At 71.6% G+C, this 112,979-nt stretch carries 102 protein-coding genes and 2 pseudogenes (2 of these 104 running past the window's edge); 55 read left to right on the top strand and 49 right to left on the bottom strand.

The window, feature by feature from the left end; genetic code table 11:
• The 7 genes from glyA to rpmE all read right to left on the bottom strand — a co-directional run.
• Positions 1-283, bottom strand: the beginning of a protein-coding gene (glyA, locus tag ABT158_RS02295; protein ID WP_352349995.1) for a serine hydroxymethyltransferase. 983 nt of this gene lie to the left of the window's left edge; the window shows 283 of its 1,266 coding nt (coding positions 1-283); it begins with the start codon at positions 281-283; the stop codon falls past the left edge of the window.
• Between the two features lie 216 nt (positions 284-499).
• A complete protein-coding gene (locus ABT158_RS02290) occupies positions 500-874 on the bottom strand; it encodes a hypothetical protein (protein ID WP_352349993.1) in 375 nt (124 codons plus the stop codon).
• Positions 874-3,291 carry a hypothetical protein gene (locus tag ABT158_RS02285; RefSeq protein WP_352349991.1) on the bottom strand — a complete coding sequence of 806 codons (2,418 nt, stop codon included), beginning with the start codon at positions 3,289-3,291 and terminating at the stop codon, positions 874-876. The genes ABT158_RS02290 and ABT158_RS02285 overlap by 1 nt, the downstream gene beginning before the upstream one ends.
• A gap of 89 nt (positions 3,292-3,380) precedes the next feature.
• A complete protein-coding gene (locus tag ABT158_RS02280) occupies positions 3,381-4,037 on the bottom strand; it encodes an L-threonylcarbamoyladenylate synthase (protein WP_352349989.1) in 657 nt (218 codons plus the stop codon).
• A gap of 1 nt (position 4,038) precedes the next feature.
• Positions 4,039-4,893: a peptide chain release factor N(5)-glutamine methyltransferase gene (prmC, locus tag ABT158_RS02275; protein ID WP_352320399.1), complete on the bottom strand. Its 855-nt coding sequence runs from the start codon at positions 4,891-4,893 to the stop codon at positions 4,039-4,041.
• Positions 4,890-5,942, bottom strand: a complete 1,053-nt coding sequence (gene prfA / locus ABT158_RS02270) for a peptide chain release factor 1 (RefSeq protein WP_352349986.1) — start codon at positions 5,940-5,942, stop codon at positions 4,890-4,892. The genes prmC and prfA overlap by 4 nt, the downstream gene beginning before the upstream one ends.
• An 85-nt stretch (positions 5,943-6,027) precedes the next feature.
• Positions 6,028-6,246 carry a 50S ribosomal protein L31 gene (gene rpmE, locus ABT158_RS02265; RefSeq protein ID WP_352320396.1) on the bottom strand — a complete coding sequence of 73 codons (219 nt, stop codon included), beginning with the start codon at positions 6,244-6,246 and terminating at the stop codon, positions 6,028-6,030.
• 220 nt (positions 6,247-6,466) lie between these two features.
• On the opposite strand from rpmE, the gene ABT158_RS02260 reads away from it, so the two are divergent.
• Complete coding sequence (locus ABT158_RS02260) at positions 6,467-7,546, top strand: hypothetical protein (protein WP_352349984.1); 1,080 nt, start codon at positions 6,467-6,469, stop codon at positions 7,544-7,546.
• 40 nt (positions 7,547-7,586) lie between these two features.
• Here ABT158_RS02260 and ABT158_RS02255 read toward each other — a convergent pair whose 3' ends face one another.
• The 5 genes from ABT158_RS02255 to thrC form a co-directional block, all read right to left on the bottom strand.
• A complete protein-coding gene (locus ABT158_RS02255; protein ID WP_352349982.1) occupies positions 7,587-8,222 on the bottom strand; it encodes a response regulator in 636 nt (211 codons plus the stop codon).
• Between the two features lie 10 nt (positions 8,223-8,232).
• The gene (locus ABT158_RS02250) at positions 8,233-9,498 is read right to left on the bottom strand and encodes a sensor histidine kinase (protein WP_352349980.1); all 1,266 of its coding nucleotides are present in this window, start codon (positions 9,496-9,498) and stop codon (positions 8,233-8,235) included.
• Between the two features lie 142 nt (positions 9,499-9,640).
• Positions 9,641-11,653, bottom strand: a complete 2,013-nt coding sequence (rho, locus tag ABT158_RS02245) for a transcription termination factor Rho (RefSeq protein ID WP_352349978.1) — start codon at positions 11,651-11,653, stop codon at positions 9,641-9,643.
• 454 nt (positions 11,654-12,107) lie between these two features.
• Positions 12,108-13,013: a homoserine kinase gene (gene thrB / locus ABT158_RS02240; protein WP_352349976.1), complete on the bottom strand. Its 906-nt coding sequence runs from the start codon at positions 13,011-13,013 to the stop codon at positions 12,108-12,110.
• A gap of 44 nt (positions 13,014-13,057) precedes the next feature.
• Positions 13,058-14,116, bottom strand: coding sequence for a threonine synthase (gene thrC / locus ABT158_RS02235; protein WP_352349974.1), 1,059 nt, complete (start codon positions 14,114-14,116; stop codon positions 13,058-13,060).
• Positions 14,117-14,352: 236 nt separating this feature from the next.
• On the opposite strand from thrC, the gene ABT158_RS02230 reads away from it, so the two are divergent.
• Positions 14,353-15,741: a glycosyltransferase family 2 protein gene (locus ABT158_RS02230; RefSeq protein ID WP_352349972.1), complete on the top strand. Its 1,389-nt coding sequence runs from the start codon at positions 14,353-14,355 to the stop codon at positions 15,739-15,741.
• Between the two features lie 21 nt (positions 15,742-15,762).
• Here the strand turns inward: ABT158_RS02230 and ABT158_RS02225 are convergent, their stop codons facing one another.
• Positions 15,763-17,412 carry a glycosyltransferase family 2 protein gene (locus tag ABT158_RS02225; RefSeq protein ID WP_352349970.1) on the bottom strand — a complete coding sequence of 550 codons (1,650 nt, stop codon included), beginning with the start codon at positions 17,410-17,412 and terminating at the stop codon, positions 15,763-15,765.
• Positions 17,409-18,479, bottom strand: a complete 1,071-nt coding sequence (locus ABT158_RS02220; RefSeq protein ID WP_352349968.1) for a glycosyltransferase family protein — start codon at positions 18,477-18,479, stop codon at positions 17,409-17,411. Before ABT158_RS02220 ends, ABT158_RS02225 begins: the two co-directional genes overlap by 4 nt.
• A 235-nt stretch (positions 18,480-18,714) precedes the next feature.
• Here ABT158_RS02220 and ABT158_RS02215 point away from each other — a divergent pair, with 235 nt between their 5' ends.
• Genes ABT158_RS02215 through ABT158_RS02200 form a run of 4 tightly spaced genes read left to right on the top strand, consistent with a single transcriptional unit; the run spans position 18,715 to position 24,375 of the window.
• Positions 18,715-19,152, top strand: a complete 438-nt coding sequence (locus tag ABT158_RS02215; protein ID WP_352349966.1) for a hypothetical protein — start codon at positions 18,715-18,717, stop codon at positions 19,150-19,152.
• Entirely contained in the window at positions 19,149-20,645 is a 1,497-nt protein-coding gene (locus ABT158_RS02210; RefSeq protein ID WP_352349964.1) for a glycosyltransferase family 2 protein, read from the top strand. Before ABT158_RS02215 ends, ABT158_RS02210 begins: the two co-directional genes overlap by 4 nt.
• Positions 20,642-22,690 carry a glycosyltransferase gene (locus ABT158_RS02205; protein WP_352349962.1) on the top strand — a complete coding sequence of 683 codons (2,049 nt, stop codon included), beginning with the start codon at positions 20,642-20,644 and terminating at the stop codon, positions 22,688-22,690. Before ABT158_RS02210 ends, ABT158_RS02205 begins: the two co-directional genes overlap by 4 nt.
• On the top strand, positions 22,687-24,375 hold the full coding sequence (locus tag ABT158_RS02200) for a glycosyltransferase family 2 protein (protein ID WP_352349960.1): 1,689 nt from the start codon (positions 22,687-22,689) through the stop codon (positions 24,373-24,375). The genes ABT158_RS02205 and ABT158_RS02200 overlap by 4 nt, the downstream gene beginning before the upstream one ends.
• 16 nt (positions 24,376-24,391) lie before the next feature.
• Here the strand turns inward: ABT158_RS02200 and ABT158_RS02195 are convergent, their stop codons facing one another.
• From ABT158_RS02195 to ABT158_RS02180, 4 genes are all read right to left on the bottom strand, one after another.
• Complete coding sequence (locus tag ABT158_RS02195; protein WP_352349958.1) at positions 24,392-25,681, bottom strand: homoserine dehydrogenase; 1,290 nt, start codon at positions 25,679-25,681, stop codon at positions 24,392-24,394.
• Positions 25,678-27,018, bottom strand: a complete 1,341-nt coding sequence (gene lysA / locus ABT158_RS02190; protein ID WP_352350483.1) for a diaminopimelate decarboxylase — start codon at positions 27,016-27,018, stop codon at positions 25,678-25,680. The genes ABT158_RS02195 and lysA overlap by 4 nt, the downstream gene beginning before the upstream one ends.
• Before the next feature lie 163 nt (positions 27,019-27,181).
• Positions 27,182-27,814, bottom strand: coding sequence for an anticodon-binding protein (locus ABT158_RS02185; RefSeq protein WP_352349956.1), 633 nt, complete (start codon positions 27,812-27,814; stop codon positions 27,182-27,184).
• 16 nt (positions 27,815-27,830) lie between these two features.
• Complete coding sequence (locus ABT158_RS02180) at positions 27,831-29,642, bottom strand: hypothetical protein (protein WP_352349954.1); 1,812 nt, start codon at positions 29,640-29,642, stop codon at positions 27,831-27,833.
• Positions 29,643-29,758: 116 nt separating this feature from the next.
• Between ABT158_RS02180 and ABT158_RS02175 the strand changes: the two genes are divergently transcribed.
• Together ABT158_RS02175 and treS are read left to right on the top strand one after the other, a co-directional pair.
• Complete coding sequence (locus tag ABT158_RS02175; protein ID WP_352349952.1) at positions 29,759-31,381, top strand: asparagine synthetase B family protein; 1,623 nt, start codon at positions 29,759-29,761, stop codon at positions 31,379-31,381.
• Between the two features lie 264 nt (positions 31,382-31,645).
• On the top strand, positions 31,646-33,340 hold the full coding sequence (gene treS, locus ABT158_RS02170; protein WP_352349950.1) for a maltose alpha-D-glucosyltransferase: 1,695 nt from the start codon (positions 31,646-31,648) through the stop codon (positions 33,338-33,340).
• A gap of 18 nt (positions 33,341-33,358) precedes the next feature.
• On the opposite strand, the gene ABT158_RS02165 is transcribed toward treS, so the two are convergent.
• The 3 genes from ABT158_RS02165 to ABT158_RS02155 are packed head-to-tail and all read right to left on the bottom strand — an operon-like array spanning position 33,359 to position 36,857.
• Positions 33,359-35,629, bottom strand: coding sequence for an ABC transporter permease (locus ABT158_RS02165; protein WP_352349948.1), 2,271 nt, complete (start codon positions 35,627-35,629; stop codon positions 33,359-33,361).
• Complete coding sequence (locus ABT158_RS02160; RefSeq protein WP_352349946.1) at positions 35,626-36,354, bottom strand: ABC transporter ATP-binding protein; 729 nt, start codon at positions 36,352-36,354, stop codon at positions 35,626-35,628. Before ABT158_RS02160 ends, ABT158_RS02165 begins: the two co-directional genes overlap by 4 nt.
• Positions 36,351-36,857 (bottom strand): PadR family transcriptional regulator, encoded by a 507-nt coding sequence (locus ABT158_RS02155; RefSeq protein WP_352349944.1) that lies wholly within the window; start codon positions 36,855-36,857, stop codon positions 36,351-36,353. Before ABT158_RS02155 ends, ABT158_RS02160 begins: the two co-directional genes overlap by 4 nt.
• Positions 36,858-36,987: 130 nt before the next feature.
• On the opposite strand from ABT158_RS02155, the gene ABT158_RS02150 reads away from it, so the two are divergent.
• From ABT158_RS02150 to ABT158_RS02110, 9 genes are all read left to right on the top strand, one after another.
• Positions 36,988-38,235 carry an ABC transporter substrate-binding protein gene (locus ABT158_RS02150; protein WP_352349942.1) on the top strand — a complete coding sequence of 416 codons (1,248 nt, stop codon included), beginning with the start codon at positions 36,988-36,990 and terminating at the stop codon, positions 38,233-38,235.
• Positions 38,236-38,243: 8 nt separating this feature from the next.
• Entirely contained in the window at positions 38,244-39,572 is a 1,329-nt protein-coding gene (locus tag ABT158_RS02145) for an ABC transporter substrate-binding protein (RefSeq protein ID WP_352349940.1), read from the top strand.
• A 12-nt stretch (positions 39,573-39,584) separates the two neighbouring features.
• Entirely contained in the window at positions 39,585-40,958 is a 1,374-nt protein-coding gene (locus tag ABT158_RS02140; RefSeq protein WP_352349938.1) for an ABC transporter permease, read from the top strand.
• Entirely contained in the window at positions 40,955-41,854 is a 900-nt protein-coding gene (locus ABT158_RS02135) for a carbohydrate ABC transporter permease (RefSeq protein ID WP_352349936.1), read from the top strand. The genes ABT158_RS02140 and ABT158_RS02135 overlap by 4 nt, the downstream gene beginning before the upstream one ends.
• 82 nt (positions 41,855-41,936) lie before the next feature.
• On the top strand, positions 41,937-43,310 hold the full coding sequence (locus tag ABT158_RS02130; protein ID WP_352349934.1) for a M1 family metallopeptidase: 1,374 nt from the start codon (positions 41,937-41,939) through the stop codon (positions 43,308-43,310).
• 69 nt (positions 43,311-43,379) lie between these two features.
• Entirely contained in the window at positions 43,380-44,057 is a 678-nt protein-coding gene (locus tag ABT158_RS02125; protein ID WP_352320349.1) for a uracil-DNA glycosylase, read from the top strand.
• 10 nt (positions 44,058-44,067) lie between these two features.
• Entirely contained in the window at positions 44,068-44,397 is a 330-nt protein-coding gene (locus ABT158_RS02120; RefSeq protein WP_352320347.1) for a hypothetical protein, read from the top strand.
• Between the two features lie 406 nt (positions 44,398-44,803).
• Entirely contained in the window at positions 44,804-45,094 is a 291-nt protein-coding gene (locus tag ABT158_RS02115) for an MTH1187 family thiamine-binding protein (protein ID WP_352320345.1), read from the top strand.
• Between the two features lie 1,415 nt (positions 45,095-46,509).
• Complete coding sequence (locus tag ABT158_RS02110) at positions 46,510-48,111, top strand: FAD-dependent monooxygenase (RefSeq protein ID WP_352349931.1); 1,602 nt, start codon at positions 46,510-46,512, stop codon at positions 48,109-48,111.
• A gap of 120 nt (positions 48,112-48,231) precedes the next feature.
• Here the strand turns inward: ABT158_RS02110 and ABT158_RS02105 are convergent, their stop codons facing one another.
• From ABT158_RS02105 to glgX, 4 genes are all read right to left on the bottom strand, one after another.
• Complete coding sequence (locus tag ABT158_RS02105) at positions 48,232-49,287, bottom strand: hypothetical protein (protein WP_352349929.1); 1,056 nt, start codon at positions 49,285-49,287, stop codon at positions 48,232-48,234.
• A gap of 363 nt (positions 49,288-49,650) precedes the next feature.
• The gene (treZ, locus tag ABT158_RS02100) at positions 49,651-51,363 is read right to left on the bottom strand and encodes a malto-oligosyltrehalose trehalohydrolase (RefSeq protein ID WP_352349927.1); all 1,713 of its coding nucleotides are present in this window, start codon (positions 51,361-51,363) and stop codon (positions 49,651-49,653) included.
• Positions 51,353-53,503 carry a malto-oligosyltrehalose synthase gene (gene treY / locus ABT158_RS02095; RefSeq protein WP_352349925.1) on the bottom strand — a complete coding sequence of 717 codons (2,151 nt, stop codon included), beginning with the start codon at positions 53,501-53,503 and terminating at the stop codon, positions 51,353-51,355. The genes treZ and treY overlap by 11 nt, the downstream gene beginning before the upstream one ends.
• The gene (gene glgX, locus ABT158_RS02090; RefSeq protein WP_352349923.1) at positions 53,496-55,589 is read right to left on the bottom strand and encodes a glycogen debranching protein GlgX; all 2,094 of its coding nucleotides are present in this window, start codon (positions 55,587-55,589) and stop codon (positions 53,496-53,498) included. Before glgX ends, treY begins: the two co-directional genes overlap by 8 nt.
• 605 nt (positions 55,590-56,194) lie before the next feature.
• Between glgX and ABT158_RS02085 the strand changes: the two genes are divergently transcribed.
• The 5 genes from ABT158_RS02085 to ABT158_RS02065 all read left to right on the top strand — a co-directional run bounded on the left by ABT158_RS02085 (position 56,195) and on the right by ABT158_RS02065 (position 58,992).
• Positions 56,195-57,043 (top strand): helix-turn-helix domain-containing protein, encoded by an 849-nt coding sequence (locus ABT158_RS02085; RefSeq protein WP_352349921.1) that lies wholly within the window; start codon positions 56,195-56,197, stop codon positions 57,041-57,043.
• A 220-nt stretch (positions 57,044-57,263) separates the two neighbouring features.
• The gene (locus ABT158_RS02080) at positions 57,264-57,467 is read left to right on the top strand and encodes a DUF397 domain-containing protein (RefSeq protein WP_352349919.1); all 204 of its coding nucleotides are present in this window, start codon (positions 57,264-57,266) and stop codon (positions 57,465-57,467) included.
• Between the two features lie 163 nt (positions 57,468-57,630).
• Positions 57,631-57,846: a DUF397 domain-containing protein gene (locus ABT158_RS02075; RefSeq protein WP_352349917.1), complete on the top strand. Its 216-nt coding sequence runs from the start codon at positions 57,631-57,633 to the stop codon at positions 57,844-57,846.
• Between the two features lie 80 nt (positions 57,847-57,926).
• Positions 57,927-58,346, top strand: coding sequence for a large conductance mechanosensitive channel protein MscL (gene mscL, locus ABT158_RS02070; RefSeq protein WP_352349915.1), 420 nt, complete (start codon positions 57,927-57,929; stop codon positions 58,344-58,346).
• A gap of 67 nt (positions 58,347-58,413) precedes the next feature.
• Positions 58,414-58,992: a hypothetical protein gene (locus ABT158_RS02065; RefSeq protein WP_352349913.1), complete on the top strand. Its 579-nt coding sequence runs from the start codon at positions 58,414-58,416 to the stop codon at positions 58,990-58,992.
• On the opposite strand, the gene ABT158_RS02060 is transcribed toward ABT158_RS02065, so the two are convergent.
• The gene (locus tag ABT158_RS02060) at positions 58,983-59,900 is read right to left on the bottom strand and encodes a threonine ammonia-lyase (RefSeq protein WP_352349911.1); all 918 of its coding nucleotides are present in this window, start codon (positions 59,898-59,900) and stop codon (positions 58,983-58,985) included. The two genes, ABT158_RS02065 and ABT158_RS02060, sit on opposite strands and share 10 nt — an antisense overlap.
• Before the next feature lie 66 nt (positions 59,901-59,966).
• Here ABT158_RS02060 and pip point away from each other — a divergent pair, with 66 nt between their 5' ends.
• Positions 59,967-60,926 carry a prolyl aminopeptidase gene (pip, locus tag ABT158_RS02055; protein ID WP_352349909.1) on the top strand — a complete coding sequence of 320 codons (960 nt, stop codon included), beginning with the start codon at positions 59,967-59,969 and terminating at the stop codon, positions 60,924-60,926.
• On the opposite strand, the gene ABT158_RS02050 is transcribed toward pip, so the two are convergent.
• Together ABT158_RS02050 and ABT158_RS02045 are read right to left on the bottom strand one after the other, a co-directional pair.
• Entirely contained in the window at positions 60,892-61,440 is a 549-nt protein-coding gene (locus ABT158_RS02050) for a phosphatase PAP2 family protein (RefSeq protein WP_352349907.1), read from the bottom strand. The two genes, pip and ABT158_RS02050, sit on opposite strands and share 35 nt — an antisense overlap.
• 86 nt (positions 61,441-61,526) lie before the next feature.
• Complete coding sequence (locus ABT158_RS02045) at positions 61,527-61,829, bottom strand: hypothetical protein (protein WP_352349905.1); 303 nt, start codon at positions 61,827-61,829, stop codon at positions 61,527-61,529.
• A gap of 79 nt (positions 61,830-61,908) precedes the next feature.
• On the opposite strand from ABT158_RS02045, the gene ABT158_RS02040 reads away from it, so the two are divergent.
• A complete protein-coding gene (locus ABT158_RS02040; protein ID WP_352349903.1) occupies positions 61,909-62,703 on the top strand; it encodes a universal stress protein in 795 nt (264 codons plus the stop codon).
• Between the two features lie 10 nt (positions 62,704-62,713).
• On the top strand, positions 62,714-64,816 hold the full coding sequence (locus ABT158_RS02035) for a sensor histidine kinase (protein WP_352349901.1): 2,103 nt from the start codon (positions 62,714-62,716) through the stop codon (positions 64,814-64,816).
• Here the strand turns inward: ABT158_RS02035 and ABT158_RS02030 are convergent.
• Genes ABT158_RS02030 through ABT158_RS02020 form a run of 3 tightly spaced genes read right to left on the bottom strand, consistent with a single transcriptional unit; the run spans position 64,757 to position 67,467 of the window.
• Complete coding sequence (locus ABT158_RS02030; RefSeq protein WP_352349899.1) at positions 64,757-65,365, bottom strand: response regulator transcription factor; 609 nt, start codon at positions 65,363-65,365, stop codon at positions 64,757-64,759. The two genes, ABT158_RS02035 and ABT158_RS02030, sit on opposite strands and share 60 nt — an antisense overlap.
• A 12-nt stretch (positions 65,366-65,377) precedes the next feature.
• Complete coding sequence (locus ABT158_RS02025; RefSeq protein WP_352349897.1) at positions 65,378-66,496, bottom strand: glycosyltransferase; 1,119 nt, start codon at positions 66,494-66,496, stop codon at positions 65,378-65,380.
• Positions 66,493-67,467: a glucosyl-3-phosphoglycerate synthase gene (locus ABT158_RS02020; protein WP_352349895.1), complete on the bottom strand. Its 975-nt coding sequence runs from the start codon at positions 67,465-67,467 to the stop codon at positions 66,493-66,495. The genes ABT158_RS02025 and ABT158_RS02020 overlap by 4 nt, the downstream gene beginning before the upstream one ends.
• A 98-nt stretch (positions 67,468-67,565) precedes the next feature.
• Here ABT158_RS02020 and ABT158_RS02015 point away from each other — a divergent pair, with 98 nt between their 5' ends.
• Both ABT158_RS02015 and ABT158_RS02010 read left to right on the top strand, forming a co-directional pair.
• Positions 67,566-68,516: a Gfo/Idh/MocA family protein gene (locus ABT158_RS02015; RefSeq protein ID WP_352349893.1), complete on the top strand. Its 951-nt coding sequence runs from the start codon at positions 67,566-67,568 to the stop codon at positions 68,514-68,516.
• The gene (locus ABT158_RS02010) at positions 68,509-69,627 is read left to right on the top strand and encodes a zinc-binding dehydrogenase (protein ID WP_352349890.1); all 1,119 of its coding nucleotides are present in this window, start codon (positions 68,509-68,511) and stop codon (positions 69,625-69,627) included. Before ABT158_RS02015 ends, ABT158_RS02010 begins: the two co-directional genes overlap by 8 nt.
• Before the next feature lie 9 nt (positions 69,628-69,636).
• Here ABT158_RS02010 and ABT158_RS51270 read toward each other — a convergent pair.
• The 3 genes and pseudogenes from ABT158_RS51270 to ABT158_RS02000 all read right to left on the bottom strand — a co-directional run.
• Positions 69,637-70,815, bottom strand: a pseudogene (locus ABT158_RS51270) (MGH1-like glycoside hydrolase domain-containing protein); the annotation flags it as partial.
• The gene (locus ABT158_RS02005; RefSeq protein ID WP_352349888.1) at positions 70,812-71,597 is read right to left on the bottom strand and encodes a sugar phosphate isomerase/epimerase family protein; all 786 of its coding nucleotides are present in this window, start codon (positions 71,595-71,597) and stop codon (positions 70,812-70,814) included. The gene ABT158_RS02005 and the pseudogene ABT158_RS51270, both read right to left, overlap by 4 nt.
• The gene (locus ABT158_RS02000; protein ID WP_352349887.1) at positions 71,594-72,628 is read right to left on the bottom strand and encodes a zinc-binding dehydrogenase; all 1,035 of its coding nucleotides are present in this window, start codon (positions 72,626-72,628) and stop codon (positions 71,594-71,596) included. The genes ABT158_RS02005 and ABT158_RS02000 overlap by 4 nt, the downstream gene beginning before the upstream one ends.
• A gap of 449 nt (positions 72,629-73,077) precedes the next feature.
• Between ABT158_RS02000 and ABT158_RS01995 the strand changes: the two genes are divergently transcribed.
• Genes ABT158_RS01995 through ABT158_RS01980 form a run of 4 tightly spaced genes read left to right on the top strand, consistent with a single transcriptional unit; the run spans position 73,078 to position 77,339 of the window.
• Positions 73,078-74,448 (top strand): ABC transporter substrate-binding protein, encoded by a 1,371-nt coding sequence (locus ABT158_RS01995; RefSeq protein WP_352349885.1) that lies wholly within the window; start codon positions 73,078-73,080, stop codon positions 74,446-74,448.
• Positions 74,445-75,359, top strand: coding sequence for a carbohydrate ABC transporter permease (locus ABT158_RS01990; RefSeq protein ID WP_352349883.1), 915 nt, complete (start codon positions 74,445-74,447; stop codon positions 75,357-75,359). Before ABT158_RS01995 ends, ABT158_RS01990 begins: the two co-directional genes overlap by 4 nt.
• Positions 75,346-76,191: a carbohydrate ABC transporter permease gene (locus ABT158_RS01985; RefSeq protein ID WP_352349881.1), complete on the top strand. Its 846-nt coding sequence runs from the start codon at positions 75,346-75,348 to the stop codon at positions 76,189-76,191. The genes ABT158_RS01990 and ABT158_RS01985 overlap by 14 nt, the downstream gene beginning before the upstream one ends.
• Before the next feature lie 2 nt (positions 76,192-76,193).
• Positions 76,194-77,339: an ROK family transcriptional regulator gene (locus ABT158_RS01980; protein WP_352349879.1), complete on the top strand. Its 1,146-nt coding sequence runs from the start codon at positions 76,194-76,196 to the stop codon at positions 77,337-77,339.
• Here ABT158_RS01980 and ABT158_RS01975 read toward each other — a convergent pair whose 3' ends face one another.
• A complete protein-coding gene (locus ABT158_RS01975; protein ID WP_352349877.1) occupies positions 77,340-78,065 on the bottom strand; it encodes a helical backbone metal receptor in 726 nt (241 codons plus the stop codon).
• A gap of 142 nt (positions 78,066-78,207) precedes the next feature.
• On the opposite strand from ABT158_RS01975, the gene ABT158_RS01970 reads away from it, so the two are divergent.
• Complete coding sequence (locus tag ABT158_RS01970; RefSeq protein WP_352349875.1) at positions 78,208-79,014, top strand: SAM-dependent methyltransferase; 807 nt, start codon at positions 78,208-78,210, stop codon at positions 79,012-79,014.
• 9 nt (positions 79,015-79,023) lie between these two features.
• Positions 79,024-79,923, top strand: a complete 900-nt coding sequence (locus ABT158_RS01965) for a TIGR03619 family F420-dependent LLM class oxidoreductase (protein WP_352349873.1) — start codon at positions 79,024-79,026, stop codon at positions 79,921-79,923.
• Between the two features lie 8 nt (positions 79,924-79,931).
• Here ABT158_RS01965 and tpx read toward each other — a convergent pair whose 3' ends face one another.
• Together tpx and icmF are read right to left on the bottom strand one after the other, a co-directional pair.
• Positions 79,932-80,432 carry a thiol peroxidase gene (gene tpx, locus ABT158_RS01960; RefSeq protein WP_352324335.1) on the bottom strand — a complete coding sequence of 167 codons (501 nt, stop codon included), beginning with the start codon at positions 80,430-80,432 and terminating at the stop codon, positions 79,932-79,934.
• Between the two features lie 56 nt (positions 80,433-80,488).
• Positions 80,489-83,695 (bottom strand): fused isobutyryl-CoA mutase/GTPase IcmF, encoded by a 3,207-nt coding sequence (gene icmF / locus ABT158_RS01955; protein ID WP_352349871.1) that lies wholly within the window; start codon positions 83,693-83,695, stop codon positions 80,489-80,491.
• A gap of 127 nt (positions 83,696-83,822) precedes the next feature.
• On the opposite strand from icmF, the gene ABT158_RS01950 reads away from it, so the two are divergent.
• Positions 83,823-84,875, top strand: a complete 1,053-nt coding sequence (locus ABT158_RS01950) for a glucose 1-dehydrogenase (RefSeq protein ID WP_352349869.1) — start codon at positions 83,823-83,825, stop codon at positions 84,873-84,875.
• A gap of 11 nt (positions 84,876-84,886) precedes the next feature.
• Here ABT158_RS01950 and ABT158_RS01945 read toward each other — a convergent pair whose 3' ends face one another.
• Together ABT158_RS01945 and ABT158_RS01940 are read right to left on the bottom strand one after the other, a co-directional pair.
• Complete coding sequence (locus tag ABT158_RS01945; protein ID WP_352349867.1) at positions 84,887-85,912, bottom strand: CHAP domain-containing protein; 1,026 nt, start codon at positions 85,910-85,912, stop codon at positions 84,887-84,889.
• Positions 85,913-86,027: 115 nt separating this feature from the next.
• On the bottom strand, positions 86,028-86,798 hold the full coding sequence (locus ABT158_RS01940; protein WP_352349865.1) for a PP2C family protein-serine/threonine phosphatase: 771 nt from the start codon (positions 86,796-86,798) through the stop codon (positions 86,028-86,030).
• Positions 86,799-86,873: 75 nt separating this feature from the next.
• Here ABT158_RS01940 and ABT158_RS01935 point away from each other — a divergent pair, with 75 nt between their 5' ends.
• Together ABT158_RS01935 and ABT158_RS01930 are read left to right on the top strand one after the other, a co-directional pair.
• Positions 86,874-88,715 carry an HsdM family class I SAM-dependent methyltransferase gene (locus ABT158_RS01935; RefSeq protein ID WP_352349863.1) on the top strand — a complete coding sequence of 614 codons (1,842 nt, stop codon included), beginning with the start codon at positions 86,874-86,876 and terminating at the stop codon, positions 88,713-88,715.
• Between the two features lie 38 nt (positions 88,716-88,753).
• Positions 88,754-89,650 (top strand): serine/threonine-protein kinase, encoded by an 897-nt coding sequence (locus tag ABT158_RS01930; protein ID WP_352349861.1) that lies wholly within the window; start codon positions 88,754-88,756, stop codon positions 89,648-89,650.
• Here the strand turns inward: ABT158_RS01930 and ABT158_RS01925 are convergent.
• Positions 89,634-90,608: an alpha/beta hydrolase-fold protein gene (locus tag ABT158_RS01925; protein WP_352349859.1), complete on the bottom strand. Its 975-nt coding sequence runs from the start codon at positions 90,606-90,608 to the stop codon at positions 89,634-89,636. The two genes, ABT158_RS01930 and ABT158_RS01925, sit on opposite strands and share 17 nt — an antisense overlap.
• A 190-nt stretch (positions 90,609-90,798) precedes the next feature.
• Between ABT158_RS01925 and ABT158_RS01920 the strand changes: the two genes are divergently transcribed.
• Genes ABT158_RS01920 through ABT158_RS01895 form a run of 6 tightly spaced genes read left to right on the top strand, consistent with a single transcriptional unit; the run spans position 90,799 to position 97,119 of the window.
• Entirely contained in the window at positions 90,799-92,091 is a 1,293-nt protein-coding gene (locus tag ABT158_RS01920; RefSeq protein WP_352349857.1) for an ABC transporter substrate-binding protein, read from the top strand.
• Positions 92,088-93,047 (top strand): carbohydrate ABC transporter permease, encoded by a 960-nt coding sequence (locus tag ABT158_RS01915; RefSeq protein ID WP_352349855.1) that lies wholly within the window; start codon positions 92,088-92,090, stop codon positions 93,045-93,047. Before ABT158_RS01920 ends, ABT158_RS01915 begins: the two co-directional genes overlap by 4 nt.
• Positions 93,044-93,847 carry a carbohydrate ABC transporter permease gene (locus tag ABT158_RS01910; RefSeq protein ID WP_352349853.1) on the top strand — a complete coding sequence of 268 codons (804 nt, stop codon included), beginning with the start codon at positions 93,044-93,046 and terminating at the stop codon, positions 93,845-93,847. The genes ABT158_RS01915 and ABT158_RS01910 overlap by 4 nt, the downstream gene beginning before the upstream one ends.
• The gene (locus ABT158_RS01905; RefSeq protein ID WP_352349851.1) at positions 93,844-95,214 is read left to right on the top strand and encodes a GH1 family beta-glucosidase; all 1,371 of its coding nucleotides are present in this window, start codon (positions 93,844-93,846) and stop codon (positions 95,212-95,214) included. Before ABT158_RS01910 ends, ABT158_RS01905 begins: the two co-directional genes overlap by 4 nt.
• A gap of 32 nt (positions 95,215-95,246) precedes the next feature.
• Positions 95,247-96,242, top strand: a complete 996-nt coding sequence (locus ABT158_RS01900) for a LacI family DNA-binding transcriptional regulator (protein WP_352320101.1) — start codon at positions 95,247-95,249, stop codon at positions 96,240-96,242.
• Positions 96,229-97,119, top strand: a complete 891-nt coding sequence (locus ABT158_RS01895) for an aminoglycoside phosphotransferase family protein (RefSeq protein WP_352349849.1) — start codon at positions 96,229-96,231, stop codon at positions 97,117-97,119. Before ABT158_RS01900 ends, ABT158_RS01895 begins: the two co-directional genes overlap by 14 nt.
• 48 nt (positions 97,120-97,167) lie before the next feature.
• On the opposite strand, the gene ABT158_RS01890 is transcribed toward ABT158_RS01895, so the two are convergent.
• The gene (locus ABT158_RS01890) at positions 97,168-97,578 is read right to left on the bottom strand and encodes an SDR family oxidoreductase (protein ID WP_352350481.1); all 411 of its coding nucleotides are present in this window, start codon (positions 97,576-97,578) and stop codon (positions 97,168-97,170) included.
• A gap of 20 nt (positions 97,579-97,598) precedes the next feature.
• On the opposite strand from ABT158_RS01890, the pseudogene ABT158_RS01885 reads away from it, so the two are divergent.
• Both ABT158_RS01885 and ABT158_RS01880 read left to right on the top strand, forming a co-directional pair.
• A pseudogene (locus ABT158_RS01885) lies at positions 97,599-97,730 on the top strand (LysR family transcriptional regulator); the annotation flags it as partial.
• 72 nt (positions 97,731-97,802) lie between these two features.
• A complete protein-coding gene (locus ABT158_RS01880) occupies positions 97,803-98,144 on the top strand; it encodes a LysR substrate-binding domain-containing protein (protein ID WP_352350479.1) in 342 nt (113 codons plus the stop codon).
• A 44-nt stretch (positions 98,145-98,188) separates the two neighbouring features.
• Here the strand turns inward: ABT158_RS01880 and ABT158_RS01875 are convergent, their stop codons facing one another.
• Together ABT158_RS01875 and ABT158_RS01870 are read right to left on the bottom strand one after the other, a co-directional pair.
• The gene (locus ABT158_RS01875) at positions 98,189-99,178 is read right to left on the bottom strand and encodes a LacI family DNA-binding transcriptional regulator (RefSeq protein WP_352349847.1); all 990 of its coding nucleotides are present in this window, start codon (positions 99,176-99,178) and stop codon (positions 98,189-98,191) included.
• 191 nt (positions 99,179-99,369) lie between these two features.
• Entirely contained in the window at positions 99,370-100,242 is an 873-nt protein-coding gene (locus ABT158_RS01870) for a PfkB family carbohydrate kinase (protein WP_352349845.1), read from the bottom strand.
• A 190-nt stretch (positions 100,243-100,432) separates the two neighbouring features.
• Here ABT158_RS01870 and ABT158_RS01865 point away from each other — a divergent pair, with 190 nt between their 5' ends.
• From ABT158_RS01865 to ABT158_RS01850, 4 genes are all read left to right on the top strand, one after another.
• Positions 100,433-101,173: a hypothetical protein gene (locus tag ABT158_RS01865; RefSeq protein WP_352349843.1), complete on the top strand. Its 741-nt coding sequence runs from the start codon at positions 100,433-100,435 to the stop codon at positions 101,171-101,173.
• 172 nt (positions 101,174-101,345) lie between these two features.
• Entirely contained in the window at positions 101,346-102,029 is a 684-nt protein-coding gene (locus ABT158_RS01860) for a DUF4344 domain-containing metallopeptidase (protein WP_352349841.1), read from the top strand.
• A gap of 17 nt (positions 102,030-102,046) precedes the next feature.
• The gene (locus ABT158_RS01855) at positions 102,047-102,748 is read left to right on the top strand and encodes a maleylpyruvate isomerase family mycothiol-dependent enzyme (RefSeq protein ID WP_352349839.1); all 702 of its coding nucleotides are present in this window, start codon (positions 102,047-102,049) and stop codon (positions 102,746-102,748) included.
• 12 nt (positions 102,749-102,760) lie between these two features.
• Positions 102,761-103,132, top strand: a complete 372-nt coding sequence (locus ABT158_RS01850) for a DUF6343 family protein (protein WP_352349837.1) — start codon at positions 102,761-102,763, stop codon at positions 103,130-103,132.
• On the opposite strand, the gene ABT158_RS01845 is transcribed toward ABT158_RS01850, so the two are convergent.
• The 3 genes from ABT158_RS01845 to ABT158_RS01835 all read right to left on the bottom strand — a co-directional run bounded on the left by ABT158_RS01845 (position 103,040) and on the right by ABT158_RS01835 (position 104,469).
• Positions 103,040-103,279: a DUF3040 domain-containing protein gene (locus tag ABT158_RS01845; protein WP_352349835.1), complete on the bottom strand. Its 240-nt coding sequence runs from the start codon at positions 103,277-103,279 to the stop codon at positions 103,040-103,042. The two genes, ABT158_RS01850 and ABT158_RS01845, sit on opposite strands and share 93 nt — an antisense overlap.
• 154 nt (positions 103,280-103,433) lie before the next feature.
• The gene (locus ABT158_RS01840) at positions 103,434-103,679 is read right to left on the bottom strand and encodes a type B 50S ribosomal protein L31 (RefSeq protein ID WP_352349833.1); all 246 of its coding nucleotides are present in this window, start codon (positions 103,677-103,679) and stop codon (positions 103,434-103,436) included.
• A 28-nt stretch (positions 103,680-103,707) separates the two neighbouring features.
• Entirely contained in the window at positions 103,708-104,469 is a 762-nt protein-coding gene (locus tag ABT158_RS01835; RefSeq protein ID WP_352349831.1) for an SDR family NAD(P)-dependent oxidoreductase, read from the bottom strand.
• Positions 104,470-104,544: 75 nt separating this feature from the next.
• Here ABT158_RS01835 and ABT158_RS01830 point away from each other — a divergent pair, with 75 nt between their 5' ends.
• Together ABT158_RS01830 and recQ are read left to right on the top strand one after the other, a co-directional pair.
• Complete coding sequence (locus ABT158_RS01830) at positions 104,545-105,765, top strand: MFS transporter (RefSeq protein ID WP_352349829.1); 1,221 nt, start codon at positions 104,545-104,547, stop codon at positions 105,763-105,765.
• Positions 105,766-105,829: 64 nt separating this feature from the next.
• On the top strand, positions 105,830-107,656 hold the full coding sequence (recQ, locus tag ABT158_RS01825) for a DNA helicase RecQ (RefSeq protein ID WP_352349827.1): 1,827 nt from the start codon (positions 105,830-105,832) through the stop codon (positions 107,654-107,656).
• Between the two features lie 206 nt (positions 107,657-107,862).
• On the opposite strand, the gene ABT158_RS01820 is transcribed toward recQ, so the two are convergent.
• Positions 107,863-108,450 carry a maleylpyruvate isomerase family mycothiol-dependent enzyme gene (locus ABT158_RS01820; RefSeq protein ID WP_352349825.1) on the bottom strand — a complete coding sequence of 196 codons (588 nt, stop codon included), beginning with the start codon at positions 108,448-108,450 and terminating at the stop codon, positions 107,863-107,865.
• A gap of 897 nt (positions 108,451-109,347) precedes the next feature.
• On the opposite strand from ABT158_RS01820, the gene ABT158_RS01815 reads away from it, so the two are divergent.
• Complete coding sequence (locus ABT158_RS01815) at positions 109,348-109,647, top strand: hypothetical protein (protein WP_352349823.1); 300 nt, start codon at positions 109,348-109,350, stop codon at positions 109,645-109,647.
• Positions 109,648-109,776: 129 nt separating this feature from the next.
• On the opposite strand, the gene ABT158_RS01810 is transcribed toward ABT158_RS01815, so the two are convergent.
• Positions 109,777-110,589, bottom strand: coding sequence for an alpha/beta hydrolase (locus ABT158_RS01810; RefSeq protein WP_352349821.1), 813 nt, complete (start codon positions 110,587-110,589; stop codon positions 109,777-109,779).
• Positions 110,590-110,663: 74 nt separating this feature from the next.
• On the opposite strand from ABT158_RS01810, the gene ABT158_RS01805 reads away from it, so the two are divergent.
• From ABT158_RS01805 to ABT158_RS01790, 4 genes are read left to right on the top strand one after another with little or no spacing between them, the layout of a single operon-like run.
• The gene (locus tag ABT158_RS01805; RefSeq protein WP_352349819.1) at positions 110,664-111,152 is read left to right on the top strand and encodes a methylated-DNA--[protein]-cysteine S-methyltransferase; all 489 of its coding nucleotides are present in this window, start codon (positions 110,664-110,666) and stop codon (positions 111,150-111,152) included.
• Entirely contained in the window at positions 111,149-111,850 is a 702-nt protein-coding gene (locus tag ABT158_RS01800) for a 2OG-Fe(II) oxygenase (protein WP_352349817.1), read from the top strand. Before ABT158_RS01805 ends, ABT158_RS01800 begins: the two co-directional genes overlap by 4 nt.
• Positions 111,847-112,290, top strand: a complete 444-nt coding sequence (locus ABT158_RS01795; RefSeq protein ID WP_352349815.1) for a hypothetical protein — start codon at positions 111,847-111,849, stop codon at positions 112,288-112,290. Before ABT158_RS01800 ends, ABT158_RS01795 begins: the two co-directional genes overlap by 4 nt.
• Positions 112,287-112,928: an alpha-ketoglutarate-dependent dioxygenase AlkB family protein gene (locus ABT158_RS01790; protein ID WP_352349813.1), complete on the top strand. Its 642-nt coding sequence runs from the start codon at positions 112,287-112,289 to the stop codon at positions 112,926-112,928. Before ABT158_RS01795 ends, ABT158_RS01790 begins: the two co-directional genes overlap by 4 nt.
• Here the strand turns inward: ABT158_RS01790 and ABT158_RS01785 are convergent.
• A protein-coding gene (locus tag ABT158_RS01785) for a helix-turn-helix domain-containing protein (RefSeq protein ID WP_352349811.1) crosses the window boundary here: on the bottom strand, positions 112,894-112,979 show its 3' portion. Its footprint extends 613 nt past the window's final position; only the last 86 of its 699 coding nucleotides appear in the window; its start codon lies beyond the right edge, outside the window — the gene reads right to left on this strand; its stop codon occupies positions 112,894-112,896. The two genes, ABT158_RS01790 and ABT158_RS01785, sit on opposite strands and share 35 nt — an antisense overlap.

The following is a 112,979-nucleotide window of genomic DNA, read 5'->3' as shown; positions in this document are numbered from 1 at the left end:
CGGCGCCGAACAGCCTGCGCGCCCGCTCCACCGCCAGCCGTTCGGCCCGGTCGACGACCTCGCAGCCGCCGTAGTAGCGCCTGCCGGGGTAGCCCTCGGCGTACTTGTTGGTGAGGGTGGAACCCAGGGCGGCCATGACCGCGGGGGAGGTGAAGTTCTCGCCGGCGATCAGCTGGATGCCGGCGCGTTCGCGTTCGAGCTCGTCGAGCAGCACCTGCGCCAGCTCCGGATCCTGCCGCCGCAACCGCCCGAAGTCGGGCCCGTAGTACGGCTCCCCACCCATTTCTCCACTGTACGACCGCGTGTCCGTTTTGCCCAGATAGCCGCGCTGCGAGGGCAGGGGGTTCGTGACGGTCGGGAGCCATGAAGGCGGTCACCTGCCTGCGAAGGCCAGGTGACGGCGACCGCGAGCCTCCGGGTACTTCCGGGAGCCTCCAGGAGCGCGGAGCCTCCCGGACCGTGAAGCTCAAGGACCGCGAAGCGCCGGGGAAGGCGGAGGTCAGGGGAAGGCGTGTGGTGCGCCGGTCTGGCTGGGGATCCACCTCGGGGTGTCGTCGGCCTGGTCGCTGATCGCGGTGAGCACGGCGTGACGGTAGAGAGCCAGCTTCGACCGCCATTCCCGGATGTCCTGCACATAACGATCGCCGACCGGTGCGTCCCACGTCTGCGGGCTCTTGGCCAGCGCGTACGCCTTGTCGAGGGCCGTGCTGAGCTTCTCCAGCATGGGCATGACGGTGTTCCAGGCGGTGACCAGACGTTCGTAGTCGGGGTTGAACTCGTAGGCCAGCGGCTGGTTGTCCAGCGGGCCCGCTGCGGTGACGGGCGGCATCTCGTCCCTGCTCCTGGGCCTGGGGGCGGGCGGGTCGACGTACATCACACGCTCCTTCCCGACGTCCCGGGATCGACCTCACCCGATGGACCGTCCGGCCTGATGTCCCTGGGAGCCCAGTCACCCTCGCCGTACTCACCGGGCGGAACCCCCACGGACGGCATGTCGAGCGGCTGAATGTCGCGGACGTCGTCGATCAAAGTCCTGATCGCCTCCGGCCTGGCCGAGGACACATCCACAGCCACGACCCCGTCTCCCTCACTCACCCACTTCCCACCGGCACCCCCGCCGTCCAAGCCCTGCGCCCCACCATCACCATGACCCCCGCCGTCCAAGCCCTGCGCCCCACCATCACCATGCCCCCCGACACCGCCGTGAACAGCCGCGACATGACGCCCCGTATCACCACCACCAGCAAATACGTCCCCTCCAGCAGAAACGTCTCCTCCAGCGGATACGGCCGCCCCTCCCCCAGGCGCCGTAGGCGGAATCCGCACCCCAGCAGACCCGTCACCCCGCCCAGCTCCACCATCTGCACCAGCCCGAGCAGCATCCGCGGCCCCACCGTCAGCCCGCCCGGCATCAGCCCGATCAGCATCGGCCGCGCCACCACCGGTGCCCACATCGCCACGCCCATTGCCTGCGCCGCCATCGGCACGCCCACCATCTCCGTAGCCACCACCGACGTCACGGCCACCATTCACGGCGCCGCCATCAGCCCGACCGGCATCAGCCGCACCGCCACCGGTCCCCACGCCGTCACGTCCACCATCCGCGCGCCCACCGTCGGTGTTGCCGCCGGCGTCACGGTTGCCGTTGGCGGTGCCCGCGTCAGTGCGGTTGCCGTTCGGGGCCTTGTCGTCGGCGCAGGCGGTGTCGTCAGTGCGGCCGGTGTCCGTGGTGCCGCTGTCGGAGCGGCCGTTGTCGCTGATCGCGCCGCCGCTGGAGCCGTCGGTCCGGCCTGTGCCGGTGTCCGTGTGGCCATTTGCGCCGTCGGCCCGGCCGGTGTCGCCGATGGGCTGGGTGCCGGTGCCTGTGGTGGCGTCGGGGCGGGTCGGGGTGGCGGAGGTGCCGTCGGCGTGGGTGCCGTGGGTGCCCGCGTCTCCTGGGGTGCCCTGGTGGGCGCCTGTGTCCCCGGTGGTGCCGCGGTAGGTGTCTCCGGTGGTGCCGGGGTGGGTGGCCGCATCGTCTTGGGTGCTGCCGTTGTGGGACGTCGTGTCGCCTGCGGTGCCGAAGTGTGCGCCCGTGCCTTCTGACGTGCCGTAGGGGTGGCCGGTCGCGGTTGCGGTGCCGTACGGGTGGCCGGTCGCGGTTGCCGTGCCGGGGTGGTGGGCGGTGGTGTTGCCTGCGGTGGTCGTCGAGGGGTCGGTGCCGCCCTCTCCTGTCGGCACCGACAGCCCTTCGCCTCCGCCCGCCGTCGCCGCGCCGCCGTCGGCGTGCACGGTCGGCATGTCGGCGGGCTGCACGTTGTCGACGTTCTTGAGCAGGGATTCCAGTTGTTCGGCCGTGGGCGGGTCGATGGGGACCTGGAGGACCTTCACGCCGTCGACCACCACGACCTGGGGCTTGTGCGGGTCGTCCGGCTGGTCCTTCGCGGGGACGTTGGCGGTGCCGGTGTCGGCCTCCGCTCCCCGGTCGCGTCTGCTGTCCTGGTCGGGGGCCTTGGGGTCGTCGGCGGCCGGGGTGTCACCGATGCGGCCGTCGCTGCGGCCGTCTGTGCGGTCGCCGGTCCGCTCACCGGTCCGTCCGTCGGTCCTGGTGTCGTTTCCGCTGGTCCCGGTGTCCTTGTCGGCGCCGTCGCACGCCTTCCCGTCGCCGTCGGCCTTGGCACCGTCGTCGCCGGTCTTGCCGTCGGGGTCCTTCGGCGTCGGCGGGTCCGTCGGTTTGGGGTCGTGGTCCCTCGACGCGGGCGGATCCGTCGGCTTGGGGTCGTGGTGCCTCGACGCGGGCGGGTCCGTCGGTTTGGGGTCGTGGTCTTTCGGGGCGGGTGGGTCCGTGGGCTTGGGGTCGGGGGTTTTCGGGGGTGGGTCGGTGGGTTTCGGGTCGTGGTCCTTCGGGGTGGAGGGGTGGGTGGGCTTCGGGTCGGCGGGGTGTCCGGGGGTGGCGGGGTCGGTGTGCTTGGGCGGGTCGTCGGCGCGGGGGTTGCCGTACTTGTCGTCGCGGCTGCCCGGCGACTCCTTGGGCTCGTCGGCCGTGCCGCCGCCGCCCGTCTTCGACGTGTCGCCCAGCTTCCCGTCGGCGCGCTTCTCCAGGACGGCCAGCCGCGCGTTGACGTCCTTGACCATGTGATCGGCGGAGTCGGCCACCTGGACCGGACGGTGGGTGCTCCGCGCGGACAGCCCGGCACGGCTCAGCACCGCCCTGACCTGGTCCTCGGCCGTGCGCAGCGCCGAGGACGCGTGCTTGACCTCGGTCAGCAGGTCACGGACCAGCTGCGGATCCATGCCGTCGAACTTGCCCATGGGCCACTCCCGGACGTGTCGCCGTTCCGGGACTCACGGTAATCGCGGCCGTGGCGTCGCCGCAGCCGGGATGCAAAGACGGTATGACGTCAGTCGTCGGTGGCGACGTAGCCGATGATGCCGCGCAGCTTCTCGACGGGGATCGCGCCGCGGCGCAACATCCGGGGCACCGCGGTGGTGAGGTCGAGGATGGTCGAGGGCGTGTTGTCGGTCGTCTTGCCGCCGTCGAGATAGACCGCGACCGAGTCGCCGAGCTGCTCCTCTGCCTCCTCCGCCGTCGTCGCCGCGGGGGCGCCGGAGCGGTTGGCGCTGGAGACGGCCATCGGGCCGGTCTCCTTGAGCAGGTCGAGGGCGACCGGGTGGAGCGGCATGCGGACGGCGACCGTGCCCTTGGTGTCGCCCAGGTCCCAGGAAAGGGCCCTGTTGGCCCTGCAGACCAGCGTGAGCGGCCCCGGCCAGAAGGCGTCGATGAGATCCTGCCCGTAGGGCCCGAGGTCGTCCACGAGCGCCGTGGCGGCTCTGACGGTGCCCACGAGCACGGGCGGCGGCATGTCGCGGCCGCGCCCCTTGGCGTCGAGCAGCGCGGTGACGGCCGGCGGCATGAACGCGTCGGCGCCGATGCCGTAGACGGTGTCGGTCGGCAGCACGACCAGCTCGCCGCGGCGCACGGCGGTGGCGGCCTCGATCAGGCCCTCGGCGCGCTGGTCGATGTCGGAGCAGTCAAAGCGTCTTCCCACGGCGTGCATCCTAGTCCTGGCCGAGTCTGGCCGTGACGAAGCGGTCCCTTCGGGTGAGGTCCTGGCGCAGGCGGACGTCGCGCCAGCCGTTGTCCTCCGGGAAGGTCAGATAGACGGCCCTGCCCTGCTCGTCGGCGTGTTCGACGGCCACCCAGCCGCCGGGGCGCAGCAGGCGGCGGGCGGTGCGTTCGACCGCGCGCACCTCGCCGAGGCCGTCGTCGCCGGAGCCGTAAAGGGCCCGGGAGGGGTCGTAGTCGCGGACCTCGGGGTCGCGCGGGATGGCGCCGGGCGGGATGTACGGCGGGTTGGAGATCACCAGGTCGACCTTGCCGTTGAGCTCGGGAAGGGCTTCGGCGAGGTCTTCCGGGTGCAGGTGCGTACGCCCCTGGCCCAGCTCGGAGATGTTGCGCTTGGCCCAGGTGTAGGCAGCGGGGTCGACCTCGACGGCGTGCACCTCGGCGAGCGCGACCTCCTGGGCGATCGACAGCGCGATGGCCCCCGAGCCGGTGCCGAGGTCGACGACGAGCGGCGCCGTCACGTCCATGGCGCGCAGGGTCTCGATCGCCCACCCGGCCATGACCTCGGTCTCCGGCCGCGGCACGAACACGCCGGGGCCGACCGCGAGCTCCAGGTAGCGGAAGTAGGCGTGGCCGGTGATGTGCTGCAGCGGCTCACGCGCCTCGCGCCGGGCGATGCCCTCCCAGAACAGCGCGTCGAAGTCGGAGTCCTTGACCGTGTGGAGCTCGCTCCTGCGCACGCCGTGGACGAACGCCGCGATCTCCTCCGCGTCGGTGCGCGGCGAAGGCACACCTGCCTCGGCGAGCCGGGCGGTGGCCAGAGCGATCTCGTCCAGCAGAAATGTCATGAGTGTTGTGCGAGCTTCTCCGCCATCTCGGCGTCGATGAGTGCCTGGGTGACGGCGTTGAGCTCGCCGTCGAGAACCTGGTCGAGGTTATACGCCTTGAAGCCTACGCGGTGGTCGGAAATCCGGTTCTCGGGAAAGTTGTACGTGCGGATGCGCTCGGAACGGTCGACCGTGCGGACCTGCGACTTGCGCTCGGCCTGCGCCGCGGCGTCGGCCTGCTCCTGGGCCACGGCCAGCAGGCGGGCACGCAGGATGCGCATCGCCGACTCCTTGTTCTGGAGCTGGCTCTTCTCGTTCTGGCAGGAGACGACCACGCCCGTGGGCAGGTGGGTGATGCGCACGGCCGAGTCGGTCGTGTTGACGCTCTGGCCACCGGGACCGCTGGAGCGGTAGACGTCGATGCGCAGGTCGTTGGGGTCGATCTGGACCTCGACCTCCTCCGCCTCCGGGTAGACCAGCACACCCGCGGCGCTGGTGTGGATGCGGCCCTGGGACTCGGTGACGGGCACCCGCTGCACGCGGTGGACGCCGCCCTCGAACTTGAGCCTGGACCACACGCCCTCGTCGCCCTTGGCCTTGATGCCGACCGTGACGTCTTTGTAGCCGCCGAGGTCGGAGGGCTGGGTGTCGATGATCTCGGTCTTCCAGCCGAGGCGCTCGGCGTAGCGCAGGTACATCCGCAGCAGGTCGCCGGCGAACAGCGCGGACTCCTCGCCGCCCTCGCCCGCCTTGATCTCCATGATGATGTCTTTGTCATCGTTGGGGTCGCGCGGGATGAGCAGGTGCTTGAGCTTCTCCTCAAGCTGCGGGATGCGCTCCTCGATCTCGGCCGCCTCGGCCGCGAACCCCTCGTCCTCGCCGGCCAGTTCCTTGGCCGCCGTCAGGTCCTCGCGGGCCGCGTCGAGCTCCCGGTAGGTGCTGACGATCGGGGTGAGCTGGCTGTAGCGCCGGCCGAGTGTGCGGGCCTTGTTCTGGTCGGCGTGCACGGCGGGGTCGGCAAGCTGCAGCTCCAGCTCGGAATACTCCTTGAGCAACTCGTCGAGGTTCACCGTGGGTCCTTCAGTGGTTTGAATGCCGTTTCACCAACAACGCCGACCCGGCGCACGTGGTGCGGCCGGGTCGGCGTCGGTGAAGCTACTTGCCCGTGGCCTTCTTGCCGAAGCGCTTCTCGAAGCGAGCCACCCGGCCGCCGGTGTCGAGGATCTTCTGCTTGCCCGTGTAGAACGGGTGGCAGGCCGAGCACACGTCGGCGTGGATGACGCCGTTCTTGGCGGTGCTGCGGGTCGTGAACGTGTTGCCGCAGGAGCAGGAGACCTGCGTCACGTGGTAATCGGGGTGGATGTCGGGCTTCATGGCTGTCCTTTCGGGCTGCGGCCGCCGGGTCGCCTTCACGCATGGCGTGAACCGGAACCGCAAAATGGTCAGCTACCAGTGTGCCAGATCGTGCAACCTGCCCAGGCCATGGGGCATTCCCGCGATCTTCATGACGCGGTCGCACGCGCCACACTAGGCTCCCTCGCACAAACCATCACTTTTCCCACAAATGGGACTTAGCCAAAGGATCATCCAACTGATGAAGAGAAGGGTGCGGCTGCTCCTCGCGGCCGCCACGGGGGCCGCCGTTCTCCTCGGAGGCGCCGGTCTCTCGGCCACCGGCGCGTCGGCCTCGGCGTACGCGCTGGCGGACGACTTCACGGGCGACGCGTCGGCGAGCGCGTACGTCCCGCTGGAGAAGGACGTCGACGCCACCGTCACGCTGAAGCTCAAGAACCCGGACACCGTCACCGGCGTGACCGGGTCCATCGAGCCGCCCGGCAAGTCGGCCAAGACGGTGTCGTTCGACTTCACGCCGAGCACCTCCACCCCGACCGCCACCCCGACCGCCACCCCGTCGCCTGCTGCCGACAAGACGATCACCGGCAAGTGGACGATCACCAAGGACGACCCGGCGGGCGACTGGAAGCTCACCGTCAACGTCGCCCGCACGGGCGGCGGGAGCAGCCCGAGCACCTTCACCGTCAAGGTCTCCGGCAAGCAGGGCATCTCCGGCGCGAACGTCACCCCCGACCCCGTCCAGCTCGTCAAGGGCAAGGACACCAAGGTCACGGTCGAGGCGTCGGTGAAGGACGCGGGCACGGTCTCGGCCAAGCTCGTCAGCGACACCACCAGCGAGTACTACGACCTCGGTGAGCTGGCCAAGGAGTCGGACAACTACTACCGCGGCGTCACGTACTTCACCGACGACACCACCGAGGGCGCCTGGACCCTGGAGGTGTACGCCACCCGCAGCGGCCAGACGCTCAAGGGCGAGGCGTCCTTCTCGGTCGTCGCCCCCACCGGCGGCGCGTCCAAGAAGGCCAAGACCAGGGTGACGATCTCGGCCCCGAACAAGGTCGCCAAGGGCCGCGCGTTCAAGGTCTACGGCAAGGTCTACCGCGGCGCCAAGGCGTACAAGAACAAGATCGTCGAGGTGTACTTCAAGGCCAAGGGCACCAAGACGTACAAGTTCATGGGGTACGCCAAGGCCACCTCGACCGGCAAGTACAGCAAGACCTTCAAGGCCAAGAAGGACGGCTACTTCCAGGTCAAGGTGCCCGGCACGAGCAAGACGCGCACCTCCCTGTCGCCGCAGGAGTTCGTGGACGTGAGGTAGCGGATACGGCCCGCATCCCCAACCCCGGGTGCAGGCCGTATCAGCGACCCAGATACGTCAGGACGGCGAGAACCCGCCGATGGTCCTCGGGCGCGGGCCCGAGGGCCAGCTTGGCGAAGATGCCGGACACGTGTTTCTCCACCGCCCCTTCGGTGACGACCAGCCTGGAGGCGATCGCGGTGTTGGAGCGGCCCTCGGCCATCAGCGCCAGGACCTCGCGCTCCCGGGGGGAGAGCAGGTCGAGCGGCGCGCCCCTGCGCCTGCGGCTGAGCAGTTGCACGACGACCTCCGGATCGATCACCGTGCCGCCCGCCGCCACCTCGCGCACCGTCTCCATGAACTCGGCCACGTCGGCCACCCGCTCCTTCAGCAGGTAGCCGACGGCCTTGCCGATCAGCTCGCCCGCGTAGCGCTCCTCGACGTACTGGGACAGGACCAGGATCGGGAAGTCGGGCCTGGCCTCGCGGACCCTCAGCGCCGCCTTCAGCCCCTCGTCGGTGTGGGTGGGCGGCATGCGCACGTCGACGATCGCCAGGTCGGGCTCGTGTTCCCGGACGGCGGCCACCAGCGCGGGCCCGTCGGAGACCGCCGCGACGGTCTCGAAACCGCCGTCGGCGAGCAACCGCGCCAGCCCCTCGCGCAACAGTACGGAATCCTCGGCGATGACCACGCGCATGTGCACATGACTACCATTCGCAGGGCAGCTCCGCACGCACGATCGTCGGCCCCCCGACGGGGCTGTGCAGCACGAGCACGCCGTCGATGGTCGCCGCCCGGTCGGCCAGGCCAGACAGCCCGCCGTCCGGCGTGACGACGGCGCCGCCGATGCCGTTGTCCCACACGTCCACTACCACGCCGCGGTCGCCCCCGAACACCGCCACGGACGCCTCCGTCGCGCCCGAGTGCTTGGCGAGGTTGGTCAGGGCCTCGGCGACGATGAAGTACGCGATGCTCTCCACCGCGGCGGGCGGCCGTTCGGCCAGTTCGACGGAGACGTCCACGTGCACCGGCGCCCGCGCGGCCAGCCCCGACAGCGCCGCGTCGAGCCCGCGGTCGGTGAGGATGGCCGGGTGGATGCCGCGGGCCAGGTCGCGCAGCTCGGCGATGGCCGCCTTGGTGCCCGCGTGGGCCTGGACGATCAGCGCCCTGGCCTCCTCCGGCTCGGCGTCGAACTTGGCCTGCGCCCGTCCGAGGTCCACCGCCACCGACAGCAGCCGCTGCTGCGCGCCGTCGTGCAGGTCGCGCTCGATCCGGCGGCGTTCGGCCTCCGCGGCGTCGATCCCCCTGGCCCGGCTGGCCCGCAGCCGCTCCTCCTCGCTGCCGCCGAGCAGCACCGTGGCCAGGGTGCCGTGCAGCCAGGCCATGCCCCGTACGAGATAGGCCGTCACGACGAGCAGCACCACGCCGGCCGCGCCCGCGACCAGCGCGCCCGCCCAGTCGTCGATGATCAGGCCGGTGCGCCCGTCGCTCAGGACGTGCAGGACGCGGGCCAGGGGCGCGAGGAGCAGCACCGCCGTCGCCGTCCACAGGGCCAGCGACAACGCGGACTCGACCAGGCCCAGCGGGAGGAGCATGAGGAGGTAGCCGAGGTCCTGCCAGGTGGCCTTGTCGCCCAGCAGCCAGGTGAGGTGCGCGAGCAGCCCGCCCTCGGGCCTGCTCCGGTACGGGTCGGCGATCCGCACCCCGAACGCCGCCCCCATCAGCCGCCGCTCCAGCATCGCCCCGCCGCGCCACATCAGCACGGTCGCCATCGTCAGCGGCAGCCCCACCCAGACGACCACCAGCGGCACCGCCACCGTCGTCGCCAGGGTCACCACGACGAACCAGGCCATCCCGAACCCCGCGCTGACCAGCAGGTACGGAGCCGCCCGCCAGGTCATCGGGTCGACGAGCACCCCTAACGGCCCCTTCGGCCCGAACCGCACCCTGTCCTTCAGCCTCACCGATCGCATGCCCCCAGCCTGCCCGGCGCCGCGGACGGGGTGAATGGAGCAGACGTCCGATCCCCAGGTGGGGTTAACCCCACCCCGGCGCCCTGGCATGCGAAAGGGGCGGCGGGAGAACCTCCCCGCCGCCCCTCATGGCGCGTGGCCGCTAGTCGCGGTCGTTGCTCACCGTGGTCTTCTGCACCTGCAGAAGGAACTCGGCGTTGGACTTGGTCTCCTTCATCTTCTCCAGGAGAAGCTCCAGAGCCTGCTGCATGTCCAGGGCGTGCAGCACCCGGCGCAGCTTCCAGACGATCTGCAGCTCATCCTTGCCCATGAGGATCTCTTCCTTACGGGTGCCGGACGCGTCGACGTCGACCGCGGGGAAGATGCGCTTGTCGGCCAGGGAGCGGTTGAGCTTGAGCTCCATGTTGCCGGTGCCCTTGAACTCCTCGAAGATGACCTCGTCCATCTTGGACCCGGTCTCGACCAGGGCCGTGGCGAGGATCGTCAGCGAGCCGCCGTTCTCGATGTTGCGCGCGGCGCCGAAGAAGCGCTTCGGCGGGTAGAGCGCCGTGGAGTCGACACCACCCGACAGGATACGACCGGAGGCCGGGGCCGCCAGGTTGTAGGCGCGGCCGAGTCGCGTGATCGAGTCGAGCAGGACGACCACGTCGTGGCCCAGCTCCACCAGGCGCTTGGCGCGCTCGATGGCCAGCTCGGCGACCGTGGTGTGGTCTTCGGCCGGACGGTCGAAGGTCGAGTGGATGACCTCGCCCTTGACCGACCGCTGCATGTCGGTGACCTCTTCGGGACGCTCGTCCACGAGCACGACCATCAGGTGGCACTCGGGGTTGTTGCGGGTGATCGCGTTGGCGATCGCCTGCAGCACCATCGTCTTGCCGGCCTTCGGCGGCGAGACGATCAGACCACGCTGGCCCTTGCCGATCGGCGAGACCAGGTCGATGATCCGCGTGGTGAGGATGTTGTGCTCGGTCTCCAGGCGCAGGCGCTCCTGCGGGTAGAGCGGCGTCAGCTTGTTGAAGTCGGGCCGGTTGCGGGCCTGCTCCGGGTCCATGCCGTTGACGGTGTCGAGGCGGACCAGGGCGTTGAACTTCTCGCGGCGCTCGCCGTCGCGCGGCTGGCGCACCGCGCCGGTGATGACGTCGCCCTTGCGCAGGCCGTTGCGGCGGATCTGGGCCAGCGAGACGTAGACGTCGTTGCTGCCCGGCAGGTAGCCGCTGGTCCTGACGAACGCGTAGTTGTCGAGGATGTCGAGGATGCCGGCGATCGGGATGAGCACGTCGTCGTCGCCGATGACGGGCTCGGTGCTGTCGAAGCGGTCACGGCCGCGGCCGCGGTTGCGCTCCCTGAAGCGGCCCCTGCGGCCACGCCCGCGCTCGTCGTCGTCGCCGCCGCGCTGGTCGCCTCGCTGGTCGCCGCCGCGCTGGTCACCGCGCTGGTCGCCACGCTGGTCACCGCGCTGCTCGCCACGCTGCTCGCCACGCTGGTCGCCCCTGCCGCCGGCGTCCGTGGCGCGCTGGTCGCCGCGGCTGCTGTCGGCACGGCCGCCCTCACCGCGGTCGGCACGGTCGCCACGCTCACCGCGGTCGGTGCGCTCACCGCGCTCGCCGCGGTCGCTGCGCTCGCCACGCTCACGGCGCTCGCCGCGGCTGCGCCGCTCGCGACGGCTCTCGCGCTCGCCCCGCGTGTCGGCCTGACCGGCGTCCACGACCTGGGCCTGCTGCTCGACGGCCGGCTCGGCCGGCGCGGCCACGGGCTCGGGGGCCGCGGCCACCGGCTCGGCGGCCTGCGGTGCGGCCTCGTCGGCGGGCTTCGTGCGGGAACGTTCCCTGCGCGTACGGGTGGGCCGCTCGGCCACGGGAGGCGCGGCCTCCGTCAGGACGGGCGCCGCCTCAACCGCGGCTGCCGCCGGAGCGCCGTCTCCGGAGGCGCCACCCTGCTTCTCCTGGATGGCCGCGATGAGCTGGCTCTTCCGCATGCGCCCGGTGCCGCTGATGCCCAGCTCAGCGGCCATCTTCTGCAGCTCGGGCAGCACCTTGGCGGACAGGCCGGTGCCGGAGCGACGCGCACGAGGCTTGGCCGCGGCGCGGGTGGGGGTGTCGCCGGACGCGGGCTGAGCGCCTGGTGCGTCGGAGAGGAGTTCGGTGGTGTCGCTCAACTAAAAGGTCCTTCCCAGGGGTCGGGCGCCGGTTTTGTTCTGCCGGGCGTCCCGGAGGTGCTTGCGACCCGGCGGGACAGACCGGGTCGGGGTGCACGTTGCGATCTTCGGCTGTCGCGGACGGCCGCCACTCTTGGGGAGGGGTTCGTCCAGGCCGCCACAGGACCGTGGCGCGTGGCTGACACCCCCCAGATTGCTGTCGCCAACCAGATGTCGATGTGCGTCGAACGCGCAGGTCCCCGTCGTCGCCGCCTCACGTTGGGCCAACCGGGTGTGGGCCAACCGGAGGCAACGGATTCCGGGGAGACAGCCGCGCTGCTCACGCCTCGCGACGTGAAGCATGATGCAGCGATGTATGGCTGACAAGCACGCACCCACCAAGGGGGCATCTGGTGCGGCTATCAGCCTAACATCACCAGCGCACACGGCTATTCCCTGAAGGTCTAAAGAGGCATCAGCGTGTCTCGGGGAACTGAACGTTCGCACCAACCGGGTCGACGTCCATTTGCTGGATGTGCCAGTCATTACCCACTTCTGGCGCGATCAAATCCTGCGTATCCGGTGACGAAAACGCAAGAACCGTGGGACCCGCTCCCGAAACGACCGCGGGCACGCCGACTGCACGCAGACGTTCTACCAGACGCGCGCTCTCCGGCATGGCAGGCGCGCGATAGGGCTGGTGGAGACGGTCTTCGGTGGCGGCGAGCAGCAGCTCTGGTTCCGGCCGCGAGGTCAGCGCGGCGATCAGCAACGCGGCCCTGCCGGCGTTGAAGGAGGCGTCCTTGTGGGGCACGTCCTTCGGCAACAACCCCCGAGCGGTCTCCGTGGCCAGCCGCGTCGTGGGAACGACGACGACCGGACGGACCCTCTCGTCGGGGGCCAGCTTCACCATACGCGCTGCTCCCGCGTGGTCGGTCCAGGCCACCGTCAGGCCCCCGGCCAGGCACGGAGCGACGTTGTCGGGGTGGCCCTCCATCTCGGTGGCCAGCGCGAAGACGTCGTCGTCGGACAGGTCGTCGTCGCTCAGCGCGCGGGCGGCCAGGATGCCGGCGCAGACGGCGGCCGAGGACGAGCCAAGGCCGCGGGCGTGCGGGATGCGGTTGACGCAGCGCAGGGCGATGCCCGCGGGCTGCGGCGCCCCCATGCGGGCGTACGCCTCGCGCATCGCCCGGACGACGAGGTGTCCCTCGCCGAGGTCGACCTCGCCGGCGCCTTCGCCCTCCACGCTCACGCGCACGCCGGGCTCGGCGGTGAGCGTGGCCTCCACGTCGTCGTAGAGGGTGAGCGCCAGGCCTAGCGCGTCGAAGCCCGGCCCCAGGTTGGCCGACGTGGCGGGCACGCGGATTCGCACCGTCGTCATCGATTCACGGTTCTCTCGTCGTTCGCTCACTCCGCGTGCGCCTCTCAGGCGAGGTTGAGCGCCGCGGCGGCGGCGTGCACGTCGATGGGGATGACCACCGGGGCGGGCGCGCCCGAGATGGCCCAGTCGGGGTCCTTCAGGCCGTTGCCGGTGACGGTGCAGACGATGCGCTGCCCGGCCGCCACCAGCCCCTGCGCGTGCGCCTGGAGCAGCCCGGCGACGCTCGCCGCCGAGGCCAGCTCCACGAACACGCCCTCCTCCTGGGCCAGCAGCTTGTACGCCGCCGCGATCTGCCGGTCGGTCACCGCCTGGATGACGCCGCCGGACTCGTCGCGGGCCGCGGTGGCCAGGTCCCAGGACGCCGGGTTGCCGATGCGGATGGCGGTGGCGATCGTGTGCGGGTGGGTCACCGGGGCGCCCTCGACGATCGGCGCGGCGCCGCTGGCCTGGAAGCCGAACATGCGCGGACGCTTCGTCGAGACGCCGTCGTCGGCGTACTCCTGGTAGCCCATCCAGTACGCCGAGATGTTGCCCGCGTTGCCCACCGGGATGCAGTGGATGTCGGGGGCGTCGCCGAGTGTGTCGACGATCTCGAACGCCGCCGTCTTCTGGCCCTGCAGCCGGAACGGGTTGACCGAGTTGACCAGCGCGATCGGGTAGCTGGAGGACAGCTTGCGGGTCATCTCCAGGCAGTCGTCGAACGACCCCTCGACCTGCAGCAGCGTGGCCCCGTGGACGAGCGCCTGGGCCAGCTTGCCCATCGCGATCTTGCCCTTCGGCACCAGCACGGCGCAGGTCAGCCCCGCGCGGACGGCGTAGGCCGCCGCGGAGGCCGAGGTGTTGCCGGTGGAGGCGCAGATGACCGCCTTGGCGCCCTCTTCGACCGCCTTGCTGATGGCCATGGTCATGCCGCGGTCCTTGAAGCTGCCGGTCGGGTTCGCCCCCTCGACCTTGAGATAGACCTCGCATCCCGTCAGCGCCGACACGCGGTGCGCCGGGACGAGCGGGGTGCCGCCTTCGAGGAGCGTGACGACGGGCGTCTTCGTGGTGACCGGAAGACGCTCTCGGTACTCCTCGATGAGGCCACGCCACGACCTGCCCATGATGACTCCCTACCTGCGGTGTTGGCCACCGAGTGTACGGGGTGCGCGGCGCGGGCGCGGAGCCGAGTCCACTGACTGGACAGGTCGTTGGACAGCGCCACTATTCAGGAAATTCTCAGCATCTCCCGATAAGGTCTCGGCAGGGGGTCACCATGAACGCGCGTCCTGCTTTGAGGCAGAACGACTATTCACCAGTAGTGCCGCCGGAGCTCGGGGCCTGGTCGCCGGGGTTGTCCGTGAGCGTGGTGATACCGGCGCACGGCGGGCAGGACAAACTCGACCTGACGCTGGCCGCGCTGGCCGCGCAGACGTACCCGGACCATCTCATGGAGGTCCTGGTCGTCGACGACGGAAGTGCGCCGCCCGTCCGGCTGCCGGAGATCCGGCCGGTCAGCACCAGGATCGTCCCGGTACGCGACGGCTGGGGCATCTCCAACGCGGTCAACACCGGCGCCAAGGCCGCCGACGGGGAGATCATCCAGCGGCTCGACGCCGACATGGTCGCCTGTCGGGAGCACATCGAGGCACTGGCCCGCTGGCATCACGTGACCGACTACCTGGTCACGATCGGGATGAAGAAGTTCGTCGAGGCGCCGCCGGTCACCGCGCGGCAGGTCTTCCACGCCGAGCGCCTGGACGAGGTGTTCGACCTGGCCGGGGCCGTGTCGAGCTCGACCGAGGCGACGATCGACAAGACCGACGGGCTGCGCAGCAGCCGCAACCCGTACCACGTGTGCACCGGGCCGACCTTCGCCCTCCCCCGCGAGGTGTTCGACGCCGTGGGCGGGCTCGACCCGACCGTGGTGCGCGGCGAGGACACCGAGTTCTCCTACCGGCTGGCCATGCACGGCGTGGTGTTCGTGCCCGACCGCGCCGCCCAGGCCGTGCACCTCGGGCTGCCGGCGCAGCACCGCGACCGGGAGCGGGCCGTGCGGGCGGTGGAGCCGTACCTGGCGCACCGCATCCCGCTCCGCCGGGACCTGCGCAAGGACCGGGGCCGGCGGTGGCTGGTGCCGTACGTGGAGATCGTGCTGGACGTCACCGACACCTCCGAGTCGGTGGTGCGGCGGGCGGTGACGGCGGCCCTGGACGGCAAGCTCCAGGACGTCGTGCTGACGCTGGTGGGCCCGTGGTCGCGGCTCGACGACGGGCGGCGCGCGGTGTTGTCGGACCCGTGCTTCGAGCTGCGGCTCATGCGCGACCTGTTCGCGCACGACGAACGCATCCGGCTCATCGACGAGGCCGCCCCCACGCCCGCGCCCACGCCGTTCCGCTACCGGGGGCCGGTGGACGTGCCGCTGCACCGGGCGACGCTGGAGCGCATGGTCGAGTCGGTGCAGAAGGACCTGACGGGAGTGCTCGTCGTCGACCTGCCCGACGGGCGCACGGCCCGGCTCGAACGCGCCTCGGCGCTGGGCCGGGCGCTGCTGCTCGCCGGCCCCGGCGCCGACCTCGACGAGGTCATCGACACCACGCACGGCGTACGGCACGAGCCGCCGGACCGCTACTGGCCCGCGCCGCCGCAGCCGGAGCCGGTCACCATCCCCGCGACGGTCGCGGTCCCGGCCGAGTCCGCCGAGAACACCCTGTTCAGAAGGCTGAAGTCGGCCCTGCGCCCGAACTGACCGCCGCCGGCGGTAACCCCGTCAGCCGCGCAGGCGGCGGCCCAGCGCGCGTTTCATCGTCGCCGACAGCAGGGTGCGCAGGCTCTGCTGGGCGCGGTTCGCGGCGGCGAGCTGGCGGCGCAGGGTGCTCACGTCGCGCCGCAGCTCGACGGCGGTCTTGCGCCACCTGGTGGCCTCGTCCCGCCACTTGGTCACCTGGGCGCGCAGGCGCTCGGCCTCCGCCGCCAGCCGCTCGGCCTCGGCCCGGGCCTCCAGCCGCGCCCGGTACGCCCCGCGCCGCCCGATCAGCGGCGCCGCCTCCGTGGTGAACCCGTAGGTCTCGCCCTCGACCCAGGACACGCCGGACACGGCGTCCACCACGTCGTCGAGGTCGCCGGGCTCGCCGGGGTGGTCGGCGGCCACCATGCGGGCCCTGGCGAAGGCCGAGCAGCGTTCCAGGCGGGCCGCCACGACACCGTGCGACGACTCCCGCAGCAGCACGGCGACCAGGCCGAGGCCCTCGTCGCGGGCCAGGTCGAGCAGGCGGGCGAGGGTGTCCTCGCCGGGGATCCAGCCGGGCGGCAGGCGCAGCACGAACGGCGTGGCCGGGTCCGGCTCCTCGGCCACGGCCAGGCGCACCCGCCCTTCGTGCCGGTAGTGGCCGTGGACCAGGGCCAGGTCGAGGCGGGGGTCCTTGAGCGGGGCGCGGCGCTCGCGGCCCACCTCGTCCCAGGGGCCGAGCAGGAGCACCGACAGGTCGGGAACGGTCCCGGCGAGCAGGGCGTCCACGGTCGCGCGCACGCTGTCGTAGCCGGCCGTGCCGTCCACGACGGCGGTGACGTACGGGATCTTCCACTGGCGGGACGGATGGGAGCGCAACCACCGGTACGCCGGGATGCGGTCGGCCACGAACGCGTGGCTCACCCGGTCGATGGACTCCTTGTCGCGCATGCGCATGGTCGGGCCGAGATGGTAGGCGCGGGCGCGCGGCTCGGGCACGAACACCGCGCCCGCCTGCCCCAGCCGGTAGCCCATCTCGGTGTCCTGGCCGAGGATCAGCTCGTCGTCCATGGGGCCGGCGGCCTCGATCAGGCGGGCCCCGACCGAGGTCGCGCCGCCGACGTGCAGGCTGAAGGGGCGCTGGGGGTTGGCGGTGAGGCCGTCGGTGCGTTCGACGAGGTCGACGATCCAGGCGTGCGGCTCGGCCGGCTCGAAGTACTCTTCCAGGCCGGCGGGCAGCTCGGCGGGCAGCTCCGCGTCGGTGAACCTGATGTAGCCGGTCACGACCAGGTAGGGGGCCGTGTGGTGCCAGCGCATGTGGGCCTCGATCGCGCCCGGGGTGAGGACGACGTCGGAGTCGAGCCAGTGGATCACGTCGCCGGTGGCCTCGGCCAGCCCGGCGTTGCGGGCGTTGGCGCGTCCGGGCCGGTCGCAGACGATCAGGCGGGCGCCCTCGGGACGGACGTCGGGCAGCCGCAGGGGCGGCACGCTGCCGTTGTCCACGACGACGACCTCGGTGAGCGCGGCCGGGTAGGTCTGGCGGGCGAGGCCGGCCAGCACCAGGTCCAGCTTGTCCTGGCCGCCGTAGGCCGGGACGATCACGCTGACCGTGAGCGACGGGGCGAGGTCCTCGGCGGGCCGCAGCACGCGGTAGTCGTTGCCGCGCACCGGCGGCTTCTGGCCGTTGTTCATGGGGTTTCCATCAGCAGGCTCGGCCGGAAGCCGTGCCATTGGTTCGTGGCGATTCTGACGAAATGGGCCAGGGGCAGCTGCCAGGTGTGCTCCTCGGTGAACCCCCTGCGCAGGACGTAGCCGAGGCCGTGCGTGCGATAGACGCGCGCGCCGATCTTTTGCGCCGCTTTCAGGAACTCCAGATCGACCGCACGCGGAAGGGCGGGAAATCCTCCAATTTCCCGAAATTTCGCGCTTTGGAGCAAAATGGTGCCTCCGGCTACGTGATCCGCCCAAACCTCGCTAGGGTACGCCGCCCCGCTGGCGAACGTCGTCCGCCGGATCGTGGCGCGCAACGGCTCCAGGTAGAAGAACTCGGCCGTCGTGCCCACCACGTCGGCCCCCGCGTACGAGCGGGCCATGAGGAGGTCGGACAGGTGGCCGGGGCCGTACCAGTCGTCGTCGTCCCATTTGGCGAGGTAGTCGCCCGAGGCCAGGGCGGCGGCCCGGTTCAGCACCTCGCCGAACGGCACCGTCGGGGCCGCCTCGACCCACCTGACGGGCAGCGAGCACGCCTCGACGGCCGCGCGCACCTGCTCGAAGGCCACCCCGTGCAGCCCGAGCAGGACCTCGGCCTCGACGCCCCGCTGCCGCTCCATCTGCGCCAGCGCCGCGCCGACCAGGGTGGGCCGCTTGGTCGACATGACGATGCTGACCGTCGCGCGGGCGGGCCGGTGGACCAGCCGCCGCAGCCGTACGCTGTGCTCCTCCCGCCGCAGGTCGGCCAGGGAGCGCGCGGTGCCGTCGGCGGGCGCGGCGAGCCAGTCGCGGTCGGTGAGCAGCGCGGCCAGGTCGCCCGGCACCCACGCGGGAGCGTCCTGGGCGGTCAGCGGGATCCCGGCGCCGGCCAGCTCCGTCAGGCCGTCGAGCGGCACCGGCCCGGCGGGCCAGTCGATCTCCAGTCCGCGCCGGGAGCGCAGCGCGGGCACGTCGGGCGGACCGCCGTCCACCTGCCATCCGTCCGACCAGTGCAGCCGGGCGAACCCCTTGCCCGGCGTACGCGTGAAGCCGCAGGGGGTGACGGACATGGACGATGCTCCTCGACCGGGCGGGACTGGATCGGCGCCTACCTTACGCCCGTTTTTACACGTCAGTAGACAGACAGGCAGCTTTCGGGTGGCGGACGGCCTGAGCCCCGGGGCCGGGTTCCCAGTTTTCCTCCAGGAACTTATGGCACGGTAGTGGTCAGGGTTTATTAGGGTGACAATAATCCCGCCCATCCTCCTATGCCCGACTAGTCGTGACTATGAAAGGTTTGCGCGGATGCTCTCGCCCCGCCGACTGGCAGCGGCCGCCGCACTTCTCGCAGTCGTGGCCGCTGGGGCGCTCGCCCTCCTCGTCCTGGCCGGCCTGCTCACCCTCGGCGCGGCGGCGGCCGTCGCGGCGTTCGCGGTCACGCTGGCCGCCCTCGCCCTGGTGCTGCTGACCGTCCGCCGCGTGGACGGCAAGGCGCACCGGATCGACCTGCGCATGAAGAAGCACGAGGCCGAGCTCGCCCGTGCGACGACCGCCGTCAAGAACCTCGAATCCCGGCTGGAGCTGCTGGTCCAGGCGGTCGAGGAGTCGGCCGGGCGGCGGGCCGACGACATCGGGGCGATCCTCGCCTCGCTCGGCGAGGACCGCGTCAACGCCATGACCAGGGCCCGGGAGGTCGAGGAGCTGCGCGAGGAGGTTCGCGCGCTGGCCAAGGGCCTGGCATGACCCGCGTCCGGCACAACGACTACGGGGTGCTGCGCCCGCCCGCGATCGGCGACTGGACGCCCGAGCTGCGCGTGTCCGTGGTCATCCCGGCCTACGACTGCCAGGAGGCGCTGGAGCGCACGGCGTCCGCGCTGGCCGCGCAGACCTACCCGGCCGAACTCGTCGAGATCGTGGTCGCCGACGACGGCAGCACGCCGCCGGTCGAGCTGCCGGGGGCCCGCGTCGTCCGGGTGACCGACGGCTGGGGACGCGGCGCGGCCCGGCAGACCGGGCAGCTGGCCGCCACCGGCGAGGTGATCCACTGGCTGGACTCCGACATGATCCTGGCCCCCGACCACCTTGAGGCGCACATGCGCTGGCACCACCTGCTCGACCACGTGGTGGTGATCGGCGACATCCGGTTCGTGACGGCCCCGGGCGAGGAGGGCACGCGGCTGGAGTACACGCGCAGGACGCTGGAGTCGACCCGGATGCTGAAGGACGCGGGGACGAGCGCGTACCTGCTGCACACGGGGGCCTCCACGTCGGTGCGCGCCGAGCTGCTGCGCGCGGCGGGCGGCGTGGACGCCTCGCTCAACATGGCCGAGGACACCGAGCTGGGCTACCGGCTGGCCCAGGCGGGGGCGGTGTTCGTGCCCGATCCGCAGGCCAGGGCGTGGCACGTCGGGCCGTCCACGGTGATGCTGCGGGAGCAGGAGGTCCACCGGCACAACTGGTCCTACCTGGGCGACCTGGTGCCGGATCTGCGCTGGCTGCGCGGCCATCCCCGGCGCCACTGGCGGGTGCCGTACGTGCGGGTCGTGGTGCGCGCCACCACGTACGAGGAGACCCGGGCGAGCGTGGACGCGGCGCTGGCGGGCACGCTGCCCGACGCCGCCGTCACCGTCGTCGGCCCGTGGGGCGGGCTGACCGGCGAGCGCCGGTCCAGCCTCGACGACCCGCTGCTGGACCTGCGGCTGCTGCACAACCTGTATGCCCACGAGCCGCGCGTCACGTTCGCGGAAAGCGAACCGGTCAGCGCCGCGCCCACCCCGTTCCTGCTGCGGCTGCCCGCCGGCTGGGTCCTCGGGGCCGACACCCTCGCCCGGCTCGTGCGGCTGGCCGACGAGGACCTGCTCGGCCTGCTCTGCGTCGCCCTGGCCGAGGACGCGGATGGTGTCGTGGCCGCCCGGCTGGAGCGCACGGCCGCCTTCGCCCGCGCCGCGCGCTTCGACGGCGCCGCCGACGACCTGGTGGACGAGCTGTTCGGCGTCCTGTGGGTCGAGGGCGGCGAGCACGGCTTCGGCACCGCCGCCGATCCTCCGCCGCTGGGCGGCGACCCGGCCAAGTGGCGTGCCCTGGCGGCCCGGCGGCTGGCGGAGACCGAGGAGCTGCGCGCCCAGGTCGACCGGCTCTCCGCCGAGGTCGAGCGCCTGTCCCGCGCGCAGGAGCAGGAGGACCCCGCTCCCGGGCCGCTGAGCTCCCTGATCCGGCACCTGCGGAGCGCCGGATGAGCGCCGAGCAGCGGACGGTCACCGCGTTGCTGGCTGAACTGCCGGACGCCCGGGTGTTCCTGGCCGGCATCGAGAGCCTCACCTTCCCGGCCGACGGCGAGGGCGGCGAGGGCCGCGCGGGTCTGCCCGCCGGCGCCGTGGACCTGGACCGCGACCTGCTGGAGCCGCCCGCCGAGCCGGAGTCGGCCGACCACGTCCTCGTGCTCGCCAGGACGCCCGCCGACCTGCGCAGGGTGGCGACCCTGCACAAGCTGCTCCCGCTGGCCGGGCGGGTGGTGGTGTGCGTGCTCGACGCCCCCGCCTCGCACCCGGCGCCCGTGCCCACGCCGACCCCCGCGCACCGCTGGCGCTCGCTGACGGACCTGCGGGTCCACCAGCCCAGGAGCCGGGTGTGGGTGGTGGACGCCCGCTTCTCGGCCGCGACGCCCGCCGGCCGTACGGTGACCGCCACCGCCCGCGCCTTCGCCGGTCACCGCCTGGACGTGATCGCCGCGCCCGCCGCCGGCATCGCCGGGATCGGCTCGGCCGACTGGCGTCCCGGCGACCCGAACGCCACGCCCGCCGAGGTGAGCGGCCCGGTCCCCGAACGCGTCGGCGCCCCCGGCAGCGACGTCGTGCTCCGCACGCTGGGCGACGTCGCCCTCCGCGGCCTGCCCGGCGACGCCCTGCGCCCGCCGGGTGACGGCCGCGCCCCGGACGCGTCCCCGGCCCTGACGCCGGGCGCGTCCGCCGAGCCGGGAGGGATCGGCTGGGCCGGTGACCAGGCGCCCGTCGAGCGGCCCACGATCGTCGCCGCGAGCTGGGAGAGCATCGGGCGCCCCGGCGGGGCGGGGTCGCCGCTGGCCGATCCCGACGTGCTCGGCGAGCCGTCGATGGTCCCGCCCGTGGACGAGCGCCTGGTCAACCCCCAGGGGTTCGTGACCACGCCGTCCCGGGGCATGGCCGCGCTGGCCGAGCGCGACGGCCGCTGGTCGGTGCTGCTCGACGGCAAGGTCGTGACGACGTTCGCCGAGTCGGGCGGGGTCACCGACGCCGACGTGGCCAGGCTCCGGCAGATCCGCGGCGTCGAGGTGAGCTGGCAACATCCGCACAGCGGCCCGCTGGCGGCCGTGCGGGTGCTGGCCGGTCTGGCCGCCGCCGGGGTGCCGCTGGTCACCGAGGCCGTGCCGCGCTGGGCGGGCGCTCTCGGGGACGAGCTGGTCGCGCTGCTGCCCGCCGCCCCCGACCTGTCCGACGAGCTGCGGCGCGAGGAGCACAGCATCCGGCTGCGCCGGGCCGCCCTGCGCACCCACGGCGTGGCGGCGCGGTGGGAGCAGTTCGGCGCGCCCGCCCCCGCTCCCCCGCTCACCTCCGTCCTGCTGGCCACCCGGCGCGCCGACATGGTGCCGTTCGCGCTGCGGCAGATCGCCCGCCAGCGCGACGCCCAGCTCGAAGTGGTGCTCGCGCTGCACGGCGTCCCGCGGGAGCACCCCGACGTCGCCGCCGCCCTGGCCGGCTTCGGCGGCCCGGTGACCGTGTACGAGGCCGACCCCGCCGCCGTCTTCGGCGAGGTGCTGAACGAGGCCGCCGCCAGGGCCTCCGGCTCGTTCCTGCTCAAGATGGACGACGACGACTGGTACGGCCCCGACTTCCTGGCCGACCTGCTGCTCGCCCACGCCTACTCGGGGGCGCAGGTGGTCGGCACGGTGCCCGAGTTCGTCTACCTGGCCTCGATCGACGTCACCGTGCACCGCAGCCAGGTCACCGAGCAGATCACCAGCTTCGTGGCGGGCGGCACGATCCTGGTGGAGCGTTCGGCGTTCCAGGCAGTGGGCGGCTTCCGGCCGCTGCGCCGCTCGGTGGACACCCAGTTCCAGGAGGCCCTCCAGGCGGCGGGCGGCCAGATCTACCGCACCCACGGCCTCGGCTACATCCTGCGCCGCGGCCCGGCCGCCGCCCACACCTGGCAGGAGCCGATCGGCACGTTCCTGCGCCGCAACCGGCGCCAGTGGCGCGGGTTCCGCCCGAACGCCCTGATGGAGCTGGAGGGGAGCAGCCGCCCATGACCGTTCCGCGCATCCGTGGCAACGACTTCGGCGTCCTCGACCCGCCCGAGCTGGGGGCCTGGGAGCCGGAGCTCGCCGTCACGGTCGTCATCCCGGCGCACGACCGCCAGGAGACCCTGGACCTGACGCTCGCCGCCCTGTCCGCGCAGAGCTACCCGGCGCACCTGCTCGACGTGATCGTGGTGGACGACGGCAGCGCCACCCCCATCCGCCTGCCCGCCCTCGCCCCGGGCGGCACCAAGCTGATCTCCAGCCCGCCGGGCGGCTGGGGGCGCGCCTGGGCCGTGCAGGCGGGCCTGGACGCCGCAACCGGCGACGTCGTCCTCGTGCTGGACGCCGACATGGTCCCGCACCGGCGGCACGTCGAGGCCCAGCTCCGGTGGCACCACCTGGCCCCGTACGTGGTGGTGCTGGGCTGGATCGACTTCACCTCGGCCGGCGAGCCGCCCACGCCGGAGCAGGTCGTCCAGGCCCTGGACGCGGGCGCCGAGGACGGCCTGTTCCCGCTGTCGCCGCACCGGCACGACTGGGCCGAGCAGATCATCCACGACCACGACGGCCTGCGTACGGCGTCCGGCGCGACGGCCGCCCGCGTGCACGTGGGGGCCACGGCGTCGTACCCGGCGGCGCTGCTGCGCTCGATCGGCGGCCTGGACACGTCGCTGGTGCTGGCCGAGGACACCGAGCTGGGGTACCGGCTCGTCCAGGCGGGGGCGGTGTTCGTCCCGGACCCGCAGGCGCGGGCGTGGCACGTCGGCCTGCCGACCGCGATGCGCGACGTCGCGGCGTTGAAGCGGTACAACGACCCCTACGTGGCCGACCGGGTCCCCTACCGGCGGTACCTGCGGGCGGATCCGGGGCGGCAGTGGCTGGTGCCGTACGTGGAGGCGGTGGTGACGGCGGGCGGCTACGAGGACACCCGCGCCACCGCGGACGCCCTGCTCGCCTCCTCCGTCCCCGACGTGCGCCTCACCCTCACCGGCCCGTGGCCCGCGCTGCCCACCGGACGCCGCTCGCCCCTGCGCGACCCCGACCTGGACCTGCGCCTGCTCAAGGCCACCTTCGAGCACGACCCGCGGGTCCGGCTGGCCACCGAACCACCTCCTGGGCCACCCGCCGGCACGACGGCCCCCTTCCGACTGACCGTGCCGCCCGGCTGGACCCTCTCCCCCGACACGCTCGAACGCCTGATCGCTCACCTGGACGAGCACGACCTCGGCAGCCTGTGCCTGGCCCTGGACGAGACCCCGCAGGGCGTGGTCGCCGCCCGCCTCGACCGTACGGCCGCCCTGTCCAGAGCCGCCCTGGTCGCCGCCCCCGGCGACCACCCGGACGACCTGATCGACGCCCTGTACGGCCTGGAATGGGCGGACGGCGCGTCGTGGGGCCTGCGCCGCCGCCCCGACGTCTACCCGCCGCGCCGGCCGCCGGTCGCGGAGCTCGCCCAGCTCACCGCCCGCCACGAGAAGGACCTGACCCTCCACCGCAAGCGGGTCGCCGCCCTGCGCGCCGAGATCGCCCAGCTGCGCCGGGAGGCCGCCAAGAACGGCAGGGACGCCTCCCGCTGGCGGGAGAAGGCCGAGAGCTGGCGGCGCGAGGCGGTGCGGCTGGCCCGCGAGCAGGACCGCACGGTCCTGAAACGGGCCGTGCGCCGCGTCCGCGACCTGGCCTTCCCCGCCCACTGACCGGGCGGGGCGGGCGTCAGTCGTCGCCCTCCACGCGCATCACGCCGGCGACCGCGCGGACGATGTCGAGCTCGCGCAGCCCCTCCATGGTCGCCGTGAGGGCCGCGTCGGTGGCGCGGTGGCTGACGATGACGAGCTGGGCGTCGTCGCCGTGCCCCTCCTGGCGGACGGTCTGGATGGACACGTCGTGCTTGGCGAACAGGTCGGCCACCCGTGCCAGCACGCCCGGCTTGTCGGCCACGTCGAGCGCCACGTGGCAGCGCGTGACCGTGTCGCCCATCGGGTGGACGGCCAGGTCGGCGTAGGTGGACTCCTCGGGCCCGTGGGTGCCGGCCAGCCGGTTGCGGCCGACGGCCACCAGGTCGCCGAGCACGGCCGAGGCCGTCGGCGCGCCGCCGGCGCCCTTGCCGTAGAACATGAGCTGCCCGGCCGACTCGGCCTCCACGAACACCGCGTTGTACGCCTCGCGCACCCCCGCCAGCGGGTGGGTGCGCGGGATCATCGCCGGGTGCACCCGCACGCCGAACGACCGGCCGTCGTCGGAGCGCTGGCAGATGGCCAGCAGCTTGATGACGTAGCCCATGGCCTTGGCGGAGGCGACGTCGGTCGCGGTGATCTCGGTGATGCCCTCGCGGTGCACCTGGTCGGCGGTGACCCGGCTGTGGAAGGCCAGGCCGGCCAGGATCGCGGCCTTGGCGGCGGCGTCGAAGCCCTCGACGTCGGCCGTCGGGTCGGCCTCGGCGTAGCCGAGCGTCTGGGCCTCCTCCAGGGCGTCGGTGAAGGACGCGCCCGAGGTGTCCATCTTGTCGAGGATGTAGTTGGTGGTGCCGTTGACGATGCCGAGCACGCGCTTGACGTGGTCGCCGGCCAGCGACTCGCGCAGCGGGCGCAGCAGCGGGATCGCGCCGGCGACGCTGGCCTCGAAGTAGAGGTCGCCGCCGCCCCGGCGGGCCGCCTCGTGCAGGGACGAGCCGTCCTCGGCCAGCAGGGCCTTGTTGGCGGTGACGACCGACTTGCCGCGTTCGAGGGCGGCCACGATGAGCGTGCGGGCCGGCTCGATGCCGCCGATCACCTCGACGACGATGTCGATGTCGTCGCGGGTGACCAGCGACTCGACGTCGGTGGTCAGCAGCGCCGGGTCGACCTCGATGTCGCGCTTGCGCCCGAGCCGGCGCACGGCCACGCCGGCCAGCTCCAGCGGCGCGCCGATGCGCGCGGCCAGGTCGTCGGCCTGCTCGTGCAGGAGCCTGATGACCTGCGAGCCGACGACGCCGCAGCCCAGCAGAGCCACTTTCAGCGGTTTCACAGCTGCCCCCTCAACAGGTCGTCCTCGGTCTCGCCCGCCACGATCACCCGGGCCGCGCCGTCGGCGACGGCGACCACGGCGGGCCTGGGCAGGTAGTTGTAGTTGCTGGCCAGCGAACGGCAGTAGGCGCCGGTCGCGGCCACGGCGACAAGGTCGCCGGGCGCCAGGTCGGCGGGCAGGTGGAAGTCGCGCACGAGGATGTCGCCGCTCTCGCAGTGCTTGCCGACCAGGCGGCTGAGCATGGGCGCGGCGTCGCTGGCGCGGCTGACGAGGGCGGCGGTGTACTCGGCGCCGTAGAGGGCGGTGCGCACGTTGTCGCTCATGCCGCCGTCGACGCTGACGTACGTGCGCAGCCCCTCGACGTCCTTGACCGTGCCGACCTCGTAGAGGGTGATGCCGCCCGGACCCACGATGGTGCGGCCCGGCTCGACGGTCAGGCGCGGCACCGGCAGGCCGGCGTCGGCGCAGACCTTGGTGACGATCTCGCGCAGGCCGTCGGCCAGCTCCTTGATGTCGGGGGCCTCGTCGCCCTCGACGTAGGCGATGCCGTAGCCGCCGCCGAGGTCGAGCTCGGGCAGGACGACGTCGTGCTCGTCCTTGATCTGCACGAGCAGCGTGGCCAGCCGCCGCGCGGCCACCTCGAACCCGGCGGTGTCGACGATCTGCGACCCGATGTGGGAGTGGAGGCCGACCAGGTCGAGCTGCGGCAGCGCGAGGATGCGGCGCACGGCCTCGGCGGCGGCGCCGGTGTTGAGCGACAGGCCGAACTTCTGGTCGTCGTGGGCCGTGGCGATGAACTCGTGGGTGTGGGCCTCGACCCCGGTGGTCACCCGGATCATCACCTTGGGCCGCCTGCCGAGCTGCTCGGCGAGGTAGCCGAGGCGGGCGATCTCCTCGTAGGAGTCGACCACGATGTGCCCGACGCCGCACTCCAGGGCGCGGGTCAGCTCGGCCGTGGACTTGTTGTTGCCGTGGAGGGTGATGCGCTCGGGCGGGAAGCCGACGCTGAGCGCCACCGCCAGCTCGCCGCCGCTGGCGACGTCGAGCCCGAGGCCCTCGTCGGCCAGCCAGCGCACGATCTCCTTGCACAGGAACGCCTTGCCCGCGTAGTGGACCTCGGAGCCCTGGAAGGCCGTGGCGTAGTCGCGCATGCGTGAGCGTACGTCGGCCTCGTCGAGGACGTAGAGCGGCGTGCCGAACTCGCGGGCCAGGTCGCGCACGTCGACGCCGCCGACCGTGAGCGTGCCGTCGGTCCGGGTCGACGTTCGGGGCCAGATCGCGGGGTCGATCCGGTTGAGGTCGGCGGGCGCCATCGGGGGGCGCTCGTGGGGCAGCATCTCGGCGTGCCGGTCCCCGGCTGGATGGACGAAGCTCACCCGATCGAGGCTATCGGAACCGCCGCCCCTTCCAGGACCGCTGCCCACGTATCGAGACACGATCAAGGTCCACAAGCAACATTTTCACGATTTTTCGCGCTTTAGCCGGATATTTTACGATTCATCACAATCTTTCCGGCCCAACCAGTACCCCCCGGACGGCCTCCGTCAGCCGCAACCGCGCCGTGTGCACCGGCCGGACCGGCTCGTCCCCCATCGGGACGGCGGGGGCGTGCTCGTGGGCGTCGTGGTAGGCCAGCGCCAGCCGGACGGAGTAGGCGTCCCAGCCGGGGTCGCGGCTGACGGCGCGTCCGGGCAGCTCGGCCAGCACCCGCAGCACCCGGCGGTCGTAGGGGCCGTCGAGCAGCTCGGGCCGGAAGCCGGTGAGCGGCACCCCCAGCTCCCCGGCCCACCGCCGCACCGCACAGGCACGGACGTGGGCGTACCGGACGACGAAGCCCGGGTTGTCCCACGTGCGCGGGAAGTCGGGCCAGCCGGGCTCGGGCAGGGCGGGCGCGTCCAGGGACTCGACCAGCCGTCCCGGCGCGTCCACGACGATGCGCAGGAAGCCGTTCGGCCGCGCCTGCGCCTCGGCCACCCCGTCGACCGCCCGCACCCGCGCGGCCAGCTCGGCCGGCGGGACGCGGCGGCGCAGGGCGGCGGCCGTCACGTAGACGGCCTCCCGCTCCCACGTGCCCTCGGGCGCCGGCGGCTCCCCCAGCACCTCCGCCAGCGACTGGGCGAGCAGGTCGGTCATCGGCTCAGCGTAGGCGTCAGATCAGCGCGTGCGGCTCCGCCGAGCCGTACTCGACCAGGTGGGCCGCGCCGAGCAGCCAGCGGTCCTCGTCGCGCACCCGCACGTAGCCGAACCGGTCGGCGGAGAACACCTTGACGCCGTCGGTGCGGCACTGGCGCATCATGACCTCGTCCCAGCCCTCGGTGAGGTCGGCGAAGCCCACCTCGCGCAGGGCGTTCCTGCGGGCGAGCAGGGTGGCCCCGGCGATCTCGGGGAGGTAGGCGTACTCGGCCTCGGGCTGCTTGAGCAGGGTCGCCTGGGGCTTGCGCAGGTGGGCGTAGAAGGCGGCCTTGCCGACGATGTCGGCCGTGCTGAACAGGAAGGCCCGGCGCAGGTCGGACAGGTAGTGCGGGCCGTAGACGTCGCGCGGGTCCATGACCGCGACCAGGTCGGCCTCGCACAGGTCGAGGCCCTTGGCCAGCATCGCGCCCTCGCTCATGGCGGGGTGGGGCCGCCGGTACAGCACCTCGGCGTCGATCAGCACGTCGCGGGCGCGCAGCTCGGCCTCGGGCGGCCCGATGACGATCACCTGGGCCACGCCGGACTGCCTGGCCACCTGGGCCAGCGCGTGCTCCATGAGCGACGGGTCGAGGATCGGCAGCAGCACGGAGGTGTCGAGGGTGGCGCGGGCGCTGGGCAGGCCGATGGCCTCCAGCAGCTCGTCCACGCGCTCGGTCATCGTCCCGGTGCCGTAGGCCCGGCGCAGCGCCACGTGCGCCCGCCGCGAGTCCGGCTCGGTGCCGATCGGCGTGCCGCAGGCGGCGATCTCGGCCAGCCGCCACTGCGGCGTGCCCGGCGGGCAGTCGGCCGCGGCCGGCCAGCGGTAGGAGGTGAGCACGTCGGGATAGGCCAGGTGCGGCGGCAGCAGCTGGTCGAGCGTGAGCACCCGGTCGACCCGCCCGCCGGCCAGCGGCAGCGGGTTGTGCACTCGGGGCTGCACGCCGAAGTGCAGGCGCGGCCACGGGACCGTCATGTCGGTGGTGAAGCGGTGCTCGAACAGCTCGGCCGCGGCGGCGTAGTCGGCCACGTCGCCCTGGGTGTGCCAGAAGACGGTGCGGATGCCGCGCTCGGCGCACCAGGCCAGCAGCGCCCTGAGCCCCTCGCCCGGCTCGCCGGTCAGCTCCTCCAGCCACGGCCCCTGCGTGACGGACTCCACCACGAGCAGGTGGGGCACCTCCAGCGGCAGCACGCGGGCGAAGTCGCGCGGCGTGAACCCGGTCGTCTGACGCCATTCGTAGCGCAGCAGCGCCTCGACGTGCGGATCGGCGACGACGGCGGCGGTCAGGTGCGGGCGGGTGTTGGGCCCGGTGGGGATCCGGTACGGCTTGAGCCGGAACGAGGCACCGCCCAGCGTCCTGGTCGTGCTGGTGGCCTGGAACGACACCCCCGGACGCGCCTCCTTGGCCCCCTGGACGGCCACCGGCCGGCGCTTGGGCGCGCTGGGCCGCTTGACCGGCCTGGCCGCGCCCTTGAGCCCCTTGGCCAGGCGCATCGGGTTGTTCTTGCCGCTCTTGATGGCGTCGCCGAGCCGGTTCCAGCGGGCGACCTTGATCGAGGACAGCTTCCAGTTGGCCACCTCGGCCTGGAAGCGCTGCTCGGCCAGCTCCTTGCGCAGCCTGTCGGCCGCGGCCCGCTCGGCCTCCAGCCGCTCCTCGGTCTCGCTCAGCTGCTCGGCCAGCTTCCTGGCCTCCTCGGCGCTCTCCTCGGCGGCCGCCAGCCTGGACTGCGCGGCGTCCAGCAGCCTGGCCAGTTCGGCCGCGCGCTCGGCCTGCGCGACAGCTTCCCGCAACGCCCGACGCGTGCTTTCCAGCTCGGTAGACAACCGGACCTCCGCTCTCTCAGCCCGGCAAAGGATACTCTTTTGCAGGGAGCGTCTCGAAGGGATGAGATCCGGTGCAGTTCAACGTGCGACCCTACGTATGCGGCGCTCTCGGCCGGATCGACACCTCCATACTGGGCAAACTCACCGCCGCGGGCCCCAAGGTGCGGCCCGCGCTCCAGACGGACGAGGCCGCGCTGTTCAGCTCCGCGCCGCTGCCGCCGTACCACCGGGCGGGCGGCGCGTTCGCGTTCTCGTGGGGTGAGCGCAAGCCCGCCGCCGCCGAGGACTGGATGACGGTCGCGGAGACGTACGAGACGCCCGGCCTGATCGGCGACGGCGCGCGGGTGACGCTGCACGCGGGCGCGCTCGGCCTGGTCGACGTCTACTACGTGCGGCATGGCGACGCGGTCTACTTCTCCTCGCTGATCCAGCCGTTGCTCAGCCTGGTGCCCATCGAGATCGACTGGGCCGCCTGGGCCTCGATCATCCAGGTGACGTTCCCGCTGGGCGAGGCGACCCCGTACCAGGAGGTCAGGCGGCTGCCAGGGTCGAGCGCGCTGGTCTTCGAGCACGGCCGGCTGGCCACTGAGCGCCGGTTGCCGCGCTGGCTGCGCACCGAGCCGTACGAGGCGTGGACCAGCCCCGAGGAGATCGTCGAGCTGCTGCACCACGTCTACCAGGACTACGACGGCCGCAGGCTGCTCGTGCCGGTCAGCGGCGGCTACGACTCGCGCCTGCTGGCCAGCGTGGCCATGGCCCGCGGCGCCGACGTCGAGTCGTGGACCACCAGCCCCGACGATGGCACCGACACCGACATCGCCTTCGCCAGGGCGATCACCCGCGAGCTGGGCATCCCGCACCGGGTCGTCACCCAGGACGCCGCCGCCTACCCCGCCGACGCCGCCGAGGTGGCCCGCCGGCTGGAGTACCTGACGCCGCACCACGCCTGGTACGCGCCGTTCGCCAAGGAGGTGCACGGCTCGGGCCGCATCCTGGTCGACGGCCTGGCCGGCGGCCCGCTGCTGAAGAACTTCATGGTCAGCGGCGCCGCGCTGGAGGCCAGGACGCAGGCCGAGCGGTCGGCGGCGCTGCTGGGCTCGCTGTCGCTGGGCGCGCCCGCGCAGCCGTTCCTGTCCAAGGCGGCCGCGCAGTGGATGGAGGAGACCGTGCGCGAGCAGTTCGCGGCGGCCACCTCGATGCTCCACGGCCACCGGGCCGAGCTGCCGCTGTCGGTGCTGCACACCAGGACCGTGCGCGGCATCGCGCGTTCGGCGGTCAACCTGGTGGGGCCGGAGGCGTCGTTCGCGGCGCCGTTCATCCATCCCGCCTTCTTCGACGCCGCGCTCAGCGTCGGCGTCGCGCGCAAGGACAAGGGCCGCTTCTACCGCGAGGTGCTGCACGCGGCCAACCCGAGGGTGGCCGCGCTGCCGTCCACGAACGTGGTCAAGCAGCCGCTCCAGCGGGTGCCCCTGCGTTCCACGGCCGCGCCTGCGCGGGCCTATTCCCACGCCATGCTCGAAGTCGTGGCCCGGCGCGTGCCCGCGATGCTCTCCGACGAGCTGCACGAGGTGATCGCCGGCGGTCCGGACGCGCTGACCCGGTTCAACGGCTGGAACGACCGTTTCTGGGTGCGCGGACTGGTGCTTTTCGGACTCTGGCTGAACGACTTCGAGAACGACCTCCCGGACGTCACCGCACCTTTTTAGTGAACTCTGGGTAACAGGGCGATTACGTACGGATCTCGCGGGTATTACACGTCGCACAGCAGAAGCGGGTTCCGGAAAGCCACCGGGCTGGTAGTGTTCGGCCCGTAAGCGCCGCAACAAACGGGCACCAGATCACAAATCAGGTCTCGTTCGAGGGCATGGAGTTCGCAGGGATGACGACTCCACGCGGCGCGGTCACCAGCTAAGAACGCCGGGGTAACCGGTGACTTCGTCCTGCCCACATCTCTTCCTGTGAGCGACATCATGATCAACGCATCCCCATCACCTGAGTCGATCTCTGAGGCTTTCGTCTCGGAAGATCCGCGATGGTACAAGCGGGCGGTGTTCTACGAGGTTCTCGTCCGGGGGTTCAAGGACTCCAACGGTGACGGCACGGGCGACCTGCGCGGTCTCATCGAGAAGCTCGGGTACCTGGAATGGCTCGGCGTCGACTGCCTCTGGCTGCTGCCGCTGTACGAGTCTCCGCTGCGCGATGGCGGTTATGACATTTCGGACTATATGAAGATCCTTCCGGATTTTGGCGACCTGGGGGACTTCGTCCAGTTGATCGAGGCCGCGCACGAGCGGGGCCTGCGGATCATCACCGACCTGGTCATGAACCACACCAGCGACAGGCACCCGTGGTTCCAGGCCTCCAGGCACGATCCGGAGGGGCCCTACGGGGACTTCTACGTCTGGTCCGACGAGCCCACCGGCTATCCGGACGCGCCGATCATCTTCATCGGCGCCGAGGAGTCCAACTGGACGTACGACCCCGTGCGCAAGCAGTACTACTGGCACCGTTTCTTCCACCACCAGCCGGACCTGAACTATGACAACCCGGCGGTGCAGGAGGCCATGCTGGAGGTGCTGCGGTTCTGGCTCGACCTGGGGATCGACGGTTTCCGCCTCGACGCGGTGCCGTACCTGTTCGAGCGTGAGGGCACGGCGTGCTCCGGGCTGCCCGAGACGCACGCGTACCTGAAGAAGATCCGCTCGGAGGTCGACCGGCTCTACCCCGACCGGGTGCTGCTGGCCGAGGCCAACGGCTGGCCCGAGGACGTCGTGGAGTACTTCGGCGACCCCACCACCGGCGGCGACGAGTGCCACATGGCCTTCCACTTCCCGCTGATGCCGCGCATCTACATGGCGGTGAAGAAGGAGACCCGCGAGCCGATCTCCGAGATCATGTCCCGCACCCCCAAGCTGCCCGACACGGCACAGTGGGGCATCTTCCTGCGCAACCACGACGAGCTGACGCTCGAGACGGTGACCGAGGAAGAGCGCGACTACATGCACAAGGAGTACGCCAAGGACCCGCGCATGCGGGCCTACCTCGGCATCCGGCGCCGGCTGGCGCCCCTGCTGGACAACAACCGGGACCTGATCGAGCTGTTCACGGCGCTGTTGTTGTCGCTGCCGGGCTCGCCGGTCATGTACTACGGCGACGAGATCGGCATGGGCGACAACATCTGGCTGGAGGACCGCGACTCGGTCCGCACGCCGATGCAGTGGAGCCCCGACCGCAACGCCGGGTTCTCCTCGGCCGACCCGGGCCGCCTCTACCTGCCGGCCGTCATGGACCCGATCTACGGCTTCCAGGCGGTCAACGTGGAGGCCCAGCAGCGCCACGCGGGCTCCCTGCTGCACTTCACCCGCAGCATGCTGGAGATCCGCAAGAACCACCCGGTGTTCGGCCTCGGCGCCTACACCGAAATGTGGTCCTCCAACCCGTGCGTGCTCACGTACGTGCGCGAGGACCGCGACGACGTGATGCTCTGCGTCAACAACCTGTCGAAGTTCCCGCAGCCCGTCGAGCTGGACCTGCGCAGGTTCGAGGGCATGGTGCCGGTCGAGGCCCGCGGCGGGGTGCGCTTCCCGAAGATCGGTGAGCTGCCCTACCTGCTGACCCTGCCGGGCCACGGCTTCTACTGGTTCGCGCTGAAGGCCGGGGACTGAGCACAGCCCCCGGGCAGATCAGCGTGACGTGACGGGCACCTGGGCACGGGCCGCGCGGCGGGCGGGAATGAGCGCCACCGCGAGGGCCGTGCCCACTGCCGTCACCACGGCCAGTCCCAGCGTCACCGGCGAGGGCGCGCGGCCGATGCCCGCGCCCACGCCGCTCGTGTGACCCTGCAGGTCGATCAGGCCCACCACCACGGACGCCCCCACCGCCGTGCCGGCGCCGACGCCGAGCACGACCAGCAGGCCGGTGCCGGTCACCAGCGTGGCCATGACCTGGCGTGGCGTCAGCCCCATGGCCTTGAGCACGGCCAGGTCGAAGGCGTGGTCGCGCAGGCCGATCGCGCTCGCGGTGAGCAGGTTGGCCAGGCCGATCAGGGCCAGCACGGCGATCAGCGCCACGATCACCACTCTGATGATCGACAGCCGGTCGGCCGGGTTGACCGCGGCCTGCACGTCGAGGTTCTCCCCCGACTCGGCCAGCAGCCTGGCGCGCACCTCCGCCTTGTCGGCGCCCGGCCGCAGGGCCAGCGCGTAGTACTGGGGCGGCACGGAGTCCTTGGCGGCCAGGCTGTCCAGGCCCACCGAGAGCACCTCGCCGTCCAGGTCGGGCTCGACGGTGCGGCCCACGATCCGGACGATCAGCGGCGAGCCGCCCACGGTCAGCCGCACCCGGTCGCCGATCCTGACCCCCAGCAGGTCGAGCAGACCCTGCCCGGCGACCGCCTCGCCGCGCTCGGCGTAGCCCCTGCCCTCCATCACGGGGAACGGGTAGGGGTCGGTCGAGCTGCCGACCGCCCGTACCCGGACCGACCGGGCCTCGCCCGGGGCCAGGGCGTTCACGTCGGTGCCCGGGTAGACCGAGCGCACGTCGCGATCACGTTCGGCGATGCGCTGGGCCTCGGCCGACTCCATCTGCTTGCCGGGGCGGACGTACAGGCTGGCGTGCTGGCCGACCTGTTCGGGGTGGCTGAGGAAGTTGTCGAGGGTGGCCCAGACGCCGAGGCCGATCGTGATCATCATCATCGGCACGGCCAGGCCGAACGCCGTCAGGAACGCCGGCACGCGCCTGGTGAAGGCGTCGCGGGTGCCCAGGATCAGGGCGGGCGGGAGGCGTACGAGCAGGCCGAGCCGGGCCAGCCGGGACAGGTGGCCGCGCGGCGGCGAGGCCGGCACGGCGGGGATCGGGGGCGTGCGCGCCCCCCGCCAGGCGGGCACCCCCACCGCGCCGAGGACGACCAGCGCCGTGCCCGCCACGATGGCCAGCACCGGCACCGGCGCGGCCGAGTACGTGCCGAGCACCACCGCGGTCGCCCCCCAGCCCGCCAGCGCGCCGAGACCGACGCCGAGCAGGCCGAGCGCGCCGTGCTCGACCAGGAGCAGCAGGGCGACCTGACCGCCGGTGAAGCCCATCGACTTGAGCGTGGCCAGGTCGCGGAGCTGGCCGAGCACCCGGCCGCCGGCGGCGTTGGCCAGCGCGAGCGCCGCCGCGACCATGCCGACCACGCCGAACAGCGCGAGCAGCGTGCCGAGCAGCCGGTTGTCCAGCTCCATCGCGGCCCTGACCTCGCGCCAGGTGTAGACGCGCTGGAGCTTGTCCTCCAGCATCACCACGACGCGCTGGGCCACGACCTGGCTGGCGTCGGGGTCGGACAGGCGCAGCCCGGTGACCCATTCGCTGCGGCCCAGCATGGGCTCGACGCGGTCGAGCGTGGCGGGCAGCACCCAGGCCAGCCCGGGGGTCCATTCGGGGTAGAAGCCCTGGTCGGCGGAGTCGGCGATGCCGCGCACGTACAGGGTGTGGCGCTCGCCGCTGAGCGCGATGACGGTGAACGGTGAGCCGATCGCCAGGCCCAGCGACCTGGCGAAGGAGTGTTCGACGACCACGCCGTCAGGCTGCGAGCCGTCGAGCCACCTGCCCTCGGCCAGCACGGGATGGGCCACCCGGGGCGGCGAGGCGGGCATCGCGCGCAGCGACGCGGGCTCCTTCTTGCCCTCCTGCGCCACGGTGACGGGCGCCGAGCGGTAGGGGCCCGCGGTGCCGGTGACGCCGTCGATGCCGCCCAGGGCGACGTCGGGGTCGTCGTCGGTGTAGACCCAGACGTGGGCGCCGTCGGTCTGGGCCGACAGGCTGCGCCACGGGTTGGTGCCGTCCTCCAGGAGGGTCGCCGCGGTGATCAGGGCGGCCACGATCCCGGCCACGACCAGCACGGTGAGCACCGCCTGGCCCTTCCTGGCCCGCAGGTCGGCCTTGATCCACCGGCTTCCGGCCAGGGTGGTGCTCATCGGAGGTCGATCACCTCGCCGGCGGTGCGGGTGCGGCGGCGGGCGATGCGGCCGTCGTCGACGATCTCGCCGTCGAACAGCGACACCAGCCGGTCGGCCAGGCCCGCCACCCGGGCGTCGTGGGTGACCATGACGATCGTCTGCCCCTCTTTGTGCACGTCGCTGAGCAGGCGCAGCACGTCGCGCGTGTTGCGGCTGTCGAGGTTGCCGGTGGGCTCGTCGGCCAGCAGCAGGCTGGGCTTGTTGGCCAGGGCCCTGGCCAGCGCGACGCGCTGCTGCTCGCCGCCGGAGAGCTGGGCGGGCGAGGCCCCGGCGCGGTCGGCCAGGTTGAGCGCGCCGAGCAGGCTCTCGCGCCGCTCGCGGGCCACCTTGGGCGAGGCTCCGGCCAGCAGCGCGGGCAGCTCGACGTTGTCGCCGACGGTCATGTTGGCGACCAGGTTGAAGAACTGGAAGACGAAGCCGACCTTCTTGCGCCGCAGCAGCGCCCAGGCGCTCTCGGAGAGGGTGTCGACCCGCTGCCCGTCGAGCCAGATCTCGCCGCTGGTGCGCGCGTCGAGGCCGCCGAGCATGTGCACGAGCGTGGACTTGCCCGAGCCGGACGGCCCCATCACCGCGACGAACTCGCCCGGCTCGACCTGGAGGTCCACCCCGCGCACGGCCGGCACCGGCACTGCGCCATCTTGGTAGATTTTGACCAGATTGACCGTTTTTAGGACCGAGCTCATGCCAGATCCTCCTGGCATCGCTCCAGCCAGTCAAGATCGGCCTGAAGGTGCAGCATGGCCCCTTCGATCAGCAGCAGGGCCACCCGGTCGGTGGGCTCCGTACGGGAGAGCAGGTCATTGAGGTCGCCCATGAGCGACAGGTAGTGGCGGCGCTGGCGACTGATCAGCGCCATCCGGTCGGCGATGCCGGTGAGCGGCGCGAGCACGAGCTTCATGAAGAACTCGTCGCGCACCCTGGGCCCTTCTGTGGGCTCGTCGACCCAGATGGTGAGCAGGTCGCGGCCCTTGGCGGTCAGGTAGTAGACCTTCTTGTTCGGCCGGTTGGACTGTTCGACGTCGACGGCCCTGACCAGCCCGTCCTTCTCCAGCCGGCCGAGCGTCACGTATATCTGCCCGATGTTCGGGGAGGGGTAGGCGCTGCCGAACGTCTGTTCAAGGGCCTGTTTGAGCTCGTAGCCGTGGGCCGGTTCCTTGGCCAGGAGCGCCAGCAGGTGAAGCCGCACGCCTCACCTCCCCGCTTTGTGTTACGTGAGCGTTACGTAGGTATCCGTTGACCATCAGATTACAGGTGTGCATAACATGAATGCATCTACCTAACACGTATGTAACCCCGCTGATTGTGGAGGAAACAGAGTGCTGCGCCCGCTTTCGTTCGCTCTGGTCGTCGTGCTGGCGGCCGGATGCACGGTGGCGGGTGACGAGGGCAGCGGCGAGAAGGGGACGGGCGGCACAGGCCCGATCACCTTCGCCACCGGACGCGACACCACGGCGTACCTGCAACCCCTGCTGGACCGCTGGAACCAGGCCCACCCGGCCGAGAAGGTGACGCTGCTGGAGCTGCCCGAGGCCGCTGACGAGCAACGCGCCCAGATGGTGGCCAACCTCCAGGCCCAGAGCAACCGCTACGACGTGCTGGGGCTCGACGTGGTGTGGACCGCCGAGTTCGCGGAGAACGGCTGGATCATCCCCCTGGAGCGCGGGTTGTTCCCGCTCGACAGGTTCCTGCCGCCCGTCGTGGACACGGCCGTCTACAAGGGCAAGCTCTGGGCCGTCCCGTACACCAGCAACGCGGGACTGCTCTACTACCGGACCGATCTCATCAAGAAGCCGCCACAGACCTGGGCGGAACTTCGCGATAAGGCACGAGAGGTAACGAAAAAGCGGGATATCGGAGGCTATGCGGCCCAACTCCTGGCCTACGAAGGCCTGACCGTGAACTTCTCCGAGGCAGTGCAGTCGGCGGGCGGGCAGATTCTCAACCACGACGGCACGGAAGTGACCCTCGATCCGGCCAAGGGGAAGATCGCGCTCGACTTCCTGATGCAGGGGCTGCGGGAGCGCTGGATCACCGGCGACTCCCTCACCTTCAAGGAGGAGGAGACCCGGCTGGCCTTCCAGGACGGGAAGCTGGCCTTCGCCCGCAACTGGCCGCACGCCTACGGCCCTGCCAGGGCCAAGCTGGGCGACCGCTTCGCGGTGACCCGGCTGCCCGGACTCAACGGTCAGGGATCCAGCTCCCTCGGCGGGACCAACCTGGCCGTCAGCGCCTACTCCAAGCACCAGCAGACCGCACAGCAGTTCATCCGCTACTTCACCAGCCTGGAGAACGAACGCCGCGTCCTCACCGAGGGCTCCTTCCCGCCCGTGTGGACCGAGCTGTACGACGACCCGGCCCTGATCAAGCGGTTCCCGTACCTGCCGGTGCTCAAGGAGAGCATCCTCGCCGCCAAACCACGGCCGGTGAGCGCCAACTACAACCAGGTGAGCCTGGTGATCGCCAGCTCGGTCGCCAAGGCCCTGGCCGACCCCGAGAACGAGTCCGCCGACGACGTCGCGGCCTCCATGAAGTCCGAACTCGAAGAGATCATCAGAACCCAGTGAGGCAAGCCATGCGTAAAGCCAGTGCAGCAGTAGTCCTGGCAGGGCTAGCGGTAGCCGTCGCCGCCTGCGGCAACGCCCCGACGACGACGACCCCCACCGCCTCGGAGTCGGCGCCGGCCAGTTCCGCCGCCGGCGCCAAGACGCTCGAAGGCGTCAAGCTGGAGGTCGCGGCCAAGTGGACCGGCGCGGAGCAGAAGAACTTCGAGCAGGTGCTCAAGGCCTTCTCCGACAAGACCGGCGCCACCGTCACCTACGCCTCCACGGGTGAGGACACCGGCGCCTACCTCGGCCCGCGCATCCAGGGCAAGAACCCGCCGGACGTCGCGATCCTGCCGCAGCCGGGTCTGGTTCAGCAGTACGCCAAGCAGGACGCGCTCAAGCCGCTGTCCGCCGAGGTCACCCAGGAGATCGACACCAACTACACGCCGTACTGGAAGGAGCTCGGCTCCGCCGACGGCAAGGTGTACGGCGTGCTGATCAAGGCCGCGCACAAGTCGCTCGTCTGGTACCGCTCCGACGCGTTCGAGGAGGCCGGCGTCCAGGTACCGACGACCTGGGACGAGCTGATCAAGGCCGGCCAGACCATCGCCGACTCCGGCACCCCGCCCTTCTCCCTCTGCGGCGCCTCCGGCTGGACGCTGACCGACCTGTTCGAGAACGTCTACCTGTCCAGCGCCGGCCCGGAGAACTACGACAAGCTCTCCAAGCACGAGATCCCCTGGACCGACGCCAGCGTCGCCACCGCCCTGGAGAAGATCGCGCAGATCGCGGGCAAGAAGGAGTTCGTGCTCGACGGCGCCTCCGGCGCGCTGCAGACCGACTTCCCGACCTGCGTGACCAAGGTCTACGGCAACAAGAAGGCCGCCATGGTCATCGAGGCCGACTTCGTCGCCACCCAGGCCACCCAGGACGGCGCCAAGGTCGGCGAGGGCGCCAAGTACTTCCCGTTCCCGAAGGCCGGCGACACCGCCCCGGTCGTGCTCGGCGGCGACGTGGCCGTGGTCATGAAGGACTCCCCCGGCGCGATGGCCCTGGTGCAGTTCCTGGCCTCCAAGGAGGGCGGCGAGATCTGGGCCAAGCTCCCCGGCTACCTGTCGCCCAACAAGAACGTCTCCCCCGACAACTACCCCGACGAGCTGACCAAGCAGCTCGGCCAGACGATCGTCTCCGCCGGTGACGCCGTCCGCTACGACATGTCGGACCTGGCCCCGAGCGCCTTCGGCGGCACCGACGGCAAGGGCGAGTGGAAGGTCCTGCAGGACTTCCTGCGCAACCCGAGCGACGTCAAGGGCGCCCAGGCGGCGCTCGAGGCCGAGGCCAAGAAGGCCTGGAAGTAAAGAGGTAAGGCCGTGACCGAACGGTTGGACGGCCCGGCGGCCCCGCCCGCGAAGATCGCGGGCGGGCCCTCCGCAGGACCGGCTGAAACCCCCCGTACGAGACGACGCCTCGGCCCATCGCCGGCGGTCGCCATCGCCTTCCTCCTGCCGGCGGCTCTGCTGCTCGGCGTCTGGGTGGTCTACCCCATCGTCTACTCCATCTTCCGCAGCCTGTTCGACGCCTCGGGCAGCGGGTTCGTGGGGCTGGGCAACTACGCCACGATCTTCAGCGACCAGGGCATGCTGGTCACGATCCGCAACAACCTCATCTGGGTGGTCGTGGCCCCGATCGTGGTCACCACGATCGGCCTGATCTTCGCGGTGCTGACCGAGCGCATCAAGTGGGCGACGGCGTTCAAGCTGATCGTGTTCATGCCGATGGCGGTCTCGCTGATGGCCGCGGGCGTCATCTTCCGCCTGGTGTACGAGGAGAGCCCCGACAAGGGCCTGGCCAACGCCGTGCTCACCACCGTGCACGACACGTTCTCCTCCTCCAAGGGCTACCCCGAGGCCCGGCCGCGCGGCGGCGACGACTCTCCGGTGACCGAGCAGAACGGCGCGGTCGTCACCAAGGAGCCCGCCCAGGCGGGCCGGCCGGTGCTGATCCCGATCGTCGGCGTCAAGCCGCAGACCATGCCGTCCAACGCCCAGCCCGCCCGCGCCCCCTCGGGCGACGGCCTGGCCGGGACCGTCTGGTTCGACTTCACCCAGGGCGGCGGCGGCCAGAGCGGCGCGGTCGACCCGACGGAGAAGGGCCTGCCCGGCATCACGGTCGAGGCGGTCCAGAACGGCAAGGTGGCGGGCACCGCGACGACCGCCGACGACGGCACGTTCCGCTTCGACGGCCTGCCCGCGGGCTCCTACGTCGTACGGCTGCCGGAGTCGAACTTCCAGGCCAGCTACGGCGGCCTGACCTGGCTCGGCCAGACGCTCATCACGCCGGCGATCATCGGCGCGTTCGTCTGGGTGTGGGCCGGGTTCGCGATGGTGCTGATCGCCGCCGGCCTCGCCGCCATCCCGCGGGACGCCCTGGAGGCCGCCCGCATCGACGGCGCGACCGAGTGGCAGGTGTTCCGGCGGATCACCGTGCCGCTGCTGTCGCCGGTGCTGCTCGTCGTCTTCGTGACGATGATCATCAATACGCTGAAGGTCTTCGACCTGGTCTACATCATCGCGCCGGCCTCGGTTCAGCCGCAGTCGAACGTGGTCGCGCTGGAGATGTGGCGCGTGTCGTTCGGCGGCGGGAACAACCAGGGGCTCGGCAGCGCACTCGCGGTGTTCCTGCTCATCCTGGTCCTCCCCTTCATGATCATGAACATCCGCCGGTTCAGAAGGGAAGACACATGACGACCGCGACCGTGAAGGCGTCTCACCGGCTGGAGTCGGGCGCGCCGCGCAGGGGCGTGGCGAGCAGGATCGTGGACCGCCTCGGCGGCGGGGCCGTCCAGGTGGTCATGATCGTGCTCGGCCTGTTCTGGCTGGTGCCGACGCTCGGCCTGCTGGTCGTCTCCCTGCGCACGGTGAAGGTGAACAACGCCGAGGGCTGGTGGACGATCTTCACCAAGCCCGCCGAGCTGACCCTGGCCAACTACAAGAACCTGCTGGCCAGCGGCTTCACCTCGTCGTTCTGGAACACGGTGGCCATCACCGTGCCGACCACGATCCTGGTGATCGGCATCGCGGCCATGGCGGCGTACGCGTTCGCGTGGATGGAGTTCCGCGGCCGGGACACGGCGTTCCTGGTCGTGGTGGGCCTGCTGATCGTGCCGATCCAGATCGCGCTGATCCCCGTCGCCGCCTTCTACGGCGGTATCGGGATCTTCGGCACGATCCCCGGCGTGGTGCTGTTCCACACGGCGTTCGGCCTGCCGTTCGCCATCTTCCTGCTGCGCAACTTCTTCGTCGGCATCCCGGCCTCGCTCCTGGAGGCGGCCAGGATGGACGGCGCACCCGAGTGGAAGATCTTCGCCCAGGTCGTGTTCCCGCTGGGCAAGCCGGCCATCGCCTCGCTGGGGATCTTCCAGTTCCTGTGGGTGTGGAACGACATGCTCATCGCGCTCGTGTTCGCCAACACCGACAACCAGCCGATGACCAAGGCCCTGCAGTCCCAGATGCGGCAGTTCGGATCGAACGTCGACATCCTCTCCTCCGGGGCGTTCCTGTCACTGATCATCCCGCTGCTGCTGTTCTTCGCCTTCCAGCGGTACTTCGTCCAGGGCATGATGGCCGGTTCCGTCAAGTAGGCCATTCCCGGCGGGCGCCCGCCTCCCGAGGGGGGCAGGCGGGCGCCCGTAACATGTCCTTACGGACCTCCGATGATTGTTCATGAAGCGTCTTCTCGCCCTCGCCGCAGCAGCCTTCATCTCCCTCCCCCTCACCCCCGCCGCCGCGCTCGGCGGCACCCCGGGCGCGCCCGGGGCGGGCGACCCGTACTTCCCCGGCCAGGGGAACGGCGGCTACGACGCCGGCCACTACGACCTCGCCCTCGACTACGAGCCCTCCTCCAACGCCCTGACCGGCGTCGCCACCGTCACCGCCCGCGCCACCCAGGCGCTCAGCCGCTTCGACCTCGACCTGTCCGGCTCGCTGTCCGTACGCTCGGTCACCATGGACGGCCGGCCCGCCGCCTTCACCCGCAGCGGCGACGAACTGGTCGTCACCCCCGCCGCCGCGCTCGCCTCCGGCCAGGGCTTCTCCGTCGTCGTCCGGTACGACGGCAGGCCCACCCACGTCCTCGACCCCGACGGCTCCAGGGACGGCTGGATCAGGACCAGCGACGGCGTCTTCAACGCCAACGAGCCGCAGGGCGCGATGACCTGGTACCCCGGCAACCATCACCTGTCGGACAAGGCGACGTACCGGTTCACGGTCACCGTCCCCAGCACCAGGGTCGCGGTGGCCAACGGCGACCTGGTGGCCAGGACGACGGCCGGCGGCCGCACCACCTACGTGTGGGACGCCCGCGAGCCCATGGCCAGTTACCTGACCACGGTGTCGATCGGCAAGTTCCAGCTCACCGACACCAGGTCAGGCGGCTACCGGGTGATCACCGCCGTGGACCCCAAGCTCGCCGGCAAGGCCACGGACTTCGCCGCCCGCCACGCCCCCGTCCTGGACTACTTCAGCTCGCTCTTCGGCCCGTACCCCTTCTCCTCCACCGGCGGGATCGTGGACCACGAGCCGAACGTCGGCTACGCCCTGGAGACCCAGACCCGGCCCATCTACCCCGTGGTGCCCGGCGAGTCGCTGCTCGCGCACGAGCTGGCCCACCAGTGGTTCGGCGACTCGGTGACGCCCACCTTATGGCGGGACATCTGGCTGAACGAGGGCTTCGCGACGTACGCCGAATGGCTCTGGCTGGAGAAGATCGGCAGCCGGACCGTCCAGGCGTCCTTCGACGGCGTCTACGCCAGGCCCGCCGACGACGAGTTCTGGCAGACGCCTGCCGCCGACCCCGGCGGCGCCGCCGCGCTCTTCCACGACCCCGTCTACGACCGCGGCGCGGCGACCTTGCACGTCCTGCGCCGGACCGTCGGCGACAGCGCGTTCTTCACGATCCTGCGCACCTGGGCGAACGACCACAAGTACGGCAACGCCGACACCGCCGCCTTCGTCGCCCTGTCCGAACGCGTGTCCGGCAGGCAGCTCGACGCCCTCTTCGACGCCTGGCTCTTCCAGCCCGGCAAGCCGTCGTTGTGATCATTCCGGTACGGCCTGCGCGTCCGTTTGGGCGGCAAGCCGTACCAGACCTAGATAAGCTTCACGGCCATGGCCGGTCGTCCTTTGCATGAAGTCGTCGAAGCCGGATGGGCTCAGGCTCTTGAGCCCGTATCCGAGCAGATCTCCTTGATGGGTGAGTTCCTGCGCAACGAGATCGCCGAGGGCAGGCAGTACCTGCCCGCGGGCCCCAACGTCCTGCGCGCGTTCAACCAGCCCTTCGACGACGTCAGGGTGCTGATCGTGGGCCAGGACCCCTACCCCACGCCCGGCCACCCCGTCGGGTTGTCGTTCTCGGTGGCGCCCGAGGTGCGGCCGATACCCGGGAGCCTGCTCAACATCTACAAGGAGATGGAGTCCGACCTCGGCCTCCCCCGCCCCGCCAACGGCGACCTGACCCCGTGGGCCGAGCAGGGCGTGCTGCTGCTCAACAGGGTCCTGACCGTCATGCCGGGCAAGCCCGCCTCCCACCGGGGCAAGGGCTGGGAGCAGGTCACCGAGCAGGCCATCCGCGCCCTCGTGGCCCGCGACAAGCCGATGGTCGCCATCCTGTGGGGCCGCGACGCCCGCAACCTCGCGCCCATGCTCGGCAGCGTGCCGCGCATCGAGTCGGCGCACCCGTCCCCGCTGTCGGCGCGCAGCGGCTTCTTCGGCTCGCGGCCGTTCAGCCGCGCCAATGAGCTGCTCACCCAGCAAGGCGCCGCACCTGTCGAGTGGAAGCTGCCCTAGCATCGTCGCCATGAGTGATGAACCGAAATACCTGCGCCTTACGGTCGAGCTGACCGTGGAGGTGCTCGACGTGAACGCGCTGCAGGCGGCGGCGCTGGCCGAGATCCGGCATCCCGACGCCGACCTCAGCGACGAGGAGCGCTCCGAGCAGGCCGACCTCGTCAACTCCGACGAGACCGGCGCCTCGGCGCTGCAGTGGCTGATCGAGCCGGACCACGTGCTGCAGCTCGTGGACCACATCACCGAGATCGAGCCGCGTGAGGCCGTTCTCGGGGTGGAGCCGTCCGAGGGGCCGAGCGAGGACGAGGACGAGGACCACCACGACCACGACCACGCGTGACCTCTCGCACGTGACGTGACGTGACGTGGCATGACGTGGCGTGACGTCGCGTACGTCGACCGGCCACCACGTCCCAGCCGCGTCGCGGCTCCGACGTACGGCCACCAGCCACGACGTCCCGCCCGGGTCGCGGCTCCGTCGTACAGCGATCAGCCACGACGCCTCATCGCGTCGTGACCTCTGACGTACGCCGACCGGGCACGGCGCCCATCGCGTCGTGACCTGCGACGTACGACGACCGGCCACGGCGCCCCATCCGCGCCGCGGCTCCGTCGTACGGCGCCCATCACGTCGTGACCTCTGACGTACGGCGATCAGCCACGGCGCCCCACCCGCGTCGTGGCTCTTCGCCCCGGCTACGATCGTCTCGTCCGGGCTCTTTCCGTTCTCCGAGGGATCTGTCGCCATGATCGTGGCCTTCTCCATCACCCCGCTGGGCGTCGGCGAAGGGGTCGCCGAACCGGTCGCCCGCGCCGTCAAGGTGGTCCGCGAGAGCGGCCTGCCCAACCGCACGGACGCGATGTTCACCACGATCGAGGGCGAATGGGACGAGGTCATGGACGTCGTCAGGCGCGCGGTGGACGCCGTCTCCGAGGTCGCCCCGAGGGTCAGCCTGGTCCTCAAGGCCGACCTGCGCCCGGGCGTGACGGACGGCATGACCACCAAACTCCAAAGCCTCGAACGCCACCTCCCCTGACCCCGCCCCACCGCCAAGCCCCCAAACAGAACACCTCAGCTCCAAGCAGGAACACCTCACCCCCAGCCACTCCCCAGAAGCCACCCCAGCCAGCACCTCGACACCTGCCTTGCCGCCCCGGCAACCGTCACCCCCGCAGCGTCCAACGGCCCGCCCGGTGCCCAACGCCCCGCCCGACGTCCAACGGCCCGCCCGACGTCCAACGGCTGCCCGCCCGACGTCCAACGGCCCATCCCGTGTCCAACAGCCCGCCCGAGGGCCGACGAGCACCCGGCACCCGACCACCGGCACAAACCGGCACTTGGCCCGTGCCCAGCGCCCGATCGCCTACCCAAAGCCGCCACCCAGCCAGCGCCCGGCCCCCGCGGGCTTCACGCTACGCGGGCTTCGCGCTACGTGTCCGCTACGCGGGCTTCGCGCTACGCATGGGGCTGTGCGCTGCGTGCCCGCTGCGATGCTTCTCGCCGTGTGTTTGCTACGGGATGGGTGCGCGCCTCGTGCCTGCTGTGCGGCTCCTCGATACGTCCCGCCATGGACGGCTCCGCGCCATGTGCGCGCCGCAGTGGCTGCGCACCGCGTGCCTGCTGTGCCGCTCCTCGCTACGTCTCGCTTTGGGACGGCTCCGCGCCATGTGGCCGCCGCCACGAGGGCTCCTCGCTACGTGCCCGCTACGGGACTTCTCGCCACGTTCAACGGCGGGGGTTCGTCACCGTGTTGCCCGGCTGTGGGCTCAAGCCGGCATCCGCAGGTCGTGGGTTTCACGGTACGAGGACGTGGCTGAGAGCTTCTGTGCGGTGCAGGCCGTCGCAGTCGCAGTCCGACTACCGCCTTCCCGGCCGGACGACCAGATGCCGATGGCGTACGGCTCCCGGGGGTGTTCAGCTGTCGACGTACAGGCCGGGTCTCAGTTGCCGGGTGGCTCCGGGTGGCTTGCCCGCTACGAGCGGTTTCCTGCCCTGCACCCGCCATGGAGGCTGCGCGCCGCGTGCCCGCCGGGTGCCCGCCGGGTGCCCGCCGGGTGCCCGCCGGGTGCCCGCTGCGGGGCTTCGCGCTGTGCGCCCGCTAGAGGGGCTCCGAACCCATGTGCCCGCCGTAGCGCACGCATAGCGCGAAGCCCGCGTGGTGGACATGTGGCGGGGTGGCCCGTGGCGGGTGCGGGGCGCTGGAGGTTGGCTCGAAGTGCCGCTGTTCGAGCTTCTGGCGATGTCGGCTGGCGATGTCGGCGTTGTGCGGCTTGCGAGTGGGGTGGCAGCACGTTTGGCCTCGCGCCCAGATGGCGGCGCGCTCTTTCGGGCAGCTTCAGAGGTCCGATGAATGGCGGGATTCGCGATATGTCTTGACCGTCTTCGTAGACGCGACATATCGTGTTGCTTGATCGGATAACGCGATACTACTCGTGCCCGGAGGTGGAGGCAATGAGACAAGAGCGAGTGCCCGTGCTGGTGGTCGGCGGCGGGTACGCGGGCCTGAGCGCTGCCGCGCTGCTGGCGTGGCGCGAGGTGCCCGTCATTCTGGTCGAGCGGCACCCGAGCACGTCCATCCAGCCCAAGGCGTTCGGCATGGGACCGCGAGCCGTCGAGCTGCTGCGGCCGCTGCCGGGGATCGAGCAGACGTTCGCCGACATCTGGATCGGCATCGGCGACTCCATGCGCATCGCGATCGCCAAGACTCTGGCCGACCCCGACCCACAGATGATCTTCGAGGACACGGGCGAGTTCGACGCCCTGGCCGACCTCACCCCCGTGCCCCGTGTGGGCGCCCCCCAGTCGGAGGTCGAGCGGGTGCTGCGCGCCTACGCCGACGAACTCGGCGCCGACCTGCGCTTCTCCACCGAGCTGATCTCCCTCGACCAGGACGACGACGGCGTCACCGCCGTGATCCGCGCCGCCGACGGCGAGGAGAGCATCGTACGGGCCGACTACGTGGTGGCGGCCGACGGCCACCGGAGCCCGCTGCGCGAGCGGCTGGGCGTGCCCACCTCCGGCAGGGGCGACCTCGTGCAGATGCGCTCGATCATGTTCGACGCCGACCTGACCGGCCTGGTGAACGAGCGCGAGGTCATCGTCTGGTACCTCCACAACGACGCGTTCACCGGCGTCATCGTGACCGGCACGGGCGTCGGCGCGCACGTGCTCGGCATCAACCAGACCCCCTCTCCGGACGGCGGCGCAGACGCCCTCACCGAGGAACGCTGCGTCGAGCTCATCCGCGCCGGAACCGGCATCCCGGACCTGGACGTGCAGGTGCTGGACACGGCGACGTTCAACCTGGCGCACGCCGTGGCCGACACCTTCCGCGCCGGACGCGTCTTCTTCGCCGGCGACGCCGCCCACACCATGCCGCCCACCGGCGGCCAGGGCGGCAGCACCGCCCTCCAGGACGGCTGCGACATCGCCTGGCGCCTCTGGCTGGTGATCAGCGGACAGGCCGGCCCCGGCTTCCTGGACACCTACGACGCCGAACGCCGCCCGATCGGCGCCCTGACCGCCGACGCCCAGCTCGCCAACCTCAGTGTCCGGATGCCCGTGGACGAGCGCTCCGACTATCCCGAGCCCCTGGAGGACTTCCTGCAGGCGATGCTGGGCTACCGGTACCACTCCGCCGCCGTCCTGGAGGAGCCCGGCGACGATGGCTCGCTCCTGGAGGACCCGCGTGTCCCGAGCGGACGGCCCGGCAGCCGCGCCCCGCACGTCGTGCTCGACTGGGAGGGGCAGCGCATCTCGACCATCGACCTGTTCGGCTCGGGCTTCGTCCTGCTGGCCGACAAGTGCGGCGGCCAGGTCTGGATGGACGCCGGCCGCGTGGTCAAGGAGCGCCTGGGCGTGCAGCTCACCCGCATCCTGGTGGACGACGAGCTGGTGGACGTGGAGGGCCGCTGGCGGGAGCGGTACGGGGTGCGGGAGGGCGGCGCCGTCCTGGTGCGGCCCGACGGGTACGTGGCCTGGCGCGCCCCCAGCCCCACCTCCGACCCCATGTCCACGCTCGACCAGGCGCTCACCCGGATCCTGCACCGCTGACCACCTGCCTCTCACCGGACCGGGCCCGATGGCCTTCGCCGGGGTCGTGAAACGTGCGCATGAGCGGGGAGGCCGGCCCGTACGTGCTCCATGGGTCTGGCCGTCTCGCGGGGGCGGAGGTCAGGCGGCGAGGGCCGGGCGTGCGAGGTGGTCGGCGGACGTCAGGTCGAGGCTGTCGGCGGCGCGAAGCCAGTCGTTGACCGAGCCGGGAAAGCCGGACGGTGGCCCCACTTTCAGACAGGTGAGCCGGCCGCTGCCGGGGGCGGGACCCACCTTCAGGCGGCGGATGGCGCCCGAGCGGCCCGGCCCGCCGCAGTCGGCGGGGTCGGCGGGGTCGGCGGGGTCGGCGCGGCCCGCGAAATCCGCACGGTCGGCGAGGTCCGCAAGGTCCGCAAGGTCCGCGAGGTCGGCGTCGCACGGGGTCAGTCGCACACCGAACGGTGGGACGCCCCGCAGGGCGCCGGAGGGCTGGATTCGCAGGAGGTCGTCGATCTCGTGGCAGGTGGCCAGCGGGTGCGCCCGCAGGTGGGCGAGCTGGTCGGCGACCAGGCGATGGGCCACCGATCGGAGGAGGGCGGTCGCGCACAGGCTGTGGGCGCAGGCGGCGCCGTCGAGGGTGATCTCCGGTAGCGCGAAGCGGCTCAGACCGCGCGAGGTGACGCGCAGGCAGGCGCAGGCGGCCGTCTCGGACGGGTCCCACGGCGGGCAGGTGGCGTCGTCGCGCATCTGCACGTCCCAGCTGAGCCAGTCGTCGGCGAGGTGGAAGTCTTCCGGCTCGCCCGGCGACCTCGGGCAGGCGGGCACGGCCGAGGCGGTGGACGGGTCGATCAGCAGGCCGTCGCACTGGCGGGCGAGGGCGCGGGCGACGGCTCTGGCAGTCTGCACGTTGCCGGGCAGGCGGCGTGGGGGCGCGGTGGTGGACACCAGTACGTGCTGCCCGGCCCGGCGAAGCCGCCGTCGTTCGTCGCCCGTGAGGGTGAGGCCGGCCGGTCGCCAGGGGGCGGGGGCATGGGTGACGGTCAGGGACGCCGGGGTGTCGAGCGCGTCACGGGCCGCCTTCCGGTACGGCCCGGGGACACGCCAGGGCACGAAGGTGTCGACGTCGAACGGCAGGTGCTCCACGGCTACGACGAACAGTGAGGTCAGCATGGCGGGGAGCGGCAGAACGATCTTCATGAGGTGCCTCGCCTTCGAAACGTGGTGAGGCACCCAGGATCCGGAACCGGGCCGGCCGCGGTGCGGCCGAACCCGGTTCTGGGGACGAACCCGCCGACCGGCCCCCACCCTGTGGACAACCACCGGGGAGGCGGAGGCCGGGCATTCAGGGGGTGGTGCGGGTGATGGTGGAGGTCTGACCGGGCGGCGGAGGCCGTCCAGTCAGGGGGCGGCGAGGGCCGAGGACCTGACCGGGAAGGCGGAGGCCGTCCGGTCAGGAGGCCGAGGCCCGGGAGGCGGAGGCTGTCCGGTCAGGCGGCGGGGCCGGAGAGGTGGAGGGCGTCCGGTCAAGGGGGCGGGGTCGGGGAGGTGGAGGGGGTGCGGTCAAGGGGCGGTGCGGGTGATGGCGAGGGTCTGGCCGGGGAGGCGGAGGCCGTCCGGGCCGGCGGCGACCGGGTCGTCCGAGGCCAGGAGGAGGGTGGCGCCCGCCGGCGGCAACGTCAGCGTCTCCGGGGAGAAGTTGACGCTGACGCACACCGTCCCGCGCCACATGACCAGCCACCTGCCCTCCGGATCGGCCTCCACCCGCACCAGGTCCAGCCGCGGGTCCGACAGCTCCGGCAGCGCCTTGCGCAGCGCGATGAGGTCCCGGTACCAGCACAGCAGGGACCAGTTCTCCTCCTCCTTCAGCTCGCTCCAGTCCAGCTTGGAACGGAGGAACGCCTCCTCGTCGGACGGGTTCGGCGCGTCCCAGGCATACCCGAAGCCGTCGAACTCGCGCTCGCGCCGCGTCCCCTCGCTCTCCCGCAGCTCGGGCTCCACGTGGTCGGAGAAGAACAGGAACGGCGTGCCGGCCCCCCACTCCTCCCCCATGAACAACATCGGCGTGAACGGCGAGGTCAGCAGCAGCCCGGCGCCGAGTCTGAGTGCGGACACGGGCAGGCGGTCGCCGCCGGGCCGGTTGCCGATCTGGTCGTGGTTCTGCAGGCAGGCGACCAGCCGGTGGCCGGGCACGCCGGTGAAGGGCTGACCGTGCGCCCGGTCGCGGAAGCTGGAGTAGCCGCCGTCGTGCAGCACGCCCCGGGTCAGCACCCGGGCCAGCGCCGACGGGTCGGCGAAGTCCTCGTAGTAGCCGTGGCTCTCGCCGCTCACGGCGGTGTGCAGGGCGTGGTGGACGTCGTCGTTCCACTGCGCGGTCATGCCCAGGCCGCCGGCCTCCAGCGGACGTACCATGCGCGGGTCGTTGAGGTCGGACTCGGCGATCAGCGACAGCGGCCGGCCGAGCGAGCAGGCCAGCGCGTCGACCTCCTCCGAAAGTTCGGCCAGCAGGTGGCGGGCGCGCCTGTCGTGCAGCGCGTGGACGGCGTCCAGCCGCAGCCCGTCGATGTGGTAGTCGCGCAGCCACTGGACGGCGTTGCCGATGAAGTATCGTCGGACCTCGTCGGACCCCGGCCCGTCCAGATTGACCGCTTCACCCCAATAGCTACCAGCAAAGCCGGAAAAATACGGACCGAAGGGGTGGAGGAAGTTGCCCGACGGCCCCAGGTGGTTGTAGACCACGTCCAGGATGACGCCGATCCCGGCCCGGTGGCACGCGTCCACGAACGACTTCAGCCCGTCGGGCCCGCCGTACGTCTCGTTGACCGCGTAGAGGTCGACGCCGTCGTACCCCCAGTTGCGCCCGCCGGGGACGGGAGCGACCGGCATGATCTCCACGAAGTCCACGCAGAGCTCGACCAGGTGCTCCAGCCGCTCGATCGCCGCGGCGAACGTGCCCTCGCCGGTGAACGTGCCGACGTGCAGCTCGTAGATGACCGAGCCGCGCAGGTCGCGGCCCTTCCAGTCGTGGTCGGACCAGGTGAAGCGGTCGTGCTCGTAGACCGCGCTCGGCCCGAACACCCCCTCGGGCTGCCGCCGGGAGCGCGGGTCGGGGTAGGGCCCGCCGCCGTCGAGGACGAAGGCGTACCTGGTGCCGTGGCCGGCCTCGGCGACCTCGGCCCACCACCAGCCTCTCTCCCCCTGGGACATCGGCCGGCGTCCGTCCAGAACGTCGACCTCGACAGCCGTGGCCTTCGGTGCCCAGACCTCAAAGATCATGTCGCTCCAGCAGTGAGACGGGGTACTGATCGAGCAGCCGGGCCAGCGGAACCGTCCCCGAGTGCGGCTCGCCGGTGAGCAGGTCGCGCCAGGATCCGCCGGGCAGCGTCAAGGTGGTGTCGCCCCACACCGAGTGGCCGGCGACCGCGGAGCGGCGCGCGAGGCGTACCGGCAGCCTGGTGGCGACCGCCACCGCCCGCGGGCCTTCGCCCCGGGCGAAGGCGATCGCGTGCTCGGCCGCCTCCCCCTCCGCCCGCAGCGGCAGGTACGGCGCCGCGCCCCCGAGCCGCCTGCGCAGCCGCAACGCCTGCGTCGTGACCAGGAGCTTGGCGGCGTCCCAGGAGGTCTCGGGCTTGCGCGGGTACGTCACGGGCCGCCGGTTGTCCGGATCGACCAGCGAGAAGTCGGTGGTCTCGTTGCCCTGGTACACGTCGGGCACCCCGGGCATCATGAGCTGCACCAGCTTGGCCCCGAGCGAGTTCGACATCGCGAACGGCTCGATGCGCTCGGTGAACTCCTCCACCGGCAGCCGCACGGCGGCCCGCGCGAACTCCCGCAGCCGCCGCTCGTAGGCGGCGTCCGGACGCACCCACGAGATCGCGGTCTTGGCCTCGCGAGCCGCCTTGAGCAGGTAGTCGGTGAGGCGTTCCGCGGAGATCGGCCAGGCGGCCATGAGGTTCTGCCAGGCCAGGTAGTCGAGGTGGGGGTCGAAGGAGAGCTCCCGCGACCACTCCGACACCACGGACGCCCACTCCCGCGGCATCTCCGACAACACCGACAACCGGGCCCGCACGTCCTCCGACCGCTTGGTGTCGTGCGTGGACAGGGTCGTCATCGTGTACGGGGACATCTCCCCGCAGAAGTCGTGGAACTCCTCGACCGAGACGCCGAACACGTCCGGCTCGCCGCCCACCTCGTTGAGGCACGACAGCGGGAACCACCGGTACAGCGCGGTGTCCTCCACGCCCTTGGCCATGACCGGCCCGCACGTCTGCTGGAAGCGCACGATCGCCTCCGGCGAGCCGTACAGGACCTCCCGGACGAGCGGCCGCACGGCGGGCGAGCACTCCGCGGCGGCCAGCTCGACGATCTCCACCGACTCGGGCGGCGGCTCCTCCCCCGGCACCAGGTAGGCGCGGTAGAGCGGCATCGCGGCCAGCAGCTCCGACACCGCGGCGGGCGCGCAGCCGGTGACCCGAGCCAGCCGGTCGATCTCCGCCCCGAAGAACAGGTCGAGCACCTCGCGCTTGGCCTGCGTCATCACCGGACGGTAGTCGTCGGGCTGCCCGGTCAGCTCGCTGAACAGCCGGACCAGCGGCTCCTTGCCCGAAGGGTCGACGAACAGGCCGTTGACCCGGTTGAGCACCTCGTAGCCGGTCGTGCCGTCACAGGCCCAGTCGGGCTGCAGCCGCTCGGGACCGATGAGGATCTTCTCCACGACCGTCCAGGGGCCGCCGGTCCGCTCGCGCAGCCGGTCGAGGTAGCCGCGGGGGTCGGCCAGGCCGTCGGGATGGTCGATGCGCAACCCGTCGACCAGGCCCTCGTCGAGCAGCCAGAAGATCACCTCGTGCGTGGCGAAGAACACCGCCGGGTCCTCCACGCGCAGCCCGATCAGGGAGGAGACGTCGAAGAAGCGCCGGTAGCCGGGGCCCTCGCGCCAGTCGACCAGCCGGTAGTGGCCCGGGTGGGGGAAGGCGTGCTCGTGGTAGCGCAGGACGTCGCCGTCGACCACGGGCTCGGTGTCGTCGCCGAGCACCGGCAGCGCCACCTTCCCGTCCACCCACTCGATGTCGAACCAGTTCGCGTACGGCGAGGCGGGCCCGTCCTCGAGCACCGACCAGAACTGGGCGTTCATCGTGTTCATGTGGTTGGGCACGATGTCGATGACGATGCCCAGGTCGTGCGCGGCCAGTTCCTGGGCCATCTCGCGGAAGCCGGTGGCCCCGCCGAACTCCTCCCTGATCCTGGAGTGGTCGACGACGTCGTAGCCGTGCCGCGACCCGGGCGTGGCCTGCAGCACCGGCGACAGGTAGACATGGCTGACGCCGAGGTCGCGCAGGTAGCCGGCGATCTCGGCGACCTGCGCGAAACCGAAGTCGGGGGTGAGCTGCACCCGGTACGTCGAGGCCGGCCTAGACACGGCGCAGCACCCGCACGCTGCGTCCGGGGACCTCGATCGCCTCGCCCGCGCGCACCATCCGCACGTCGAGCCTGATGGGCATCGCGGTGTCGATCTCGGTGTGCCACATCTCGCCGTAGTCCTGGGGGATCGTGAACTTGATCGTGTCGTGGTGGGCGTTGAACAGCAGCAGGAAGGAGTCGTCCCGGATCGGGCGGCCGCGCCGGTCGGGCTCGGTGATGGCGTCGCCGTTGAGGAAGACGGCCAGCGACTTGGCGTAGCCGACGTTCCAGTCGCTGTCGGTCATCTCCTCCCCGGACGGGGTGAGCCAGGCGATGTCGCTCAGCCCGCGTACCGGCCTGCCGTAGAAGAACCTCCTGCGCCGGAAGACCGGATGTTTCTTCCGCAGCGCCGCGAGCTCCTGGGTGAACTCCAGCAGCAGCCAGTTCTCCCTGATGTCGGACCAGTCGACCCAGGTCAGCTCGTTGTCCTGGCAGTAGCCGTTGTTGTTGCCCTTCTGGGTGCGGCCCAGCTCGTCGCCGTGCGAGAGCATCGGCACGCCCTGCGACAGGAACAACGTGGTGAGGAAGTTGCGTTTCTGCTGCTCGCGCAGCGACTCGATGGCCAGGCTCGCCGGGCCCTCCTCGCCGCAGTTCCACGACCGGTTGTCATCGGTGCCGTCGCGGTTGCCCTCTTTGTTCGCCTCGTTGTGCTTGTCGTTGTACGCGACGAGGTCCTGCAGGGTGAAGCCGTCGTGGCAGGTCACGAAGTTGATGGAGGCGGCCGGGCGGCGGCTGTCGTCCTTGTACAGGTCGCTCGACCCGGTCAGGCGGGAGCCGAACTCGGGCAGCGTGGCGGCCTGCCCGCGCCACAGGTCGCGGATCGTGTCGCGGTAGCGGCCGTTCCACTCGGTCCAGCGCGAGGGGAAGTTGCCGACCTGGTAGCCGCCGGGGCCGACGTCCCAGGGCTCGGCGATGAGCTTGACCTGCGACAACACCGGGTCCTGCTGCACCAGGTCGAAGAACGCGCTCAGCCGGTCGACCTCGTGCAGCTCGCGGGCGAGGGTGGAGGCGAGGTCGAAGCGGAACCCGTCGACGTGCATCTCGATGACCCAGTAGCGGAGCGAGTCCATGATCATCTGGAGGACGTGCGGCGAGCGCATGAGCAGGCTGTTGCCCGTGCCGGTGGTGTCGACGTAGTAGCGCTTGTCGTTCTCGACCAGGCGGTAGTAGTTGCTGTTGTCGATGCCCCTGAACCCCAGCGTCGGCCCCAGGTGGTTGCCCTCGGCGGTGTGGTTGTAGACGACGTCGAGGATGACCTCGATGCCCGCCTCGTGCAGGCTGCGCACCATCGCCTTGAACTCCAGCACCTGCCCGCCGCGCTGCCCGGTGCTGGAGTAGCGGTTGTGCGGGGCGAAGAAGCCGATGGAGTTGTAGCCCCAGTAGTTGGACAGGCCGCGCTGCTCCAGGATGTGGTCGGTGACGAACTGGTGCACCGGCATCAGCTCCAGCGCCGTCACGCCGAGCTTGGTGAGGTGGTCGAGGATCTCGGGGTGGCCGAGCGCCGCGTACGTGCCGCGCAGGTGCTTGGGGATCTTGGGATGGCTTATCGTCAGCCCGCGCACGTGGGCCTCGTAGATCACCGTGTCGTGGTACGGCGTCGCCGGCGGCCGGTCGTGCCCCCATCCGAAGAACGGGTTGATCACGATGGACCGCGGCACGTACGGGGAGGAGTCGGCGTCGTTGCGCGTGTCCGGCTGGCCGAACCGGTAGCCGTAGACCGCCTCGTGCCAGTCGACGCCGCCCTCGATCGCCATCGCGTACGGGTCGAGCAGCAGCTTGTTGGGGTTGCAGCGCAGCCCGCGGGCCGGCTCGTACGGCCCGTGCACGCGGTAGCCGTAACGCTGGCCGGGGCCGATGCCGGGCAGGTAACCGTGCCAGATGAACCCGTCGACCTCCGTGAGCGGCACCCGCGACTCGACGTTGTCCTCGTCGAACAGGCACAGCTCCACCGCCTGGGCGACCTCGGTGTAGAGCGAGAAGTTCGTGCCCGCGCCGTCGTACGTCGCCCCGAGAGGATAGGGGTCTCCAGGCCAGATCTCGATCATCGAGGCTCCCTTGCGGTCTCTCCCCATGTTCCGTTCCCCCGCTCCGGCGGACAAGGCCACCCTGTTCCTTCCCACGCGTCCGTCCGGAATACTCCGAAAAATCGAGTGAGCCGCCTCCGACGGCGCGGTGTCGAAGGCGGCTCACGTGTTCGGCCTGGTGGGGGGTCCGGCGAGGTTCACGGATCCGGTGCGCGGCCCCCGCACACCGGATCCGCACCCGCGATCGGGCGACGCGACGCTGCGTTCCCGATCCCCCGCGATCAGGACGGTCGATCCTCGCTCTGGCAGGAGCGAACGATCGGCGCTGCCGGGCCGACGAGCCCCCGTCGGCCCAGCCTTATGTGACGGACGGCCTCTGGTGAGCCATCACGTCAGGGAATGAACGCGGCATTTCGATCTCTGGTGGTTTGATCAAATCAGCCCCAGGGCATCCCCCTCTCTTACGGCTTGGCTGACTTTTACCCGCCGACACCGGAAACCCACCCCGAATTGGCACTTGCCATAGGAACGTGCCGGTGACGATTACCTACCGCACATGCCTTCGAAACCGAACCCGGGGGTACGCTCCGGGGCAACCGGCCGCCGTGGGAAGGGAGTGTGCGGCGATGACCATCCCCAACCCGACGCTCCGGCAGCGGCAACTGGCGATGCGCTTACGCGAGCTGCGCAACGAGCAGAACCTCAGCATCGCCGAGGTCGCCCAGGCCCTCCTGTGCTCCCCGGCCAAGATCAGCCGGATCGAGACCGCGCAGCGCGGCGTCAGCCTGCGCGACGTGCGCGACCTGTGCCGCCTGTACGACGTCTCCCCCGCCGAGTCCGCCCAGCTCATGACGCTGGCCAAGGACGCCAGGCAGAAGGAGTGGTGGCAGTTCTACGACAACCGCGAGCTGCGGCAGATGCTCGGCCTGGAGGCGGAGGCCAGCGCCATCACCGAGTACGAGATCACCACCGTGCCCGGCCTGCTCCAGACCGAGGACTACGCCCGCGCCGTGATCCGCGGCTGGCTGCCCCGCATCGCGCCCGACGTGCTCGACGACCGGGTCAGGGTGCGGATGAAACGCCAGGAGTGGCTGCACCGGCCCGACACCCTGCGCTACTGGGTCCTGCTGGACGAGTCGGTGCTCTACCGGCACGTGAGCAGCCGGCAGACCATGCGTGAACAGCTCGGCCGGCTCGTCGAGCTGAGCGAGCTGCCGCACGTCACCATCCAGGTGATCCCGTTCACGGCGGGGGCGCACGTGGGTTTCGACAGCACCTTCCGGCTCATGGAGTTCGACCACGACTCCGGCATCGCCGACACCATTTTCGTGGAACATCAAATGGGCCTTTTCTACCTGGAGGCCGATAAGGTGGTCCGGCGGTTTCGTGAGATCATCGACCATCTGCGGGCCGAGGCCCTGGGCATCCAGGAATCCAAGCGGCGAATTATCGAGATGGCCGCAAACTTCGCTTAGCACTCCATCACGAGATCATCTCGTTTTTCCGGTCACCTGGCATGATGCCTCCGACACATCGGGACCTCGCTTCCGTGGCAAGTGCCAGGTGCTACTGTTCATCCATTGGGACGCTTTCGCTCTCCACGTGAGATCGCCGGTGTCCGACCAACACCGTTCCAGCGCGCCCGGCGAGGTCCGACCGCCGCCGCGCCCATTGTCGATGCACGAGGGGGAGACAATGACGTCCCACCACCCTGACGTCCAGGCGGGTCCGCGGTGGCGGGCCGCGTCGCGCTGCAACAACGGAGAATGCGTCGAGGTCGCGTTGCTGTCCGCCGGCGAGATCGGCGTGCGGGACAACAAGAACCCGGCCGGCCCCGTCCTCACGTTCAGCGCCCGGGAATGGGACGCGTTCCTGCATGGAATACGTCAGTCCGGCTGAACGCGCGGCGCTTTTTCCGGCGGTCGTCCTCAGGGACGCCCGCCTTTTGTTTTCTCTGGCGCCGACGGGTGCACTGCCCCTTTTGTCGCCTGGTCATCTTCGGCTGTCAAGGTAAAATCACCATCGGCTCAATACCTCTACAGCCGCCTTCAGGAGGTAATGGATGAAACGCCCACCTGCCCTTGACCAGGCACGCTGGCAACGGTGCAACAATGGCGACTGCGTCGAGGTCACCATGCTCGCCGACCGGGTCTGGGTGCGGGGAAGTCAGGACGCCGGCGATGCCGTCCTGTCGTTCACCACCGACGAGTGGGCCGCGTTCCTCGACGGCGTGCGGCGCGGCCACTTCGATCTCGAACGGCTCGCGCCCCAGGTCTGACCGGCCACGACGTTCTCCGTCGGGCTCTGTCGGGGGCCATCGGGGTTTCAGGCCGCGGCCCCCGGCAATATGCCGACTCCATGGGCGGTTTCAAGAAGTTCTTACTCCGAGGCAACATCGTCGAGCTGGCCGTCGCCGTCATCGTCGGGGCGACCTTCAGCGGGCTCGTCCAGGCACTGGTCACCGATCTCATCACCCCGCTCATCGGCGCGGTGACCGGCGGCCGGCAGCCGAACTTCGCCGAATACTCCTTCACCATCAACGGCAGCCAGTTCAAGTACGGCGACTTCCTCAACCACCTGCTGACCTTCCTGGTGATCGCGGCGGTCGTCTACTGGCTGGTCGTGGCCCCGATGACGCGGCTGATCCACCTGTTCGACCGCGACAAGGCCGCGACGACCAAGGAGTGCCCCGAGTGCCTGTCGGACATCCCGGCCGAGGCCAGCCGGTGCGCCCACTGCACGGTGGAGCTGGTGCCCCAGTCCGAGAAACCGCGCTGAACCGTACATCACGGACTCTTGACCCCAGTGGCGCGCCGGCACGGTGGACGTTCGGCAAGATGGACCGATGAGCGTTGAGTTGATGGTCTGGGACGAGCCGGTGCCGATCAGCAGGGATCAGGCCCGGACCACGTATCTGGCGGTGAAGCGGAGCGACCCCGTCGAGGGGGACGTGCCCGACGTCGCCAAGGAGCTGCCCGGGCAGGTCACCGTGTACCCCGGGCACGTCCTGGTGACGATGGACCTGGACACGATGGACGAGAGCTCGGCCCAGGTGTTCACCACCGCCCGCGCGCACGGCCTGGTCTGCTACGACCCCCAGCGTGACCTGGTGCACAACGTGGCCCCGCTCGGCGTGTACGAGGGCATGCAGCTCCACACCGGCGACGGGATGGTCGTGCACGACCCCGACCTCGGGCTGGTCAACGACGTCCTGGCCACCCTGTCGCCGCAGAACCCGTTCGTCGCCCTGGTGAGCTTCGGCCGGCACTTCCTCCAGGTCTCCCCCGGCTACGAGCTGGAGTACAAGGAGGGCGCGATGGTCCGCGCGGTGGTGCCCGAGCTGGCCGAGGTGCAGCAGGCCTTCCACGAGTACGCCACCGGCGAGCGCGGCTTCCTCACCCGCCACGCCTGGGCTCAGGCGTAGACCTGGGCGAACAGCTCCGGATCGACGTTCCCCCCGGACAGCACGGCCACCGTGCGCCCGGCGGGGACGCGGCCCGACAGCAGGGCGGCCGTGGTCGCCGCGCCGCTGGGCTCGGCCACCAGCCGGGCCGTGCGCGCGATGTGCCGCATGGCCGCCCGCAGCTCGTCCTCCGACACGGTGACGATGCCTTCGAGGTGTTCGCGCAGGTGGGCGAAGGTCAGCTCGGACACCTGGTGCACGCGCAGCCCGTCGGCGATGGTCCGGAACGTGCGGGTGGTCTCCCAGGCGACCACGTGCCCGGCCGCCAGGCTCTCGGCGGCGTCGGCGGCCAGCTCGGGCTCGACGCCGTACACGCGGACGTCGGGCCGCAGCGCCTTGACCGCCGTCGCCACGCCGGCGGCCAGCCCGCCGCCGCTGACCGGCACGAGCACCACCTCGACGTCCGGCAGGTCCTCGACGATCTCCAGCCCGATCGTGCCCTGCCCGGCGATGACCGCGCGGTGGTCGTAGGGCGGCACCAGCGTCAGGCCGCGCTCGCCGGCCAGCCGCTCGGCCGTCACCTCGCGCTGGTCGGGCGGCACGACCACCAGCTCGGCGCCCCATCCCTCGATCGCCGCCGCCTTGACCGCCGGGGTGCCCTCGGGCACGACGACCACGCACGGCACGCCGAACTCGGCCGCCGCGAACGCCAGCGCCTGGCCGTGGTTGCCGGAGGAGTGCGTGACGACGCCGGCCGGACGCAGCGCGGCCAGCGCGTTGTAGGCGCCACGGATCTTGAACGAGCCGACCGGCTGGAGGCTCTCGGGCTTCAGCCACGCCTCGCCCATCCTCAGGAGCGGCGTGCGCACCGCGGTTCCGTTGATCCGCCCGGCCGCCGCGCGGATGTCGTCGATCGTCACCAGGTCCATACGATCACTCTAGGCGCGAACCGGCACAATTCGGCCGACTCCTGCTCCATGGCAGGATCGCGAGACATGAGAACTCTGTACCCGCCCATCGAACCCTACGAGTCCGGCCTGCTCGACGTGGGTGACGGCAACCAGATCTACTGGGAGGTCTGCGGCAACCCCGACGGAAAGCCGGCCGTCATGCTGCACGGCGGGCCGGGCGCCGGGTGCAGCGCCAACCACCGCCGCCAGTGGAACCCCGAGCTGTACCGCATTGTCCTGTTCGACCAGCGCAACTGCGGGCGCAGCCTGCCGCACGCCAGCACGCCGGGCACGTCGCTGGCCGCCAACACCACCTGGAACCTGGTGGCCGACATGGAACGGCTGCGCGAGCACCTGGGCATCGAGCGGTGGCAGGTGTTCGGCGGGTCGTGGGGCAGCGCGCTGTCGCTGGCCTACGCCCAGACGCACCCCGACCGGACGACCGAGCTGGTGCTGCGCGGCATCTTCACGCTGCGCCCGCACGAGCTGCGCTGGTTCTACCAGGAGGGCGCGAGCTACCTGTTCCCCGACCTGTGGGAGTCGTACCTGGCGCCGATCCCCGTCGAGGAGCGCGGCGACCTCATGGCCGCCTACCGCGCCCGTCTCGAAGGCGACGACGACGCGGTCCGGCTCGCGGCGGCCAAGGCGTGGTCCCAGTGGGAGGGCGCCACCATCACGCTGCTGCCCGACCCGAGCCTGGTGGCGGAGTTCGGCGAGGACAAGATGGCGGTGTCGTTCGCCAGGATCGAGAACCACTACTTCCACCACGGCGGCTGGTTCGAGCCCGAGCAGCTCATCAGGAACGTCGACCGCGTCCGGCACATCCCGGCCGTGATCATCCAGGGCCGCTACGACGCCTGCACGCCCATGGCCACCGCCTGGGACCTGCACAAGGCCTGGCCCGAGGCCGACTTCCAGGTGGTGCACGACGCCGGGCACGCGGCGACCGAGCCCGGCATCGTCGACCGGCTCATCGCGGCGACAGACGGCTTCGCGCGAGCCTGACCGCAGGGGTGACCGCGCCGACCAGCAGCAGCGCGAACAGCGGCGCGAGCACCAGGCCGAGCAGGAAGCCGCCGGCCACGTCGTGCGGGTAGTGCACGCCGACGAACACCCGGGAGAAGCCCATCAGGGCGGCCAGCGGCAGCACCACCCAGGCCAGGGCGCGCCAGACCAGGATGAGCGTGCCCGCCGCCCCGGCGGCGATCACGGTGTGGTTGCTGGGGAAGGACCAGTCCGTGGAGGGCGGGCAGGCCGCGATCGTGGCGATGCCGCCGCGGCACGGCCGGTCTTCCCGGACCAGCAGCTTCACGCCCTCGCTCACGATGTACGCGCCCACCACCCCGGCCGGACCGGCGAGGGCGAGCGCGAGGTCGCGGGCGGGGGCCTGGCGCGCCCGCCACCAGCACACGAGGAAGAGCGCCGCGAAGATGAACAGGCCGGCGTCCGTGCCGAACTCGGCGAGGGCGTGCAGCCACCCGGGCGTGGTCAGAGCGAAGTCGACGATGTCGCGGTACACAGGTGTCCAATCCGTGAACGGGTAGTGGACACGACCTTATGAACTTTGATCGTCAAATGCTTCCACCGAAAGGGCGATTCCGGTCCTTACCCAAGATACTGGCGCATGAGGAGGGCGCGCCTCTGCTCCAGCTCGCCTTCGGTGATGAGGCCGCGGTCGAACGCCTCGGCCGTCGCGTCCCGCTCGGCCATGTAGTACGCGGCCATGATCTCGCTGCGCAGCGGGGTGAAGCCACGCTCCACGCAGTCGGAGAAGACGGTGACCTTCTGCTCGACGACGCCGGCGGGGACGGTGCACGTCAGGTCGTGCGCCTTGAGCTGCTGAACCGCTTCACGAAGGGTGACCGGACCGAGGGACCCGTTGAAACGGGTGTCAAGGGTGATCTTCACTGTTTTTACGCCTCCAATCGTTTCAAACGCATCGACTGAGACCGCGTATTCCCAGTTCAGAGCGGGTAAGAGGGCAAACGTGATCGGAGAGCACGTGATCGTCGGCTACAGCAACGACCCCGGTGGGCGGGACGCCCTCGCGCTCGGGGCCGCCATCACCCGGCTGACCGGGGGCGAGCTCACGGTGGCGTCGATCTATCCCCCGGGCAGCCCGGGGCTGGCCGTCGAGGCCCAGGCCAACCTGGCGCACGCGGGTGAGGAGCTGGGCGTCGTCCCGGCCGAGTACATGGCGTTCGAGAGCCGGGGCACCGGCCGCGGGCTGTCGGTGCTGGCCAGCAGGATCAGGGCGGACCTGATCGTGGTCGGCTCGGCGAGCGGCGGCCAGTACGGCCGCATCGCCGTCGGCAGCACCGCCGACCACCTGCTGCACCTGTCGCCGGAGGCGGTGATGCTGGCGCCCTCGGGCTACGTGCCGCCCGACGAGCCCGCCCGGCTCACCCTGGCCTACGTCCACCGGCCGCAGTGCGACGCGGCGGTCGAGCGGGTGGCCCAGGCGGCGCTGCGGCTCGACGTGCCGCTCCGGCTGATCACCCTCGACCTGCGCACCGAGAACCAGGGCAAGCTGCGCGACGACCTCGCCCTGGCCGTACGGCTGGCCTGGGAGAGCACCGGCATCGAGGCCGAGTCGGAGGTGGCCGAGGGCCACGACGTGCAGGCCGCGCTCAAGGACGTCGAGTGGCTGCCCGGCGAGCTGCTGGTCTGCGCCGCCGGCGAGGACGCCCAGCCGCACCGGGTGTTCCTGGGCGAGCTGGCGATGAAGGTGCTGCGGTCGTCGTCCTGCCCGGTCACCGTGCTGCCGCGGGGGTTCTCCTAAGCTTCTGGGCGTGCGTGTCGCCCGATTGATCGTCGTCGTGGTGCTGGCCTCGCTGGCCGGCGTCTACGTGGTGGCCGGCGCCTGGGGGGCGCTGCCGGTGCTGGCCGTGCAGTGCGCCTTCACGCTGCTGGCCAGGAAGGGGTGGCTGCTCGCCGTCCAGGGCGTGCTGGTCTACGCGGTGACGCTGGGGCAGGGCGCGTCCGTCGCGATCCTGGGCTTCCTCGCCGGGTCGCTGCTGGTGACGCGCTGGTGGGCGCTGGCGCCCGCGGTGGCCTTCAGCGGCGTGGTGATCCATCACTGGCGCCATTCCGGGGACGCGGTCTCCACGACGGACCTCGCGATCACCACGGTGCTTCTGTCGCTGGTCGTGTTCGGCCTGATCCGGCTGGTCGAGCGGGTGGCCGAGAGGGAGGCCACCCGTCCGGCGCTGGCCGCGGCAGCGGTGGCCGAGGAGCGGCTGCGCATCGCCGCGGAGCTGAGCGACGGCCTCGGCCGCGGCCTGGCCACGATCGGCGCGGGCGCGCGGCGGGCGTTGGCCGCGCCGCGGGACGCGGCCGGGACGCTCGGCGAGGTGGTCGCGACGGCGCGGCTGTCGCTGGCGGACGCGCGCGCCGCGGCGGCCAGCTACCGCGCGATGTCCCTGGCCCCCGAGCTGACCACCGCCCGCGCCCTGCTGGAGGCGGCCGGCGTCGGCGTGGAGGTGCGCGCCGCCCACACCGAGCCGCTGGGCCCGGCGGGCGCGCTGCTCGCCTCGGTGCTGCGCGAGGCGGTCACGGACGTCGCCCGCCGCGGCACCGCCACCGTGTGCGTGATCGAGACCTGGGAGGAGCCGGAACGAGCCCAGGTGCACCTGCGCGTGGCCGACGACGGCCGCCGCACGGCCGAGGACGACGACACCGGCGGGCTCGCCGGCCCGGCGGGGCTCACCCGCCAGGTGGCGGCGGCGGGCGGCGCGCTCACCCGCGGCCTGTCCGGCCGGGGCCGGTACACGGTGGAGGCCGTGCTGCCCGCCACGCGCCCGCCCGCGGCGGCCCGGCGCGAGCCGCCCGACGTCTCGGTGGTCCTGCTGGCCGCCGTGCTGGTCGGGTTCAGCGTCAAGGCGTTGCTGCAGATCCCGGCCGGGCTGCTGGCGCCCGCGGTCGCGGCGCTGGCCGTGATCGTCGTCATGCAGCTGCGCTCGGTCACCGGCCGCCACATGGTGGCGCTGGGGGTGATGGCGGCGCTCACCTTCGCCCCGATCCCGGTGTTCGGGCCGATCTGGCTGGGGACGGCGGGCTTCCTCGCCGGTCCGGTGCTGCTCGCCTTCCGCCCGCGGACGGCCTGGCCCCTGACGGCCGCGATCCTGGCCGCGGTCTGGACGGTCGCCTCCCTGTACGAGCTGCCCGGCCGCGTCAACATCACGGTGAGCACGCTCACCACCGGCCTGGTGGTCTACAGCTTCCTGCGCCTGGCCCAGCTGGCCAAGGAGCTGCACGCGGCCAGGGAGAGCCTGGCGCGGTCGGCCGTCGTCGAGGAGCGCCTGCGGGCCGCCCGCGACCTGCACGACCTGCTCGGCCACAGCCTGGCCGCCATCCTGCTCACCTGCGAGCTGGCCCGCCGGCTGCCCGACCCCGTCCGGGAGCTGGAGAACGTCGTCGCCATGGCCGAGCACGCCCAGGACGACCTGCGCTCGGTCACCGGCGAGCAGCGCGAGCTGTCCTTCGCCGCCGAGGCCGAGTCGGCCGGGAAGGTGCTGGCGGCGGCCGGGGTCGAGGTCACCCTGCGGCTCGCGCACCCCGAGCTGCCGGCCGAGGTCGAGACCGTGCTCAGCACCGTGCTGCGCGAGGCCGTGACGAACGTCCTGCGCCACAGCGCCGCGCGCGCCTGCGTGATCTCCACCTCCGCCGCCGGCGGCGAGGTCCGGCTGCTCGTCCGCAACGACGGCGCGGGCACGGCGGCCGCCCGTCGCGGCTCGTCCGGGCTCGGCAACCTCACCACCCGCCTGGCCACGCTGGGCGGCCGGCTCACGACCGCCGCCGCGGACGGCTGGTTCCGGCTCGACGCGCGCGCCCCGCTAGATCCAGCCGGCCTCGGTGGCGATGCGCACGGCGTCGGTGCGGTTGCGCGCGTTTAGCTTGGCCACGATGGCCGTCAGGTAGTTGCGCACGGTCCCGGCGGTCAGGTGCAGCCGCCGGGCGATGTCGGGGGCCTCGGCGCCGCCCGCCACCAGCCGCAGCACGTCGGCCTCGCGCGGCGTGAGCGGGTTGTCGGCCAGGTCCCAGGCGGTGACCGCGAGCGACGGGTCGAGCACCCGGCCGCCGCGGGTGACCTCCCTGATCGCCGCGACCAGCTCCTCCGGCGGCGCGGTCTTCAGCAGGAAGCCGTCCACCTGGGCGGTCAGGGCCCGTTTGAGATGGCCGGGTTTGCCGTAGGCGGTGAGCATGAGCGTGCGGCACGAGGGCACCCTGGCCCGGATCTCCGCCGCGGCGGCCAGCCCGTCGAGGGTGCCGGGCATGTCGATGTCCAGCACGGCCACGTCCGGCCGGTGCGCGGCGGCCGACGCCACGGCCGCGTCACCGGACTCGACCGCGGCCACGATCTCGAAGTCGGACTCCAGGCCGAGCAGGGTCGCGAGCGCGTGCCTGATCACGGCCTGGTCCTCGGCCAGAAGTACGCGAATCACCGCACATGTCTATCAGTTCGCGCGCAGCACCCGGTCGTACAGGTCCAGGTAGCGGTCGGCCATCACGCCGGGCGAGAAGCGGCGCCGGGCCTCGCGGCGGCACTCCTCGGGATCGATCTCGTCCACCCGCTGGACGTACTCGGCCAGCTCCTCCTCGGTGTCGGCGAGGAAGCCGGTGCGGCCGTGGTCGATGATCTCGGGCAGGCAGCCGCGGCGCAGGCCCACCGGCGGGACGCCGAGCGCCAGGGCCTCGACGACCGCCGTGCCGCCCGGCTCGTCCCACTGGATGGGGAAGAGCGCGGCGCGGGCCGAGGCGTACAGTTCGTCCCTTTCCTGACCGCCGACCGCGCCGATCCACCTGACCAGGTCGCCGTCGAGGTAGCGGGACACCTGGTCGAGGTGGTACCGCACGTCGGGATGGCTGTGCAGCGGGTGGTAGGGGTCCTGCAGGACGACGTCCAGCTCGGCCTGGCTGTCCCGGCCGCAGACCGGGCCGGCCACGACCAGCGGCAGGCCGAGCTTCTGGCAGATCCGGGCGGCCACGTGCTGGCCCTTGAGCCCGCAGATCCTTCCCATGATCACCAAGTGCTCGCCGCGCTCGGCGCGGACGTCCTGGCCGGCCAGCGGCGTGGCCAGGTGGACGGCGCCCAGCGAGGCGGCGCGCAGTGCCTCCGGGGCGCGGGCGAGCTGCGAGTCCGACACCCCGTTGACCGCGATCGAGCGCGGGAAGGCCCCGTAGAACGCCGGGTGTTTGCGCAGGTCCCAGTGGAGGGTGTGGAGGACCGGCGGCCCGCCCAGCGCGGCCAGCACCGCCGGCCCGACGACCTCCACGTGGTCGTGGACGAGGTCGATGTCGTCGCGGCCGCGCAGCTCGGCGGCCACCCGCGCCTGGTGCGCGTGCGCGATCCCCATGACCTGGTTGTACGGCTTCTGCAACTCGGCGAACTGGCCCTCGTCGTAGACGGCGATCAGCTCGTCGGCCTCCAGCGTGCTCGACGCCACGGAGGCCAGCACGACCTCGACGCCGCGTTCGCGCAGCGCGGGGACCAGGGTGGCGACCACGTTCTCGATGCCGCCGTAGCCGGGCGGCGGGACCGCCAGCCACGGTCCCGCGTTGATCAGCACCTTCACGCGACGTCCTCCTCCAGCATGAGCGAGGCGAGCGGCGGCCGTTCCGCCACTCCCACGTCCACCAGGCCGGCCCGCCCGTCGAGACCGAACTGCAGCAGCATGTGAGCCGGGGGCACCGAGGACACCACGCGGCCCTGGCGTTCCAGCCGGGACCACGCGGTGAGCATGATCTGCCCGGCCATCCGGCCGAGGGCGTGCACGGACTGGTGGCCGTGCGCGCGGGAGCCCAGGTCCACCTGGGCCATCGCGTCGAGTCCCACCAGTTGGAGGAGGTCGACGAGGAGGCCGAACTCCACGCCGTACTCGGTGACGAAGGGGACCTGTTCCAGCACGTCGCGCCGGGCGGCGTACTCGCCGCCGAGGGGTTGGCGGAAGCCCGCCAGCTCCGGCCAGAACAGGTTGAGCAGGGGTCTGGCCACCAGCTCGGTGACCCGGCCGCCCGCGCCGCGCCGGGGCACGCCGTCCTCGCCCGTGAAGGGCCGTTCGTAGGTGGCCTTGACGAAATGGGTGCCCGGGTTCATCAGCAGCGGACCGACCAGCCCCGACACGAAGTGCGCGCCGAAGTTGAGCAGGTCCGAGTCGACGAACGCGACGATGTCGCCGTGGGAGGCGGCCAGCCCCTTCCACAGCGCCTCCCCCTTGCCCGACAGGCGCGGCAGGTGGGGCAGCACCTCGTTCTGCGCCACGACGCGCGCGCCCGCCGCGCGTGCCCGTTCCGCCGTCGCGTCGGTGGAGTTGGAGTCGACGACGAGGATCTCGTCGACGAGTGGCGCCTGCTCCACCAGTTCACGTCTGATCACGGTGACGATGTCCCCGACCGTGCGCTCTTCGTCGCGCGCCGGCAGGACGACGCTCACCGTTGTGTTGCCCTTGGCCTCGATTAAGGCATCCACCGGCCATTCCGCGGCCGTACTTGAATGCGGGCCGCACCACTCCTGGGCCCTGGCCAAGGCTCGCACATCTGTCTCCATGCAGTCAGCCCCATCTCATAGGGGCACGACCCCTGCCCGATCTATGCGCCTTCGAACATCCTTGTTTGTTAACCCCTAGACGTGGCATATGTCGGGTTGTGTCCCCAATTACCCGTGTCGGCATCATTGGTGCCGGAAATGTCGCCGCTCGCCACGCAGATGTCCTGTCCGGCTTCCCCGATGTGACGATTGCCGGGGTGGCCGACACCGATCTCCACAAGGCTGAGGCGTTGGCCTCCGCGCACGGCGCCCCCGCCTACGGCGACCATGCCGGCCTGCTGGAGGCCGGCGGTCTCGACGCTGTCTACGTCTGTGTGCCTCCTTTCGCGCACGGTAACCCTGAATACGACGTCTTGTCGTGCAATCTCCCGATTTTTGTGGAAAAACCCCTTTCTCTCGACCTCAAAACCGCAGAAAACATCGCGGCCGAAATCGACCGGCGCGGGCTGCCGTCCGCCGTCGGCCACCACTGGCGCTACCTCGACATCGTCGACCGGGCCAGGGAACGGCTCGACGGCCGTCCCGTGCAGCTCGCGCTCGGGCACTGGCTGGACAAGGTCCCGCCGGTCGGCTGGTGGCTGAAGGCGAGCCTGTCGGGCGGCCAGATCCTGGAGCAGGCGGTGCACGTCCTGGACCTGGCCAGGCTGCTGGTGGGCGAGGTGTCGATGGTGCACGCCGTCCCGGCCGGGAACGCGGTGGACGGCGAGATCGACCGGGCCACGTCGGCCGTCATGAGCTTCGCGGGCGGCGCGACCGGCCTGCTGGCCACCTCCTGCCTGCTGCGCCACAAGCACCGGGTGGGGCTGGAGGTGTGCGCGGACGGCATCGCGCTGGAGCTCAGCGAGACCCGGCTGCTCGTGGACGGCGAGGAGGCCGTCGAGGACGGCGGGCACGCCAAGACCCTCGTGGACCGGGCGTTCATCGACGCGGTGCGCGGGAAGGACGCCGACGTGCGCGCGCCGTACGGCGAAGCCCTGCGAACCCACCGCCTGGCCGTCGCGCTGGCGCGCTCCGCGGCGGAACGGAGGCCGGTGGTGCTGGATGACTGAGGCGACGAGCACGATCCTGAGCATCGAGGCGCCCGGCGAGGTGTGCCTGGTCGAGGAGAAGCTGCCCGGCCTGCCCGACGGCGGGTTCATGGTCGCCACCACGCACAGCGGCGTCTCGGCGGGCACCGAGCTGACCTATCTCAAGGGCGCCAACCCCTACCTCACCTCGGCCTGGGACCCGGCGCTCGGGCTGTTCCTGCCGGGCACGCCGTCGGTGGCGTACCCGGTGCGCGGCATCGGCTACATGCAGGTGGGCGTGGTCGCCGAGACCCGCACGCGGGCCGTGGCCGAGGGCGCGCGGGTCGCCATGGCCTACGGCCACCGCACGGCGTACGTGGCCGACCCGATGGCCGACCGGTTCGTCGTGCTGCCCGGCGACCTCGACCCGCTGCTCGGCATCTACGTCGCCCACATGGGCCCGATCTGCGCCAACGGCCTGCTGCACGCGGCCGCCGACCTGCACGGGCCGGCCGTCCAGCACCTGGGCGACGGCGTGCGCGGCCGCCGCGTCGCGGTGGTCGGTGCGGGCGTGGTGGGGTTGCTGACCGCGTCCTTCGCCCTGTCCTGCGGGGCCGCCGAGGTGGTGGTCGTGGACGAGACCCGGGCCAGGCTCGCGGTGGCCGAGGCGATCGGCGCGCAGGTGCTGACCGCCCCCGACGACGACCCGGCGGTGACGCTGAAGCGCCGCTGGCGGCACGCCCCGGGCGACCGCGGCGCGGACCTGGTCTTCCAGTGCCGCGGTCAACCGCGGGCGCTGGCCCTGGGGCTGCGGCTGCTGCGCCCGCAGGGCACGCTGATCGACCTCGCGTTCTACACCCAGGGCGCCGACGAGGTGCGGCTCGGCGAGGAGTTCCACCACAACGGGCTGGCGCTGCGCTGCGCCCAGATCGGCCGGGTGCCGCGCGGCCTCGCGCACGCCTGGGACCGGGAACGCCTGTCGCACGAGACGATCGGCCTGCTCAGGGAGCGCGGAAGGCTGCTACGCGAGCACCTGGTCACCGACGTCGTCGGCTTCGGGGAGGCTCCCGAACTTCTGACCGATCTCGCGGCCCGACGGCGGCAGGCCGTCCAGGCCGTGCTCAGCCACGACGTCGAGGATGAGGGCCGCTGACCAGCTGAAGTCCCGGCACCCGTGGCCGCGCAGCGTGAACGGGTTGAAGTACTCGCGGAAGCCGGAGTGGGCGACGGCGTGGATCATGCCCTCGGCGAGCAGGTCGGCCAGGTCGGGACGGCGGTCCCGGAGCCCCTGCCAGACCAGCCAGGTCAAGTTGATCCAGCTCGGCCCGCGCCAGTAGCGGGCCGGGTCGAACTCGGCCGTGGCCGGGGCGTGGCTGGGCAGCACGCCGTCCTTGAGGGAGAACTTGTCCAGGGCCGTGCCGATCAGCGCCTCGGCGATCTCCGGCGGCAGCCCGGGGAGCATGAGCGGCACCAGGCCGGCGGCGCTGCCCGAGCGGATCAGCCGGCCGGTGCGCAGGTCGCGGGGGCGGAAGTGGCCGTCCTGGTAGAGGTGGTCGACCATGGCGGCGGTGACGGCGGCGGCCTCGCGCCGGTGGGGCTCGGGGTCGTGGCCGCACACCTGCGCGATCTCGGCGAGCGCCGACTCGGCCACGCCGTACGCGGCGTTGAACAGCGGGTCCTCGATCGCGAAGGAGCCGGCCAGCCGGTAGCCGCTGTCGCGGTAGGCGGCGGCCAGGGCGACGTACCGCTCGTAGTCGCGGTCGGTGGGGCGCTCGTCGGCGCTGACGGTGTTGAGGTCCCGGCGGACGAAGCCCGTCGCGCCGGTCTCGACCGCCCGCAGCGGAAGGTCCCAGGCCGGGCTGTTGTCCATGCCCGACTCCCACGGGTGGACGATCGAGATCAGGCCCTCGGGCGAGCGGCGGGAGGCGCGCAGGAACTCCTGCTGGGCGACGAGCTTGGGGTAGATCCTGGCCAGGAACGCCGGGTCGGGCTCGGCCTGGTGCACCTTCCAGGCGGCCAGCGCGTGCACGGGCGGCTGCACGATGCCGGAGGTCGCCGAGCCGGACGGCGCGCGGGCGCCCCAGAACTGCGGGCCGGGGAAGTAGGCGCCCTCGGGCACGACGGGGTTGAACACGATGTGCGGCACCCGGCCGTCGGCCCACTGGGCGCCGAACAGCGACAGCAGCTCCGCCCTGGCCCGCCGCGGCGACCAGCGGGCGTTGCCGATCGCGATGAAGGCGGAGTCCCAGCTCCACTGGTGGGGGTACAGGCGACGGGAGGGAACCGTGTGGCTGCCGTCCCAGTTGGCGACGAGCACGCGTATGGCGTCGCGAAGGATCATAGGAATTTCCTGATGAAGGCCGCCGTCTGCGGGAGCACGATCTCGGGCTCGCCCCGCAGCCGGCATTCGAGGGCGAGGTAGCCGTCGAAGCCGACGGCGTCGAGCGTGGCGAGCTGCGCGCCCCAGTCGAGGTGACCGGTGCCGGGCTGGTTCCTGTTGGACTCGCTGATCTGCATGTGCGCGAGGTACGGGGCCGCCTCCACCAGGGCCCGGCAGGGGTCGTCCTCCTCGATGTTCATGTGGTAGGTGTCGCCGACGATCCTGATCGAGTCCATCGAGCAGTACGAGACCGCGTCGGCCAGCGTGTTGACCATGTGGTTCTCGTACCGGTTGAGGGGTTCGAGCATGATCAGCACGCCGTTGCGCTGGGCGTGCTCGCCGAGGATGCCGAGCGCCTCGGCCAGCACCTCGCGGTCGTCCGCGGCGGTGCGCGGCGGCTCGAACGGCGGCAGCCGGAGCGAGAACTGGCCCCACGAGGCCGGGGTCATGACGCCGATGCCGCCCAGCTCGGCGATCACCGTGAGCTGCGACCTGAGCTGCTGGATGGCGTCCTTACGCTTGGCCGGGTCGAAGTCGCCGATGAAGTGCGGCATCTCGACGCACACCGTCGGCATCACGACGCCGTCGGCCAGCGCCCGCTTGAGCTCGGTCAGCCGGCCGGCGAAGTGGAAGTCGCCCTTCCCTCTCAGCTCGATCGCGTCGAACCCGGCCTCCACCGCGAACGCGAACTTCTCCTGCAGGCTGCGGCCGGGCAGAAGCTGCTCCTGGGCGGCGAGCTTCATCGTGACTCCTCGAAGGTGAAGACGAGCTGGAGCACCTCGGACTGATGCTTGTCGATCAGGTCGAACGCCTCGGCCGCCTGCTCGACCGGCACGAGGTGGGTGACCAGGTCGCCGACCTCGACCTCGCCCCGGTGGACGAGCTCCATGAACGTGCGCTGGAGGCGTTCGACGTCCCAGCGGTGGGCCAGCCAGGAGGCGACGCCGCCGATCTGGGAGGAGACGAGCTGCACCTGGTTGTGGTGGAACTCCTCGCCCAGCCGCAGCCCGATGCCGTCGCCCTGGTAGAAGCCGGCCGCCACGACCCGGCCGCCCTTGCGCACGCTCCTGATGGCCTCCTGGAGGCCCAGGTGGTTGCCGCTGAGCTCGATCGCGGTGTCGGCGCCCTCGATGCGCTTGCGCAGGAACTCGGCGACCGAGCCCGACCGCACGTCGAACGTCTCGGCGGCGCCGAACTTCCTGGCGAGTTCGAGCCGGTCGGGGATGGCGTCGGCGGCCACCACCCGGGCGCCGCTGAGCACCGCCAGGCGGGTGGCGAGCAGGCCGATGACGCCCTGGCCGAAGATCGCGACCTGGTCGCCCAGGTGCACGTCGGCGGCGTGGACGGCGTTGAGCGCGATGGCGCCGACCCGGGCGAAGACGCCCGTGACGGGGTCGGCCCCCGGCGGCAGGATGTGCCCGGCCAGCTTCTCGGCGGGGACGACGGCCTCGGCGCGGTGGCCCCAGATGCCCCACACGAGGCTGCCGACGGGCGGCTCGGCGACGTCGGGGGCCGCCTCCACCACCTCGCCGACCTCCTGGTAGCCCCAGCCGGACAGGGGGTAGGCGTGCGTCTGGCCTTCGAGGAAGAGCCGGCGCTCGGTGTCCCACTTACGGGTGAGGTACGGATTGGTGCCGCGATATGCGGTCAGCTCGGTGCCCGCGGAGACCCCGGAATAGAGGGTCCGCACCCGGACGGAGCCCGGCACGAGTTCGGCGGGCGACTCCAGGCTGACGCTGACACGGCCTGGCTCTTGGAAGGTGATGACGCGCATACCCCACACTTACGCTTTTTGATCAAACAAAAGTCAGAGATTTAGTGTTTGTTTGCACACCATAGTTGCGCTCGAAACACTCGTAAGTCTACGACTTCCGTCGATCGCGGCCGATGGAATCCAGGTTTCCGGTAGGGCGCGTTCTGGAAAGAGACCTTACCGACATGTCACACCCCGTCTGTCCACCTGATCCGGAAGCGCCAGAAGTGCTCGTCCGGGCAGCAGCCGGATGACCGAAATGACATCAGACCAGATCGTTTCGAGGTGGGCGTCCGTGATCGGTTCTGGGGAAGATTTGCCGGAACGCCGACCAACCTTTTACCGACGGCCCTGATGACGTGCGGCGGCGGCACGGCGAGGGTACGGACCGGTCTCGTTCTCGCCTACGCCAGGTGCCTGCCCCTTTTCTACGGGTAAGTGCGGCATATCCCCAACCAGAGGAGCGTGCCATGCCGAACCGGGTCACCGCCGTCCTCTCCGTCGCCCTGCTGGCCTCGGCCGCCCTCACGGCCTGCGGCGACGGCGGCGGGCAGCAGTCCGGCGCGAACCAGATCACCGTCTGGACCGAGGAGAACCTCGGCGACCGGATGGCCGTGCAGAACCAGATCATCGCCGAGTTCACCAGGAAGACCGGGATCAAGGTGAAGCTGGTCGGCGTCGGGGAGGACCAGTTCAGCCAGACCGTGACGGCCGCCGCCGCCGCGGACGACCTCCCCGACGTCATCGGCGCGCTGCCGCTGGCCGCCGTCCGCGAGCTGGAGGCCAACGACCTGCTGGACACCGAGACGCCGGGCCGGATCGTGGACGGGCTCGGCAGAGACTCCTTCTCGCCGCGCGCGCTCGAACTGGACTCCTCGGGCGGCAGGCTGCTGGCCGTGCCCAGCGACGGGTGGGCGCAGCTGCTGCTCTACCGCAAGGACCTGTTCGACAAGGCCGGGCTGGCGCCTCCGGACACCTACGAGGCGCTGGAGGCGGCGGCGGCCAAGCTGAACGCGGGTGGGGTGGCGGGCATCACGCTGGCGATCGCGCCCAAGGACTCCTTCACCGCGCAGAGCTTCGAGCACGTGGCGCTGGCGAACGGCTGCCAACTAGTCGACAATTCCGGAAATGTCACGCTAGACAGCCCGCAGTGCGTGAAAGCCTTCGATTTCTACGCGAAACTGGCGAAGAACTACTCGGTCAAGGGCAAGCAGGACGTCGACTCCACCAGGGCCACGTACTTCTCCGGGAAGGCGGCCATGATGATCTGGTCGTCGTTCATCCTCGACGAGCTGGCGGGGCTGCGTAAGGACGCGCTGCCCAGCTGCGCCGAGTGCCGCGCCGACCCCGAATGGCTGGCGAAGAACACCGGCGTGGTCACGGCGCTGAAGGGCCCCGGCGCGAGCGCGCCCGCCCAGTACGGCGAGATCGTCTCCTGGGCGGTGCTGCGCGGCGCCGCCGCCGATCCGGCCGCCAGGTTCGTCAGGTACATGATGGACGAGGGCTACGAGCGCTGGATCGGGATGGCGCCCGAGGGCAAGTTCCCCACGCGCAAGGGCTTCGCCGACACGTGGAAGAAGCTGCCCGCGGGCGTGGACGCCAAGAAGCCGCTGTCGGAGGTCTACCCGGCCGACGTGCTCGACGCGCTGCGCCGCAGCCCCGACACCTTCGCCCGCTGGGGCATCCCGCAGGGCCAGGGCAAGCTGGTCGGCGCCACGATGGGCGAGCTGCCCGTCCCCAAGGCCCTCAGCCAGGTGGCCGACGGCTCGCTGACCCCGCAGGCCGCCGCCGCCCAGGCCAAGAAGGACGTGGAGACCATCAAGCGCGGGATCCGTCAATGAGCGCATCCCGCACCCTGCGGCAGCGGGAAGGGCGGGCCGGGCTGGCGTTGATCTCGCCCACGCTGGTCATCACGCTGGTCGTGGTGGTGCTGCCGCTGCTGTGGGCGATCATGCTGGCCTTCCAGGACGTCCGGCTGATCAACATCCGCCGGGCCGGCGTCTTCGGGCACTACACGCTGGAGAACTTCACGTACGTGATCTCCGAGCCGGGCTTCTGGGCGTCGCTGGTCAACACCCTGATCTACACCGTGGCCGGCACGGCGTTGTCCATCGCGATCGGCCTGGTGACCGCCCTCGCCCTGCGCGCCAAGTTCCCCGGCCGCACCCTGGTCAGGGCCTCGATCCTGATCCCGTACGTGGCGCCCGTGGTGGCCGTGGCCTTCCTCTGGGAGACCATGCTGAACCCCCAGTACGGCATCGTGAACACCTGGCTGAAGGAGCCGATCGCCTTCCTCACCCAGGCCCAGGGCGACTTCCTGGGGCTGAAGGTGCCGGTCGCGCTGCTCACGGTGATCGCGTTCGAGGCGTGGCGGTACTTCCCGTTCGCGTTCCTGTTCATCCTGGCCCGGCTCCAGGCGCTGCCGGCCGAGCTGGAGGAGGCCGCGGTCGTGGACGGCGCCACCCCCACCCAGCGCTTCCGGCACGTGATCATGCCGCAGCTCTGGCGCATCGTGGCGCTGCTGGCGGTGCTGCGGTTCGTGTTCACCTTCACCAAGTTCGACGACGTCTACCTGCTGACCGGCGGCGGCGCCGGCACCGAGGTGGTCAGCGTGCGCGTCTACAACTTCCTGACCGCCCGCGACGACATCGGCGCCTCGGCCGCGCAGGCGATCGTGCTGGCCGTCGTCCTCGTCGTGCTGCTGGCCGTGTACCTGCGCTTCTTCTCGGGAGGCGACCGTGAGCAGGGATAGGTTCGAGCGCGCACTGTTCGCGGCGCTGCGGCCCGTGGTCATCGTGTTCCTGTTCGCCGTCACCGGGCTGCCGTTCCTGTACATGGTGACGCTGTCCGTACGGGACATCCAGGAGCTCATCCTGGAGCCCGGCTCGGTGTGGCCGCGGCACTTCACCCTGGACACGTACGTGAACGTGCTGACCACGCAGGGGTTCCTCACGTTCATCAGGAACAGCGCGGTCGTGGCGGTCGCGTCGGTGGCCGCCACGCTGCTGATCTCGATCCCGGGCGCCTACGCCGTCGCGCGGCTGCGGTTCTTCGGCCGGCGGCAGGTGCACTTCCTGTTCCTCGCCGTCTACCTGTTCCCGGCGATCGTGCTGGCCATCCCCCTGTTCGTGCTGTTCACCATGCTGGGCCTCAGGGGATCTCTGGTCGGACTGATCCTGGTTTATATCGCGCAGACCGTGCCCGTCACGGTATACATGCTGCGCAACTACTTCGAGACCGTGCCGCAGAGCGTGGAGGAGGCGGCCGCGATCGACGGCTGCTCGCGGCTGTCGACCATCTGGCGGGTGGTGCTGCCACTGTCCAAGCCCGCGCTCATGGCAACCGGCCTCTACGCGTTCATGATCGCGTGGAACGAGTTCCTGTTCGCCCTGCTGTTCCTCGTGGAGCGGCGGGAGAGCTGGACGGTCTCCCTGGGGCTCTCTCAGCTGGCGGGGAGCATAGAGATCCCCACGACGGTGCTGATGGCAGGATCCGTGGTGCTGACGCTGCCCATCGTGATCGTGTTCTTCGCCAGTGAACGCCTGCTGACGGAGGGCCTCACGGCAGGAGCGGAGAAGGGATAGACATGCTGACGGCAGGGCAGGTCCTCCAGCTCATCCGCGATGGCTCCTGCCGTACCCGCAAAGACCTGATCGAGTTCACCGGCCTGTCCCGGTCGACCGTCACCGACCGGGTCGACCGGCTCATCGCCGCCGGCTACCTGCACGAGTCCGGCGTCGGCGCCTCGGGCGGCGGCCGGCCGCCCTCGGTGCTCGACGTCGACGCCGCCCGGCGGCTGATCCTCGTGGCCGACCTGGGCGCCACCCACGCCAGGGTGGCGCTCACCGACCTCGCCGCCCGTCCGATGGCCGAGGAACGCGCCGAGATGCGCATCGACCGCGGGCCCGAGCCCGTGCTGACGTGGGTGCGCGAGGCGTTCCAGCGCCTGCTGGACAGGACCGGGCGGCCGGCGGCCGACGTGTGCGGCATCGGGCTCGACCTGCCCGGCTCGGTCGACCACACCGGCGGACGGGTGATCAGGTCGTTCCTGATGCCGGGCTGGGACGACCACCCGATCAGGGAGGCCGTCGGGCGCACGTACGACGTGCCCGTCCTGGTGGAGAACGACGCCAACGCGATGGCCCTCGGCGAGTGGTGGTCGTCCTGGCGGGAGACCGACTCGCTGATCCTGGTCAAGGTGTCCACCGGCATCGGCACCGGCATCGTCCTCGACGGGCGGATCTACCGGGGCGTCGAGGAGGCCGCGGGCAACATCGGGCACGTCCGCATCCGGGAGACCGACGACCGGGTGTGCACCTGCGGCTCGCGCGGCTGCGTGGCCTCCCTGGCCAGCGGGCACGCGCTCGCGGCCGACCTGGGCCGGGAGACCAGCCGCGACGTCGTGCGCCTGGTGCAGGCCGGCGACCCGGCGGCGATCGCGCGCGTCCAGGAGGCGGGCCGCACGCTGGGGGTGGTGCTGGCCACCGCGGTCAGCCTGCTCAACCCCGGTGTGCTGGTGCTGGCCGGGGACATGGCCCAGACGGAGGAGCACTACCTGACCGGGATCAGGGAGATCGTCTACCGGCGGAGCCTGCCGTACACGACGCGCAACCTGGAGATCGTCACCAGCAGGCTCGGCGACCGGGCCGGGATCGTGGGCATGGCGGTGATCGTGATGGAGCACGTGCTCTCCCCCGCGGCCGTGGACGCCGCGCTGGCCGCCGTCGGCTGATCAGGCCAGCGCGCGCGGCAGGGCGGTGGCGGCCTCGGTGAGCGAGGGGCCGTACCAGGTCAGCAGGCGGCCGCTGACCAGCGCGCAGTCCAGGCCGGGGAACGCCTCGGGGCCGTCGTCCGCGCTGAAGGCGTAGGGCTCGTCGGGCAGCACGACCAGGTCGGGGCGGTTGCCGGTCAGCTCGGGCAGGGGGATCTTGGGGTAGCGGTCGGGGTGGGCGGCGTACAGGTTGTCCACGCCGAGGTGCCGGAGCACGTCCCCGGTGAAGGTGTCGCGGCCCACGACCATCCAGGGGCGGCGCCAGATCGGGACGATCGCGGTGCGGCGCGGGCCGTCCGCGGGGGCTCCCCACGCCTGGCGGGCCTCCGCCAGCCAGTCCGGGCGGTCCGTACGGCAGGCGTGCGCGAACATGCGCTCCAGCGAGGCGAACGCCTGCTCCAGCGTCTCGATCCTGGTCACCCACACCGCCACGCCCGCCTCGCGCAGGGCCTCGACGTCGGGCGCGCGGTTCTCCTCGGCGTTGGCCAGGACGACGTCCGGGCGCAGGCGCAGGACGGCGTCGAGGTCGGGGTTCTTGGTGCCCCTGACCCGGGCCACGTCCAGGTCGGCCGGATGCGTGCACCAGTCCGTCGCCCCGACCAGCGCCTCCGGGACGGTCGCCGCCACGGACTCGGTCAGCGACGGCACCAGCGACACGATCCGCCGGACGGTCTGGGGTACCTCCACAGGGATCCCTGTGTCATCGTGGACCACGGCACCACCTTAGGTTGCGTTTACCTGAAATATGCGTAGCACCACTCTTATGTCGGTATAGGTCCGTAGAATCCCGGTAAAGATCGTTAAAACTCTGTGATCGGGGGCTCGACGGTTGGAGCACGAGGCATCGGATTTCGATCCGAACACGCCGAACGTGGCACGGCTCTACGACTACTACCTCGGCGGCAAGGATCACTTCCCGGTCGACCGCGAGGCGGCCGAGCGCATCCTCACGGTGGCGCCCGAGGTACGGGCGGCGGCGCGGGCCAACCGCGCCTTCCTCGGCCGCGCCGTACGCCACCTCGCCGAGTCCGGCATCAGGCAGTTCCTCGACATCGGCACGGGGCTGCCGACCCAGGGGAACGTGCACGAGGTGGCCGCCAAGGTCGCCCCGGGCTCCCGCGTCGTCTACGTCGACCGTGACCCCGTGGTGCTGGTGCACGCCAGGGCGCTGCTCACCGGCCACGGCGAGGACACGACGGTGGTAGAGGGCGACCTGCGCAACCCGGGCGACATCCTGCGCGACCCGGAGGTGCTGCGGACCATCGACTTCAGCCGGCCGGTCGCCGTGCTGCTGGTGGCGATCATGCACTTCATCGAGGAGTCCGACGACCCGGAGCGGATCCTGAAGACCCTGCGCGAGGCCATGGCGCCGGGTAGTTACCTGGTCATGTCCCACGGCACCAGCGACGCCCGTCCCGACGCGGTCAGCGCGGGCACCGAGGTCTACCGCAACGCCACCGCGCGGCTGGCGCTGCGCAGCCGGGCCAGGATCAGGGAGCTGTTCGAGGGGTTCGAGCTGGTGGAGCCCGGTCTGGTGTGGCTGCCCGAATGGCATCCCGACCAGGCGGACACGATCGACTTCATGGACCGCCCCGAGTCGTCGCTCATCGTGTGCGGCGTGGCCAGGAAGGTCTAGGACGCGCCCATGGACCTCGGCCTCGCCGTCCCGCAGTACGGCAGGTTCGCCGCGCTGGGCAGCGTGACGCGGGTGGCCCGCGAGGCCGAGGCGATGGGGTTCGCCGGCCTGTGGGCGGGCGACCGGCTGCTGACGCCGCTGCGGCCCAAGGACCGCTATCCCGGGGGCGACGGCAGCGTGCCGCCGGCCCATCGGGTGTTCCTCGACCCGTTCGCGGTGCTGGCGGTGGCCGCGTCCGTGACCTCGTCGGTCCGGCTCGGGACCAGCGCGCTCAACGCCTGCTGGTACCCCCCGCCGGTGCTGGCCCGCTCGCTCACCACGATCGACCACCTGAGCGGCGGCCGGCTGGCGGCGGGCCTCGGCCTCGGCTGGTCCTCCGACGAGTACGCCGCCGTGGGCGTGCCCTGGAAGGGCCGGGCCGAACGCTACGAGGCCACCCTCGACGCCCTGGAGGCGATCTGGGGCGCGGACCCCGTGACGTTCGAGCACGAGCTGTGGACGATCGCGCCCAGTCACATCGGCCCCAAGCCGGCCCGCCGCCCGCCGCTGCTGCTGGCCGGGTTCGCCTCGGAGGCGTTGCGCCGGATCGGGCGCAGGGGCGACGGCTGGCTGACGGCCGCGCTGCCCGTGCCCGTGCTCCTGTCGATGTGGGAGACGGTCAGGGAAAGCGCCGAGCAGGCCGGACGCGACCCCGACGCCCTGCGCATGATCCTGCGCTCCAACCCGGTGATCACCGCCGACGGCGTTCCGCCGCGGAGCGGCACGGTGGCCGAGATCGCGGCGTACCTGTCGCAGGCGGCGGAGGCCGGGGTCCACGAGGTCATCCTGGACCTCCAGCACACCGCCGCCGACGACGACCACCTGCTGGAGCTGGCCGCCGACTTCCGCGAGCGTCTCAGCGCGGCTTGAGCGGAGGGTTACTTGAGCGCGGACAGCGCGCCCTCGTAGTCGGGCTCCTGGGTGATCTCGGGCACCAGCTCGGAGTAGACCACGTTGTCGTCGGCGTCGATCACGACGACCGCGCGCGCGGCCAGGCCGGCCAGCGGGCCCGACTCCTGGGCCACGCCGTAGTCGGCCAGGAACTCGCGCCCGCGCATGAGCGACAGCATGGTCACCTTGTCCAGGCCCTCGGCGCCGCAGAACCGGTTCTGGGCGAAGGGCAGGTCGGCCGAGACGCAGAGCACGACCGCGTCGGGGTGCTCGGACGCGACCTGGTTGAAGCGGCGCACGGAGGCCGCGCAGACGCCGGTGTCGACGCTCGGGAAGATGTTGAGCACCTTGGTCTTGCCGGCGAAGTCGGCCAGCGTGCGGTCGGACAGGTCGGTGCCGACCAGCTTGAAGGCGGGCGCGGCGTCGCCGGGCTTCGGGAAGGCGCCGCCCACGGTGATCGGGTTGCCCTTGAAAGTGACGTCGGACATGAAAGCCTCCTGATAGCGATGTTCCCCGACCAGCGATCCTAGCGGCGCGATCTCCCCTAGACGTTGCGCCGGTACTGGCCGCCCGCCTCGAACAGGGCCTCGGTGATCTGGCCGAGCGAGCAGACCCGGGCCGCGTCCATCAGCACCGCGAACGCGTTGCCGTCGGACATCGCGACCTCGCGCAGCCGCGACAGCTCCGCGGGGGCCTGCGACCGGTTGCGCTCGTGGAAGGCGTGCAGGCGGTCGAGCTGCGACTGCTTCTCCTCCTCGGTGCCCCTGGCCAGCTCCAGCTTGTGCGGGTCGGACTGCTCGGCGCCGGGGTTGCGGAAGGTGTTGACGCCGATGATCGGCAGGGATCCGTCGTGCTTGCGCATCTCGTACAGCATCGACTCGTCCTGGATCTTGCCGCGCTGGTAGCCGGTCTCCATCGCGCCGAGCACGCCGCCCCGGTCCGACAGCCGCTCGAACTCGGCCAGCACGGCCTCCTCGACCAGGTCGGTCAGCTCGTCGATGATGAACGAGCCCTGCAACGGGTTCTCGTTCCTGGCCAGGCCCCACTCGCGGTTGATGATGAGCTGGATCGCCATCGCCCGGCGCACCGAGTCGGCCGACGGGGTGGTGACGGCCTCGTCGAAGGCGTTGGTGTGCAGGCTGTTGCAGTTGTCGTAGATGGCGATCAGGGCCTGCAGGGTGGTGCGGATGTCGTTGAAGGACATCTCCTGGGCGTGCAGCGACCGGCCCGAGGTCTGGATGTGGTACTTGAGCTTCTGGGAGCGCTCGGCCGCGCCGTAACGCTCGCGCATGGCCACCGCCCAGATCCGGCGCGCCACCCGCCCGAGCACGCTGTACTCGGGGTCCATGCCGTTGGAGAAGAAGAACGACAGGTTCGGCGCGAAGTCGTCGATCCGCATCCCCCTGGCCAGGTACGCCTCCACGTACGTGAACCCGTTGGCCAGCGTGAACGCGAGCTGGCTGATCGGGTTGGCCCCCGCCTCGGCGATGTGGTAGCCGGAGATGGAGACCGAGTAGAAGTTCCTGACCCCGTTCTGGATGAACCATTCCTGGATGTCGGCCATCATCCGCAACGAGAACTCGGTGGAGAAGATGCAGGTGTTCTGCCCCTGGTCCTCCTTCAGGATGTCGGCCTGGACCGTGCCCCTGACCGTGGCCAGCGTACGGGCGCGCAGCTCGCGGGCCTCCTGCTCGTCGGGCTCGCGGCCCTGCTCGGCGCGGAAGCGGTCGAGGGCCTGGTCGAGCGCGGCGTTGAGGAAGAAGGCCAGGATCGTGGGCGCCGGGCCGTTGATCGTCATGGACACCGACGTGTTGGGCGCCGCCAGGTCGAACCCGTCGTAGAGCACCTTCATGTCGTCGAGCGTGGCGATGGACACGCCCGAGGTGCCGACCTTTCCGTAGATGTCAGGACGCAGGTCGGGGTCGTGGCCGTACAGGGTGACCGAGTCGAAGGCGGTGGACAGCCGGGTGGCGGGCTGGCCCTCCGACAGCAGCTTGAAGCGCCGGTTGGTACGGAACGGGTCGCCCTCGCCGGCGAACATCCTGGTCGGGTCCTCGTCGTCGCGCTTGAACGGGAACACCCCGGCGGTGAACGGGAACGATCCGGGCAGGTTCTCCGAGCGCAGGAAGCGCAGCAGGTCGCCGTGGTCGCTGAAGCGCGGCAGGGCCACCCGCGGGATGCGGTTGCCCGACAGCGTCTCGCGCCAGAGCGGCGTGTGGATCTCCCGGTCGCGGATCTTCACGACCAGCTCGTCGCTGCGGTACGCCTCCTGGACCGCGGGCCAGCCGTCGAGCAGGTGGCGGCTCTCCTCGCTCAGCTCGCCCTCGGCCTGCTCGGCGAGCCCGGCCAGCCGGGCGTCCTCGCCGCCCAGGAGCTCCTGCACGGCGGCGAGCTGCTGACGGCGGCGCGCGACCTCCGCCTGGGCCAGCGTCTCGGCGTGGTAGGTCCGGACGGAGTCGGCGATGTCGGACAGGTAGCGGGCGCGGGCGGGCGGGACGATGGCCGCGGCCGCCTTGGAGGTGCGCTCGGTCACGACGGGCAGCAGCCCCGGCCCGACGTCCGCCAGCAGCAGGCCCTTGAGGTGCTGGTAGAGGGCGGTGACGCCGGCGTCGTTGTAGCGGGCGGCGATCGTGCCGAAGACCGGCATGTCCTCGGGCGACTGGCCGAACGCCTCCCGGTTGCGCACGAGCTGGCGGCGCACGTCGCGCAGGGCGTCCTCGGCGCCGCGGCGCTCGTACTTGTTGATGACGACGGCCTCGGCGAAGTCGAGCATGTCGATCTTCTCCAGCTGGGAGGCGGCGCCGAACTCGGGGGTCATGACGTAGATGGGCACGTCGACGTGCGGGACGATGCCGGCGTCGCCCTGGCCGATGCCGGGGGTCTCCACGATCACCAGGTCGTAGCCGGCCGCGCGGCACGCGGTGACCACGTCGTCGAGGCAGGCCGGGACCTCGTTGGCCGCCCCGCGGGTGGCCAGCGAGCGGAAGTAGGTCTGGGGGCCCAGGCTGTTCATCCTGATGCGGTCGCCGAGCAGCGCGCCGCCGCCGCGCCGGCGGGTGGGGTCGATGGCGAGGATGGCGATGCGCAGCTTGTCGTCGTTGTCCACCCGGAACCGGCGGACCAGCTCGTCGGTGAGCGAGGACTTGCCCGAACCGCCCGTGCCGGTGATGCCGAGCACCCGCGCCGGTCGCTCCTGGACGGCGACCGCCGCCTTCAGCCCCTCGGCCAGCTCGGCGGGGGCGCGGCCGGACTCCATGAAGGTGATCGCGCGGGCCAGCGCCGCCTGGTCGCCCGAGAGCACGGCCTCGACCGACGGCGGGTCGCCGAGCTCGTGGTCGCACTCCTCGATCAGCTTGTTGATCATGCCGGGCAGGCCGTACCGCTGGCCGTCCTCGGGCGAGAAGATGCGCGTGACGCCCCGCTCGTGCAGCAGCTCGATCTCCTCGGGGACGATCACGCCGCCACCGCCGCCGTACACCTTGACGTGGCCCGCGCCGCGCTCGCGCAGCAGCTCGACCAGGTAGGTGAAGAACTCGACGTGGCCGCCCTGGTAGGAGCTGATGGCCACCCCCTGGACGTCCTCCTGGACGGCGGCCGTGACGATCTCGTCCACGGACCGGTTGTGGCCGAGATGGATCACCTCGGCCCCCTGCGTCTGGAGGATGCGCCGCATGATGTTGATCGCCGCGTCGTGGCCGTCGAACAGCGCCGCGGCGGTCACGAAACGGACAGGGTACGCCGGAACGTGCACGCCTGATCACTCCTTTGTGAGGGGACCCCTCCTGCGAAAGATACTAGGACGTCCAACTATTTCGATAGTAGGACGTCCTCGTAGCTCGTTCCGGTCTGGGTAAGGACTGCCCCAGGGGGTGACGCCGATGCGCGCGTTGACGTTCGAGCCGGGCCGGCAGGGGACGCTAGAGGTGGAAGAGGTGCCCGAGCCGGAGCCGGGACCGGGGGAACTGCTCGTGCAGGGGCTGGCCCTGGGGGTCTGCGGCACCGACAGGGAGCTGGCGGCGGCCGAGTACGGCTGGGCGCCGCCCGGCAGGAGCCGCATGGTCATCGGCCACGAGTCGCTCGGCCGGGTGCTCCAGGTGCCCGACGGGTCCGCCTTCTCCCCCGGCGACCTGGTCGTGGGCGTGGTGCGCCGGCCCGATCCCGAGCCGTGCGGGGCCTGCGCGCGGGGCGAGTTCGACATGTGCCGCAACGGCCGCTACACCGAGCGCGGCATCAAGGAGATCGACGGCTACGCCAGCGAGCAGTGGGCGGTCGAGGCCGGGTACGCCGTGCGCCTGGACCCGTCGCTGGAGAGCGTGGGCATGCTCGTCGAGCCGACGTCCGTGGTGGCCAAGGCGTGGGAGCACATCGAGCGCATCGGCTCGCGCGCCTGGTTCGAGCCGCGCACGGTGCTGGTGACCGGCGCGGGGCCGATCGGGCTGCTGGCGGCGCTGCTGGGCCGGCAGCGCGGGCTGGAGGTGCACGTCCTGGACCGGGAGGCGGGCGGGGCCAAGCCCGCGCTGGTGGCCGACCTGGGGGCGACGTACCACGTGGGCTCCGGCCTGGACGCCTTCACCGACGACAAACCGGACATCATCATCGAGGGCACCGGCGTGGGGCAGCTCGTCATGGAGGCGCTGACCTGCACGTCCGCGGCCGGGATCGTCTGCCTGGCCGGGCTCGGCGCGGGCGGGCGCACCCACCGGCTGGACGTCAGCGAGATCAACCGGGACATCGTCCTGGAGAACGACGCGATCTTCGGCACGGTCAACGCCAACCTCCGCCACTTCCGGGACGCCGCGACCGCCCTGGCCCAGGCGGACCGGAGCTGGCTCGAACGCCTGGTGACCCGGCGCGTCCCCCTCAGCCGGGCGAAGGACGCCTTCAGCCACGAGCCGGGCGACGTCAAGGTGGTCCTCGACCTGACCTCCTGATCCTCGCGGCCTCAGCTCTTCGGGGTGTAGGGCCTGCGGCGGTTGGCGGGCACCTGGCCCGCGCCCGTCCTGCCGTCGCGCGGGGCGGGCACCTCGGGCGCCGCCGCCCGGACGGCGCGTTGCCGGAGCGCGGCGGAGGACGACGGCCCGGCCTGAGCGGCGGGGGCGGCGGGCGCAGCGGGGGCGGCGGGGGCGGCGGGGGCGGCGGGGGCGGCGGGGGCGCTGCCCACGCGGATTCCGGCGGCCTCGCGCGGCGGCGCGGCTGGGGTGAGCACGGTCACGCGCGGCGCCCATTCCTCGTCGTGCCTCGTCCGCCCGGCGCCGCGGCCCTCTGGCGCGTTCCAGAACCGCAGCCAGCCGAAACGGCGGTGGACGCCACGACGGCGGCCGGTCACGCGTAAGGAGAGCACGACGGTCACCAGCACCATCGCGACCAGCAACGCGGGCGGCGTGCCCAGGACGTCGAGCGGCGAGGACCGGCCCGCGTCCGTGCGCGGCGCGGGCACGAACGGCCGCTCGGTCGAGCGGATCTCGGTCGCCTGGTCGGCCGCGGCCTTGACCACCCGGGGAAGGCCGTAGCCGACGACCTTGTCGGTGTCCCTGACCTTGCGCTTGAGCCAGACGCGGTCGACGTTGGCCTCGATGGTGTGGATCTTCTTGCCCTCGACCCGTTCCACGATCCCGACGTGGTCGACGCCCTTGTAGCTCTTCCCGCCGCCCCAGTCGAAGAAGACCAGCGCGCCGGGCTCGGGCCGCTGCGCCCAGGCCTTCTGCTTGATGAACCAGGCGGCGTGGGACGGCGTCCAGGCGAACTGACCGACGTACGGGCCGAGGCCGGTCTTGTCGGCCGCCCAGGCGATGAACATGTCGCACCAGGGCGCGTTGCGGTATTGGGTGTCCTGGACGCGATCCGCGTACCACTGGCCGAATTTGGTGGTCTGGCCGCTCTTCTCCTTGTAACCGAGTTCCTGCCGTACCTGCTTCAGCAGCGCGTCCGCGATCGGGTCCAGGGTGACTCCTCCCCGAAAAACCGACAAATCACGATGGACTGTAGTAGCGCCATCGCGAAATTGCTCGAATCATTCAGAAAGTGTCTATTTATGGGCCCAAATTTCGGCATTGGGACGCATGTGACGGGCGGTGCGTCCCTCGTCAGGCTCCTGCGCCCACGCGGTAGACGCTCACCTCGCCCGCGCCCGGCGCCACCACGTCGGCCACGATCACGGTGACGTTGTCGGGCGAGCCGCCCTCGTTCGCCAGGTCGATGAGCCGCTGGACGGCCGCCGCCGGGTCTGCCACCGTGGTCAGCACCTCGTGCAGGACCTCGGGCCCGAGCACGGTGGTGAGCCCGTCGGAGCAGAGGAGGTAACGATCGTCAGGCTCGGCCTCGCGCAGCGCCATGTCCGGTTCGGCCCTGCCCTCGCTGCCCAGGACGCGCAGCACCATGGACCGCCGGGGGTGCACGGCGGCTTGATCCTCCGTTATCCGCCCTTCGTCCACCATCGACTGCACAAGTGTGTGATCCTTGGTCATCTGATAGAGCGCACCATCACGAAGCAGGTATCCGCGGGAGTCACCCAGATGAGCAAGGGCGAACCGGTAGCCGTCCCACAGCATGGCGGTCACCGTGGTCCCCATCCCCCGGCGGGCGGGGTCGATGTCGGCCAGTTCGACCAGCCTGCGGGCCGCCTCGTGCACGGCGCCCTCCAGGGCCGCCTCCAGGTCCGAGCCGGTCTCGGGAAGCGTGGCATCCAGCTCGCGCATGACGGCGATCGCCGCCGAACTCGCCAGCTCGCCCGCCGCGTGCCCGCCCATGCCGTCGGCAACCACGAGCAACCGGCCACTCGCATAGCCGGAATCCTCGTTCTGCTCCCTGCGACGGCCCACGTCTGATCCGGCGGCATAGCGGATGTTGTGCTTCATACCCAGCAGTAAATCATTGGTTGAAAGACTTCACAAGCAGATGCGCTGAAGACTCTTGTGAACTACTGTGGCCTCATGAGCCACGACCCGACCGTGAACGCCGGGGACATCGCCCGGCTCGCCGGTGTCGGGCGTGCCGCGGTGAGCAACTGGCGCCGCCGCCACGACGACTTCCCCCAGCCGATCGGCGGAACCGCGAACCAGCCGCTGTTCTCGCTGCGGCAGGTCGAGTCCTGGCTGCGCCGCTATGGGAAGTCCTACCAGGTCTCGCTGGGAGATCGGGTGTGGCAACGCCTGAAAGCCGCCGGCGATCTGCGGCTGGGCCATCTGGTCGCCCAGGCTGGAACGTTGCTGACCAGCGGCGAGAGCGAGCTGGAGCCCGAGCTGGCCGGGCTCGTGTCGGAGCTGGCCGAGCGCCACGGCGCGCTGACGGCCTACGAGTTCCTCTGCGAGCGGTACCTGGAGGCCCACTCCCGTCAGCTCTCGGTCACCCGCCACGACGTGGCCGAGCTGATGCTGCGGCTGGTCCGCGCCGAGGGCGCCACCGTCCTCGACCCGGCCTGCGGGGTCGGCACCCTGCTCCTGCCGCCCCCCGAAGCGCTGCCCGGCGCGGCGGAACGGTCCGAAGCCGTGGCCGACGACCCCGCACCCGCCGACGGCGGCGACCCGCCGCCGGGGCGCGGCCGGCCCGCCCGGGTGCTCGGGCAGGAGCTCAGCGAGACCTCGGCCGCCATCACCGCCGCCCGCCTGCGGCTGCGCGGCATCGAGGCCGACATCGTGGCCGGCGACTCCATGCGGCTCGACGGCTTCCCCGAGCTCAAGGCCGACGCCGTGGTGTGCGATCCGCCGTTCAACGAGCGGGCCTGGGGTTACGAGGAGCTGACCGGCGACCCGCGCTGGGAGCACGGCCTGCCGCCGCGCGGCGAGCCCGAGCTGGCCTGGGTCCAGCACTGCCTCACCCACGTCCGGCCCGGCGGCCTGGTCGCCGTGCTCATGCCGCCGGCCGCCGCGAGCCGCAAGGCGGGCCGCCGGATCAGGGCCAACCTGCTGCGCGCCGGGGCGCTGCGCGCGGTGGTGGCGCTGCCCGGCTCCGACCTGTGGCTGCTGCGCCGGCCGAGGGCGGGCGAGCGGCCGCCGTCGGAGGTGCTCATCCTCGACGCGACGGCCGACCTGACGCCGGTCGAGCCCGCCTGGCTGGCCTACCTCGACGACCGCTCCGACCAGACCGTGCGCATCATCGACCTGCTGGCCGACGAGGTCGACATGACCCCGGCCCGCCACCAGCGCCGCGACGACGTCGGCCGGGCCTTCGCGCAGGCCCGCGACCGGTTCCTGGCCGCCGCGGCCGTCCCGCCCGACCTGAAGGTGCTCGACCAGCCGCTCGACCAGCCGTCCACGACGCTGGGCGACCTGATCAAGGAGGGGCTGGTGAGCACGTCCCAGGCGCCGCCCAAGATGGCCGCCGACGGGGGCGACGTGGCCGTGCTCACGGCCGACGACGTGCTGAGCGGCGGCGCGCCCTCCGGCCTGACCACCATGCAGCCCGGCCTGATCGTGATCCGTCCGGGCGACGTGGTGGCCTCCTACTCCGGGGTGCGGGTGATCGCCGAGGGCGGCGCGGTGCTCGGCCCCCACCTGACCCTGTACCGGGTCGACGCCCGCCGGCTCGACCCCGACTTCCTGGCCGGCTTCCTGCGGGCCGCGGGCGGCCGGGTGACCACCGGGTCCAGCAGGTTCGACGTGCGCCGCACCCGCGTGCCGCGGTTGTCGCTGAAGGAGCAGAAGGCGTACGGGGAGGCGTTCAGGCAACTGGCCGTGCTGGAGGACGCGCTGCGCGAGACCTCGACCCTCGGCCGCGCGCTGATCAGGCTCGGCCTCGACGGGCTGGCCGACGGCCATCTGCACCCGCAGTCCTGACGGTGTAGTTTTTCCCGAAAGGCTGCGTGGAGGGGCGAATGGTCATCGGCGACCGCTATGAGCTCGACGACCTCCCCCTCGGGCAGGGCGGGATGGGCGCGGTCTACGCGGGGCACGACCGCCACCTCGACCGCAGGGTGGCGGTGAAGCTGCTCAGGCTGCCCAGCGGCCCCGACCACGAGCTGGAACGCCGCTTCATCCGCGAGGCGCGCATCCTGGCCAGGCTGGAGCATCCGGGCGCGCCCGTCCTCTACGACTTCGGCACCCACGAGCAGCGGCTCTACCAGGTGATGCAGTTCATCGAGGGCGTCACCGTGGCCGACGTGGTCAGCGAGCACGGCCCGCTGCCGGTGCCCTGGGCGGCGGCCATCGCGGCCCAGGCGTGCGCGGTGTTGTCGGCGGCCCACGCCCTGGCGATCTGCCACCGCGACCTCAAGCCGACCAACCTCATGCTCTGCCCCGACGGCAGCGTCAAGGTGCTCGACTTCGGGCTCGCGCTGCTGCGGGACGCCGACGTCACCACGTTCACCCGCATCGGCCAGATCCTCGGCACGCCGGCGTACATGGCCCCCGAGCAGATCCAGCACGGCGTGGCCGAGCCGCGCAGCGACCTGTACTCCCTCGGCTGCGTCCTGCACGAGATGCTGACCGGGCGGCAGCTCTTCACCGGGCCGACCGACTACGTGGTGTTCGAGCAGCAGGTCAAGGAACGTCCGCCGGCCATCCCCGGGCTTCCCGACGAGCTGGGCGCGCTCCTGGCCGAGCTGCTGGAGAAGCAGCCGGAGAACCGTCCGGCCGACGCCGACGAGCTGTACGAACGCCTGGCCCCCTTCGCCGTCGAGCTGCCGATGCTCCCCGGCTTCCTGACCGAGGCGCCGAGCCCCGGCCGCATGTACGCCCGCATGGTGGGCCGCGTGCTCAGCCGCCGGTCGTAGCGCCCCGGAGCCCGGCGAAGGCGGCGATCAGGGCGTCCCCCAGGCGGTCGCGCCAGCAGTAGCGGTCGTGGCCGCCCTCGAACTCCCGGTAGTCCGCCGCCGCGCCGAGGACGGCCCGCAGCCGCTCGGTCGGGCCGTGCATGTCGTCGTCCTCCAGGCTGCCGAGCTGGAGGTGCACGCGCGGCATCGGGCCTCTCACCGGGCCCCTGGCCAGCTCGCCCGTCAGCCATTCGGGCTCGGGGCCGTCCGGCCACCAGAACGAGCCCGACTGCGACACCGCCGCGGCGAACCTGCCGGGATGCCGGTGGGCGGCGTAGACGGCGGTGAGCCCGCCGAGGCTCTGGCCGGCGATCACGGTGAAGCCGTCGTGGGGCAGGGCGTCCACGAAGCCGGGGCCGCAGGTGAGCCGGGCCGTGCGGTCGGGGCCCGACTCGACCAGCCAGGCCCGGACCGGCGGGATGCGACCGGCCGCGATGAGGTTGTCGAGGATGACGGGCAGGTCGTCGGTCCACTCCTCGCCGTCGAGCGCGACCAGCGAGCCGACCGGCGGGAGCGCGGGCTCGTACCGGAACCCGGCGGGCTCGCGGACGAGCCGGTGGCGGCGCCGGCCGGGGACCAGCCACGGTGAGGACGGGGTCGTCTCGGCGATCGAGAAGCCCCGCCACAGGCGGGGGTTGAGCGGGTCGGCGACCTGCGCGCCGTCCACCTGGAGGCGGTAGGAGGCGCGCCAGCCGCGCCGCACGCGGAAGGCGCGGCTCCACAGGCCCGGCCCGCGCTCCAGCAGGGCGTCGGCGCCGTCGGGACGCAGCCTGCCGGCCAGGACGCGCACCTCGCGGGCGGGGCCGCGCCACAGGAACGTGACCTCGTCGTGCTCGTCGTCGAGCCGGGTGACGACGGGCGTGACGGTCGCGCCGGGGCGCGGACCCGGCAGGGTCTCGGGCGGAAGGTCGCTCGTCAAGGCGGGCCGCTCCTCAGTCCGGTCGGAGACGTTGCAGCACCCTACCCCACCCGCCCGGAACCGGCTCTGAACGCGCTCTCTTGGTAACGCCGATCGTTATGCAGACCCCGTTGACAGGGCAGCGTGACGGCCGCGAATCTGGCGAGAGAGCGCTCTCTCACATCCCCCGTTCTCCCCCAGGAGGGTTTCCATGACCCCTCGTGTCCGGCGGCTCGCCCTGCCCGTGCTCACCGCGTCCCTGCTCGCGCTGGCGACGGCCTGCGGTGGCGGCGGCAGCCCCACCACCGAGGCGAGCGCCAAGCCCGGCGAGAAGATCAAGCTGTCCATCGGCCTCTTCGGCGACTTCGGCTTCAAGCCGCTCTACGAGGAGTACAAGAAGACCCACCCGAACATCGAGATCACCGAGGCCGTCACCCAGTTCAACGACCACCACAACAACCTGGTCAAGCGCCTGGCCACGAACGCCGGCGCGGGTGACGTCGAGGCCGTCGAGGTGGGCTACATCAGCACGTTCACCTCCCAGCCCGGCAAGTTCGTCGACCTCAAGCAGTACGGGCTGGACAAGCGCCAGGGCGACTACCTCGACTGGAAGTGGCAGCAGGGCCTCAGCAAGGACGGCCAGCAGCTCCTCGGCCTCGGCACCGACGTCGGCGGCCTGGCCATGTGCTACCGCAAGGACCTGTTCAAGAAGGCCGGGCTGCCGAGCGACCGGGCCGCGGTGAGCGCTCTCTGGCCGACCTGGGAGCAGTACATCGAGACCGGCAAGAAGTTCGGCGCCGCGGACGTCGCCGGCGCCAAGTTCGTCGACTCCCCCGGCGAGATCTTCCGCGCCATGGTCAACCAGGCCCCGGTCGGCCTGTACGACGCCCAGGACAAGATCATCGTGGCCGGCAACCCCGACGTGAAGAAGGCGTGGGACCTGTCCAACCAGCTCACCCAGGAGGGCCTGACCGCCAAGCTGGCCGCCTTCACCCCGCCGTGGAACACCGGCTTCGCCAAGGGCTCGTTCGCCACGATCATCTGCCCGGCCTGGATGACCGGGTTCATCCAGGAGCAGGCCAAGGACGCCTCCGGCAAGTGGGACATCGCGACCGTGCCGGGCGGTTCGGGCAACAGCGGCGGCTCGCACCTGATGGTGCCCAAGCAGAGCAAGCACCCGAAGGAGGCGGCCGAGCTGATCGACTTCCTGACCTCCAAGGAGAACCAGGCCAAGGTGTTTAAGGAGGAGGGCACGTTCCCGTCGATCCCGTCGCTGTACGACGACCCCTCGATCCAGAACTTCACCAAGCCGTTCTTCGGCGACGCCCCCATCGGCAAGATCTACTCCGACGCCGCCAAGGCGCTCAAGCCGCAGCACCTCGGCCCCAAGGAGGCTGACGTCCGGGTGGCGATCGGCAACGGGCTCGGCCGGGTCGAGCAGGGCAAGCAGACGCCCGACGAGGCGTGGGCACAGGTCCTCCAGGACGTCCAGAAGATCAAATGAGTACGCTCCCGCTGTCGGCGCCGGCCCGGCACCGGCGGCGCAGCGTGCGGCACACCCTCGACGTGAGGGTGTCGCCGTACGCCTACGTCGCCCCCTTCTTCCTGCTCTTCTGCGCCTTCGGGCTGTTCCCGCTGATCTACACGGCCTGGGTCAGCCTGCACGACTGGACCCTGCTGTCGGAGGAGCACACGTTCGTCGGCGCGAAGAACTTCCAGACGCTGCTGGCCGACGGCTACTTCTGGAACGCCACCTTCAACACGCTGTCCATCGGCGTGCTGTCCACCGTGCCGCAGCTGCTGCTGGCCGTCTGGCTGGCCCACCTGCTGAACCGGCGGCTGCGCTTCCAGACGCTGCTGCGCATCTCGATGCTGCTGCCCAACGTCACCAGCGTGGTGGCCGTGGTGGTGATCTTCAGCCAGCTCTTCGGCCGCGACTTCGGGCTGATCAACTGGGTGCTGTCGTGGGTCGGCATCGGGAAGATCGACTGGGCGGCCGGCACCGCGACCTCGCACATCGCGCTCTCCGTGATGATCATGTGGCGCTGGACCGGCTACAACGCGCTCATCTTCCTGGCCGCCATGCAGGCCGTACCGCGCGAGCTGTACGAGGCCGCCACCCTCGACGGCGCGAGCAGCTTCACCCAGCTGCGCCGGATCACCATCCCGATGATCCGGCCCACGATCATCTTCGTCGTCATCGTCTCCACGATCGGCGCGATGCAGATCATCGCCGAGCCCCTGCTGTTCGGCCAGAGCAGCGGCGCGGGCGGCGGCGCGGCCAGCGGCGGCCCGGACCGCCAGTACCAGACGCTCGCGCTGTTCGTCTACGAGCAGGGCTTCACCAAGTTCGACTTCGGGTACGCCTCGGCGGCGTCCTGGCTGATGTTCCTGGTCGTGGTGGTCGCCGCCGGGATCAACTTCCTGATCAGCCGCCGGGTGAAGGGCGGCACGACATGAGACTGCGCTACCTGACCCTCATCGCGGTCGCCTTCTTCTCCGCCTTCCCGCTCTACTACAGCGTCGTGGTGGCCTCGCGGCACAACTCGGCGCTGGCCGAGGTCCCGCCGCCGCTGCTGCCCGGCGGGAACTTCCTCGCCAACGTCGCCCGCGTGTTCGACACCGTGCCCTTCGGGCTGGCGCTGCTGAACTCGGTCATCGTGGCGGGCTCGATCGCGGTCGCGGTGATGTTCTTCTCGACGCTGGCCGGGTTCGCCTTCGCCAAGCTGAGGTTCCGGGGCAGGAACGCCATGCTGGTGATCACGGTGGCCACCATGATGGTCCCGGCCCAGCTCGGCATCATCCCGCTCTACCTGCTCATGGTGAAACTGGAGTGGACCGGCACGGACTACGCGCTGATCGTGCCGGCGCTGGTCAACGCGTTCGGGGTGTTCTTCATGACCCAGTACCTGACCCGGGCGCTGCCGGACGAGCTGCTGGAGGCCGGGCGGGTGGACGGGTGCACGACGTGGGGCCTGTTCTGGCACGTCGTGCTGCCCGCCGCGCGGCCGGCGGCGGCCGTGCTCGGCATGCTGACGTTCATGTCGGCGTGGAACGACTACTTCTGGCCGCTGGTCGTGCTGAACCCGGACAACCCGACCGTCCAGGTGGCGCTGTCCACGCTGGCCAGCGGTTACGTCAACGACTACGTGCTGGGCCTGGCGGGCACGGCGGTCGGCGTCCTGCCGCTCGTGGCGGTCTTCGCCTTGTTCGGCAGGCAAATCATCGGTGGAATCATGCAAGGAGCTGTTAAGGGATGAAGTTTCCCGAGGAATTCGTCTGGGGAGCCGCCACGGCCTCGTACCAGATCGAGGGGGCGGTCAAGGAGGACGGGCGCGGCCGCTCGATCTGGGACACCTTCTCCCACACCCCCGGGAAGGTCGCCGACGGCGACACCGGTGACGTGGCCTGCGACCACTACCACCGCTACAAGGACGACGTCGCGCTGATGCGCGAGCTGCGGCTGCGGGCTTACCGGTTCTCGGTGGCGTGGCCGCGCGTGCAGCCGGAGGGGGCGGGGCCGATCAACCCGCGCGGCCTCGCCTTCTACGACAAGCTCGTAGATGAACTACTAGCCGCCGAAATTTCGCCCTATGTCACGCTTTATCACTGGGACCTTCCCCAAGCCCTCGAAGACCACGGCGGCTGGACGAACCGCGACACGGCCTACCGATTCGCCGACTACGCCCAGGCCGTGCACGACCGGCTCGGCGACCGGGTGACCCACTGGACGACGCTCAACGAGCCCTGGGTGTCGGCCTTCCTCGGCTACGGCAACGGCGTGCACGCGCCCGGCCGCCGCGACCCGGGACAGGCCATGCGCGCGGCCCACCACCTGATGCTCGGCCACGGCCTGGCGGCGAGCCGGCTGCGGGCGGCGGGGGCGCGCAGCATCATGCTCGTGGTCAACTCCGCGCCGGTGCTCACCCCGGCCCAGGTCAACGACCCCACGGCGGTCGCCGGCGAGGCGGACGCGGCCGCCGCCGAACGCGTCCACGCCCTGCTGACCAGGCAGTTCCTCGACCCGGCGGTGCACGGCAGGTACCCGGAGGAGGTCCTGGCGGCGGCGGCGCGCAACGGCGGGACCGCGCACGTCCACGACGGCGACCTGGAGCTGATCAACGCGCCGATCGACCTGGTCGGCGTCAACTACTACAACCCGTGCGTGGTCGAGGCGGGCCCTGGGCTGCCCGCCGACGCCGCCTGGCCCGGCTCCGACGGCGTGCGCTTCACCACGGCGGACGCCCCGGTCACCGCGATGGGCTGGCCGATCGTGCCCGACGGCCTGTCCCGGCTGCTCGTCCGGCTCTCGACGGACTATCCGCAGGTCGGGCTCATGGTCACCGAGAACGGCGCGGCCTTCGACGACCTGGTCGAGGACGGCCGGGTGCACGACGACGAGCGCGTGGCGTACCTGGACGGGCATCTGCGCGAGCTGCACCGGGCCGTCGAGGCGGGCGCCGACCTGCGCGGTTACCTGGTGTGGTCGTTGCTGGACAACTTCGAGTGGGCCGAGGGCTACCGGCGCAGGTTCGGCATCGTGCACGTGGACTACGCGACGCAGACCCGGGTGCCCAAGGACAGCGCCCTGTGGTACCGCGACGTGATCAGCAGGAACGGCCTGTAGATTTTTTCCGTGCTCTCCCTCTTGGTGCAGTCATGAGACGCCCGACGCTGGAGGCGGTCGCCGCCCGCGCGGGCGTCTCCCGCGCGACCGCCTCCAGGGTCGTCAACAACCAGACGACCGTCGCGCCGCACATCCGCGACGCCGTCCAGCGCGCCATCGACGAGCTGGGCTACATCCCCAACTCGGCGGCGCGCAGCCTGGTCACCCAGCGCACCGACTCGATCGCGCTGGTCGTCAGCGAGCCGGGCACCCGGGTCTTCTCCGAGGACCCGATGTTCTCCACGGCGATCAGGTCGGCCAGCTACGAGCTGGAGGCGGTCAACAAGCAGGTCGTGCTGATGCTGGCGTCCTCGCCCAAGAGCCACGCTCGGGTGGAGCGGTACATCTCGGGCGGTCACGTCGACGGCGTCATGCTGATCTCCATGCACGGCGCCGATCCGCTGCCGGCCGCGCTGTCGCGCCTGCGCGTGCCCGTGGTCTCCTACGGGCGGCCGGCCGTGCCGGTCGACATCCCGTTCGTCGACAACGACAACGTGGGCGGGGCCGAGGCGGGCGTCCGGCACCTGGTCGAGTCCGGGCGGCGCCGGATCGCCACCATCGCCGGCCCGCAGGACATGATCGCCGGCCAGGACCGCCTGACCGGCTACCGCAACGTGCTGCGCGACTCCGACCGCCGCTCGATCGTGGCCGTGGGCGACTTCACCCGCGAGTCGGGCGCGATCGCCATGCGCCAGCTCCTCGGCGACGACCCCGCGCTCGACGCCGTGTTCGTGGGCAACGACCTGATGGCGGTCGGCGCGCTGCAGGCGCTGCGCCAGGCCGGGCGGCGGGTGCCCGACGACGTCGCGGTGGTGGGGTTCGACGACATCGAGGCGGCCAAGTACACCGAGCCGCCGCTGACCACGCTGCGCCATCCGATCGCCGAGCAGGCCGCGGCCATGGTCCGGCTGCTGCTCGGCCTGTTCGAGGGCGGCTCGCGGGAGCCGGTGATCCTGCCGACCGAGCTGGTGGTCCGTGAGTCGGCCTGAGCCCGCCGGCGCCGCGCGGGTGGTCTCCGCAGCAGAGGCCGTGGCCGCCGCCGTCGCGGTGGCCGAGGCGCACGGCGTCACGGTGCGCGAGCCCGTCGTGCTGAAGGACTCCTACAACCTGCGGATCCACCTGCGGCCGGCGCCGGTCGTGGCGCGGGTGCCCACGGTCACCGCGCTGGCCCGGCTCCGGCCCGAGGAGGCGATGCGGCGCGAGCTGGCGGTCGTGTCGTTCCTGCACGAGCAAGGCGCTCCGGTCGTGCCGCCGAGCGACCTGCTGCCCGCGCGGGTGCACGAGCGCGGCGGGGCGCTGGTGTCGTTCTGGCGGCACGTCGAGCACGACGGTTCGCGGCCGGTGACGCCCGAGGTGTTCGGGCGGGCGCTGCGCGAGCTGCACGAGGCGCTGCGCGGCTATCCCGGCGCGCTGCCGCGCCTCGGGCCGGTCCTCGACGAGCCCGGTCACCTGCTCCGGGTGCTCGCCGCCGACCTGGAGCCGGCGGTGTCGGCCCGGCTCGCCGAGGCCCGCGCCGGGCTGGCGGCCCGGCTGCCGGACGGCGGGCAGGCCGTGCACGGCGACGCCCATCCGGGCAACCTGCTGGTCACGCCCGGCGGTTTGCTGTGGAACGACTTCGAGGAGACCACGTACGGGCCCGTGGGCTGGGACCTGGCCTGCCTGCTCGGGACCGTGCGGCTCGACGGCCGCGCGGCCGTGCGCGCCTACGGCGCCGACCCCGGCGACCCGGCCCTGGCGGTGTTCGCGGAGGCGCGGGCGTTGCAGGCCGTCCTGTGGACGCTGGTCAGGGCGCGGCGCTTCCCCGAGGAACGGGCCGCCGCCCGCGCCGTCCTCGACGAATGGCTGCGCGACACCGCCGCCCGCTGACCGGACCCGTTCTCAGACCCGTTCTCAGACCCGTTCTCAGACCCGTTCTCAGACCGGCACGACGCCCTGCGCCGGGCCGAGGAAGTAGCCGCCGGTGGCGTCGAGCACGTGGCCGGTGATCCACCGGGCCTCCGGCCGGGCCAGCAGCGCCACGGCGTCGGCGATGTCCTCAGGACGCCCGATGCGGCCGAGCGCGGTGACCTCGGTGACGCGCCGCTCGGCGACGCCGTCGTGGTCCTCGCGCAGCCAGGCGTTCATGTCGGTCTCGGTGACGCCCGGGGAGACGGTGTTCACGGTGATGCCGCGCGGGCCGAGCAGCGGGGCCAGGGTGAAGCCGAGCGTGTCCAGCGCGCCCTTGGTCATCGAGTACACGACGTCGGGCAGCGCGATGCGCACGACCGCCGAGGACACGTTGATGATCCGGCCGCCGTCGTTCAGCAGCGGCAGCGCCCGTTCGATGACGAAGTGCGGTCGCGGAGGAGTTGAGCTTCACGCGGGCGGCCACCGACCGGCTGTTCATCTCCCAGCCCTCGCTGAGCAGGCAGATCAGGCAGCTTGAGCTGTCCATGCGGGCCAGGCTGTTCGACCGCGACCGGCGGACCGTCGCGCTGACCGACGCCGGGGCCGCGCTGCTGCCGCTGGCCCGGCGGATCATCGAGCAGTGGGAGGACGCGCGGCGCGCGGTGGCCTCGGCGCGCGAGGAGCGCACGCTGACCGTGGGGTTCCAGACGCGGATCGGGCGGGGGCTGGTGCCGTCCATCGTGGAGGCGCTGCCGGGGTGGGAGCTGCGCTTCCGCCAGATCACCTGGGCCGACCCGACCGTGGGGCTGGGCGACGGGCAGGTGGACGTCGCGGTCGCCTGGCTGCCCGTCCCCGGCGACGGCGTCTACGACTGGACGGTGGTGAGCACCGAGGAGCGGTGGGTGGCGCTGCCCGCCGGGCACCGGCTGGCCGGGCGGGCGGAGGTCGGGCTGGCCGAGCTGGCCGAGCTGGCCGACGAGCCGACGTGGTGGCGCGGCCGGTGACCGGGCTGCCGCCGAGCAGGCTGGCCATCGCACGGCGGCTCCGGTCAGGTGCGAGCTCGCGCCGTCGAGGCCCTGACCACCAGCTCCGGCTCGAACAGCAGCTCGTCGGCGGGCACCACGGCCTTGTCGATCTGGGCCACCAGCAGGTCGACGGCGGCCCGGCCCATCGCGTCGATCGGCTGGCGGACCGTGGTCAGCGGCGGCTCGGTGCAGTTCATCAGCGCCGAGTCGTCGAAGCCGATGACCGAGACGTCCCCCGGCACGTCGAGGCCGGCCCGCCTGGCCGCCCTGACCGTGCCGAGCGCGAGCAGGTCGCTGGCGCAGATCACGCCGGTCACGCCCTGCTTGACCAGCCGGGACGCGGCCGCGTGCCCGCCTTCCAGGGAGAACATCGTGTGCTCGACGAGCGCCGGGTCGCCGCCCCGGGCCTGGAACGTCTCCAGCTTGCGCCGGGAGGGCATGTGGTCCTTCGGGCCGAGCACCATGCCGACGCGTTCGTGGCCGAGCGCGCGCAGGTGGGACAGGGCCATCTCGGCGGCCACCACGTCGTCGCAGGAGACCTGCGGGAAGTCCAGCCGCTCGACGGCCGCGTTGACCAGGACGGTCGGCAGCCTGCGCTCGTGCAGCAGCTCATAGTGGTCGTGCGAGGCGTCGGCCTGGGCGTAGAGGCCGCCGGCGAAGACCACCCCGCTGACCTGCTGCTGGAGCAGCAGATCGACGTAGTCGGCCTCGGAGACGCCGCCGACCGTGCGGGTGCAGAGCACCGAGGTGAAGCCCTGCTGGGCCAGCGCGCCGCCGACGACCTCGGCGAAGGCGGGGAAGATCGGGTTCTGCAGTTCCGGGAGCACCAGGCCGACCAGGCGGGCCCGGTCGCCGCGCAACTGGGTGGGACGTTCGTAGCCGAGCACGTCGAGCGCGGTCAGCACGGCCTCGCGGGTGGCGTCGGAGACCCCCGGCTTGCCGTTGAGCACGCGGCTGACCGTCGCCTCGCTCACCCCGACCTTCTTCGCCACCTCTGCGAGTCGTCGCGTCATGCGCAAACTATACGGCCTTCCGCGCAAGCGTTTGCGATCACTTACGTAGCCTCCGCCGCCCCTTCCCGCGCCCGCCCAGGACGGCCTTCCCGGCAATTTCGGCGCATCGGACGGAGGAAATGCGGAGTGCCGCACGACAATTACCAGTCAAATGTTTGCGCAATCACGTCAAGTGGTTGCGAAATTCTGCGTCACAGCTCCGCCCTGGACGGCAAGCCTTGCCAGTCGCTCACGCTCGACATCGCCGCCGCGCTCAGCAGCGCGCCCCGGTGCAGCCGTTCCTGCGGCGTCAGGCCGTCGAGCGCGGCGCTGATGTAACCGGCCGCGAACGCCTCCCCCGCCCCCGCCATGTCCACGACGGGCACCTGCGGGACGGCCACGTCGTAACGCATGCGGTCGGCGCGCACGCTGGCCCCCTTGGCGCCCCGGTCCACCACGACCTCGCGCTCGGGGGTGAGGGCGGGCTTGACCAGGTCCAGCTCGTCCTGGGCGAGGAAGAGCAGGTGGGACCGGCAGGCCAGCTCGCCGAGCACCTCCTCGGCCTCCCGGACCGAGGGCCACAGCTCGGGCACGTAGTCCACGGAGAACGAGATCATCACCCCGGCCGTCCGCGCCGCGCTCATGGCGGCGTGCACCGCGTCGAGCGCGTCCCTGCTCAGGGCCGCCGTGACGCCGGTCACGTGCAGCATCCTGGCGGCGCCCACCCGGTCCATCGGCACGTTGCCGGGCGACAGCCGGGACCCGGCCGAGCGGGTGCGGTACTGGGCGGTCACCGGCTCGCGGCCGACGCGCACCTCCCTGAGCACCATCCCGGTACGCGCCCCTTCGACCACCCGCACGTCCTCGACGTCCACGCCCTCGCCCCTGAGCACGGTCAGCGCTCTGGCGCCCAGCTCGTCGTCCCCCACCCGGGCGGCGTACGCGCATCGGTGGCCCAGTCTGGACAGGGCGATCACGAGGGTGAACTCGGGGCCGCAGACGTCCAGCCTGGCCTCGTTCTCGTGCCGCACCCGGCCGCTGGAGACCACCCCGAGCGGCTCACCCAGCGCGTAGACGTCCGTCATGAGCCAGACTGTAGTTGGTCACGACTACGCCGAATGATTTTTTCGCATAAGTCCTGGTTAGGACCGTGATCAAATATTTTCTGTATCTTTAGCGAACCTTTTCCCCAGCTCGTGCCTCAAAGTAGTAGAGGAAGCCGGCGCGCCCCGGTGCCGGCTTCGAGTCGATACGGGGAGAGGAATCAGCACCCTCATGAGAAAGATCGCAGTAGGAATCATCACCGCCTTCGTCGGCGGGGCCATGTTGGTTTCCGGCGCGGGCGCCGCCTCCGCCACCGCGACCAAGCACGCCACGGAGCTCAAGATCCGTGACATCACCCCCAACCCGGTCGTGGTGAAGGCCGGCAGCGAGACCACCGCGTACTTCGACATCGGGGCCAGCTCCGACGTCAAGAAGGTCACGCTGAGCGTGGCTCCGGAGGGCGACGTCCGCACCTTCCGTGCCAAGGACGTCAAGGACCTCGAGGGCTGGCGCTTCGCCGTCCCGTTCAACGAGGGCGACTTCGCCGGCAAGTGGAAGGCCACCGCCGTGGCCTTCGACAAGGACAACAAGCAGGTCGCCACCGACTCCGCGTTCTTCGCCGTCGAGATCCAGAAGGGCAAGGCCGACACCCGCATCACGCGCTTCACGGCCGACCCCTACAAGGTCCGTCAGGGCCGCTCGATCTACTTCTCCGGTCGCCTTCAGGTCGATGACGAAGGCTGGGAGGGTCTGCGCGGCGAGAAGGTCAGCGTCTACTACCGCGCCGACGGCTCCAGCGGCTGGAAGTGGGTCGCCTCGGCCAAGACCTCCTGGGGCGGCAAGTTCGCCACCAAGACCCGCGCCTGGAAGAGCGGCACGTTCAAGGCCGTCTTCGAGGGTGACGACGAGCTCAACAGCTCCGAGAGCCGTCGCGACTACGTCAAGGTGTACCGCTCCTGGCACCACCGCTGATTGATCGCCGAGGCCCGGTTCCCCTGAGGGGAGCCGGGCCTCCGGCATTTCCGGATTCTTTTGCCGCCGGAGAGGTTTATCGATCAGCGGATCGCCGCATGGACTGTCCCATTTGCAAAGGAGGCGGCCCGCCGCCTCACGGACACCGCGTCGATCCGACAGGAGCCCCCATATGCCCCACCCCCTGATCGCCCTCGTCCTGAGCCTGACGAGCACGTTGGGGGCGGCCCCTTCGGTCCGTTACGAGCCCGCCGGCACGGCCCGCGAGCAGCACGCCAGGAAGCTCCTGAAGGACAGCGGCGTGCTGCGCACCCGGCTGGGCGGCGTCCAGGTCGTCGCCCGCGGCTGCGACGCCCCCCGCGCCACCTGGAACGGCGACCGGCGGCGGATCACGATCTGCTACTCGCTGGTCGCCAAGATCGACCGCACGCTCACCGGCGTCTCCGAGACGGAGGAGGCCGACCGGCGCACCACCGCCGCCCGCGTGGACGGCGCCCTGGCCGCCCTCTACCACCACCAGCTCGGCCACGCCCTGGCCGCGCTCAACGGCCTGCCCGCCGACGAGCCGCAGGCCGACCGGTTCGCCGCGCTCACGCTCGCGGCGCGCGACGGCGGTCACGTGGTGGCCGCCGCCGAGGCCCGCCACCTGCTGGCCGCCCACACCCACGCCGACCATCTGTCGGGCACGGCCGCCTCCGCCACGTTCGCCTGCCTCCTGTACGGCGCCGACCCCGTCAAATACGCCCGCATCGCCAAGGGCGGCTGGGTGCCGGCCGAGCGGGTCCCGTCGTGCCGCGCCGAGTACGAGCGGGCCAGGGCGGAACTGGGGTCGCTGGCCGTGAAAGTCGGGGCCTGAGGGGTACGTCCGGATGTATGGCTGAGGAGCTGCTCAGAGACTTCGACCCGTTCGACATCTTCGACACCGAGGCGGCCCGGCTCGACCGGTTCTTCGACGGTCTCGACGAGGCGGGCTGGGCGCGTCCGTCCCGCTGCGCCGGGTGGTCGGTGCGCGACGTGCTGGCCCATCTGGCGGGCGAGGAGGCGTACAACCACGCCTGTCTCGACGGCACCGTGCAGGAGCTGCTGACCCGGGTGGCCGCCGAGGGGGTCACCGGGTTCAACGACTTCAACGAGTGGTCCGTACGGCAGCGCCGCGACCTGCCCGTCGAGGAGGTGCTCCAGGAGTGGCGCACCAAGAACGGCGAGACGCGCGAGCGCATGCGCGCCCTCGGCCCCGACGCGCTGATCGACACGACGGCGGGCCCGTACCCGGTGGGGTTGCAGACCTTCCACTACGACTCCGAGTACGCCACCCACGCCGACGACGTCGGCGCGCCCGTGGCGCAGGAGGAGATCGACGACCGGACGTTCTGGCGGGTCGCCGTCGGGCGGTTCGTGCTGGCCGAGCAGGGGTCGAGGGCGCAGGTGGAGCAGACGGCCGAGCAGATCTGGGTGAGCGTCGACCAGGGCAGCGCGTCGCTGTCGTACCCGGAGTTCGTGGAGGCCACCGTGGGCCGGCTGCCGACCGACGGGCTCGACCCGCGGGTCGCCGCCGCGCTGCGGTGCCTGGCCTGAGAGGAGAGCGGGATGTGGCTGCGCAACCGTGCGGGCACCGAGCCGGTGACGGCGCGCAGCCCGCTGCGCGCGAGGCGGGTGCTGTCGTGGATCGCCCTGGTCGTCGCCGCGGCCGCGGCGGTCTTCTTCGTGACCCGCGCGATGGCCACGGGTCAGCAGGTGTGGGTCTGGGAGGCCGCCCTGGCCGCCGCGGTGGCCGTGGTGGCCGCCGTGGACCTGGCGGTGCTCAGACGCCGGCGCGCCGGGCCGTCGGGCGGCGGGCACGCTCGGTCAGGCGCGGAGCACGGCGGATCAGGTGGTGAGCACGGCCAGCAGGAGCAGCAGGATCACCCCGGCGGCCACCCCGAAGATGATCCAGACATGGGTCAGCGCCCACACCCGTAGCCGGTCACCGTAGGCCTGCGGGTAGTCGATACCGTCGGACTCGATCCTGTTGATCGCCGCCACGCGCCGGGCCAGTTCGGGATCGTCCCGTTCGAGGCCCTGCTCGATCTCAGCGAGGATGCGGCGTTCCCTTCCAGAGAGACCCATCGCGATCACCATTGCTCCCACGCCGGTGAAAGCCTTGTACCCACCAGTAGCCCCAGCATGCCCGCCCGGCGCCTCCTTGGCGTGACATGCCGAAACCCCCGGCCGTTCCGGCCGGAAGGCGCGGAACGGACGGGGGCGGGTCAAGCCTTGGCTGTCATTTCTTGCCGTAGCGCTGGTTGAAGCGCTCGACGCGGCCCTCGGTGTCGAGGACGCGGCTGCGGCCGGTATAGAACGGGTGGCTGGCCGACGACACGTCGACGTCCACGACCGGGTAGGTCCTGCCGTCCTCCCACTCGATGGTCCTGCCGCTCGTCAGGGTCGAGCGGGTGAGGAGGGCGAAGCCGGCGCTCGGGTCGCGGAAGACGACCGGACGGTACGAGGGGTGCAGGTTCTTCTTCATGCCCCTCTCAACCGGATGGCAATGGTTTTCATTCCCTAGCTTCGGGGTCCATCCCGAGGACGGTCCGGCCGCCGTCCACAGGGATCGTCGCGCCGTTGACGAACGAGGCGTCCGGCGAGAGCAGGTGCGCCACGACCGAGGCCACCTCGGCGGGGAAGGCGACCCGGCCCAGGGGGTGCACCCTGGCCATCTGGCGCTCGACGTCCACCACCTCGTCGGCGGTCCTGGAGGCCAGGAAGTCCTCGTAGCGTTCGGTGGCCACCGAGCCGGGCGCGACGGCGTTGACCCTGATGCCGTACCGGCCGTACTCGACGGCCAGCGACCTGGTCAGGCCCTCGGTCGCGGCCTTCGCGGTGGCGTAGGGCAGGCTGCCGGGCACCGCCCGGGTGGCCTGGTGGGAGGTGACGTTGACGATCGCGCCCGGCGTGCCCGCCGCGAGGAAGCGGCGGACGGCGACCGCGCAGCCCACCAGCGCCAGGTCCAGGTTGGCCGCGATCAGCTGCCTGACCTCGGCGATCGGGGCGTCGTGCACGGAGGCGTCCCGGAAGATCGCCGCGTTGTTGACCCAGCCCGCCAGCGTCCCGGCCTCCTCGGCCCGGTCGGCGGCCCAGGAGACCAGCTCCTCGTCGGCCGCGTCGCCCACCACGGGGACGACGCGGGGGCCCGTCCAGGACAGCGAGCCGCCGTCGCGGTCGATGACGACGACGGTGTCCTTCTCCCCCAGGAGCCGCTGGACCACGGCCTTCCCGATGCCACGCCCGCCGCCGGTCACCACGTAGGAAAGACTCATGCGTCCGACGCTACTCGGTCCCGGAGTGACCCTTGTCACCGTATTTCCGGCCGGTGAACGGGAACGTACCAGGGCGTGATCGCCGTACCCGGTCCGAGGTCGCCGGCCCGCGTGGTCGGGGCGCTCGCGATCACGCAGACGGCCGGCTACGGCGTGCTCTACTACGCGTTCTCGGTGTTCATCCCGCCGATGGCCCGCGACCTGCGCACCGGGGTCGCCCAGCTCACCGGCGCGATCACGGTGTCGGTGCTGGTGTCCGCGCTGGTCGCCCCCTTCGTCGGACGCCTGCTCGACCGGCACGGCGGGCGCGCGCTGATGACGGCCGGGTCGCTGCTGGGCGGGCTCGCGGTGCTCGCCTGGTCGCAGGTGCGCACCGTGACGCAGCTCTATCTGGTGTGCGCGGCCCTCGGGATCGCCTCGGCCATGGTGCTCTACGAGGCCGCCTTCGCGGTGATCGTCGCCGGTTTCGACCCGGCCCGGCGGGCGCGCGCGCTGCTCGCCGTGACGGTGGTGGCCGGGTTCGCCTCCAGCATCTTCCTGCCGCTGACGGGGTTCCTCGTGGACCGCTACGGCTGGCGGCAGGCGCTGGTCGTCCTGGCCGCCGGGTACACGCTGACGGCCGTGCCGCTGCACGCGCTGGCCGTGCGGGGGCGGGGGGCGTCCGCGCCGCCGGCCCGGCGTCGCGCGATCGTCGGCTCCGCGCTGCGCGAGCGGCCGTTCTGGCTGCTGGTGGCCGCCTTCCTGGCCCAGACGGGCGCGGTGGCGGTCATGGGGGTGCTGCTGGTGACGTACCTGATCGCGCTCGGGCATCCGCCGTTGTTCGCGGCGAGCGTGGCCGGGCTGCTCGGCGTGTTGTCGGTGACCGGGCGGCTGGTCACGACGGGGCTGCAGAGCCGGTGGCCGGTGGCGCTGGTCACGGCGGCGATGTTCGCCGTCCAGGGGGTGGCCGCGCTGCTGCTGCCGCTGGCGGGCGACAGCGCGGCGGGGGCGATCGCGGGGGTGGTGCTGTTCGGGCTGGGGTTCGGGGTGGCCACGATCGCCCGTCCCGCCCTGCTGGCCGACCGGTACGGCACGGCCGCGTACGCGACGCTGAGCGGCGCGCTCGCCCTGCCCGTCACGGTGTCCAAGGCCGTGGCCCCGCTGCTGTCGGCGGCGGTGGCGCAGGTCGCCGGATACCCGGCGGTGATGGCCTCGGTGGCGGCGGCCTGCGTGCTCGGAGCGCTCTCGCTGGTGGCCTACGATCGGTACGGGCGGGCGCCGGAGCGACAGGCCGCGTTGCCCGCCGAGCCGACCTGAGACCCGCGGTCCGCCGTCGGCGGAACTGACGGAACGTCGGCCGACGACCACGTAAGGTAGCCGCATGGATACCCCCACCGAGGCTCTCCACCGCGTCTTCGGTTACGACTCGTTCAGGGCGGGTCAGCAGGAGATCATCGACCACGTCGTCGGCGGCGGCGACGCGCTGGTGCTCATGCCCACCGGCGGCGGCAAGTCGCTGTGCTACCAGATCCCGGCGCTCGTGCGCCCGGGGGTGGGGGTCGTCGTCTCGCCGCTGATCGCGCTCATGCAGGACCAGGTCGACGCGCTGCGCGCGCTCGGCGTGCGGGCCGGTTTCCTCAACTCCACTCAAGACTTCGACGAGCGCCAGCTCGTGGAGGCCGAGTTCCTGGCCGGCGAGCTCGACCTGCTCTACCTCGCCCCCGAGCGGCTGCGCGTCGAGGCCACGATGCGGCTGCTGGCCAAGGGCGAGATCTCGTTGTTCGCCATCGACGAGGCCCACTGCGTGGCACAGTGGGGCCACGACTTCCGCCCCGACTACCTCGCCCTGTCGGAGCTGCGCGAGCGCTGGCCGCAGGTGCCGCGCATCGCGCTGACCGCCACCGCCACCCCGGCCACCCACGCCGAGATCTCCACCCGGCTCGGCCTCGACCAGGCCCGCCATTTCGTGGCCGGCTTCGACCGGCCCAACATCCACTACCGCATCACGTCCAAGAGCGACCCCAAGCGGCAGCTCCTCGACTTCCTGCGCACCGAGCACCCGGGCGACTCCGGCATCGTCTACTGCCTGTCGCGCTCGTCGGTGGAGAAGATCGCCGCGTTCCTGGCCGACCACGGCATCGCGGCGGTGCCGTACCACGCCGGGCTCGACGCCCGCACCCGCGCCGCCCACCAGTCCCGCTTCCTGCGTGAGGACGGGCTGATCGTGGTGGCCACCATCGCGTTCGGCATGGGCATCGACAAGCCCGACGTGCGTTTCGTCGCCCACCTCGACCTGCCCAAGTCGGTCGAGGGCTACTACCAGGAGACCGGCCGCGCCGGTCGCGACGGCCTGCCCGCGACCGCCTGGATGGCCTACGGCCTGCAGGACGTCGTCCAGCACCGGCGCATGGCCCTGGAGGGCGACGAGGCCCACCGCCGCCGCCAGGTCCTGCACCTCGACGCCATGCTGGCGCTGTGCGAGACCGCCGGCTGCCGCCGGGTCATGCTGCTCGACTACTTCGGGCAGAAGGGCGCCGAGCCCTGCGGCAACTGCGACACCTGCCAGAGCCCGCCCGAGTCCTGGGACGGCACGATCGCCGCCCAGAAGGTGCTGTCCACCGTGCTGCGGCTGAAGCGGGAGCGCGGCCAGAAGTTCGGCGTCGGGCAGGTGGTCGACATCCTGCTCGGCAAGAAGACGGCCAAGGTGCTCCAGCACGGCCACGACTCGCTGACCGTCTTCGGCGTGGGCGCCGACCTGGGCAACGCCGAGTGGCACGGCGTGGTCCGGCAACTGCTGGCGCAGGGCCTGCTCGCGGTGGAGTCCGACCACGGCACGCTGGTGCTCACCGATGCCAGCGCCGACGTGCTGCGCGGGCAGCGGGAGGTGCCGTTGCGCCGCGACACGGCCCGTCCGGCGTCCCGGTCGTCCGGGTCGTCCGGGGCGAAGGGCCAGCCGGCCGCCGAGCTGCCCGCCGAGGCGGCGCCGCTGTTCGAGCGGCTGCGGGCCTGGCGGGGCGCGGTCGCCAAGGAGCAGGGCGTGCCCGCGTACGTCATCTTCCACGACGCCACGCTGCGGGAGATCGCCACGTTGTCGCCGTCCTCGCTGGCTGAGCTGAGCAGGGTCAACGGGGTCGGGGAGAACAAACTCGCCAAATACGGAGACCAGGTCCTGGAGGTCGTCGGGTCGGCGGCCACCGAAGACGCCTGACGCCGTCCCCCGCTCAGCTCGCTCAGCTCGGGGGAGGGCCACGGTTCGGGGTGATGGCGACGGCCGCACGAAGAACGGTCGTCGCCATCACGCTGGCCGATCCGGTCGAGGCGCGTGGCCCGCGACCGGCCGGACGGATGCCGGGCCCCGGTGTCCCTCTTTGATCGTACGGGGTGCCGCCGCCGGGTGGGGGGCCGGTCGTGCCGTCAGTTCGGCCGGCGGCCGAGGTAGGCGAGGAGGTGGTCCTGGGCGGTGCCCAGCGGGGGCGGCCGCAGCCGGGCGCCGAACCGGACCGGGCGGTCCTCGTCGGTGACGAAGAGATGGGCCAGGTCCAGCAGCTCTTCGGCGAGGGCGTGCGGGATCGGGCGATGTTCACCGCAGGCCCGCGCGATGTCCCAGCCGTGCACGGTGATCTCGATGGCGCCCGCCGCGGCCACCATCGGCGTCGTCATGGGCACGTCACCCACCGCGATCATTCCGGCCTGGATCGTGCCCGTCCATGTGCCGAGCACCTCCGTCGCGCCGTCCCTGAGCAGCAGCGCCGGGTTCCCGCACACCGGCCCGCCGACCGGCACGGGTCTGCGGGCGGGGGCGATGCGGCCGAGCGCGGCCTCGTTCAGGGCCTCGAAGGAGTCCTGCATGTGGTCCAGGAGCTCCTGGAGGTTCCAGCGGGAGCAGGGGGTGGGCCGGCACAGGACGTGTGGGCTCACCACGCGCAGGCTGCCCAAGGTGTAGTGGATGGCCCGCTCCAGCAACGCCACCCCTGCCGTCAACGCCTGCGCCCGTTCGTCCATGTCGCCTCCTCGATTCATACAGACCGCGCGGAAGACCAAAAATCATCGCCCTCCCCCACCCCCAACCGCCACCCCTACTCCCCAACCGCCGACCTTTCGAGCGGGTGGGGGTGGTGCGGGCGGCGTAGGTCCCACTGGAACCCTTCGGGCCGATGGGGGTGGCGCGGGCGGCGCGGGCCCCGCTGGAACCCTTCGGGCCGGTGGGGATGGTTTGGGCGGCGCGGGCCCCGTTGGAACCCTTTCGGACCGGTGGGGGTGGTGGGGCCACATAGGTCCCGCTGGAACCTTTCGGGCCGGTGGGGATGGTTTGGGCGGCGCGGGCCCCGTTGGAACCTTTTTGGCGGGTGGGGGGTAGGTGAGGGCATGAGGAAGATGGCGGTGATTTCGGTGGCGGTGCTGCTGGCGGGGGTTGGATGTGCTGGAGGTGGCGGGCCTGGGCGGGAGGCTGGTGGCGGTGGGGCCTCGTTCGGAGGTGCGGGGAGCAGCGCGGATTCCTCGGTGAGTGCGGCTTCGGGGATCCCAGCGGGCGAAGGTGGGAGCAGGAGCGCAAGCCCGACCGCCGATGCCGCCCCGGTGCCTGACCCCAGCGGAAGCGTCCACTCCGGCCCGACCCCGGCCCCCCGCCTGAGCATCGACGCCGGCCCAACCCCGGCCCCCGTCTCCAACCTGAGCACCGACGCCAGCCCGGCTCCGACGCCCGTCTCCAACCTGAGCGCCGAGGCTGACCGGGCTCCGGACTCGGGGGCCGGACTGCGCACCGATGCCGGCTCCCTTCCTAGCCCGAGCCTGAGTCCCGCCCCCACTCTGAGCAGCGACGGCCGCCAGAGCCCTGGAGCTGGGGTGGGGTGTCGGGGGGCGTTGGTGGTTGGCGGGGGTGGGTTTCCGGAGGTGCGGGGGGTGTCGGCGGACGCCGAGGTGTGGGGGTTGTTGTTCGTGTCCAAGCTGCCGCTTCGCCGGAAGAAGACCACCAAGATCGTGTGGCGGATGACCGGGGATGGGCCGCTGACGGTCAGGGCGTCCCTTCCTGACGGCACCGCCGCCCGCCTCGCCTGGGGGCCCGAGGAGCACGGCGGGTCGTCCTGGCACCGGCCGGGGGACGAATGGGGCACCGGGCTCGTCTTCCCCAAGCCCGGCTGCTGGAAGATCGAGCTCAGCCGCACCCACGGCAAGGGTCACCTCTGGCTACCGGTCGGCTGACAACACCCGGCAACCCACCGCACGCGCCACCCGGCTACCGGCAGCCCAGCGCCCGGCAAGCCACTGCACGCCCCACCCTGGCTGGCGGTTGTCCGGCAGCCAGGGGCGCACCAGACGCTGCAGCCCTCGTTACCGGTTGCTCAGTGCTCGGTCGACGAAGGTTTGGAGGTCGGTGAGAACCTCGTCACGGTTGGTCTCGTTGAAGACTTCGTGGCGGGCGCCGGCGTAGATGCGTTCGGTCAGGTCGGTGCCCTTGACCGCCTCCACCCCGACCCGGCTGCCGGCCAGCGGTACGAGCTGGTCGTCGTCGCCGTGCACCCACAACGTGGGCAGGGCGCCGAACGTGCCGCCCTTGGCGATCGTGTCCAGCATCGCGGCGAACGCCTCCACCGTGGCCCGCTTGAACGGCCCGTGCCAGACCAGCGGGTCGTCCGCGTACGCCGCCCCCACCGACGGGTCGCGGGAGAGCGTGGCCGGGTCGATGGGGATGTCGGGCAGCTCGTCGAGCGCCATCAGCGCGGGGATGACCGCCCACTCGCCGATCACCGGGCCCGACAGCACGAGCGCGGTCAGGCCCTCAGCGTGGCGCTGGGCGTACCGGGCGGCGATCATGCCGCCCATGGAGTGGCCGATCAGCACGACCGGGACGCCGGGATGGTCGGCCCTCGCGCGCTCCTCGACGGTGTGCACGTCGGTGACGACGTCCTCGAAGTCCTCGACCAGCACGCGTTCGCCCGCCGACCTGCCGTGGCCCATGTGGTCGAGTCCGTAGACGGCGGCGCCGTGCCGGACGAGACGGTCGGCGACGTACTCGTAACGGCCGATGTGCTCGCCGTATCCGTGGACGAGGAGGGCGATGTAGCGGGGCCGGTCGTGCGGCCATTCGCGGACGACGTTCAGCCCCCGCGTGCCGGTGAAGGTGTGCTCTCGCGACTCGGCCATGAACTTCCTCTCCCATCCAGCCACGACGTCCGAAAACCGCTGACTTCCGCGGGCGCGCCGGTGTTGTAGAGGGTATGGACATCCACACCACCATCGACAGTCCGCTGGGCGAGATTCTCCTCGTCGGCGACGGCGCGGGACGGCTGACCCGCGCGTCGTTCGACGTGGGCGCGCCGCCCGGACGCCGGGAGCCGGCCGCGTTCGAGGAGGCCGAACGGCAGCTCGGCGAGTACTTCGCGGGCGGGCGTACCTCGTTCGACCTGCCCCTGGCCGCCCGCGGGACGGCGTTCCAGCAGCGGGTGTGGGCGCAGGTGGCGGCGCTGCCGTACGGGACGACGACGAGCTACGGCGAGCTGACCGCCCGCGCCGGCGTGGCGCGGGACCGGGTCCGCGCGGTCGGCGCGGCGATCGGCGCGAACCCGCTGCTCGTCGTGGTCCCCTGCCACCGGGTGGTCGCCGCGGACGGCGCGCTGACCGGCTACGCGGGCGGCCTGGAACGCAAGTGCGACCTGCTCACCCTCGAAGGCGTCCTGCAGCCGCAGCTCTGGAGCGTGTCGTCATGACGCCGCAGGTGGACGGGGCCGACTGGCAGCGGCTGGCCGGGGAGCTCGACGCGCACGGCTGCGCGCTGACGCCGCGGCTGCTCTCGCCCGGGGAGTGCGCGGAGATCTCCGGCCTGTACGACGAGGCCGGCCGGTTCCGCTCGACGGTCGACATGGCCCGCCACCGGTTCGGCTCCGGCCAGTACCGGTACTTCCGCCGGCCGTTCCCGCCGCTGGTGGAGGAGTTGCGGGCGGCGTTCTATCCGCGTCTGCTGCCGATCGCCCGCGATTGGGCGGCCCGGCTGGGGCAGCCCGCGCCCTGGCCGGACGACTTCGCCGAGTGGCTGGACATGTGTCACGCGGCGGGACAGACCAAGCCGACCCCCATCCTGCTGCGCTACCGGGAGAACGACTGGAACGCGCTCCACCGCGACCTGTACGGCGACCTCGTGTTCCCGCTGCAGGTCGTCATCGGGCTCGACCGGCCCGGCGAGGACTACACCGGGGGCGAGTTCCTGCTGGTGGAGCAGCGGCCGAGGGCCCAGTCGCGGGGGACGGTGACCGCGCTGCCGCAGGGTCACGGGCTGATCTTCACCACCCGCGACCGGCCGGTGCGCTCCTCGCGCGGCTGGTCGGCCTCGCCGGTGCGGCACGGGGTCAGCACCGTGCGTTCGGGGCTGCGGCACACCCTCGGCCTGGTCCTCCACGACGCGACATGACCGGCGTGCAGACGGCCGAGCTGGACGCGCTGCTCGCCCTCGTCCGGGCCCAGCGCCCGCGGCCGCGGGCCGTCGTCGTCGGCCACGGCCGGGACGGCGCCCGCCTGGCCGAGGCGTTCGCCGACGCCTGGGACGGGACGGTACTCGCGGTGGTCGCCTGGCCGGAGACGGCGGCGTCGTGGTTGCGCCAGGCCAGGCGGTTCACGGCGGGCGAACCGGACGCCTGGGTGGTCGCGGGCGCGCCGGCGGGGTGGGCCGGGATGAGCGAACGTCTGCGCCGCAGCACCGACTGGGATCCGCGCCGGACGTACGGTTCGGCGGCCACGGCCCGCGCGGTCGCCCTGGCCGCTCCTGGGACACTGGAAGGCATGCGCGGAGCCGACACCGACGGCACGACATGGCGAATAGGACGAAACCTGATTTATCAGGACCCGACATGATCCCCCTACCCATGCGGGAGATCGCCCCGGGCGCGGTGCACGTCCCCGGCTGGCTGTCCCTCGCCGAGCAGCAGGACCTGGTGCGCGCCTGCCGCGCGTGGGCGACCGGCCCGGTGCCGATCCGGCACACCGTGCTGCCCGGCGGCGGCGTGATGTCGGTGCGGACGGTGTGCGTCGGCTGGCACTGGCAGCCGTACCGGTACACGCGTCTGGCCCACGACGTGAACGGGCGGCGGGTCGCCGCGTTCCCCACGTGGCTCGGCGACCTCGGCCGCCGCGCGCTGGCCGACGCCTACGGCCGCCCGGACGACGGCTACGACCCCGACACCGCGCTGGTCAACTTCTACGACGGCCAGGCCAGGATGGGCATGCACCAGGACAAGGACGAGCGCTCCGACGCCCCGGTGGTGTCCCTGAGCGTCGGCGACACGTGCCTGTTCCGCTTCGGCAACACCGAGACGCGCGGGAAGCCGTACACGGACGTCGAGCTGGCCTCGGGTGATCTGTTCGTGTTCGGCGGGGCGTCCCGCTTCGCCTACCACGGCGTGCCGAAGGTCTATCCGGGCACCGGCGACCCGGCCACGGGCCTGGCCGCCGGGCGCCTCAACGTGACGATGAGGGTGACGGGTCTTCGATGAAGTAGTCGAACTGGTCGTCGGTGAGGGTGCGGCGCAGGATGCGCAGGACCT

The sequence above is a fragment of the Nonomuraea sp. NPDC001636 genome, assembly GCF_040298265.1.
Taxonomy (GTDB): Bacteria; Actinomycetota; Actinomycetes; order Streptosporangiales; family Streptosporangiaceae; genus Nonomuraea.
The sequence above is the reverse complement of the archived record's forward strand: the minus strand, read 5'-3'. Positions and strand labels throughout refer to the sequence as shown.

Coding starts and splice junctions, on each gene's coding strand:
- ABT158_RS02000 (WP_352349887.1), bottom strand. CDS start 72,628: ATGCGCGTCATCACCTTCCAAGAGCCAGGCCGTGTCAGCGTCAGCCTG.
- ABT158_RS01990 (WP_352349883.1), top strand. CDS start 74,445: ATGAGCGCATCCCGCACCCTGCGGCAGCGGGAAGGGCGGGCCGGGCTG.
- ABT158_RS01995 (WP_352349885.1), top strand. CDS start 73,078: ATGCCGAACCGGGTCACCGCCGTCCTCTCCGTCGCCCTGCTGGCCTCG.
- ABT158_RS01810 (WP_352349821.1), bottom strand. CDS start 110,589: ATGGCCGAGTCGCGAGAGCACACCTTCACCGGCACGCGGGGGCTGAAC.
- ABT158_RS01855 (WP_352349839.1), top strand. CDS start 102,047: ATGGCTGAGGAGCTGCTCAGAGACTTCGACCCGTTCGACATCTTCGAC.
- tpx (WP_352324335.1), bottom strand. CDS start 80,432: ATGTCCGACGTCACTTTCAAGGGCAACCCGATCACCGTGGGCGGCGCC.
- ABT158_RS01840 (WP_352349833.1), bottom strand. CDS start 103,679: ATGAAGAAGAACCTGCACCCCTCGTACCGTCCGGTCGTCTTCCGCGAC.
- ABT158_RS02220 (WP_352349968.1), bottom strand. CDS start 18,479: ATGTCCGTCACCCCCTGCGGCTTCACGCGTACGCCGGGCAAGGGGTTC.
- ABT158_RS02145 (WP_352349940.1), top strand. CDS start 38,244: ATGCGTAAAGCCAGTGCAGCAGTAGTCCTGGCAGGGCTAGCGGTAGCC.
- ABT158_RS02215 (WP_352349966.1), top strand. CDS start 18,715: ATGCTCTCGCCCCGCCGACTGGCAGCGGCCGCCGCACTTCTCGCAGTC.
- ABT158_RS02280 (WP_352349989.1), bottom strand. CDS start 4,037: ATGCACGCCGTGGGAAGACGCTTTGACTGCTCCGACATCGACCAGCGC.
- ABT158_RS02185 (WP_352349956.1), bottom strand. CDS start 27,814: ATGACCGACCTGCTCGCCCAGTCGCTGGCGGAGGTGCTGGGGGAGCCG.
- ABT158_RS02160 (WP_352349946.1), bottom strand. CDS start 36,354: ATGAGCTCGGTCCTAAAAACGGTCAATCTGGTCAAAATCTACCAAGAT.
- treZ (WP_352349927.1), bottom strand. CDS start 51,363: ATGATCTTTGAGGTCTGGGCACCGAAGGCCACGGCTGTCGAGGTCGAC.
- rpmE (WP_352320396.1), bottom strand. CDS start 6,246: ATGAAGCCCGACATCCACCCCGATTACCACGTGACGCAGGTCTCCTGC.
- ABT158_RS02260 (WP_352349984.1), top strand. CDS start 6,467: ATGAAGAGAAGGGTGCGGCTGCTCCTCGCGGCCGCCACGGGGGCCGCC.
- ABT158_RS01905 (WP_352349851.1), top strand. CDS start 93,844: ATGAAGTTTCCCGAGGAATTCGTCTGGGGAGCCGCCACGGCCTCGTAC.
- ABT158_RS02060 (WP_352349911.1), bottom strand. CDS start 59,900: ATGGACCTGGTGACGATCGACGACATCCGCGCGGCGGCCGGGCGGATC.
- ABT158_RS01900 (WP_352320101.1), top strand. CDS start 95,247: ATGAGACGCCCGACGCTGGAGGCGGTCGCCGCCCGCGCGGGCGTCTCC.
- ABT158_RS02290 (WP_352349993.1), bottom strand. CDS start 874: ATGTACGTCGACCCGCCCGCCCCCAGGCCCAGGAGCAGGGACGAGATG.
- lysA (WP_352350483.1), bottom strand. CDS start 27,018: ATGCTGCCCCACGAGCGCCCCCCGATGGCGCCCGCCGACCTCAACCGG.
- ABT158_RS01795 (WP_352349815.1), top strand. CDS start 111,847: ATGACCGGCGTGCAGACGGCCGAGCTGGACGCGCTGCTCGCCCTCGTC.
- ABT158_RS01860 (WP_352349841.1), top strand. CDS start 101,346: ATGCCCCACCCCCTGATCGCCCTCGTCCTGAGCCTGACGAGCACGTTG.
- ABT158_RS01865 (WP_352349843.1), top strand. CDS start 100,433: ATGAGAAAGATCGCAGTAGGAATCATCACCGCCTTCGTCGGCGGGGCC.
- treS (WP_352349950.1), top strand. CDS start 31,646: ATGATCAACGCATCCCCATCACCTGAGTCGATCTCTGAGGCTTTCGTC.
- ABT158_RS01875 (WP_352349847.1), bottom strand. CDS start 99,178: ATGACGCGACGACTCGCAGAGGTGGCGAAGAAGGTCGGGGTGAGCGAG.
- ABT158_RS02085 (WP_352349921.1), top strand. CDS start 56,195: ATGACCATCCCCAACCCGACGCTCCGGCAGCGGCAACTGGCGATGCGC.
- ABT158_RS01790 (WP_352349813.1), top strand. CDS start 112,287: ATGATCCCCCTACCCATGCGGGAGATCGCCCCGGGCGCGGTGCACGTC.
- ABT158_RS02210 (WP_352349964.1), top strand. CDS start 19,149: ATGACCCGCGTCCGGCACAACGACTACGGGGTGCTGCGCCCGCCCGCG.
- ABT158_RS01820 (WP_352349825.1), bottom strand. CDS start 108,450: ATGGACGAACGGGCGCAGGCGTTGACGGCAGGGGTGGCGTTGCTGGAG.
- ABT158_RS01850 (WP_352349837.1), top strand. CDS start 102,761: ATGTGGCTGCGCAACCGTGCGGGCACCGAGCCGGTGACGGCGCGCAGC.
- ABT158_RS02005 (WP_352349888.1), bottom strand. CDS start 71,597: ATGAAGCTCGCCGCCCAGGAGCAGCTTCTGCCCGGCCGCAGCCTGCAG.
- ABT158_RS01845 (WP_352349835.1), bottom strand. CDS start 103,279: ATGGGTCTCTCTGGAAGGGAACGCCGCATCCTCGCTGAGATCGAGCAG.
- ABT158_RS02165 (WP_352349948.1), bottom strand. CDS start 35,629: ATGAGCACCACCCTGGCCGGAAGCCGGTGGATCAAGGCCGACCTGCGG.
- ABT158_RS02255 (WP_352349982.1), bottom strand. CDS start 8,222: ATGCGCGTGGTCATCGCCGAGGATTCCGTACTGTTGCGCGAGGGGCTG.
- ABT158_RS02130 (WP_352349934.1), top strand. CDS start 41,937: ATGAAGCGTCTTCTCGCCCTCGCCGCAGCAGCCTTCATCTCCCTCCCC.
- ABT158_RS01910 (WP_352349853.1), top strand. CDS start 93,044: ATGAGACTGCGCTACCTGACCCTCATCGCGGTCGCCTTCTTCTCCGCC.
- thrB (WP_352349976.1), bottom strand. CDS start 13,013: ATGACGACGGTGCGAATCCGCGTGCCCGCCACGTCGGCCAACCTGGGG.
- ABT158_RS02135 (WP_352349936.1), top strand. CDS start 40,955: ATGACGACCGCGACCGTGAAGGCGTCTCACCGGCTGGAGTCGGGCGCG.
- ABT158_RS02285 (WP_352349991.1), bottom strand. CDS start 3,291: ATGGGCAAGTTCGACGGCATGGATCCGCAGCTGGTCCGTGACCTGCTG.
- thrC (WP_352349974.1), bottom strand. CDS start 14,116: ATGGGCAGGTCGTGGCGTGGCCTCATCGAGGAGTACCGAGAGCGTCTT.
- ABT158_RS01965 (WP_352349873.1), top strand. CDS start 79,024: ATGGACCTCGGCCTCGCCGTCCCGCAGTACGGCAGGTTCGCCGCGCTG.
- mscL (WP_352349915.1), top strand. CDS start 57,927: ATGGGCGGTTTCAAGAAGTTCTTACTCCGAGGCAACATCGTCGAGCTG.
- ABT158_RS01950 (WP_352349869.1), top strand. CDS start 83,823: ATGCGCGCGTTGACGTTCGAGCCGGGCCGGCAGGGGACGCTAGAGGTG.
- ABT158_RS01915 (WP_352349855.1), top strand. CDS start 92,088: ATGAGTACGCTCCCGCTGTCGGCGCCGGCCCGGCACCGGCGGCGCAGC.
- ABT158_RS01935 (WP_352349863.1), top strand. CDS start 86,874: ATGAGCCACGACCCGACCGTGAACGCCGGGGACATCGCCCGGCTCGCC.
- recQ (WP_352349827.1), top strand. CDS start 105,830: ATGGATACCCCCACCGAGGCTCTCCACCGCGTCTTCGGTTACGACTCG.
- ABT158_RS02205 (WP_352349962.1), top strand. CDS start 20,642: ATGAGCGCCGAGCAGCGGACGGTCACCGCGTTGCTGGCTGAACTGCCG.
- ABT158_RS02010 (WP_352349890.1), top strand. CDS start 68,509: ATGACTGAGGCGACGAGCACGATCCTGAGCATCGAGGCGCCCGGCGAG.
- ABT158_RS02120 (WP_352320347.1), top strand. CDS start 44,068: ATGAGTGATGAACCGAAATACCTGCGCCTTACGGTCGAGCTGACCGTG.
- ABT158_RS01870 (WP_352349845.1), bottom strand. CDS start 100,242: ATGACGGACGTCTACGCGCTGGGTGAGCCGCTCGGGGTGGTCTCCAGC.
- ABT158_RS01980 (WP_352349879.1), top strand. CDS start 76,194: ATGCTGACGGCAGGGCAGGTCCTCCAGCTCATCCGCGATGGCTCCTGC.
- ABT158_RS01920 (WP_352349857.1), top strand. CDS start 90,799: ATGACCCCTCGTGTCCGGCGGCTCGCCCTGCCCGTGCTCACCGCGTCC.
- ABT158_RS02125 (WP_352320349.1), top strand. CDS start 43,380: ATGGCCGGTCGTCCTTTGCATGAAGTCGTCGAAGCCGGATGGGCTCAG.
- ABT158_RS01800 (WP_352349817.1), top strand. CDS start 111,149: ATGACGCCGCAGGTGGACGGGGCCGACTGGCAGCGGCTGGCCGGGGAG.
- ABT158_RS02065 (WP_352349913.1), top strand. CDS start 58,414: ATGAGCGTTGAGTTGATGGTCTGGGACGAGCCGGTGCCGATCAGCAGG.
- ABT158_RS02110 (WP_352349931.1), top strand. CDS start 46,510: ATGAGACAAGAGCGAGTGCCCGTGCTGGTGGTCGGCGGCGGGTACGCG.
- ABT158_RS02105 (WP_352349929.1), bottom strand. CDS start 49,287: ATGAAGATCGTTCTGCCGCTCCCCGCCATGCTGACCTCACTGTTCGTC.
- ABT158_RS02075 (WP_352349917.1), top strand. CDS start 57,631: ATGAAACGCCCACCTGCCCTTGACCAGGCACGCTGGCAACGGTGCAAC.
- ABT158_RS02080 (WP_352349919.1), top strand. CDS start 57,264: ATGACGTCCCACCACCCTGACGTCCAGGCGGGTCCGCGGTGGCGGGCC.
- ABT158_RS02200 (WP_352349960.1), top strand. CDS start 22,687: ATGACCGTTCCGCGCATCCGTGGCAACGACTTCGGCGTCCTCGACCCG.
- ABT158_RS01930 (WP_352349861.1), top strand. CDS start 88,754: ATGGTCATCGGCGACCGCTATGAGCTCGACGACCTCCCCCTCGGGCAG.
- ABT158_RS02225 (WP_352349970.1), bottom strand. CDS start 17,412: ATGAACAACGGCCAGAAGCCGCCGGTGCGCGGCAACGACTACCGCGTG.
- glgX (WP_352349923.1), bottom strand. CDS start 55,589: ATGATCGAGATCTGGCCTGGAGACCCCTATCCTCTCGGGGCGACGTAC.
- ABT158_RS02250 (WP_352349980.1), bottom strand. CDS start 9,498: ATGCGATCGGTGAGGCTGAAGGACAGGGTGCGGTTCGGGCCGAAGGGG.
- pip (WP_352349909.1), top strand. CDS start 59,967: ATGAGAACTCTGTACCCGCCCATCGAACCCTACGAGTCCGGCCTGCTC.
- ABT158_RS02020 (WP_352349895.1), bottom strand. CDS start 67,467: ATGGAGACAGATGTGCGAGCCTTGGCCAGGGCCCAGGAGTGGTGCGGC.
- prmC (WP_352320399.1), bottom strand. CDS start 4,893: ATGACATTTCTGCTGGACGAGATCGCTCTGGCCACCGCCCGGCTCGCC.
- ABT158_RS01835 (WP_352349831.1), bottom strand. CDS start 104,469: ATGAGTCTTTCCTACGTGGTGACCGGCGGCGGGCGTGGCATCGGGAAG.
- ABT158_RS02115 (WP_352320345.1), top strand. CDS start 44,804: ATGATCGTGGCCTTCTCCATCACCCCGCTGGGCGTCGGCGAAGGGGTC.
- ABT158_RS01940 (WP_352349865.1), bottom strand. CDS start 86,798: ATGAAGCACAACATCCGCTATGCCGCCGGATCAGACGTGGGCCGTCGC.
- ABT158_RS01805 (WP_352349819.1), top strand. CDS start 110,664: ATGGACATCCACACCACCATCGACAGTCCGCTGGGCGAGATTCTCCTC.